Below are 115,343 nucleotides of genomic sequence, written 5' to 3'. Positions count from 1 at the left end.
TGACCGCATGATTCAATCCCCTTTTTCCATTACAGGTTATATTTTTTATCATCATTGATTATCTTCGTTTATCCAGCGTGCTACTTCTTTTGAAAAATACGTAATGATCAAGTCGGAACCTGCGCGTTTCAAGCCTGTCAGCATTTCCATCACTATCGCTTTTTCATCAATCCAGCCATTTTGGGCAGCCGCCTTAACCATTGAATATTCACCGCTGACATTATAGGAAACAACCGGAAGATTAAAGTTATTCTTAACGTCCCTGATGATGTCCATGTAGGAAAGGGCTGGTTTCACGATAAGGAAGTCCGCACCTTCAGCAACATCGGATTCAGCTTCACGAAACGCTTCAAGGCGATTGGCGGGATCCATTTGGTAAGTTTTCCTGTCGCCAAATTGTGGTGCACCATTCGCAGCATCACGGAATGGGCCGTAAAAAGCCGAAGCATATTTCACTGCATAGGACATGATCGGAATATCTTCATAACCCGCTTCATCCAGACCTGCACGGATGGCCGCAACGAAACCGTCCATCATATTGGAAGGGGCAATGATATCGGCACCGGCCTCTGCCTGGCTGATTGCCGTTTTAGCAAGAAGGTCAAGAGAGGCGTCATTAAGGATTTTTTCCCCTTCAACGACCCCGCAATGGCCATGGCTTGTATACTCACAAAGGCAGGTATCCGCAATGACAATGACTTCAGGATATTGTTTTTTAATAAAACGAGTGGCCTCTTGTACGAGTCCGTTGTGATGAAATGCCCCTGTGCCCTGTTCGTCTTTATCATGATCAAAAGGAACACCGAATAAAATGACTGACTTAATACCCAGACTCACGACTTCATCCATTTCAGCACCCAGATTATCCATGGATAACTGATAGATGCCTGGCATAGAGTTGATTTCATTTTTCACATTTTCTCCGTCGATGACGAAGATCGGATAGATCAAATCCTCTTTATGTAATTGTGTTTCACGGACTAAAGCCCTCATGCCAGCACTTGCACGCAAGCGACGGTGGCGATTGAATGGAATGTTTTTCATTTTAAAGTTCCTCCCTTTTTACTTCTTTTCAAAATAAAGCGTATTAACTCCGCAACCATGGCATCCGTCGTATAAACATCTGGACAGACATCGACGGATAGCCCATGTTTTTCAGCGGTTTTAGCGGCAATCGGCCCGATGCATGCGATGATGATCCGGTCTATGTATGTATCTAATTCATGACGTTTCATGATCTGTAAAAAATGATTGACCGTCGATGAACTCGTAAAGGTTATGATGTCGATATCATGGTTCTTAATAAGTTGCACCAGTTTTTTTTCACTGCTTCCTGGAAGCACGGTATGATAAATAATCACTTCATCACAGGATGCACCAGCTTCATTGATAGCCTCCGCAATAACCGCCCTCGCGAGATTTCCTTTTGCCAGCAACACGCGGGACCCCGGATCAAGCAGGGTATTGAACTCCGCAACGAACCCTTCGGCAACAAACTGAGCTGGAACGAAATCCGCCTTATATCCATGTCGTCTCAGGGCCGCTTCTGTTTTGGAGCCGATTACGGCTATTTTCGGAAGCTTTAAAGGCTGTTTATCAAGAAGCTTAAAGAAGAAGTCCACTCCATTTTGGCTGGTCAGAATGATCCAGTCATATGTAAGCAACTTATCTAACCGCTGTTGTACATCTTCCAAATGATCAGGAAGAGTGAACTCAAGCAATGGCACAAGAAGCGGCGTTCCGCCATTTTTCTCGATCGACTCTTTTAAACCATCTGCCTGTCCTTTCCCTCTGGTGATTAATACCTGATAATCCTTAAGAGGTTGAACGGGATTCATTACTGATCAAGCTCTTCTTTTACGCGATCGATCAATTCTTTACCGCCCATTTCGCTAATCTGTTTGGCAGCAGCATGCCCAACCGCCTCGGGATCAGCTCCCTCAACCATTTCTTTATAAATCACCTTTCCATCCGGGGCAGCGACCAAAGCCGTCAAGGAAACGGACCCATTATCTTTTGCCACCGCAAATCCGGCAATCGGCACCTGGCATCCGCCTTCCATTTTATCCAAAAAGGCACGTTCCGCTTCAACCGTTCTTTTCGTTTTATCACAGGTCAATTTCGCAAGTTCCGCCAGCAGATCTTTGTCGTCTTCACGGCATTCAATGGAAAGTGCTCCCTGTCCAACTGCGGGAATGCAAATATCTTCATCTAAAAATTCCGTTACGATATCCTTCTCCCATCCCATTCTTGATAGTCCGGCTGCTGCTAAAATGATAGCATCATAATCTTCCGTTTTCAGCTTATTCAGACGGGTATCGATATTACCGCGAATCCATTTAATTTCAAGGTCCGGCCTTCTAGCCAAAATTTGCGCGCCACGGCGCAAGCTGCTTGTACCTATGATGGAACTGGGCTTCAGTTCGGAAAGGGTTTCATGGTTCTTTGAGATCAAGGCATCCCGATGGTCCTCCCTCGGTGGTATGCAGCCAATCGTCAAGCCTAGAGGCAGCACTGCAGGCATATCTTTCATACTATGTACTGCCATATCAATTTCTTTATCCAGCATCGCTTGTTCGATTTCTTTAACGAATAAGCCCTTTCCACCTACCTTGGAAAGTGTTACATCAAGGATTTGGTCACCCTTTGTGACAATTTCCTTCACCTCGAACTCGTAAGGGACCCCAAGTTCTTTAAGTTGATCGATAACCCAGTTCGTTTGGGTGATCGCTAATTTACTACGTCTAGAACCGACAATTATTTTTCTCATAGTTTCCTCCTATGTATTCCAAAAGTGGAATGTTGAAAGGCTTCCGAAAAGGAAAAAGTTAATTAACACAATCATGAAAGATCCAATATTCAGAAAGGCTAGCGTCCTTCCATACATTTGTTTCCGAATTTTCAAGTATAAAAACACACTGTATCCGATAAGCAAAATAAATGAGCCGATGATCTTCATGTCCAGCCAGGAAACCCCAGGCACTTTTATATAAGCCCATTGAATCCCCAGGATGAGGGAGACCACTAATAATGGAACGCCTATTACTGCGAGGACATAAGACATATGCTCTAGCTTTGTTAAATCGCCGAGTCGAAGCAGGCGTTTTCCCCACTTCTTCCGTTTCAATAAATCATATTGAATTAAGTATAAAAGAGAAAAAACGAAAGAAAGCGTGAATGCCCCATAAGATAGGATGGCAAAAGTGATATGTATAAGCAATAGCTCTGAAACCAGGCGCTGTGCAAGCACTTGAGATTCTATCTGAACAGGTGCAAAGGTATGGATGGCCATAACCATGAAACCTAATACATTCGTAAAAAAGACCGTAAAATCGACTCTTAGCAATCGATTAATGATTAAAGATAACGATATGAGGACCCATGCATAAAAATATAAGCCTTCAAATATCGTCAATACCGGGAACCTTCCCGTTTTCAACACATACAGAAACAAAAAAATTGTTTGCAGTACCCAAACAATAGAAAGCAACCAGAAGGCGACCCTGTTCGCCTTCTGGTTATTATTAAGGAAATCAAAAAAATATAAAAGCATACTGATGGCATACAACAACACAGTGGCTTCATGCAATCTTGTCATTAGTAATTCCATATCTACCTCGTTACTGGACAGGAACTGGATTCAATAGGGATGCCTTGGAGCTGTTCCGTTCTTTTTCATCCGTAACCAGCTGGTCTTCAATCAATTCCTCTAAATTGAAGATTTTCACGAAATTATTTAATTGCTCTTTAGCATTCGGTTCATCTGCCAGCTCTTTTGCATAAAGAATCGGATCTTTCAGCATTTGGTTGATGATGCTTTTCGTATGCTTGTTCAGGACTTTTTTGTCGCGTTCGCTCAAATGCGGAAGCTTTCTTTCGATGCTTTCCATCGTTTCCTTTTGTATCGATAGGGATTTTTCCCGTAAGGAAGAAATGACGGGAACCACACCAAGCAAATTAATCCATTGGTTGAAGTCCACTATTTCAGATTCAATCATCAATTCTATTTTCTCGGCAGCTTTTTTACGTTCTTCGATATTGGCTTGCACGATCCCTTCAAGATCGTCAATGTCATACAAGAAGACATTTTCCAGCTCGGCCAATGTTGGATCGAGGTCACGCGGCACTGCGATATCGACCATGAAAATAGGACGGCCTTTACGAAGCTTATTGACGAATGACATCATTTCTTTAGTTACAAGAAGATCTTTTGATCCAGTGGAAGTAATCAGGATATCAGTTTCCACTAAAGCGCATTGCAGCTCTTGAAGCTGTTTCGCCGTACCATTGAATCTCTCAGCCAGGTCGACCGCTTTCTGAAAGGTGCGGTTAATGACTGTAATGCTGTCGGCGCCATTGCTATGCAGATTTTGAATGGCCAGCTCACCCATCTTACCGGCCCCAAGAATCAAGACATTCTTGCCGTTCAGGCCTCCAAAGATTTTTTTTGCGAGCTCGACTGCCGCATAGCTGACGGAAACGGCATTGGTATTGATTTCGGTTTCCGAATGAGCCTTTTTAGCTAATGTAAGGGCTTGCTTGAAGAGATGGTTAAAAACGGTACCGATCGTATCTTCCTTCTGCCCTAACAGATAGCTTGAACGTACTTGTCCCAAAATCTGAGTTTCTCCCAGTATCATGGAATTCAAGCCGCAGGTAACTGAAAATAAATGCTCGACTGCCCCATCGCCTTCATAAATGAACAGATATTTAGAAAATTCTTCTTTATCGATATTAAACCATTCCGAAAGAAATTCCTTTATATAATACCTGCTTGTATGAAGCTGGTCACCGACCGCATATATTTCCGTTCTGTTACATGTTGAAATAATAATATTTTCCAAGATGCTTTTTTTATTTTTAAGAGCTTTCATTGCCTCGGCAAGTTCGGCTTCGTTAAACGATAGTTTTTCCCGAATTTCTACAGGGGCAGTTTTGTAATTTATACCAACCGCTAGAATATGCATCCTTTTGTTTTGCACCCCCAAAATTTTTCATGTAAATTTATTATACCATGTACTAAAATGGTTTCACGCAAATAATATGAACAGTTTATGAAAACGTATGCTACCATGAAAAGACAGCCAAAACGCCTGAATTGATACAAAAGGTGCCTAAGCGGGATTTCTAAGTTACATACATATTTCGACATTGTGTACAAAAGTACCATATCAAAAATGGCAAAAAACTTCAAGTAATCGAATTGCATAGGAGGATAAAATGAAAACGCAGCGTATTTTCCCAGGAATCGTTTTAATCGGTTTCGGACTCTATTTTTTTCTTGAACGCTCCCAAATCGAAATCTTTCCAGGCTTTTTCAGCTGGCCCACTTTATTATGTATAGTTGGTGCCGCCTTCCTGATTCAGGCATATAGCGGTAATGAATATGAGTCCATCCTGCCAGGCGTCATCTTACTGGGGTTCGGGGCTCACTTTCACATTGTCGAGAATCTGGATATTTGGCCGGATAATATAGGTATCTTTATTTTAATCATCTCGCTGGGATTTATTCTCCGGGCACGTAAAACAAAATCTGGAATGTTTCACGGAGTGGTCATACTTATCATCTCGATCCTTTTCTTATTCTATGATAAAATCACTACGTCTTTCGGGATTGTTGAAACAAGCACTGCGAACATCGAAAGGTTTTGGCCATTTGCCTTGATGGCAATCGGCATTTATTTTTTGGTTCGAAAAAAATGAAAATTGCCGATTCGCAATGTATTACGAATTCTATAAAGAAAAAGGGTATTCCAAATGCGGAATACCCTTTTCTTTTACATATATTTCTTAAGGACGCCCCATGCTTGTTCCTTACCTTCGCCAGTTTCACCAGAGAATAGAAGCAATTCATCTTCTTTTTCCATATTTAACGTTTGGCGTGTGATTTTCAAATGTTTCTGCCATTTGCCTTTTGGAATTTTATCCGCTTTGGTGGCAATAACGATCCGGGGCAAATCATAATGCTTCAGGAATTCATACATCGCGATATCATCCTTTGTCGGCGGATGACGCAAGTCGACAATCAGAAGCGCAGCGCGGAGCTGGTCACGGGAAGTGAAGTACGTTTCAATCATTCTTCCCCAAGCATCACGCTCAGTCTTAGATACTTTTGCATAACCATAACCCGGTACATCCACAAAATGGAGTGCTTCATTTATGATATAAAAATTCAAGGTCTGCGTCTTACCCGGTTTAGAGGATGTACGCGCCAAGTTTTTTCGATTGATCATTTTGTTGATGAAACTGGATTTCCCAACGTTGGAACGGCCTGCCAAGGCAAATTCCGGTATTGGAGTATTGGGATATTGTTCAGGCTTCACAGCACTGATGACAATATCTGAACTCGTCACTTTCATTCGTTCACACCTACCAATGCATGCTCAAGGACTTCATCGACGTGTGAAACTGGAACAAATGTTAATGCTTTACGGACACTTTCCGGGATATCATCAATATCCTTTTCGTTATTTTGCGGGATGATGATTTTCGTAAGTCCTGCGCGATGGGCCGCTAAAGATTTTTCTTTAAGCCCGCCGATCGGAAGAACCCGTCCGCGTAATGTAATTTCGCCTGTCATGCCTACCTCTTTTCTGATCGGCCTATTTGTAAGGGCCGATATTAACGCTGTTGCAATCGTGATGCCTGCAGAAGGGCCATCTTTTGGGACCGCACCTTCGGGGACATGAATATGAATATCATATTTTTCATGGAAGTTCGCATCAATCTGAAGTTTCTCGGTTTTTGAACGGACATAACTGAAAGCAGCCTGGGCTGACTCTTTCATTACATCGCCAAGCTTTCCTGTCAGGATCAGCTTGCCTTTACCTGGTGATAAGGAAACCTCGATTTGCAGCGTATCGCCACCTACCGACGTGTATGCTAAACCATTAGCTACACCGACTTGGTTCTCGACTTCCGCCTGTCCATAATGGAACATGGTTTTCCCTAAAAACTCCTCGACATTCTTTTCGGAAATGACGACCCGCTTTTTATCTCCGGACACGATGATTTTTGCAGTCTTCCGACAGATGCTTGCAAGCTGTCGCTCCAGACTCCGAACACCGGCTTCCCGAGTATAGTAACGGATGATTTTGGTAAGAGCTTCCTCACGGATTTGCAGTTGTGTCTTCAATAAACCATGGTTTTCCAGCTGTCTAGGCAGCAAGTGATCCTTGGCTATATGAAGTTTCTCTATCTCAGTATAACCTGCAATCGAAATGATTTCCATACGATCACGAAGCGGACCGGGAATCGATCCCAAATTATTCGCCGTCGCCACGAACATGACTTTGGAAAGATTGTAGGTTTCTTCAATATAATGATCACTGAAATTATGATTTTGCTCTGGATCGAGCACCTCCAGCATCGCTGCAGATGGATCTCCCCTAAAGTCATTGGACATCTTATCCACTTCGTCCAGTAAAAAGACTGGATTGATCGTTCCGGCTTTTTTCATACCTTGAATGATCCGTCCTGGCATCGCCCCTACATATGTGCGGCGATGTCCACGGATTTCTGATTCATCGCGCACCCCACCTAAAGATATACGGACGAAATTCCTATTCAGGGATGAAGCAATCGATTTAGCCAAGCTGGTTTTACCGACTCCTGGTGGTCCCACCAAGCAAAGGATCGGTCCCTTCAATGAATTGGTCAATTGCTGTACGGCCAAATACTCAAGCACCCGCTCCTTCACCTTTTCCAAACCATGGTGGTCCCGGTTCAGGATTTTTTCGGCTTTATGAATATTCAAGTCATCTTTGGTCGCTTTGCTCCAAGGAAGTGAGATCAACCATTCGATATAATTGCGGATGACAGAACTCTCGGCCGAACTGGAAGGAACTTTTTCATAACGGTCCAATTCCTTTAATGCCGTTTCTTTGATGTGCTCAGGCATATCCGCTTCTTCTATCTTTTCATTGAGGACCTCAATTTCCCCTGTTTTTCCTTCTTTATCGCCCAATTCCTTTTGGATCGCTTTCATTTGTTCACGTAAATAATATTCTTTTTGAGTCCGTTCCATTGAACGCTTAACACGCTGGCCGATCTTTTTCTCGAGAAAAAGAACTTCTTTCTCGTTATTGATGATCTCGATTACACGGCTTAAACGCTCTTTCATATCAATGGTCTCAAGCACTTCTTGCTTCTCCTTCAATTTCAAAGGCAAATGGGAAGCGATTATATCCGCTAAGCGCCCAGGCTCTTCAATATCCGAAGTGGACGAAAACGTTTCACCGGTTATTTTCTTGGACATTTTTATGTATTGTTCAAAATAATCCAGTAGGGTGCGCATTAATGCTTGATGTTCAGCATCCTTTTCATCACTGTCTTCATATATTTTAATCTTGGCACCATAATGTGTCTCATAATCGTAAAATTCAATGACCTCTGCGCGGTTCAACCCTTCCACCAACACCCGGATTGTACCATTCGGAAGCTTCAACATCTGTTTTACCTTCGTTAAAGTTCCCATTGTAAATAAATCTTCTTCACCTGGTTCGTCCAACGAAACATCTTGTTGTGTCGTCAAAAATATAAGATGGTCTTCCACCATTGCTTTCTCAAGGGCTTGTACCGATTTATCTCGGCCTACATCTAAATGAAGTACCATCGTTGGATATACAAGCAGTCCTCTAAGCGGCAGGAGGGGGACGATGATTTCTTTATCAGTCATTTCCTGACACCTCCATCTAATTAGTATCGTCGTTGTAAACTATTTACCCATGTTCTCAACCTTTTAACAATTCTATCCTATTTATATAGAAGTGTCTATTCGTTTACCTTAACACGTTTCGACTGCTATTATTATCTCCAATATTAAATAAAAAAGCACGTCTGAATGCGTGTTTATTTTACTTCAGGTTTGTCGGGAACGCCAATATGGTCCTTAAAATGCCCCGGTTCTGTTTTTAGCCGGGGCATTTCCTTTATACACTTTCTTTTTTTGATAGGTCCAAGGTTGTGAGGATTTGTTCCGACATCAATTCTTTTTTCAGTGCCTGATCCAGCACTTCTTTCACATTCGAAACGGGAATGATTTCTATATCCTTAATTTCAAATAGAAGTGGCTGCATGTTTTCGGCAGGGATGATCACTTTCTTTGCCCCGGCAAGTTTAGCTGCCTTGATTTTCGGAATGACTCCGCCGATCGGTTTAACGCCGCCATGAATGCTTATTTCTCCAGTCATCGCCACGGTGTGATCAACAGGGATTTTATATATGGCCGAGTATATGCCTGTGGCCATTGCAATTCCTGCAGAAGGGCCATCTACTGGACTTCCGCCTGGAAAGTTCACATGGATATCGAATTGACCGGCAGGCACTCCCATCGACCGTAAAACCGTAATGACATTTTCAATCGAACCTTTTGCCATGCTCTTGCGGCGAACCGATTTACCACTCCCGCCGCCGATACTTTCTTCTTCAACGATGCCGGTAATGTTTATCGAACCTTTTTCATCAGAGGCGGCCATGACCGTAACCTCGATTTCCAGTAATGCCCCGCTGTTGGGACCATAAACTGCAAGACCGTTGACAAGGCCTATTTTAGAATTCGATTCTATTTTCCTGTCCATTCTTTGGGTCAGCTGGCTGCTATGGGCCATCCAATCTATATCTTCTTCTCTGATAAAAGTCCTGTTTTCATTAATGGATATTCCAGCAAGAGTCTGAATCATGTTGACAGCTTCCCTGCCATTTCGGGCATAATCCGAAATCGACTGCAAGCCTTTTTCACTGATGGTGATCCCCACTTTATCTGAGGCATTCTTAGCGACGGTGATTATTTCTTCCCGGTCAAGTTCACGGAAAAACACTTCTATGCATCTTGAGCGTATCGCAGGCGCGATTTCATTTGGCGTTCTTGTTGTGGCTCCAATCAATCGAAAGTCAGCCGGTAGTCCATTTTTAAAAATATCATGGATGTGAGTAGGAATATTTTGATTTTCCTCTTGATAATAAGCACTTTCCAGAAAGACCTTACGATCCTCCAATACCTTTAACAGTTTATTCATCTGTATTGGATGAAGCTCCCCTATTTCATCTATGAACAGTACGCCTCCATGAGCATTGCTGACTGCACCTTGCTTTGGCTGCGGAATGCCAGCCTGTCCCATTGCCCCGGCTCCTTGGTAGATTGGATCGTGCACAGAACCGATGAGCGGATCGGCAATCCCTCGTTCATCGAACCTGGCTGTGGTGGCGTCCAATTCAACGAAAACGGCTGAATTCTTAAAAGGGGACTTGCCATTTTTCTTCGCCTCTTCCAAAACAAGTCTGGCAGCTGCCGTTTTCCCTACTCCTGGAGGACCGTAAATTATCACATGCTGGGGATTCGGCCCACATAAAGCAGCTTTTAAAGATTTAATCCCATCTTCTTGACCGATGATTTCATTAAATGTACTTGGTCTAACCTTTTCTGCCAATGGCTCTGTTAACGAAATCGATCTCATCTTCCGTAATTGGTCCATCTCCTTACGTGAATCACGGTCAATGGAAACTTTTTGTGTCCGCTGGCCTTTCAATAAGTTCAAAAAATACAATCCAATAATAATCCCAAAAAACAGCTGGATAAACAACGCCAATCCTGTCCAATTCATCGTATTCCCTCCTGCACTCTCCTAGTTTGTCATTTCTGTTAGTATCTCCTTTGGAAGGGCGAAATTATCCAAGAAATTCGTGTTGAAAATTTTGGCGTTTTTATCCTAAATAACAACAATTTTAAAAAAAGACAAAGAAAAAGACTGCCAGGATGAACTGGCAGTCTTGCTTTTCCTTATTAATCAAGCAGATGTTTTCTTTTCTTGTCCTTTGATGGTAGTACCGTCTTTAAGGACGAGTTTTGGAGATTCATTTTTCGAAATCGTGCTGCCTGTGATTACACATTTTGCAACATCATCACGAGAAGGCAGATCGAACATCACTTCAAGAATGATGCCTTCGATGATGGATCGCAGACCACGTGCACCAGTTTTACGTTCAATTGCCTTTTTAGCAATTTCACTTAGCGCTTCTTGTTCGAATTCCAATTCAACATCGTCAAGCTCAAGCAATTTTTGATATTGTTTAACAAGGGCATTTTTCGGCTGTGTAAGGATTTCAATCAAAGCAGCTTCATCCAATTGCTCAAGAGTCGCAATTACCGGAAGACGTCCGATGAATTCCGGAATTAATCCGAAACGAAGCAAGTCTTCAGGAAGGACTTTGGAAAGCAATTCTTTTTCTGCAATATCATCCTTCTTCACGTCAGAGCCAAAGCCAATGACTTTTTGACCAAGACGGCGTTTGATGATCGGTTCGATGCCATCAAAGGCACCGCCGCAGATGAACAAAATATTGGTCGTATCGATTTGGATGAATTCCTGATGTGGATGTTTACGTCCACCTTGAGGCGGAACGCTTGCAACCGTTCCTTCAAGAATTTTCAATAAAGCTTGTTGCACACCTTCACCAGACACGTCACGTGTAATAGAAGGATTTTCCGATTTACGGGCAACTTTATCGATTTCATCAATATAAATGATGCCTTTTTCCGCTTTTTCCACATCATAATCAGCTGCTTGGATCAATTTTAGAAGGATGTTTTCGACATCTTCCCCAACATATCCAGCTTCCGTCAATGAAGTGGCATCAGCAATGGCAAAAGGAACATTCAGTAATCGCGCCAATGTTTGCGCAAGAAGGGTTTTCCCGCTTCCCGTCGGTCCAATTAGGGCGATGTTACTTTTAGAAAGCTCCACATCGTCGACTTTGCTATTGGAATTGATACGTTTATAATGGTTGTAAACAGCGACAGCCAATGATTTCTTTGCCTGTTCTTGTCCAATCACATATTCGTCAAGAATTTCACGGATTTCCATAGGTTTAGGAACATCTCTGAATTCTACTTCTTCATCAGTGCCCAGCTCTTCTTCGACGATCTCCGTACAAAGTTCTATACACTCGTCACAAATATAGACACCTGGACCAGCAACCAGTTTACGGACTTGTTCTTGTGTTTTACCGCAAAAAGAACATTTTAACTGTCCTTTTTCATCATTAAATTTAAACATGTACGTTCACCCCTTTAAATACTCTTCCAACTCTATTACATAGCGGTACCCATTCGTAATGAAAAAAACTAGGCACACATCTACTTAAACATTCCAAAATCCCTAGTATGTTTTGCATTTTATCATGTTCTTGGAAGTTTAGTAACAAAAATGCTCACGGTCCGATTTGTTAAATAAGTACAATAATCAATCAATATGTATTTGCCCATTACCAGTATGCCCAAAACTTTGGATTTTTAAAAGCAGGATTTTCTGTATAAATATGTATATGCGGTATTAGAACTAATCTACACCGAAATCCAAAAAAAATCAATCAGGAAATAACCGATATTTGAAATTTACCTAATTCTCAATATGTATAAAACAAGGCACGATTACTCGCGCCTTGTTTTTTTAAAAGAAATATTTAAATCTACTTATTTACAAAAATTATTTTGCGTCAACTGTTTTGCTGTTTTCTACCAAGAAGTCAATCGCTTTCTTAATTTTAAGATCGCCTTTGATTCCTTCTAAGTTTCCAAGAGCTTGTTTGATCGCGTCAATTTCCATATTGTACATAGTAGCCATTTGTGCAAGTTCAGCTTCTACATCTTCGTCAGTCGCTTCAAGTTTTTCAACTTCAGCGATTGCTTCAAGAGTTAGGCTCGTACGAACTTGTCCTTCAGCTTCTTCTTTCATTTGCGCTTTTAAAGCTTCTTCGTCTTGACCTGAGAATTGGTAGTAAAGTTCCAAATTAAGACCTTGAGATTGAATGCGTTGAGAGAACTCATTCATCATGCGGTCAACTTCGTTTGAAATCATTGCTTCAGGAACGTCCATTTCTGCACCTTCAACAGCTTTACCAATTACAGTGTTTTGAATGAAGTTTTCTTCTTCATGTTTTTTGTCATGCTCTAATTTATGTTTTGTTTTTTCTTTAAGTTCAGCCAAAGTTTCCACTTCGTCGTCGACATCTTTCGCGAACTCATCATCCAACTCAGGAAGTTGTTTTGTTTTGATTTCGTGAATTTTCACTTTAAATACTGCTGGTTTACCTGCAAGTTCAGCAGCATGGTATTCTTCAGGGAATGAAACTTCGATATCTTTTTCAGCGCCAGTTTCAAGACCGACAAGTTGCTCTTCAAATCCTGGAATGAAAGAGTTAGAACCGATTTCCAATGAATGGTTTTCTGAAGCTCCACCTTCGAATGCTTCACCATCAACGAATCCTTCAAAGTCAAGAACGACTGTATCGCCTTCAGCAGCTTGTCCTTCTTCTTTAACGACAAGCTCAGCTTGACGCTCTTGCAAAGTTTTCAATTCGTTTTCAACATCTTCGTCAGTTACTTCAGTATTGAATTTTTCAACTTCAACACCTTTGTAATCTCCCAATTTAACTTCAGGCTTAACTGTTACAGTTGCAGTGAAGATCAGGTTTTCGCCTTTTTCCATTTTCTCGATGTCGATTTCTGGACGATCTACAGGCTGAATTCCAGCTTCTTCGACAGCATTTGCATAAGCATCCGGAAGAATGATATCAAGCGCATCTTGGTAAAGCGATTCTACGCCGAATTTTTTTTCGAACATTTGACGTGGCATTTTACCTTTACGGAAGCCAGGTACATTTACTTGTTTCACTACTTTTTTGAAAGCTGCGTCTAAACCTTCGTTTACTTTTGCAGCGTCAACTTCAATTGTTAGTACACCTTGATTACCTTCTTGTTTTTCCCATTTTACAGACATGTGTTTCCCTCCAAAAAATCTATATACTTCAATAATAAGCATTGGATGAATATGCTTTGCAAGTGTTAACAAGTCATCCTTCAAATATACCCCAAAAAAATATGGGGGAAATCGTCAAAATTAGACGATTATACATTACAACCACTACATTATACCACAGGTTTAATCTGTTACAACAGCAATAGCTTAAATAATGGGATAAGAAATTTCTTCAATTTCTTTTATAAAGGAAAGAATATCAGCCACGCTTTCCTCATCAGCCTGGTAAAGTTCGGCTAAGTCCCTCCCGAAAACTTCCCCGGTCATGTATTCCTCCGCCAAGGCATGGTAGGCAGCTGCCCATGCAGGCAAGCTTTCAGGGCCGGGTTCAAAAGGAAACAATAAAAAAGAATGACGTTCAATCAAACTATGAACCATTTCAAATAAGCTCGGGTTATCCTGACTGATTTCCTCTTCGGTCAGTCCGGTTACCTTCTTATAGAAGTCCGTCTCCTTCAAACTTTTCAATTCGCTTGGTATGACCGACTTCGATTGATTGAATTTCCTCAGAGTCAATTCCTCGTTATATTCCTGGTCGATAAGGATTTTAAGGAGCATCGTTTTAAAGAAAGGGTGTCCCTCATCTTTTTGTAGAAATTCTTCGATTTGAGGGATAAATGGTCGAATATTGATATTCGTGAGTTTGGAAATGGCCAAAAACATTTCATTATCCGTTTTCCCGTCAAAAAGTTCATCCTCCTGCAATTCCTCTGAGAGCTGCTGATTTTGTCTTTCCTTCTCCTCTTTTTTATCCTCAAGGGCCCTTTTACTGAACTGAAGCATCTTTTCGAAATGTTCCTCTTTATCAAAGGGAATTTGGCTTTCTTCAAATAGCAGTTCGATCGTCGTGACCATTTCCTGATGCTCGCCTAATTGCAGCAGTACCATCAAATAAATATTGATCAGTTGAAAATAGTCGCCGATGCCTTTATTCAGCATCTCTATACACAACTCTTTTGACTCCTCATAATACTCAAGTTCGACTAGTGAGACCACTAGCCCCATGCAAACTTCATCATTTTCGGGCTCATACTCCCTGGCTTGGCTGAAAAGCTGTGCAGCCGCTTTAAAGTTTCTGTTTCCAAGCTCATCCAGTCCTTTTACAATCAGCCTTTCACCGAGATTTGGAAAGGCGATAATCTTGGTTTCTCCGGCCTTCTTTTGGTTGTTCTCATCATCCATCCTATTTTCCGCCTCACCGTTCGCTTTTTGAGAAACAGTTTAGCATGTAATAGCAGGAAACACAAAAATTTATACGGGCGGATGAACGCCTTTCCTTCTTTCCCCGATAAAAAAAATCCCGCATCCTTTCAAATAAAAAAGGAGAACGGGAAATGACCTTCTTCTATTAAATACTCGAAACAGTCTTTTTTTGTGATTCATAGGCAGAAATCTCTTTATCATATTGAAGCGTTATCGAAATTTCATCCCAGCCTTTGATGAGCATTTCCTTCCAATATGGATGAATTTCAAAGCTTGTTTCAAACCCTTGACCATCATTCAATGTCTGATTGGGAAGGTCGATCGTCAACTCATAATCAGGTGCTGACACTCTCTCCATTAAATAGTTTACTTCAGTCAGGGTTAAAGCGATGGGGACCATGCCATTTTTCATGCAATTACTTTTAAAGATATCAGCATATGACGGAGCGATGATGATATCGAATCCATAGTCTTTCAATGACCAAGGGGCATGCTCACGCGAAGAACCGCAGCCAAAATTTTCACCGGCTATTAAAATGGACGTGTTTTGATTATGTGGCTGATTCAATTCAAAATCAGGACGTTTCTTTCCATTTTCATCAAAACGCCAGTTATAGAATAAAAATTCGCCAAATCCGCTTCGCTCAATCCGTTTTAAAAATTGCTTTGGAATGATCTGGTCCGTATCCACGTTTTTACGGTCAAGTGCTGCCGCTCTTCCTTTATATATAGTAATGGGTTCCATTTTCTGCACCTCCGGTTAATTCGTATCCTTAATGGACTTGTTCAGTACTTTTCAAATTCCTAATATCGACAAATTTCCCATGAATGGCTGCCGCGGCAGCCATAGCCGGACTAACCAGGTGTGTTCTTGCTCCAGCTCCTTGCCTGCCTTCAAAGTTCCGATTACTTGTGGAGGCACAATGCTCACCGGCAGGAACCACGTCAGGGTTCATGCTCAGGCACATGCTGCAGCCCGATTCGCGCCATTCGAAGCCCGCAGATTTGAAAATCTCATCCAACCCTTCATCTTCCGCTTGCCTTTTGACGCTTTGTGAACCGGGAACGACCATCGCCCGAACCCCTTTTTGAACAGTTTGGCCTTCGATCATTTCTGCGGCTTGCCGTAAGTCCTCAATGCGTGAATTGGTACACGATCCTATGAATACATGTTGTACGGGAATTTCCGTGATCGGCATGCCTTCCTCAAGACCCATATACTCAATGGCTCGATTCAGTTCCTTAGGATCCATGATATCTTCTGCGAAGGTAGGTACTTTTCCATCCACTCCGCTAGCCATTCCAGGATTTGTCCCCCAGCTGACCATTGGTGAAATCAGACTGCCATCAAGAATGATTACTTGGTCATATACAGCATCCTCATCACTGGAAAGCGACTTCCAGTCCTGAACACATTGCTCGAACTCTTCTCCTTTCGGCAAATATTTACGACCTTTCAAATAAGAGAACGTTGTTTCATCGGGAGCTACCAGCCCCGCTCTTGCCCCGCCTTCGATCGACATATTGCAAACCGTCATTCTCTCTTCCATTGACATATCCCGGAAAACTTCCCCACAATACTCAATGATATGTCCTGTACCGAAATCGACACCAAATTTAGAAATCACATATAAAATGACATCTTTCGCCATCACGCCATGACCAAGCTTGCCATTAACCTCAAGCTTTAATGTTTTGGGTTTTGTTTGCCATAGGGTTTGTGTGGCCAAAACATGCTCGACCTCACTCGTACCGATTCCAAACGCAATCGAGCCAAACGCACCATGTGTGGAAGTATGACTGTCCCCGCAAACAATCGTCATCCCTGGCTGTGTAAGCCCTAATTCCGGCCCGATAACGTGAACGATACCTTGTTCCGGGCTGTTTAAATCAGCAAGGCGGATACCGAACTCCTTACAGTTTTGCTCAAGTGCCTCTAATTGTTTCCTCGCAATATCATCCTCGATGAAATAGCGATTAACGGTTGGAACATTATGATCCATTGTCGCGAAAGTACGGTCGGGTCTCCTGACTTTGCGTCCTTTTAATCTCAATCCTTCAAATGCTTGCGGAGAGGTTACTTCATGAATATATTGAAGGTCTATATAAATTAAATCCGGTTTATTCTCCTCTTCATTCACAATATGACGATCCCATATTTTCTCTATTATCGACTTTCCCATCTTTATCCCACCTCGATCAATCTTGTATTTTTTTAAAAAACACGGCCTAATGTTAGGCCGTGAAAGAAGTTTATGCGTAAGCTCCCATGATGTTGGAAATCGCTTCCTGGTCTAAAAGATTTGTCTTTATTTCCGCAATCATCTCTGAAGTAGACGTAATATTTGGTTGGCCATTTGCGATATCGCCTGTTCTCAAACCATATTCAAGGACCCTTTCCACCGCCTGCTCAACGGCTTGCGCTTCATCTTCCAAACCAAAGGATAGACGCAGCATGGAAGCTGCTGATAAAATGGTCCCAATCGGATTAGCCAGGTTTTTGCCCGCAATATCCGGGGCAGAGCCATGAATCGGTTCATATAGATTAGGCCCTTTTGTTGATATAGAGGCGGAAGGAAGCATTCCAAGCGAGCCAGTCAATACCGACGCTTCATCGCTTAAAATATCACCGAACATATTCTCCGTCACGATAATATCAAATTGTTTCGGGTTTTTGATCAATTGCATGGCTGCATTATCAACAAGCATATGTTCAAGAATTACATCCGGATAGTCCTTGGCAATTTCTTCAGCCGTCTCACGCCACATCCTGCTGGATTCAAGAACATTCGCTTTATCCACGGAAGTTACCTTTTTCTTGCGATCCGATGCTAATGCAAAAGCAAGTTCAATGATGCGCTTCATTTCGCTTTTCTGATAGAAAAGTGTATCGACGACCGCCTCTTTCCCTTCTCTTTCAACGCGCTCACTTGGCTTTCCGAAATAAAGGCCGCCAGTTAGTTCCCTGACAATCACGAAATCCACATCTTCAATGAATTCCTTTTTAAGAGGAGAAGATTCCGACAAGCTGGAATAATAGCTGATTGGACGGATGTTAGCATAAAGATCCAAATCTTTTCGGATTTTCAATAAACCTCGTTCCGGTCTTAGGTGCGCAGGCTGGTCATCCCACTTAGGTCCTCCAACGGCCCCTAATAATACCGCATCGCTGTTTTTACAAATCTCCACTGTTTCATCCGGCAGGGGCGAACCTGTGTTATCGATGGCCCCGCCTCCAATCTCACCATATTGAAATTCAAAATCGTGTCCATATCTTTGGGCAACGGCTTCGAGGATTTCTACAGCGCCTCTTGTTACTTCTTTCCCGATGCCATCTCCTTGAAGCACCGCAATATTCCTTTTCATCGAAATCTCCCCTTCCTATAGTAATACTGCTTTTTCTTCCAGTTCCTTCATGATGATCACACGGTTCACAGCATTCAAATACGCTTTGGCGGATGCTTCCAAGACGTCCTGATCAAGACCGCGGCCGCTAGTTTCCACACCGTTATAATTAATTTTCACAAAGACCTGAGCAAGGGCATCCATTCCGCCACCTACCGATTGAATTCGATAGTCCAGTAAGTTGATCTCGCTGCCCAAACATCTTTCTAGCGTGTTATATAGGGCTTCAACACTACCTGCACCTGTAGCAGCTTCTTGAATCTCTTCATTATCGCCTTTTTTCAGTGTAACCGTCGCGGTCGCCGTTTGATGTGTACCGTGGGAAATCTGTAAGGAAATCATGTCATAAAAACTGATATCCGTCGCTTTCTCTTCAAGCACCAGCGCAACGATATCTTCATCCGTCATGGTCTTTTTATTATCGGCCAATTCCTTGAATTGGACGAATAATGAGTTCATTTCCTCATCCGTTACCGTAAAATTCAACTCTTGTAATCTTTCTTTGAAAGCATGCCGTCCTGAATGTTTCCCTAATACGAGTGAATTGGACGAAACCCCGACGAGTTCAGGTGATATGATTTCGTATGTCGTTTTTTCTTTTAACACGCCATCCTGGTGAATGCCAGATTCATGTGCGTATGCATTGGCACCAATTATGGCTTTATTAGCAGGAACTTGCATTCCCGTTAGGCGGCTGACCAAATCACTGGTCCTTTTAATTTCATTCAATACAAGATCCGTTCCCGCTTGATAGAAATCTTTACGGATGTAGAGAGCCATAGCCACTTCTTCAAGCGCCACATTGCCGGCACGTTCACCAATTCCGTTGATTGTGCCTTCGACTTGCGTAGCCCCGCCTTCGATGGCAGCCAATGAATTGGCTGTTGCCATTCCAAGATCGTCGTGGCAGTGTGCAGATAAACTGACTTTATCAATAGAAGGAACATGTTCACGAAGGTATCTGAAAATGTTTCCGTATTCGATTGGAGCTGCATACCCTACTGTATCAGGAATATTAATGACCTTAGCACCAGCTTGAATGACCGCTTCAACGATTTCAGCCAAGTAGTCAAGCTCTGTACGGCTTGCATCTTCTGCAGACCATTGCACGATTGGGAAACGCGCTGCCCCGTACTTCACCATTTCAACCGACCTTTCAATCACTTGCTGCTTCGACATTTTTAACTTATATTCACGGTGAATGGGTGAAGTGGCGATGAACGTATGCAATCTTGGTTCTGCGCCGCCCCTTAATGAATCCCAAGCTGCATCAATATCTCCTTTTACAGCACGCGCCAGCCCTGTTACAGAGCTGTTTTTAATTTTGCGCGCGATTTCCTGTACGGAGTTGAAATCCCCTTTGGATGCTGCCGGAAAACCGGCTTCGATAATATCAACACCCAATCTTTCAAGCTGATAAGCAATTTCAAGTTTTTCGGTAAAATTCAAATTTACACCGGCTGATTGCTCTCCATCTCGAAGTGTAGTTTCAAATATATTAATTTTTCGCAACGGCTACCACTTCTTTCTCTTTTTGTTGAGGTTTTACAAATGGCATCATTTTTCTTAATTCACGGCCAACCACTTCGATTTGATGTTGGTTTTCACGATTATTGATAGCATTGAAGACTGGACGATTCGCTTGGTTCTCCAAGATCCATCCTTTAGCGAACTCACCGTCTTGGATGTCTTTCAAGATCGCTTTCATTGCCTCTTTCGTAGTTTCCGTCACAACGCGTGGTCCCGAAACGAAATCTCCCCATTGAGCTGTGTCAGAAATGGAATAGCGCATGTTTTCCATACCGCCTTCATACATAAGGTCGATGATTAATTTAAGTTCATGTAAACACTCGAAATATGCTACTTCCGGCTGATATCCAGCTTCTGTCAAGGTTTCGAATCCAGCTTTCACAAGGGCAGTCAATCCGCCGCAAAGTACGGCCTGCTCTCCAAATAGATCCGTTTCCGTTTCTTCTTGGAAAGTAGTTTCCAAACCGCCAGCTCTTAAAGAACCGATTCCCCGAGCATACGCAAGGGCCAATTCTCTTGCTTCACCCGTAACATTTTGATGGATGGCGAATAATGCCGGCACCCCTGCACCTTGTTCATATGTACGGCGAACAAGATGTCCCGGACCTTTTGGAGCGACTAATAATACATCTACGTCTGCCGGAGGAACGATTTGATTGAAATGGACGTTAAATCCGTGTGCGAACATTAACGCTTGACCTGCACGCAATACCGGTTTGATTTCTTCTTGGTATACTTTCGGCTGAGTTTCATCCGGTAATAAGTTCATGATTACGTCTGCCTGTTCAGCAGCTTCTTTCACTGTGTAAACATTAAAGCCGTCTTCCACCGCTTTATCGAAAGATTTACCTTTCCTGATTCCGATGATTACATCTACACCGCTGTCACGTAGGTTTTGTGCGTGTGCGTGTCCTTGTGAACCATATCCGATGACCGCTACCTTTTTATTGTTGAAAAAATTCTCGTTTGCCTCTGCGTTATAATATACTTTTGCCATAATAATTACATCTCCCTTTTCATCATTGTTTTTGTTTTTTGTTTGGTTTTGGTTTTATACGATTGTCGCACTCTTAGCGTGTGCAATTTGCATTCCACGCGGGATAGCGGCTGTCCCTGTCCTTGCCAATTCCTTGATGCCATATGGCTTGATCAGTTCAATGAAGGCTTCGATTTTATCCGACTCCCCAGTGATTTGAACTGTCAGGCTATCTTTACTGACATCAATAACTGACGCACGGAAGGGTTCGATGACTGAATAAATCTCGGCTCGGGTTTGTGTGGTCACCAATATTTTAATGAGTGCAAGTTCCCTCGCCACAATCGATTGATTCGTAATATCATATACTTTCAAAACATCGATCTGCTTATTCAATTGCTTGGTGATCTGTTCAACGACAGCTTCGTCATCAACATCGACCACGAAGGTCATCCTTGAAATGCCATCCTGTTCGGAGGGTCCGACAGTCATGCCTTCAATGTTATAATTTCTTTTCGTGAACAGGTTCGTAATCCGATTCAGGACGCCTGGCCGGTTGTTCACGGTGAGGCTAAGAATTCCCTTCATTGATTAAACTCCTTCCATTTCATCAAGCCCTTTTCCTTGTGCTACCATCGGAAAGACATTTTCGTTTTGTTTTACTCGGAAATCAATCAATACTGGACCATCAGTCTTTAACGCTACATCCAGGCAGTTGCTTGCTTCTTCCTCCGTCGTCACTTTGTATCCCGGAATTCCATAAGCATCGGCCAATTTCACGAAATCCGGATGCGATTGAAAAATACTGTGTGAGAAACGGTTATCATGAAAGAGTTCCTGCCACTGTCTTACCATCCCGAGTGCTCCGTTGTTGACGATGATGATTTTGATTGGCAGATTCATTTCGGCAATGACTGAAAGTTCCTGCAGACACATCTGGAATCCACCATCCCCCGAAATGGAAAGCACTGTCGCTTTCGGATTCGCCAGTTGCGCTCCGAGAGCCGAAGGTAAGCCAAAGCCCATCGTCCCCAATCCACCGGAAGTGACCCATGAATTCGGTTTGTTAAACGGATAGTATTGTGCTGCCCACATTTGATGCTGCCCAACATCCGTCGTAACAATGGCCTCCCCATTCGTTTTTTCATGAAGCATCTGGATGACCCGCTGAGGTTTCAGTACGCCTTCTTCATGTGTATAACGCAAGGGGAACTCTTCATTCCAAGCAGTCAGCTGTGTTGTCCATTCATCAATTTCCGGTTTCTTGCCATTTTGCGCAATCAACTCCGCCAGTGATTCCTTGGCACTTCCAACGACCGGGATTTTTGTCGGCACATTTTTACCGATTTCCGCTGGATCAATATCGATATGGGCCACCGTTGCATGCTGTGCGAATTTCGCTAGATTCCCAGTCAATCGATCATCGAACCTGGCACCGATATTGATTAATAAATCACATTTCGATAACGCCATGTTTGCTGCATAGCAGCCATGCATACCACCCATTCCGGTAAAGAGAGGATGTTCCGCCGGAAAGCCCCCAAGACCCAATAAAGTGTGGACGACGGGAATGCCTTGCTGCTCGACATATTCCTTTAATAGATGGGAGGCCTTTGCATGCAGGACTCCTGCCCCTGCAAGAATGACAGGTCTTTTCGCTCCGCTTACTGCTTCAACAAGCTTTCTGATCTGTAAGTAATTCGGCTTGGTCGTCGGCTGATAACCAGGGAGATTCATTTCTGGCTCCTTATCCGGCGATACACCTTCTATAATGGCCATATCCTTAGGTATATCGATTAATACTGGACCGGGCCGGCCGCTGGAAGCGATATAAAAAGCTTCTTTTATAATTCGCGGAAGGTCTTCCGGCTTCCTTACCTGATAGTTATGTTTTGTGATCGGGGTAGTAATCCCCAGTACATCAGCTTCCTGGAAAGCATCCGTACCAATTACACTGGTAGCTACCTGACCCGAAATTACCACAAGCGGTAAAGAGTCAATCATTGCATCGGCCAAACCGGTGACAATGTTCGTTGCCCCTGGACCGGATGTGACGATGACCACCCCCGGCTTGCCGGTAATCCTGGCGTATCCTTCCGCTGCATGAATCGCACCTTGTTCGTGCCTTGTCAAAATATGAAAAAGTTCTGAACTGTAAAGCTTGTCATAAATCGGCAATACAGAACCTCCCGGATAACCAAAGATGACTTCAACATTTTCCTTTTTCAATGCATCCATCAGAAATTCGGCACCACTACAATGTGTCTTTCCACTTTTCCGATCAGCAACAACTGTCTTTTGTGTCATTTCGCAAAAACCTCCTTCGCTTTTCCGTTAAATATTTCTTAAGATTCAGAATTTTCAGCTTTTTATGCATACAAAAAAGCCTTTTCACCCCAAATGTACTTGCACTCGGCAAGTTAAAGGGGTGAAAAGGCTTGATGAGCCACTCCACGGTACCACCCTTTTTCGCATGAAACTCCATGCGCACTTTGAATAGCCTACACTATTCTCTGTTTTGGTAACGGGTACTGGTACGCACCCGTTCAGCCCTACTAGTCTGACGTTCAAGCTGAAACTCCAAGGTGAGTTCATCTTTCGGGACAATACCGGCTCTCAGCTACCCGGCTCTCTGTGACTGCCTTTTTAAAAGACTACTTATCCTCTTCAATGTTTTTCGCATTATTCATATTTTTCGAAACGCTTATGTTTGATGTCTTGTATTTGTGATTATCTTACGTGTATTTCAGGTAGTAGTCAACAGGTTTTTTGAAATTTTTTGATAATTCTAAATTGAAAGATTTGTTGTATACGCTTACATACCTATCATGACCACATTCTACAAAAAAAGTTTTTTCAATTTTTAATTTTTATAACCATCAGATATCCCATTAAAATTATTAAAATAATAACAAACTAAATATCCTCGCACTACCCACATGATGCCAGTCACTAGTAATGGTTTTCTCAAATAGCCCGATCATCCATTTTTCCTTTCAGCATAATTTTCACTGTTCGCTGACACCACTCTTGATACAAGATTCGACCTCAATTCCTTTTGAATATCTCTCGTGGATAAACCGCCTGACATTCCAAGATGCGGAAAATCACGGAACAATTCAAAATCCCCTCCTCAAACAAATCCAGGGATTTTGCTATGGCTGCTACCCTTGTCCCCTTTTCGCCCTCTGTCCACAATGCCCGAGTGCCGTCATCACTAACAATGACAAAATCTACAGCAAGTCCATAGTTATGCAAGGATTGGCCCCTTTGGCAAAAGTCACGATTGGCTTTGATTTATTCCTTCTGCCTCGTTCATACAATTCATTTTGTTCTGGGAAATTTCGATAACCAGCCGTTATTTGAATAAATTTCTCCACTTCATAAGCTAATTTAACCAATTCGAGTATTCTCTCTTTCACGACCGGGTTCATACCGCTTCCCATGTTTTCATTTGCCTAACACCTCCCCATATTAAATGCGAACAACGCTGTATTTGGGGAAAAGCGTTAAATATTATTTTCTTGGAGAATTGAAGGGTTGAAGAAAATATCTAAAAAAATGACAAAGGGCTGAACACAGGTGATATTATTCATCCCCTGGTCCAGCCCTCTGGTTCATTTAGCCAATACATCCTCGTATTCTGCATTTTTTTCAAATTGTTTTTGAACGAACGAACATACCGGAACAATTTTCAGTTTTTCCTCCCTCGCGAACCCTATTACCTTTTCAACAAGGGCATTTCCTACCTTTTTCCCGCGAAGCTTGTCTGAAACAACGGTATGATCGACCGTGATTTCATCATCACCTGATTTAAAGAATGTGATTTCCGCTAGTTTCTCACCAGATTCTTCGACAAAAAAAGATCTTTCACCTTTTTTGATATCCACCATCTTGATGACCTCCTTTTAGTTCCTCTTTATCATATCTCACAAAATGGAAATTAAACAAATAATTAAAACGTGATCGAAATTGAATGAAGTAAAGTACTTCCAAGAGTTTTAAAGCTAGCATTGCCCATGTGAAGTTTACTTACAAACTGAAGTCGGCTGATAAATTATTTTTCAAGGAAGACAAAAGACAAAACTTGATCGATCTTTCCTAGCCGCTGATATACCCTTCCGGTGAAGCCTAAGTTTCACTATGGCTGACGTGTACAATACGGAATGAAAAGGTTTTAATTACTCTTTCATAACCAAAATGAGATTCAGTGTTTATCAAGCTTTCGTTTTTTGATTGAATTTAATCAATGGAAGAAATCTTCCCGTTGAGATGTTAGAATAAGTATATAATAGTAGAAACTAAAAAAACTGCCCTATATTGGTTAGGACAGTTTTAAACTTTTATGAAAACAAAATATAAAATGATCATCGATAATAATATGACCATGAAAACAGCGATTAGAATTACGTGCGCACTTGAGGGCTGAAACGCCCCTTCATTGATTTGCCGCTTCTTCTGAAGATAACCGAACGTCGCCAGCACTGTAATCACAAGGCCCAACGCACACGCAAACATCCCCAGCACGATACTGATCAAGTCAATCCGGGCATCCCGATGAACACCAATCGTAAAATGCAGGCTTGTCGCAAGAAAACCAACCCCCACTATTGCAATCACCGTTCTTATCCACGCTAAGAAGGTGCGTTCATTAGCCAGATGCTGCTGGGCATATTTCAATTGGTTTTTCTCCATGATATCACCTTAATCGAATGTTTTTGATCAACCTTAAAATCAGTCATCTTTTCAGGAGCAAAAAAGCCCTGAACATAGATCCGACGAACATTAACCCTGCACCGCCAAGCAAAAAATATATACATAGTGTTTTATCAATAACATTCAAAGGATAAAGCAAGGCCCCCAGCGCAATAATTGCTCCTATCCCCGTTATGGCCCATCCTATTTTTTTCATCCGCAACTCCTAAAATTAATTATTTATTGAAGGTCCTCCACGGGTCCCCCCTATTTACAAACAGGTCCCTCATTACTAGCTTAAACCATTTAAAAACTAACAACAAGTGAGATCCCTGATTATCTTCCCACAAAAAAAGAGCCATAAATGACTCCCGGTTTGAACACGCCCAAATTCAGCCGTTCTTTTTATCCTTTTCCATGTATTCCTTTATTTTTCTTTCTTCCCACTCGGATCCGAAGTTTCCTTGCGCAAGGGTAGTAATTTCGTGTATCAGAACACCAATCCCCCACCCTCCAAGGGGATAAAGGAACCACCAATAACCAGGATCCGTTAATAGGTTAATCACAAACAACATGACATTCACCAATACATATACGGTTATATGAATGTAGAATACCTTAAGATTTTCGACCCTTTTTTCGCCCGTAGATACCGATCTCCTTTTTCCATCCCAGCACCTCCTAACCATAAACATTAAAATATATTACCATCTGCTTCCATAATACCTTATTTATCATAAAGAAATAAGAATGAAATGCATTAAGGTATATCGGAGCTGGGAATCGCGGAGAGTCTCTATAGGCTACGTACAAGTCAGTTAGATTTCATTCTATTGTATCCCCGTTCTTCATATGGCTGTATTTTTTCCATCCACTCTTCTTCAAGTTTTTTCAATTCCCGTTTAACATCAAAAAATCCTGTTTCTTTCGGCTTCAATACCTCCAGTACCTCAAAAGTAAAAGCATCTTTTCCATATTGGTTCCACTCACCTTGCAGCACTTTATTGGTATTTGTTCCCATTTCCAATTCAAATTGTTTCCCCTTCAACGTCTTTAAATTCCTGGTGCTTCCGATAAAGACTTTATTATTTACCGTATTTCTGATTTGGTAAACTCCTGCTTCAACTTTCGTTTCTTTATATAATTGCTTCAATTCTTTTTTACGATCCATCATTCTTGCCTCCAGTCATCATTTCTTCAGCCAATATTGGCTCCCATCAGGCTTTCTATCCAAGAATCCATATTCTATTAAATATCTTCTCAAAAGAACATGATCGTGATAAACGGCACCCAATATTTGATTGATTTCTTTTTCTTCGTATTTCCGCTCATTTTCAAAACGGTTCATAATTTCTTGGAGAATGATCAGCCTTTGTTTTTCCTTTGGCGGGAAAGACTTTAATGCATCCTGACTGCCTTTAGGGAAGTATTTTTTCAATACAATCACCTTTTCATCCTCGGTAACGTTATAACGATCATCGACCATCCTTGCTTTTTGATGAAGCGGGATAAATGCCGGCGCATGTTCATCTTTATCTTTCAAAAGTTCCATCAGGGCTAAAAACAACTTAGCCTGACGCTCTTTCTCTTTCAACACAAAGCGATGGTTCCGAATGGTGGAAGGACTGCCAATTCCCATTTCCTCCTGAACCTCAGCATCATTCTTCCCTTGGTAAAAAAGGCGAAGAAGGCGATTTTGATGGTCCGTGAGACCTGTAAGTTTTTTATCGAGATCAATCAAGTATTCAAAAACAGAGTGGTGTGCATGTTCAATATGAATTCGCATATACCTCTTCGCTTCATAAAGAACCCCATCTTTCGGGTATACTACCCCCTTTTCAATTTCATTCCCGCACAGCAAACAAACATATTGATTCTCACCTTCGATATACCCCTGTTTAAGCTCATCCTGGGATGCGCTCCAAAACATTTCAGCGTTCTTCATAAAACAAACACTTCCCTATAAAGTTTATAATATAATAAACATAATATTAATTTGTTTGCTTTATGTCAATATTTTTTCTGATTTATTTATAATTCCAGCAAAGTATCAAACTTGATAGTCAGAAGTGCTTCGATTCCCATTGCACTATGCCGATATTGTATATTGAATAACAAGCGTAATTTCCCATGTCGAAATAGAGCCTTCTTTGTATAATTATCATCCCTCAATAATATGCTAAATAAGCGTGAATAAGCTTTAGAGGAGGATATATTATTGAAAGATGAAAACGATGCGATTGTTCCTTCAATCCATAACACTGATTTACACAAGGCATTACATCATTTATCTGAACAATACAAGGTATCACTGCCAGAATTACGCGATACGATCGAAATACTTATACAAAACCAATCAAGTGCGATGATGCAACTTAATGAAGATGATGATAAAAGTTCAACCGTCGAAGAATTGAAGACTGCAATAATCAAAAACCGTGAAATCATCAAAAAAAATCTCCAAACATTAAATAGAATTTGATATAGAAAAAAGGCATCCGATTATGGATGCCTTAGTTTGTAGACAAAAGGAGTTCTATCTATAATTTATAACAATATTGATTGGAACGAAAGGTGCGAGACTCCCGGACCGCCCGCGGAAAGCGAGTACCTGGAGGCAACGTTTTACAAACCCTCAAAAAAACTGTAGGCATCCAATCATGGATGCCTACAGTTTTTTTTGAGCATACAAATATAAATCCTTCGTTAGAGCTCATTAAGTATTAGCTAGGCACAAACTTAAGTATTCCTTCCAGATAAACGCCTTGTTCTTTCCGTGTGCATTCCCTTAACTTGATTCTTCCTTCTTTTTCTAACTCCTTGGCTAATTGGACCACTTCAGTTCCATCTTCGGATATTTCGACTGAGAAGAAATTACCCCGAGTGGAAGTTTGAATGAACTTGAATAATCTATCTTTATTCATTTAAACATCTCCTTATTTATAACAAGTTCGACATAAAAGGTCATCCACCTGCGATAAATATGAAATAAAAAACTTCTTATCGTCATACGAACATTAATAGTTAAAAGGATGCAAATCGAAATTACCCTCGTTAACTTAAACAGCTCAAAAAAGTAAAAAATCCAAAACCTTAGAAGGTTTTGGATTTTTAAGTTAGTGTCCCAGGAGAGATTCGAACTCCCGACCGACGCCTTAGAAGGGCGTTGCTCTATCCAGCTGAGCTACTGAGACATATCGCTGTTTTTCTTCAGGTCAGTATAACGGTCACTTTTCGAACTTAGACCGTCATTTCATTTTTTTATTATAATCAATTGAATTAAAGATTTCAATACATAGTTATTAATTAATAAAGATTAATGATTGCGGGGGTGATAGAGCTACTACATATTTCAATACACTAATCAAATTAATTGGTGAAAAGTACCCCGACTAAAAACATAAAAGACACCCTTTAAGAGTGCCTACATGGTTAGCTTAAATGGTAATATTAATTTTACTCAATTTATTCCTATTCCCAAGTTCTTTCCATTAATTTTGCGATAGGTCTGTACGAGAGATAGAATTTTTATAGAAAACATGATTAAATCGACGTTTATTCACTTTTTTCATTCTATTTATATGTTTATTAGATTACAAGGAGCGTGTGCTTATACATCTTGGAATTATCGTAGTGACGAATTAATTATGTAACAGTCTTTAATTCCTCTTTCATTTCAATATAGACTATTGAAATCTGTGTTTTTATTTCTTGTATTTGTTTATCGCTAATATCCATAAGCTTCACAAGTCTGTCGAAAATATGGTGGTCTGTCTCTTTATATGTGGAATAACTGTAAAATAATTGTAATAAGTAGTTCTCAATGCTTTCATAACCCTTGACATCTTTATAAAAAGTCCCTAGTGAGTGTGAATATATTCCAAGTTCCTTTTTTATCCTTACTAACCTGTTCCAGTAGTCCTTTTTTGTTTTACATGAGTTAAATAACATTAACCACGAAGAATCATAAGTGTTTTTCATATAATCATTTAATTCATCAACGTATTTATCAATTTGTTTATGAAATTTGGTAGTTATTTTTACTACTTCATTCGAAATAAAAGAACCTTCACTAAAAACATATTTCTCTTTACAGTAGTCACAATTAAGAATGTATTCCTCTCGACTTCTTGACCAATCGTCCATTTCGCTTATATATGTGTATGTTCCTTTTCCGCATTTACATGGATAATCGTTGCTGGTCATTACTTCCCAACTCAATATTAAACACTCCTTTTTATTTCTTTTGTGCTTCAACGCTGATTGAGGGAGCATAAGTGCTTATAAAATACTATAATTCCAAAAGGTATAATTACGCTCACCAGAAATACAAAAGACACTCAAATAGAGTGTCCTGCTTAATGAGTGTTTTAAGACTTATTGTTTCCTCAAAATGGACAAGTGCTGTTTTAGGTTTATTGCTGTGCAGATGCAACCTCCTTTAGTACCTCTGTAACTTTTGCTTCTTCCAGTAATCTCAGGACATCTTTGTATAGTTGCTGTAAATGATGGTCTGAAATATCTAATATAGGTTCAAACATAAAGGAGTTCAAATGAATATTTTCTGGAGTCATAATATTTACTTTCTCAAGGACTCCTATACTACTTAATTCTCCTGGGAAACGCTTCCTAAATTCACCGAACAATTTTCCAGTCTGGTTTTTATTTATCGTAGAAATGAACTGATTATCATTAATCATATTTATCATATACAATTCAGCATTTAATCTAATTGCAATCGACAAAACAACTTTATTTTCAAGATTAGCTACTGACTCAGAATTTGAACTAATAATTTGGTCTGCTACTTCAAAAATGATATCATAGAGCCTTCTATCAGAGTTATCTAGTTCAATGTCACCTAAATCTCTAAAGATACTCTTATAAATTTCCTGCAAGTCCTTAATTTTCAAAGCTTTTGTAGCTTCCTTCAAGTGTAAAATCGATGTCAATTTATTGAAATTTTCATCATCTCCAATATACTCAGCAATATTCCTTGCAAATGTAACTGAAGCTACTAACTTAGCATTGTCTGATAAATTTTGTTTCCAATCCTTTAGTGGATTACTTATATATCTATACTTAAGATTCTCTAACTTTATATAATCATTTTCTTTAACTGCCATAAATGAACCTGCGTACTTACTACTTCCACTAATTCTTTCCTGTACTGTTCTAAAGAAATCAAAATTATGAGTTAAAATAATTGTGAAGAAATCATCGTGTTCAGATACTTCCTTTAGATATTCAATTATTGCGTATTTATTCTTATAATCAAATGAATCAGCAATATCATCTACAATAAAAAGAGTCTTAATCCCCTGCTTTTTTCTAGATTCTATTTCAAAGATAATATTTAATAGATATAGGGTTCGTCTCTCTCCTTGGCTTAATACCTTTAGCAACAAATCTTCATCTATATTTTCGGATCGATCCTTATAGTAGTAATCAACACTTGGTGCTATGTCTTTTAAAACTGAATCCTCTTTATTTTTTATACCTAACCTGTACGGAACAAAAAACCTTCTATTGAATATTTCAATTACGTTTTCCCAATCAGTCTCACCATTCTTTGCCTTTTCCAATATTTTTTTAATTCCATCCTGTCCCTTCTTGTATTCAATTAAAAGATTATCATATACATCCTTATTGTCTTTTAAATAAGAAATCCATAACTTTTGCTTAAAAATACTCAAATCAGCTAATTCTGTTAAAATCTCTTGATGGTCAAATAAATAATCTCTAAACTCTCTTAGTTGAGCATTTGAAATTTTTCTATCAATATCATTAAAAATCGTCTGTAAAGTATCATCATTTAAAATCTCTTCTTTTGCATCCTTTATTAACTTCAAGAATTTATTCTGATCAGTTATTTCCTGTTTCTCCCCATCTACGTTAAGATTAATGGAGTGACCAACTTGGAAGAAACCATTATCCTTTAAGTTTTTATGGACTGTTGTTGCATTATAATGATTAAACGATTTCTTCAGGAATGAGGATTTATTAATTAACTCCTCATATTTTTTTATGTATTCTATTATTTGGCTTTTGATATCGCCTGTCTCTAAAAAGGCAACGACTTTATCATTAAAGATTTTATTATAGATAATATGACTATATGGCAGTTCGCTATCATCTTTAATCCAATCCTCAAGTTGGCTCAAGATCTGAAGAAAACTATTTAAATTAGAACCAAAAGAATTACAAATAGCCTCTTCAATATTACTTCTTAATCCTGTTGAAGATTTTAAAATCTCTATAAGTTTATCTTTTTCAATATCAATTTTTTCATGGATTTCATCATATTGCCTTCTTAACTCTTCCTTTACTAATAACGTTGACATTCTATTAGATTTAAATGATTTCTCATACGGTTTAATTACGAATATTGATTCAGGATTAATATCCTCTTCAGCATTATTCTTAATAACTCTATGAGATTCTTTCATAGGAAATATCAGGTCTTTGGACTCAGTACCTTTACTGTAGTCATCAAAAATGTTAGCAAACGATGTTTTCATTACCCCGTTTGGTGCATAAATGATTTGTGTAGACTTTCCTGCTGTGAAATCAAACTCATTTTCCAAATTATTGATACCGTAACAGTTTTTAATCTCTACTTTGATCTTATCCAAAATTACCCTCCTTTAATTGTTTTTTCTATATTCTTCATTATCCAACTTTTTTCTATAAAAGGAAACACTTTCCTTTCATGATTAAAAAAATTACAAATCTATTTAGCTAACCCCACACTTATTGAAGGGACTTTTACTTGAAACAACTTTCAGGTGTGATAGTACTACTACATATTTCATAATTAATAATCTTGTTTTTCGTGATATGTACCGCCCAGCTAATAATAAAAGACATCCCTTCAAAAATGCCTTCAATGTTTATCGTTTTATATTATTACCTTATACCTTCACGCTCCAACAATCTATAAATAGTGCCTGTACCAACTTTAAAGGTTGTACGAATATCATTTATGGACTTACCTTTCTTATAGGCTTCAATTATCGCTTTCATCCGTTGCTCTTCTTTACCGCCTTCAATTAACTTTGTTTTACGTCCTTTGAATTTACCTTCACTTTTCGCTATCTCTATACCTTCTTTTTGGCGTTGCTTTATCATCTTACGTTCAAACTGTGCTAGACCTGAAAAAATAGTAAATAGAAGCTCACTCATAGGGTTGTCGTCAGAGAGGTCTAACCATTTATCTGTAATTGACTTTAATCCTGCACCTTTACTTTGTATCGTTTCAACAATTACTAGTAGATCTTTAGTTGACCGTGATAGGCGACTCATTTCATGGATGATAACCATATCACCTGCTTCAAGCTCTTCTAACATCCTTTGTAATTCTGGACGCTCCATTGAAGCACCACTAAGTTTTTCTATATAAAACTTTGTACAACCTGCTTCTTTCAATGACTTCTTTTGTCTTGCAATGTTTTGGGATTCACTACTAACACGAATATAGCCCACTGTTTTCAATTTAATCCACTCCATTACCGTTATTAATAAACGTATTTTACCCACAATAACGGTAATAGTCAAACAGTAATAAACAAAGGTCTTAAAACCCTTGATACGTCTGTGTTTCCTTTTTCACCTATTTATTACCGTTAAAGTGTAGTCTATCGGTAATAGGAAATTCTCCTTCAATTGATTACCCAAATATACACCAAAAGGGATTTACTTCCTTTTCAAAGTAAATCCCTTTTAATTCAAGAAAAAATACACTCCTTTATTAAAGGATCGTGCCAGATTATTTTAATTTTTGCATCTCTATTCTTTTTTCCTCGAATAGATTCCAAGTATAAATAAGGTATTCTTCTCCTAGTTGATGTTTAAGGTTAAATTGGGATTTATGATACATCTCTTCGCCTTCAAATATACAATGTATCTCCTTCGTTTCTGGATGTATCGCAAAGTACAAGTCGTCAAACTGTGAATGGCAATTAGGACATAATACAATTAAATTTCGCGAATTGTCGTCCCCTCTATGTAATTTATTATAAGGCTTTATATGGTGGGCTTCTGCTGTATATGTTCCGTCTGCTTTTCTTAGTTTATATCCGCATAATTGGCATTCGTAATTATATTTTTCTTTAAGTTTGCGGGCTATTCTTGAATCACGAACTAATCGTTGGATAATTACTTTATTAGGTTGGTGATTCTTATTATTTTCCATATCGAAGTCCTTCAAGTCCTCTCCTTTAATATCGTTGTCCTCCGAATATGACCCTTCGTTTATTAAAAAGGGCTTACTGGGAAATAGGTTTTCAATAGGGATTATTTTCACAAAATCCCCATTAAATCTATTCCGTTTAATAGATAAAAAAGTGTTAAATGCATACTCAAATTGTTGGTTTCTTTCTTGAAGCATTAATATATCGTATATTCCTTCTCCATTAGTAGAATCTAGTAGATATAACATCATACTTCTATTAAGTAGTTCAGGATGAATAGATTTCTCGCTAATTAGGTGTTTGTTAGCGTTGCGTTTTAGTATACCAAAAACAGAGTTGATTCCCTGATTAGTAATAGGTTTTTTTTCAAAAATCACTAGTTCATCTACCTCAACAGAAAGACTTGCTCTATAGTCCAAGTAGCTTTTCAATATAGGGAAAGAATCATCATTTATGTAAATCCATTCTATAAGTTCAGATTCTTCGTCTTGTCGTCTAATATTACGTATCACTCGTTTCTCAATATCAATATCATCAATTTTTAGTTTCATTATATCAGCTTGCTTATACATACAAAAGAATGCTAAGGACGTAATAACAGGAAGAAGTTTCTCTTCTTCAAGAGTTTTATATTCTATTTTATCACTTAAAAGATTTCTTATTTCGTTTGGAGTTAGGAACTCTGTCGTTTTTATAGGCGTCTTTTCTGTATCATTGGTATATACCTTTTTAATATTGTTAATAAGTCTTAAATATAACATCTCGTCTTCTATAAATTTGTCAGTGTATAAAAACTCTAATAAGTTTAAGAGCGTAGGGCGTACTGAGTTTGATCTTCGATTGATTTTTGAAATTCTATCCCCATTAAATAGTTCTGAGTAATCACCCTTTTTTACTTTCCCGACTACACTTATGTGCAAATAATCCTCTAATATCTTCGTGTAGTATGATACCGTAGTCGGTTGCAATTGCAATTGCTCTGTACAGTAATTTTCAAATCCCCATAATATAAAGTCTACTTCGTAAGTATCGAACATACTTCCACCACCAACCAATGAATTTATGACTATCATACCAGATAACTTCCATCTTTTACCTAGTTTTTTATATAATTTAGACAATTCATACGTAAAATCATCTCAATTGACAGGTTTATCAATGGAATCACACGTAATAAATATTTAACACGATTGCGGGGGTAGAATACTCTTTTTACAGTATTTTTTATCCATTTTGATAAAAATCGAATTGTATCTACTTTTGATTAGGATTCTATAACTTAAAACTATTCAACCTTTTGTCAAAAGACAGATAATAAGACAAAAATTGACAAAATTATCTTTTTGTGATATAATAGATACTATAAGAACGCATATTTGATAGTGTAAACATAAGTTTTTGTCACTACCTCATCAAACACCACTATTCAAACATCTAATCAACACAAACACGAACGAACACCCACAACATAAAGCATCGATTTTATCTATGCCACGATAACATTATACCCTTACATACTTTATAAGATTGAACATGGTCTATTGACAGTATATAGAGCATGAAAAGCATCATTCACACGCAGTAATTCTCATACGGAGTGCGGTGCTTGTAGTGCTATTACCTGTTAATAGAGATGTTTTGAAGCATTTGGTCATATGCTCCCCTAACATTTAATAGTGTCATTAATGAAACGACTGCAAACTCGTAGGACTATTACCCATGTTAAAACTAAGGACAGCATTTTCGGTGTCATTCATCAAGATTTATATGAATTGCACATAAAGCAGTCACAGCGTGATTATTATGACAAAAATGCTATACCAAAACATAATATTCCATCATTCAATGTAATGGATTGAATAATTTAGATGTTGGTTAATGATGTACTTTGCCCACCATCTCTAGTAAAAGTGCAAAGAACGCACTTTCACTAGACCTCGCCCAAAGTACGCAAAGGGCGTGCTAATAACTTGTTAGAGTAAAAGAGAATGATTGCGATGTACTTTTCGCAAGACTAAGGTAAATAAAAATTGATGAAAGATTGACCCCTAATAGTCTATTCATTATTACGGGTCGATGTTTCATCAAAAATAAAATAATGAAAGTTGAAATTAATAATGAATGAAGAAATGGTACAAATTGGATTAGAAGAAGCAGTAATGGAAAAAGGAACAGAAGGAATGATTAGACAATTCAATCAGAAGAAAGAGAATAGTGTAAAGAAAAAAGGAAGCATTGATCCAAGATATACTAAGATACTCGTAGAATCATATGAATGTGATTGGAATAAAGTTGAGATTAGTGGTAGTGGAGCTAATAGAGTTTTAACTTGTATAGGAAGAAAGTTATCACCAACAGAAAGAGAAGATGGTCGCATTAACAATGGAGAAGGGCAATTATCTTATAAGGAAGATATTCGTGAAGCGATTCTAACATGTCTTAGCAATACAGATGAAATCGTGGTCACTTATAGACATTTGTTAAGGAAGCTAGGAATCTTAGATGAAGTATTATATGTGGCTAGTCGTAAATTCTCATCTGTTGAACAGATAGAATATTATAAAACCCTTGATGATGTGTATAAGAATAATGGTCACGCTATATTTTGGGATATAGTGCATCTTGAATATAATCGGTTAGAAGAAAATCTTGAATCAGCATTGAATGATATGGCTAAGAAAAAGGTTATTAAAATGGCAAACGTAACGAATGTCGCTTATATTGGCAAATCAAAGCATGAAACATTACATGTGTTTGAAGCAAAGAAAATAGATGATATGAAACGTGAGCTTCGTGAGAAGTATGATGTAACACCACAAGAATTATTGTTTAAGCCTAGAGCGAAGGCAAAGCAAATCAAAGGTTATAAGATAGAAGAAACGCAATACTTTGAATCTCTTGGTATTGATTACGTTTATGATGCAGTTGCTATATACATAAATGCTACAAATAAAGAAATTGATTGGTATAAAGCTAAAGAGCTGTCTAAGACAATCAAACAGAAACATCTACAACACGCTTATGAATTAGCTGTTAAAAGACAGAACGATTATCAGAATGAACATAGTAACTCATTGTTAGAGCAATTCGGAGGCAAGGCTAAACCAAGACATACGTTAAGTGACAAGCCAACAAAACAAGAATGGATAGAGTTTGAAAAGAACAATGGAACATACGCAGACAAATATAAAGATAGTTTAAGAATGATTCAGAATGTTAAGATTGAAGAAAAAGAACTAGTAGATGTTGATGTTGAAGAAGAGCTATTTGACCAAGCAGGATTTGATAATTTGAAATTTAGTAAGGAAATCAGAGTAACAAAGCCATCCAGGACATTACATGAGTTGGGCAATTGAAGAACACAAGAAGCAACCGCCTAATACATATTTATTTATCCATGCTGTCTATTAGGTAGCACTGGATTTTTTGTTATAGGGTACTTAATCCCTTTAAAAAGATAGTTATTTATATAAAAAAACCGCTCAATTAAGGACATTCTTTCAAATAGTCTTTTTCTTTAGACCAAATCAAAATTATGTCTTTAGAGCGGTTTTGTTAGTTGTAGGATAAAATCACAATTTTATAAAAAAGTTTGGATACCTAAGGTAAGCATCCCTTGTTAATATTAATTACCAGTCGTCACCATCATTCATATCTTCTTCTAAACTATCATTCAAATGCTTTTCCACATCGTCATAGTCCACATCTCCATCAGAATCTTTGTCATCTGGATTATACTCATATGTATCAACTTCTTCATTATGACTATTCCATTTTTCTACTACATCACCGATTATAGCTACTACAAGCCATATGACAAGACCCACTACAGCAACGATTGGAATAAGACAACCCAACAATGCTCCTAATCCCGCATATACACCCGGATGCTCGTTGACAAGATTATTTTCCATTCGTGAATAAGTAACATTTCCTTCACTATCAATTCCCACAAACAACGTCCTATACTCCTTAAAAAAATTCATTTGAAACCTTTTTAGTTTTACAATCTTGTCTAACTGCTTCGGCGATGATACGTCTGCAATGTTAATCTCGGTGTACTTTTGACTTTCAAGAAAGCGAATCAATTGTTCTTCGATGTATTGCTTTTTGTGAAAGTTATTAAGTAGCTTCTCTTGTATAGATGCCATAGTTCTCCCTACCCCCTATAAAAGTCTGGTTTTCACATTCTAAAGGTACCATAATTTTCTATATGCAAAAATACTTATCAATACTTATTTTTTAAATATTAAAAATACTTAATCCGAAAACATGTATTTATCCTCTAAGTATTTCATTCAATATTCTTATTACATAATTAATCAGTTATTACAAAATAAATTTCTGTAGTCAATAGGCACTGTGTTTCATAAATTTATTATCCTAATTGCCCCTTAAATATTTAAATAAGAGCGAAGGTTATTGGCTACTTCATCAACATCTAAATACAAATATTTAGTTGTAACAGATAAATCACTATGACCAAGAGCTTTAGAGATTACAGCAACATTTGCCCCTTTATCCAACAATGATTTAGCAAACCCCCTTCTCAATGCGTGAGGATTAATGTTTTTTAAACCGTACATCTTAGAATATTTGTTTAAGCGTTTTTGAATGTTATTATGAGTTGGCGAGGTCGATATAACATCACCATACTTCGTAATAAATAGTAGTGTATTTTTCTTTTCGTATTCCCCTCTAATAACTGCATTTTGTTTTATTAGTACCTCTAACAACTTTTTAAGGAAATCATCAAAAGGCAACTTAATCTGTCGATGGTTTTTCATTATGCTACCTTCTAAATTCATCACGTTATTTTTAAGGTCTATATGTCGTTCCTCTAGTTGAACCAATGTATTTATACGAATACCTGTTTTAAACATCACTAGAACGGCTACAGCATCCCTTAGCTGTATAAAGTTTCCTAAGTCTAGCAAAGATAGAAGAACATTAACCTCATGTTCCGTAGCCCCTTCCTTTACCTTTTGGTCAACCTTAATGTTAATCATGTTCCAAAACTTCATTTCAATCCAACGATTATCGAAACAACGTGAGAGAAATGCTTTTAAGCACTTTAGACGAGTTAATTTTGTTTGGTTACTAACTTTCATGCTGTCTAACCATTGGTAAATCGTATTGGCTGTAATTTCCGAAACATATTGCACCTTTGTTATTGATCGAAAATGTTTTACATGAAGAGTGTAATCACTAATTGTCCGACTTCTATTACCACTTACCTTCATTTGCCTTGTAATAACGTCAAGAGCGTTTGTAATCAATATAGTGTCACTGGATAATATAAGTTGTTTATCTTCTATTTTAGGAGCGTTAGAGCGGGGTGTAGGTAGTTCATCAAGTAGTTTCTTTACATCAATTTCAACATCTAAAATTCCTTTTCTTTTGGTCACAACAAAAAACCTCCTATATCGTAAGTAATACAAGTCAATAATCGGTGTAATTTCTTACATGACCGTTATACTGACCGTTTTACTAAACGATATAGAAGGTTTTCGTAGCGGGATTTAAATCCGCTTAGTTAGTGTCCCAGGAGAGATTCGAACTCCCGACCGACGCCTTAGAAGGGCGTTGCTCTATCCAGCTGAGCTACTGAGACGTTTATGATATAAGTTGCGGTAAAACTTATGTATTACCTTAACTGTTCCCTTAGGACACTTCTTATTATAGTAGGATATCAAAAGAAAGTCAACGGGTTTTTAAAAAAAGTTTTTTCTTTTTTTATGAACCAGGAAGCGGGGAAAAACGCTTCCTGTTCATTATACATGAAGTCATTCCATTTGATAAGCATTTCTTAGTTCCTCAACGATTTTTCCTTCAAGGTCATAATAGATGATTTCAAGTTGGTCATTTCCGATATCCAAAATGGCATAGGTTTTCTCTTTTCGTCCACGCGGCTGACGTATGCTTCCCGGGTTGATGAAGAGTTTGCCGTCTATCAATTCTGAACCTGCAGCGTGGGAGTGACCAAAGCAAATGATATCCGCCCCTGTCTCTTCACTTTTATAAGATAGGTTCATCAGTGTCATATTTATGTTATAGAGGTGCCCATGTGTAAGGAAGAAACGTTTGCCTGCGATGCTCTCCACTATGTCATTCGGATATGCCGGATCATAGTCACAATTCCCACGTACAGCTAAGAATTCCGACATGTGGGGATCATTACTTTCCAACTCTGAATCACCGCAATGGATCATAGCAGCCACTTCTTGTTTATGACGGTCGGTAATCATGCTGATTTCATGAGTTAAGCCATGACTGTCACTCATTATTAGCACTTTCATCGTCACATTCCTTCTTCCCTTTTTAGAAATAGATCAAGTTTTTCATCTAGAGCCCTCAATGCGTTGGCACGGTGGCTGATTTTGTTTTTTTCCTCTTTTGTCAATTCGGCATTTGTTTTGCCCTGTTCCTCAACAAAAAAGATGGGATCATAACCAAATCCATTTGTTCCTGAGGGCTGTTCTGTAATCAAGCCTTCCATCGTTCCCGATACCGTAATCGTTTCCTGGTTGGGTGACGCTAGTGCCAAGGCGCAATAAAATCTCGCCGTTCTATCCTCTTTTGACACACCTTCCAGTTCCCGGAGGACTTTTTCCGTGTTTGCTTCATCACTCTTGGACTCTCCAGCATAGCGCGCAGAATATACCCCTGGACGGCCCTCCAATGCATCTACAATCAATCCGGAATCATCAGCAATGACAAAGTGGCCTAGCTGATGGGCAATGGCCTCCGCCTTCAGGATCGCATTTTCTTCAAAAGTTGTGCCTGTTTCCTCAACATCCGGAGCATCCGGTACATCGAGAAGTGTTTTGACTTCATATCCTTTAGCAGAGAATAAGCTTTCGAACTCCTTGGCTTTCCCTTTATTTTTCGTTGCAATGATTACTGTCTTCATTTTTCATTTCACCCTTTTTTATTTAATCGGCATGAGAGCACTTTTGGGGCTAAGAAAGAATTTGCTGTAACTCGTTATATGTAAAAGCCGCTTCTTCTCCAGTGCCAAACGGACGAATTCAGCCCTGCCTTTCTTGTTCAACAAAGGCCGCTGAATTTTCCAGATAAGTTAAGTCTAACACAACTCACTCATCTGCAATAACCCGAAACTTGTAATCTAACGCTTGTAATTTTCACTATGTTCAATATGAATATTAACTTTTATGTTATTTATTGAAGTCTTATCAAAGGAATTAATAATTTTATTATCCCACTTATTGACATGGTATCTGTATGCCTTTTCACTTATGTTAAAAAGGTCTGTATTGATTTTTTCCCCCGTCTCCAATGTCTTCAAAATATCTTCCTTAACTTTTATTTCTACCTTTTTTTCGATTTTTTCCATATCCAAGTTATTTATATTTTGTTTCAATATCCCATTTGCTCTAACCTCTAATTCATACAAAGGTTTCTTTTCTTGTTCCAATACTATGATGTTTGTTTTGGGGTTCATGATTTCAACACTGACCTTTTGTTTGTTCAGGGAAAAAAACATTACTGTCGCCTTGTTTTTAACCCATTTTAACCCGATCAAATCTTGTTTGCTTACGAACCCTTTATACTTTTGTTTTGATAAAACATAGCCGCCATTTAACGTCGGTATCTTTTTTTCTTTCCCATTCTCTGAGTAATGGTGCTCATTTATTACCGTAGAAGGAATTAAAATGGAACCAACCGGCTGATAAAATTTCGAAACGAGTTCACTGAATTTTAACGGGGAAATGAAATAGTTCTCATTAATAACGGTCTCTGGCCTGTGAATGATCGTGAATAAGTTTGGAAGATTAAAGAAACTATCACTGTCAAAAACTTTTTTAATATCCTCTTTTGTAACAAACACCCATGAATTATATCGCAACAAAGGCTCTTTCCCTACATACTCAATGAAATCCTTCATTTTCTTTTTGATTACATTCTCACCTAAAATGAAGGAGTTAATATGCCCGATATAAAGCGGTAATGCTGAATTTTGTTCTAATTCAGTATATGCTTCCTCGATACTTTCCCCTTTACCTTCCCCAATGACAACAGAAGATTTTTGTTGTAATACAGCGGCCCCCTCTTGTTTTGCTATATCCGCAAAATTTAACGCTTGAAAGTATAAGATGAATTCACCCTCTTTATAATCGATCCCTAAAGCTGATCCATATGTTTGAGCTTGAATTTCCTTTATTCCCCAGCATCCTGTCGTCAGTAAAAGTTGACAGCCAATAACCATAACTGCAATTAACTTCTTCATTTGTTTGACTCCTTTTGCGGTTCATTATCACTTGACTGTATAGCTTGATTCCGCTGCCTTAACATCCCATACGGAAGCTTGAATAAGACTTTTAACATATCCGACTTATTTGGTTTGGAAAATGGATTCACAAAAGGCTGACCGAAACTTTCCAATGAAACCACAGCAATCAAGATAAGGAATATTCCCATAAAGAATCCAAACAACCCTAAGAACGCTGAACATGCAAATATGAATAACCTTATAATAACGATATTCCCAGCAATGTTCTGATTGATTAAGGTATAGCTCGAGAGAACTGTAACAGCTACTATTACGAGCATGGAGGGTGAAGTCAGCCCCGCCCGAATCGCTGCATCACCTATGATCAATCCACCCAATACAGAAACCGTGGGACCTACAGCTTTTGGCAGGCGAAGACCAGCTTCTTTAAATAGTTCAAACAATATGATCATCATGAATGCTTCCAAAGAAGCAGGTATGGGTAATCCCTGTCTAGTGATTGAAATCGTTGCAAGAAGCGAAAAGGGAATTTGATCGAATTGATAGGAAACTAACGCTATAAAAAAACCTGGTAACGTAACCGTTACAAATAAGGCGACTACACGAATGATGCGCATGAAACTAATATAAAAAAAGCTTGCATGTGCGTCATCTGCAGAATACAGTAACTGATTAATACTGGTTGGTCCGATTAAGCATGTGGGATTCCCGTCTACCAGGATGGCAAAGCGCCCTTGATTCAAGGATTCAACAACAAAATCCGGCCGACCAACATAATCCATTAAGGGGAAGATGGAAAATTGATTATCATATAGGAGTTCTTCAACTTGGTAGCTGCTGACTATGATATCAACCTTTAATGAATCCAATCGTTTTTTAATATCCAAAAGAATCGAGGGATTAATGATGTCATCTATATAAAGTAGCAATATTTTAGTTTTGCTTCTTTTCCCGATTGTATATTCTATACATTTAAGTGATGCCGTTTTTAACCTTTGGCGAATTAAAGACATGTTATCCGATATATTCTCAACAAATCCATCTCTAGGTCCCCGAATGGAAGATTCTATATTGGATTCTTCCGGACTACGCTTAGGGGAATTAGCTAATGGGGTATAGTAAATTTCATTAGAAGATTCATTAATAATGATTAGGTCTCCTGAAAAAAGAATGCTTTCTACTCCCTCTTTTACATCGGAGCCCTTTTTAAACATACTGATCTCCATAATATTGCTTAATTGATCAATTGTTAATTCCCCATTTTCTTGAACCGCTTTTGATATTGTTGGCAATATCACTTCATTGATAAATTGCATATCCACTAAGTTTGGCGCATATAAAAACCCCAACAAATAACGACCTTCATTATCAAAAGTTTTTGTTCTTAAAACAACATCAGAAGAATGTTCGAACCATTTTTGGATTTGGTCAATGCAAGAAGGAGCTCCATTCCATTTTCCCTTCTTCATAATGTTTCACCTTTTCCTTTTCCTTTTCCCTTTTTTATAATAAGAAATAACAGTATAATTGCGGCACTTAAAAGAAACAGACTACTGATTGGAAAAAAATATTTGTATATAAAATAAAAAAATGAAGTAGCATCCCAATGGATTAGCGTCCCAAAAACAATTAAAAAATATAGGGAAAGCAGTATCCCCTTCTGATGTTTTGAATTCGAGATTAATTTATGTCCTATAAATAAACATAAACTTATTCGAATCAAGGCACCTGAAAGCCATTGGAAAATGGAAAGGAAATCGAGTCGAGTAATATAATAGCCAAACCTTAACAACTTCCACTGTTCATAAGCCGGATTCCTCATTTTCACCGCTTCCACAGAACCAAATTCTGCAATCGCTCCCATGAGGGGCCCTAATGTCAGCATGATTAAAATTACACCAACCAGTAAAAGCCACTTGGCTTTTAACTTGTTTTTCAGGTAAGGAGTTAAAAATAAAAAAACGATAATCTCTAAATATCCTGCACTCGTATACAAAATTCCATTTAGAGTATTGCGATAACCGCTTTCAAATACCGGGAACAATAATTCGTAATTCTTATTACTCGTATTCCCCAGCCCCACAAATATCCCGAAAAAAGTGACGAACGGAAGAAACAAGAGAGCCAAAGTACTTATGGTGCGTATCCCTTTATAAGTTGCAAAAATACAGATAAAAGTGAATAGGCTTATGACTACGATGTTTGGTATGTCATGAGTATAATTAGCTTTTGCCCAAATCACTGTAAATTTGACGGTAATGAAGGCGTTAATTATAAAGTACAACCCAAATGCTATAGTGAAAATATATGTAACAAAAGGTGTAGACCATCTTTTTAGAAAAGCGATTATATCTTCTTTATCTAGTTTTTTATAAATATAAAAAATAAATAGAGTCCAAACGATACAGGGAACAACACTTATTATGACACTTATCCATGCGTCGCGTTGAGATGCACTTAAGATATTGGGAAGGAGCAGGACATGTACCATGAATCCAGTATTCATAATGATTAAAACATAGATGTGTAAAGCCTGAATTACCTTTTGATCCATAATATCCCCCCCATTAATTACATTATTAAAAGTAATTTCCCCTTTTAAAAATTAATTTATGTAAAAACTTTCTCACGATACGAGAAATTGCTTGGCGGGGGTATTAGGTTTTTGATTCATTGTATGGTGGGTGGAGGTATAAAAATAAGAGGCAGCTGTTGGCTGCCTCATTGTGCTTTATCTAAATATATTTAAAAACTACCTGTGTTGACTTTCTCTGGGCGGACCACTGGTTCGGATAATTTCTTACCTTCTTCATTAAGAACATCAGCGCTGCCCTGCACTTGTACTTCAACGCTTTTAATTCCTTTCTGTTCCGTTAAAGAAAGGACCAAGGCATCAAGGACTTCCTGTGATACCTTTTTCTCTTTAAAGCTTCCAAGGATATTTTCGTTAAAATTGAGGCTGACCTTACCTTCTGCCACTTTAGGCTCGTCAAGTAAAGCTACATCACTCATGAACCCTGTTTGCAGGCTAGAATCCGAAGGACTCTTCGTTAATTCCTGAATGACGGCTGTTACATTATCAGACACCGTTTCGCTGATCCTGCGCGTCACCGGAACATAATAGGTGTACTCCTCGTCACCGCCTACATAATAAACGGTCAGTGCTTTGGTATTGGAAATGTCGACCACGTCACTCGTATCGATATTGATTCCTGACGACCTTGAGATATTCTCATCTATCGGTGTCCCATTGACCGGCATTTCGGAAATATCTTCCCCATTAATTCTCATTTGGATTTTATCGACCGAGTCGAATTGTGTCAGGGTCCATGTAATGGCTTGAAGGATTTTAAGTTCATCCTCTTTCTGATAGTTTTTGAACTCCGGCGAAAAGTCCGCCACTGCCACTCCGTCTTTGATGTTCACGCTTATTTGAGTATCGGCAGGAATGACGGCCCTGAACCCATTTGGAAGTTTATCCGTGACAGGTCCATTATCGACAAGGTAATCAAGGGCCTGTTTAGCAACAGCTTCCGATTTAGGAAGTTCCATTGTCTGTGGAACCACATACCCGCTTTTATCAATTAAATATAACTCCGTCTTCACTGTTTTCGTTTCAACAGCGCCTTCCTCTCCATCAGTCGCTGGCTTTTCTTCACCATTCGTCTCTGTTTCTTTTAATGAAGATTCATCCTCGACTAATGATACATCCTTTGGTGGATCTATTTCCTTTTTCTCTTCACCGCCAAATAATCCGCAGCCTGAAAGCCAAAAAGAAGATGCCAGAATGGTCACAACCATTGTTACTTTTGATTTATTGGACATAAAATCACTCCTAGGACAGTTTGTACTCCTATTTATACGAGCCCTAGGAAAAAATAGACCAATTATTTTTCTCTCTGATAATGGAGCTGGGCAATTTGCCCTTACTGCTGCATCTTTGTCAGCTTCATTGAGATTTCGGGACTTCCTGATTGGAACAATCGAATCCCATCCCCCAGTATAATCGGAATGATGGACAGGATCATTTCATCCACCTGCGTTTCCCTCATGAAATCACCCACATCTTCGTTCACAAACTCCACATATCCGTCTTTCCCTTTCGCACTTCTTGAAAAGACATGGCAGGTTTATCTTGATAGGGAAATTCTTCTGCCAAAGTATGAATCTGTTGATATGTCTAATTTCCCATAATCACCGCATCGATACTATTATAGAAATCGCCGTATCCATTGTCCCCTTCCCCTTCTGTCTCTCCAGGCCAATCTATGCTTCCATCTTCTCTAGCGTTGCTATATACATAACAATATGCTTTTTCATTTTTTCCCTTCCTGAAAAAAAAAAAGACTTCCAAATGGAAGCCTTATAAGTGATCAATTTTAATTGTTTCGATGGTATTGACATGTATACCGAGCCAGCTCGACGCGATGGAACCAAACATATCTCTTGAACCGGTCGTATAAAAGCGATGAACTGGACGGAGCTTGCTTCTATTGATTAACTTATAGTAATCCAAAATGACACTTGCCTCACGTGCCGTCTCTTCCCCAGAGGAAATGACTTGTACTTTATCCCCCATATAGGAAGAGATTACAGGCCCCAGCAGTGGATAATGGGTACAGCCAAGGATCAATGTATCGATCTTCGTTTTCTTCAACGGGTTCAAGGTTTGTGCCACGACCCTATTGACGATACCCCCTTGAAACTCCCCGCTTTCTACGATAGGGACAAATTTCGGGCATGCTAAACTATCTACCTTCACATCGGAATTGATGGAGGCAAGTGCATCGTCATAAGCTTTGCTTTTTACCGTGCCTTCCGTACCAATAACGCCTATATGCAAGGAATCAGAAACTTTCAATGCCGCCCTTGCTCCTGGATGAATGACACCCAACACAGGAATCGGAAGTGTTGCCCTGATTTCATCCAGTACAGCTGCAGTCGCTGTATTGCAAGCGATGATCAGCATTTTTATTTCCTTCTTCATCAAAAACCTCGTCATTTGCCATGTGAAGGTTTGAACATCCTTTTTGGTCCTCGGCCCATAAGGGCATCTTGCTGTATCACCTAAGTAAATTATATTTTCATTTGGAAGCTGACGCATGACTTCTTTAGCTACTGTCAAGCCGCCTACCCCTGAATCAATGATGCCTATCGGTTGTTTCAAAAAACTCGCCTCATTTTTCTTTCATTTCTTGATGTAGTTTTGCTAGAATCCCTTTGAGGGACATGATGTCAGATTCGTTAAAATTGACTAACACGCCACTCAAGTACTGCTGCCGTTTATTAATCACTTCTTCGATAATCCGTTCACCTTCTTCAAGAAGGTGAATTCGAACCACACGCCGGTCCTTTTCATCCCTGACACGCTGGACAAGCTGATGTTTCTCCATGCGGTCAATCAGATCCGTCGTTGTGCTGAAGGCGAGAAACATCTTCGTGGACAATTCGCCAATCGTCATGTCGCCCGATTCAAAAAGCCATTGCAAAGCCACGAATTGAGGAATGGTAATTTTATAATCATGGAGAATTTCTCTTCCCCTTTGCTTAAGCCATGTCGATACATAGCGCAATTCCCTCTCGATATCGGCTACATATGCCGTCTGCTTCTCTTCATCCATACACACAACTCCCCACTTCATGAAACTTATCATACTACCATTTTGGATGAAAGTGAAATGATTTTCAAGAATGATTGTCTGGAATCATATTGAAATCATCCACATAAAAATAAGCAGCATCCAAAGAAGTCAAAACAACCAAATTGTTTTGCCCTTCCTTATATGCTGCCAATGAACGGGAGAGAAATTATTTATAAGGCTTACGTATTAAGAGTTAACACATTAAAGCTTAAGTTCTCCCATACGAAGGAGTTCTATGACTGCCTGCGAACGTCCTTTAACTCCAAGCTTCTGCATCGCATTCGAAATATGGTTTCGAACTGTTTTTTCGCTTATAAACAATTCACCTGCGATTTCTTTTGTTGTTTTGTCTTGTACTAGTAACTCAAATACTTCTTTTTCTCTTTTGGTGAGTAGTGGCTTATGAGTGAATTCGTTCTCCTTCAAGTAATGTTACCCTCCTTGCCTTCACCAGCATAAAACCCGGAGTGGGTGTCTATTTAGTCAAGATATAGTATGTCGGCTGGGGCAATGGAGTGACTCTTTTACTTGTCTAAATGGAAATATTTTTAGGTATGTTCCAGCTCAGTATGCCACATCGATCGCTTCATCTCTTCCGTCCAAGGTATCGGCTTTCCGGTGGCCTTGGAGACTTGTACAATCGTCCCCCTGCCCGTTAAACAAAGTGAACCATCTTGTTTGGTCCCCATATAATGTATGTCCACTGATGAATTCCCGATATGGTCAGCTTTCACATGGATCGTCAATATATCATTGAAAAACACCTGCTTCAGGTAATCACACTGTAAATTGGCAACAACCGGCATCTCACCGCATTCAGCCGAGGTCCAATCCTTCATGAACCCCATACTGTTGAAATACTCAATCCGAGCTTCCTCAAAATAAGTAAAAGGAATCGTGTTATTCAAGTGCCCAAACATATCAGTTTCCGAAAAGCGGACCTTAATCTCATGTTTAAAAGAAAAATCATTGATCCACTCCGTTATATTATCGATATATGATATTCTGCCCATCTTGTGCACACCCTTTCTGAATTGAATGACTATTCACTCATTTTATAAGAAAACAACGATATTGAAAAGGATTTTCTATTGGAAGCTGGTTAATTTGCTTATTGCTCACTTTATTAATCTAATCCTCCATCCTTTGCTGGGTGCCGCAAGTCATTTACACTTCGCTCCTAGTTATCATCGATTCCCAACCAAGTCTGCGTATGTAAAACAATGAGAAAAAAAGAACCCATATCATAAGATACAGGTTCTTTCATGTTCATTATTAAACTTCGTCGCTGCCGAAGAAGTTACGGAATTGTTGGATCGTAGTATCACGGTTCAACGCTGCAATCGAAGTCGTTAATGGAATGCCTTTAGGGCAAGACTGCACACAGTTTTGTGAGTTACCGCAGTTTGCAAGTCCTCCATCACCCATGATTGTATTTAAACGTTCACCTTTGTTCATTGCACCCGTTGGATGTGCATTGAATAAACGAACTTGTGATAATGGTTGTGGCCCCATGAAGTCTGAATTGCTGTTTACGTTCGGACAAGCTTCCAAACAAACACCGCAAGTCATACATTTAGATAACTCGTAAGCCCATTGACGTTTCTTTTCTGGCATACGCGGTCCTGGTCCAAGATTGTACGTTCCATCGATTGGAATCCATGCTTTTACCTTTTTCAATGAGTCGAACATACGGCTGCGATCGACTTGTAGGTCACGAACAACAGGGAATGTACGCATTGGAGCTAGACGAACCGGCTGCTCCAACTGATCGATAAGAGCTGTACATGATTGTCTTGGTTTACCATTGATAACCATTGAACAAGCACCACATACCTCTTCAAGACAGTTCATGTCCCATGCGATTGCTGTAGTGTGCTTGCCTTGTACAGTTACTGGATTACGACGAATTTCCATTAGAGCGGAAATTACGTTCATATTCGGACGGTACGCTAATTCGAATTCCTCATCATAAGGAGCTGAATCCGGTGTATCTTGACGAGTGATTATAAAACGGACTGTTTTAGTCTCAGATTTAGTTTCAACCATTTTTTTGCTCCCCCTCTTTAGTGTTTCGTAGTGTAGTCACGTTTACGCGGTGCGATCAGTGATACATCAATATCTTCATAATGGAATTCAGGTGCTTGATCCAAGCCTTTGAATGTTGCCATAGTAGTTTTCATGAATTCCTCATCATTACGTTCTGGGAAATCAGGTTTGTAATGCGCTCCGCGGCTTTCGTCACGGTTTAACGCACCAATTGTGATTACACGAGCCAATTGCATCATGTTTTGCAGCTGTCTAGTGAATGCTGCTCCTTGGTTACTCCATTTTGCCGTGTCATTGATGTTAATTTTCTTGTAACGTTCCATCAGCTCAAGAATCTTGTTATCCGTTTCTTTCAGCTTGTCATTGTAACGAACTACAGTAACATGCTGTGTCATCCACTCACCAAGTTCTTTGTGAAGAACGTATGCATTTTCGTTACCATCAAGAGACATGACTTCATTCCATTTTTCCTGTTCTTGTTTCTCGTACCCTTCAAACAATGAAGATGGAATGGATTCTGAAGTTTTATCAAGGCCTTCAATATATTTAACGGCATTCGGTCCAGCTACTGAACCACCATAGATTGCAGAAAGAAGTGAGTTCGCACCAAGTCGGTTACCGCCATGTTGAGAGTAGTCACACTCACCTGCAGCGAATAAACCTTTGATGTTAGTCATTTGGTCATAATCCACCCAAAGTCCGCCCATAGAATAGTGAACGGCAGGGAAAATTTTCATTGGAACTTTACGAGGATCTTCACCCATGAATTTCTCGTAAATTTCAATGATTCCGCCAAGTTTTATATCAAGTAATTTAGGATCTTTATGTGATAGATCCAGGTAAACCATGTTTTCTCCATTAATGCCAAGCTTCATGTTCATGCATACGTCGAAGATTTCACGAGTCGCGATATCACGAGGTACTAGATTACCATAAGCAGGGTATTTTTCTTCAAGGAAATACCAAGGTTTTCCGTCTTTATATGTCCAGATACGTCCACCTTCACCACGAGCGGATTCACTCATTAGACGAAGTTTGTCATCTCCAGGGATTGCTGTCGGGTGAATTTGAATGAACTCACCATTTGCATAATTTACACCTTGTTGATAAACGATGGATGCTGCTGATCCTGTATTGATCATTGAGTTAGTCGATTTACCGAAAATGATTCCAGGGCCGCCGCTCGCCATGATGACTGCGTCGCCAGGGAATGATTTGATTTCCATTGAAGTCAGGTTTTGAGCTACGATACCGCGTGCTGTTTGCTCATCATCGATAACAGCTCCAAGGAATTCCCAGCCTTCATATTTCGTTACAAGGCCTTCAACTTCATAACGGCGAACCTGCTCGTCCAATGCGTAAAGTAATTGCTGACCAGTTGTTGCACCAGCGAATGCTGTACGGCTATGTTGAGTACCACCGAAACGACGGAAATCAAGAAGACCTTCCGGAGTACGGTTGAACATAACACCCATACGGTCAAACATGTGGATGATCGATGGTGCTGCTTCGCACATCGCTTTAACCGGCGGTTGGTTAGCCAAGAAATCTCCGCCATAAACTGTATCGTCGAAGTGGATGTATGGAGAATCCCCTTCACCTTTTGTATTTACTGCCCCATTGATTCCGCCTTGGGCACAAACTGAGTGAGAGCGTTTAACAGGCACTAAAGAAAATAAATCAACCTGTTGTCCCAGCTCTGCTGCTTTGATCGTAGCCATTAATCCAGCTAGACCTCCACCAACGATAACTATTTTACCTTTACCCAATTCTGTCACTCCCTTATTTCCATTAGCCAAGCTATGTTTTTCCTAATACTTATAAATGAACTCTATCTTCTTATACGAAAGCGAAAATTGCGCTAATTCCGATATAAGAAAGAAGAACGAAAACGATCAATGTAAAGTAAGTCATGATTCTTTGCGATCTTGGTGAAACTGTCAGACCCCAGCTCACTGCAAATGACCATAATCCATTAGCAAAGTGGAAAATTGCTGAGATAATACCAACAATATAGAACACAAGCATAAATGGACTAGAGAAAATTTCCGCCATCATATCGAAATCAACTGTTGCTCCAAGAGCTGCTTGAACTCTTGTCTGCCAGATATGCCAAACAAGGAAAATCAACGTTATGATTCCAGTTACACGTTGAAGCATGAACATCCAGTTACGGAAGAATCCAAATCTCCCTAAATTGTTTTTTGCTGTAAAGGCAATATAAATTCCGTACACAGCATGGAAAAGGATTGGTAGATAGATGACGACCCATTCAACCAAAATCTTTACGGGCGTAAACTCAATTAAATGAACTGCCCCATTAAAAGTTTCTTCTCCTTTTGTTGCCATAAAGTTTACCGATAAATGAAAAATTAGGAATAGACCAATTGGAATTACTCCTAGAAGTGAATGAAGCCTGCGATTCCCAAACTCACGATTCTTTGCCACTAAGTGCCCCCCCTTAATTTGTGAAAAATCATGCAAAGATAATCTGGTGGCTACCTTTTATCTCCGCGTGAAAATAAAGTATAGAGTCAGAAAACTCCCCTATACTCCCTTTACAATTATGTGACATGTCCATTTTACTCCTGACTTCTATGTGCGTCAAGAAAACGGATACAAGAAATCTCTTTTTCAGAATAGATTTTATTGGATTAAATTGTCTATTTTTTATTTGTCAAGTTGATATTTTGGAGAAATTACTAATTAATCTATTAATATCCCGATATAATTTCTCATTTTTTTCCAATTACTATTTAAATAAATAAAAAACAGTATAATTTGCAAAAGAAATACGTTTATAATAGATTTACAGAAAGAGGCGATAAACTATGAAAAAAAATATTGCTGCTGCGATAGAAGAAGAGATTCAAGCTGAAGAAATTCAAACTGAAGAATTCCAAGTGCCAGCTTTCGGATACGAATTAATCAGAGAAGTTCTATTGAACGATATTCTCGGAAAAGACTCTAATCAAATCCTCTATTGGGCAGGTAAACAATTAGCAAGAAAATTCCCATTGAATGGCGATCAGGAAGTGATTGAATTTTTCCAAAGCGCTGGATGGGGCAATCTGGAAATCATGAAGTATACGAAACACGAAATGGAATTATCCCTGACGGGCGAAATAATCAGCCGCCGCCTGGATTTACACCCTGATTGTCACTTCCAACTTGAAGCCGGTTTCCTTGCCGAGCAGTTTACACTGCAAAAAAAATTCCTCAGCGAATCAACGGAAGAAATCAAACGCCGCGCAAAAAAAGTGATATTCACCATCCAATGGGATCCCAGAGATCCAATCTAATATGCCCTTAAAACAGACTTACCCTTTTTACCGGAAGTCTGTTTTTTATTGGACTCCTTACACTTAAGCTAGCACATTTGCATGCTGACCAAGTTTAAATGCTTCATGAAGAGATTCAACCGCCTTCACCATTTCCTTTTCATTGACGACAGTCGAAACTTTAATTTCCGATGTGCTGACCATTTTCACCTGGATTCCTGTATTGGCCATCACTTCAAACATCTCGGCAGCCACTCCTGGGTTAGATACCATACCAGAACCGACGATCGACACTTTGGCCAACCCACTCTCCGTTTCGACTCGATCGAATCCCAATTGTTCTTTATTATTTTCCAGCACGATCAAGGCCGCTTCTGTATCTTCACTTTTTGTGGAAAAAGATAGATTGGTCGTATCCTCGGCAGTCATGCTTTGAATGATGATGTCTACATTAATCCGGTTTTTCGCAAGTGTCGTGAAAATTGTGGATAGTGCACCAAGTGATTGGGGCAAACCATATATTGTGACCCTCGTAATACTGTCTTCAAAAGCAATGCCTCGTACAATTAAGTTTTCTTCCATAGTTGCTTCCTCCTCAATGATCGTTCCTGATTCTCTCTCCATGCTTGAACGGACTTCAAGCGGAATTTGATAATTTTTTGCATATTCGACAGCCCTTGGATGAAGGACGCCCGCCCCCAGGTTGGCAAGTTCCAGCATTTCATCGTAAGAAATGGATTGGAGTTTTCGCGCGCCTTTTATGTAGCGTGGATCCGTTGTGAAAACACCCGTTACATCGGTATATATATCACATCTATCCGCATTCAGCGCTGCAGCGATGGCAACCGCCGTCGTATCGGAACCACCTCGCCCTAAGGTAGTGATTTCCCCATTTATATCGTTCCCCTGGAAACCGGCTACGACCACTATTTTCTTCTCCTGAAGCTGAGCTTGGATCCTTGAAGCATCAATGTTTAAAATCCGGGCATTCCCATGAACGGATTCCGTTTGCATGCCAGCCTGCCAGCCAGTATACGAAATAGCTTCATATCCTTCTTCAATCAATGCCATCGTTAACAGGGAAATCGTTACCTGTTCCCCAGTAGTCAATAGCATATCCATTTCCCTCTTGCTCGGGGTTCCGGAAATATCCCGGGCCATGGAAACCAATTGGTCCGTTGTTTTCCCCATAGCTGAAACAACTACGACTACCTCATTTCCATTCTCCGCTTCCTCGATTACCCGATTGGCAACATTTTTGATTTTTTCTACGCTACCGACGGATGTTCCGCCGAATTTTTGAACGATTAATGCCATCCTCATGCACCCTCTCTAGTTTTTAGGCAATAAAAAAAGCAATGAGAAATATCTCATTGCTGTGATCACATATCTAATACTGTAAACACAGTGAGATAGCTCTCCAGGGTATAAACCCTGACAATCCGCCATTTATTAAATGTCGGACCAGGAAAACAAGGTATGAGTCTTGTCTTCCTTCGGCGTCATCCCCTTTCAAAACCTTTCATGGAAGCTCATACTTCTCCAGGTTTTTACTCTTGAATTCCGCACCTCTATCAGCACTTTTAAGTTGTCTAGTTAAAAATTCCTTTTAATCATAGCATAGAGATTTATCGGTAGCAAGATTATTCTTGTAATTTTCTAACGATTCCCTCGGCTACCCCTTTTGGCATGCCAGCTTCCATGATTTCTTCGGCCGTTGCCTCTTTGATTTTCTTCAATGATCCAAAATGCCTTAATAATTGCTTCCTTCGTTTTTCCCCGACTCCTGGAATATCATCAAGCTGGGAGTGAACTGCATTTTTCCCGCGTAGCTGGCGATGAAACGTAATCGCGAACCGATGCACTTCATCCTGAATTCTTTGCAATAGGTAAAATTCCTGGCTCCGTGAATCAAGAGGTACGAGTTCAAGAGGATTTCCGATCATCAATTGCGATGTCCTATGCTTTTCATCCTTAATGAGGCCTGAAAGTGGTATATCAAGGCCCAATTCATTTTCCAGAATATCCCGAACGGCTTCCACATGTCCCTTTCCGCCATCAATGATGATTAAGTCCGGAAGCGGCAGCCCTTCTTTCAATACTCGTGAATACCTTCTTCTGACCACTTCACGCATCGATCCATAATCATCAGGCCCCTGGACCGTCTTGATCTTATATTTACGGTACTCCCTTTTTTCCGGCTTCCCATCAATGAACACGACTAAAGCGGAAACAGGGTCACTTCCCTGGATATTGGAGTTATCGAAAGCTTCAATTCGATGCGGGGTGTAGATACCCAGTTGGTTCCCGAGGTTTTCCACCGCATTGATCGTTCTTTCTTCATCCCTTTCAATCAAAGAGAATTTTTCCTGAAGGGCGATGGAGGCATTTTTATTCGCCAATTTAAGCATGTCTTTTTTCGCTCCCCGTTTCGGGTGAATCGTTTTGACACCAAGCAGCCCTTCGGCCATTTCGGCATCCACTGATTCAGGCAGCAAGATTTCCTTTGGTTTAAAGTGGTTCGTAATCTCGTAAAACTGACCGAGGAATGTAAGAAGTTCCTGTTCGGGTTCATCGTAGACCGGAAAAAGTGAAACATCCCTTTCTATTAATTTACCCTGCCGGACAAAAAATACCTGAACGCACATCCAGCCTTTATCATAGGCAAAGCCAAATACATCCCTGTCGATGAAATCGGTCGTCATCATTTTTTGCTTCTCCATCGTAATATCGATGTGGGCAATCTTGTCACGGAACTCCTTGGCCCTCTCGAAATCGAGCTCTTCTGATGCCTCCAGCATTTTTTCAGTCAGTTCTTTTTTTATTTCAGTATGCCCGCCGTTCAAGAACCGGTTGATATCATCCACCATTTTTTTATATTCCTGTTCCTCTACTTCATATACACATGGGGCCAGGCACTGGCCAAGGTGATAGTATAGACAAACGCGATCCGGTAAAGTATTGCATTTTCTTAGGGGATAGATGCGGTCGAGCAATTTTTTCGTTTCGTTAGCTGCAAAAGCATTCGGATAAGGACCGAAATATTTCCCTTTGTCTTTTTTGACCTTTCGGGTAATGATTAAACGTGGGTGGCGTTCCGCAGTCAGCTTGATGAAAGGATACGTCTTATCATCCTTTAGCATGACATTATATTTTGGGTCATGTTTTTTGATTAAGTTCAACTCTAAAATAAGAGCCTCGATATTGGAGGAGGTGACGATGTATTCGAAATCCTCAATCTCATTGACGAGCCGAAATGTTTTTCCATCATGTGATCCCGTAAAATAAGAACGGACACGATTTTTCAACACCTTCGCTTTGCCTACATATATGATCGTTCCCTGACGATCTTTCATTAAATAGCAACCAGGTTGATCGGGAAGAAGGGCAAGTTTATTCTTTATTTGTTGATTCATGCATTCAGCCTCCTGTTCTCCCATTTTTACAATCATTATATATCAAGATAGCGAAAAAAGCTTCAAGTCCGCAGACTTGAAGCTTTTTTTAGCTAACTTACTATTTATTACGCGTGTTTTGCAATAAGTTCAGCAAGTGCTTCTTTAGGTTGGAAACCAACAACCTTGTCAACCACTTCACCGTCTTTAAGGACGATTAATGTCGGGATGCTCATCACACCGAATTTTCCAGCTGTTTCTTGGTTTTCATCTACATCCACTTTTACGATTTTTGCTGTATCGCCAATTTCAGTATCAAGCTCTTGAAGAACAGGAGCGATCATTTTACAAGGTCCACACCATGGAGCCCAAAAATCTACAAGAACGACACCTTCGCTAGTATCAGTTGTGAAAGTTTGGTCAGTTGCATTTACAATAGCCATATATAATTCCTCCTCAAATTTACTCAAATAACTAAAGACAGTATATCATTGTTGTTAGAATCGATGCTAATATTTTGCTTCAGTGGTAGGATGTCCAAAAAAAGAATAAACATGCAGGCCAAAACCCTTGCCTATAAGCCCAAAGAAAGGGCAAGACATGTAACGGCTTATGCCGCATGTCTTGCCCCTCATCTGTATTATTTCTCTTACGCGTTAACTTTAAGTTTTTTGAATTCTTCCGTAAGTAATGGAACGACTTCGAAAAGGTCTCCGACGATTCCATAATCAGCCACATTAAATATGTTAGCTTCCGGGTCTTTGTTGATGGCAACGATGACCTTGGAGTTGGACATCCCCGCTAAATGCTGGATCGCACCGGAAATTCCGCAGGCGATATAAAGGTCAGGTGTTACGACTTTACCCGTTTGCCCGATTTGCAAAGAGTAATCGCAATAGTCTGCATCACATGCTCCGCGGGAAGCTCCTACCGCACCGCCAAGAACTTGTGCCAGTTCCTTTAATGGTTCAAAACCATCTTCACTTTTCACGCCGCGGCCACCTGCGATGACTACTTTCGCTTCTGAAAGGTCGACCCCTTCACTAGCTTTTCTAACAACATCTTTAATGATTGTGCGTAAATCCTTAATATCCACACTTAATGTAGAAACATCACCAGAGCGGGACTCATCTTTTGCTAATGGTTCGATATTGTTCGGACGGATTGTCGCGAATATCACGCCATCTGTAACAATTTTCTTTTCAAATGCTTTACCGGAATATATCGGGCGGGTGAAAACGATATTTCCGCCTTCTTCTTCAATGGATGTAACGTCGGAGATCAATCCTGATTCAAGCTTTCCAGCCAATTTAGGTGCAAGGTCTTTTCCTAGGGCCGTATGTCCAAAGAAAATCCCTTCTGGCTTTTCCTGCTCGATGACGGCAAGCAAGCTTTGCGCATATCCATCTGAAGTATATTGTTTCAATTGATCATTTTCGACTGCAACAACCCGGTCTGCGCCATACTGGATCAATTCATTTCCAAAATTTTGAACACTATCACCAACTAAAACACCTACGATTTCCCCGCCATCTGCAGCAAGTTTAGCCGCACCGATAGCTTCAAATGATACATTTCTTAGTGAACCGTCACGAACTTCGCCCAATACAAGAAACTTTCTAGCCATTTATAAAAACCTCCTGTGCTCTATTTTTCATTTTGTCGTGTTTTGTTGTTTTGAAAAGTACCGTTTCGATTAAATCACTTTTGCTTCACTGCGTAATAATTGAACAAGTTCGCTAACTTGATCACCGATTTCGCCGTCCAATACTTTTCCAGCTTCTTTTTTAGCAGGAAGGTATATTTCAATCGTTTTTGTTTTTGCTTCAACGTCTTCTTCTTCCAAATCCAGGTCATCCAATTCCAATTCTTCAAGCGGTTTTTTCTTCGCTTTCATGATTCCTGGCAATGAAGGATAACGTGGCTCATTTAGCCCTTGTTGAGCTGTCACCAACAATGGAAGGGATGCTTCGATCGTTTCAGAATCCCCTTCGACATCACGGATAACGCTTACATTTCCATTTGCGATGTCCAGTTTAGTAATGGTTGTAATATAAGGAATTTCTAAAATTTCGGCAACGCGTGGTCCCACTTGACCAGAACCGCCATCGATTGCAACGTTCCCTGCAATGATTAAATCGGCATTTTTACCTTTTAAGTATTCGCCTATAATTTTGGCAGTCGTGAATTGGTCGCCATTTTCTATGTCGTCTTCTATATTTATCAATACGGCTTTGTCAGCACCCATTGCCAGCGCTGTGCGTAATTGCTTTTCAGCCTCTTCGGTTCCGACAGAAATAACCGTTACTTCGCCGCCTTGTGCATCACGCACCTGGATTGCTTCTTCAACTGCATACTCATCGTATGGATTAATGATGAATTCTGCTCCATCCTCATTAATTTTCCCGTTAGATAGTGTAATTTTTTCTTCTGTATCAAATGTTCTTTTCAGCAGTACATAAATGTTCACGATAATACCTCCCGAATAATTTGAGTTTTGAAGATTATGAATTTTATTGATATATAGTATTGTTCTTCATATTTCATCAAAATCCTGCATGATATATAAAAATAGTTATTTATACCGAATCGTCATTGCCCTTTGAATACAGCTTCCCTTTTTTCAATGAAAGCGGCGATTCCTTCTTGTGCATCAGCGGTATCGAAAGCTTGGCCAAAGAGGGCTGCTTCCCTTTCCACACCTTTATGGTAGGAATCATGCTTGGAATAATTTAATAACTCAATGGCCGACTTTAAAGCCAGTGGGCTTTTCTTGGCAATTTTATTGGCTAGTTCCTTAGCTTTAGGAATCAGTTCTTCATCCGTGAAGGCATGATTCGCCAATCCACATTGCACAGCTTGGGTTCCTGAAATAGGTTCACTTGTAAACAGCATTTCAGCTGCCTTTGCCATGCCCACATAACGAGGAAGACGTTGGGTCCCAGCAAATCCAGGGATTAAGCCCAACTGCAGCTCAGGCAAACCCAGTTTAGCCCTTTCAGTTACCAAACGGATGTGACAGGCCATAGCCAGCTCCAATCCTCCGCCAAGCGCCGCTCCATGGATGGCTGCAATGACCGGTTTTGGAAAGGATTCGATTTTCTCAAATACAGATTGCCCATTCTTGGTCAGTTTCTCGAAAGCTTTCCCGTTTTTCACTTCTGTAAATTCTTTAATATCTGCTCCTGCAGAGAAGAATCTTCCTTCACCATGAAGAAGGACAACCCTTACGGCTTCGTCTTTCTCAATTTGATCGAAGGCCTGTGACAGCTCTCCGATGATAGCCGAGGAAAGCGCATTTGCAGGTGCATGATCAATCGTTATAAAAGCCACATGATTTTCGACAGAAAGCTTAAGGTATTCCATATCAATCCCTCCAGGCATGCTAGTCAAACTTTTTTGAAAATTCAATATGTATCACTTCCCGATAAAGCTGGAAGCAGGATTAACCGATTCTTTCGAGGATGGCTAGCCATCCTCTATTTAAATCGTTAACTTTTCAGGCCACAGCCGCCAATTAGAAGGCGGTGAACGTCTGGTGCAAGGTCAGGAAGCGAGTACTTTTGCTCATTCATGACCCAAGTCGTCACTGTTTCGTCAATCGTTCCAAAAATCATCTGCCTGGTAAGTAAACTATTTAAATCAGGCAGGAATTCGCCGTTCTCTTTTCCTTCTATAATGATCTGATCGATTAAATTTAAATACCCTCTTAACACATCATTAATTCTTAGGCGCAATTCTTTATTCGACTGTCTTAATTCCAACTGAGTGACAATTGCTAAATTCACGTCTTCTGAAAGGTTTTGAAAATGTTTTTGGATAAGCACATGAAGTTTATCCGAAGCAGTTGTCTTTCCTTTTAGTTCTTCTTCGATCTGTTCCACAAAATAGCCCATCTTTTCATGGAATAATGATATTAAGATATCTTCTTTATTTTTAAAATAAAGATATATGGTGCCATCCGCTACGCCTGCCTGCTTGGCGATTTTGGATACTTGGGCTTGATAGTAACCGTTTTGGGCAATGACGATAACTGCCGCATCAATAATTTGATTATACTTTGGTCTGTTGCTTTTCACTGGATGTCCCCTTTCAGAAAATGAATGAACCATCATTCATATTTCTATCATAAAATGACGCCCCTTTACTGTCAAGCAAAAACTTCTAAGAGTCCTGACATTCCACTTGTGTTCATTGTACAGCCCCCATCCATAGGCTGTCCAGTCGTTCTGCAAAACACGGAGCTATCTTCCGCTGCTCCGTTAAGGGGGGGCTTGTTTAAGCTTCTTTTCTTTCCTCAGATATTTTTTTCTTTTCTTCCTCGATAAGGACTCTTCTCAGGATTTTTCCTATCGTCGTTTTAGGAAGTTCATCCCTGAATTCATAGCTGCGCGGCACCTTATAGGAAGCCAGGTTTTTTCTGGCAAATTCATTCAATTCCTCTTCAGTGGCCCTGGCATTTTTTTTCAGTACGACATAGGCCTTGACGGTCTCACCTCGATAAGGGTCAGGGATACCTGCCACAACTACTTCCTGTACGGCCTCATGCTCGTATAGCACCTCTTCCACCTCACGTGGATATATATTGAAACCTCCTGCAATGATTGTATCCTTTTTCCTCTCGACCACATAAAAGAACCCCTGCTCATCCATGTAACCCAGATCTCCTGTAAGCAACCAGCCATTTTTAAAGGTTTTTTCCGTTTCATCCGGACGGTTCCAATATCCTTGCATTACCTGTGGTCCTTTTATGGCAATTTCTCCTATTTCATTCGGAGGAAGCTCTTCAAAGTTTTCCAGGGACAGAATCACCGAGTCAGTGTCTGGCCACGGCAGTCCAACGCTTCCTTTTACACGAGGCTGATCCCAAATGAAATTAGCATGGGTCACCGGTGAGGTTTCAGAAAGTCCATAGCCTTCAACAAGCTTCCCGCCGGTAATTTTCTCAAACTGCTCTTGGACCTCTAAGGGCAATGATGCTGAACCGCTTATACAGGCATTTATGGAAGAAAGGTCATATTTAGCGATATCCGGATGGTTCAAGAGGCCGATATACATCGTTGGCGCTCCTGGAAACATGGTCGGTTTCTGTTTTTGGATGGTTTTAAGCGTCGCTTCGACATCAAACTTCGGCATGATGATCATGGTGTTCCCTTCCATGACGGAAAGGACCAAGACCGTAGTCATACCGTACACATGGAAGAAAGGCAGAATCGCAAGGATCCTTTCCTCACCGCGCTTATTTTTATAAAGCCATGCATTGCACATTTTCGTATTAGCCAGCAAGTTCTTATGGGTAAGCATGACCCCTTTGGGAAAACCTGTTGTCCCACCGGTATATTGCAAAAGTGCAAGGTCATTATGCACATCGATCGGCTCAGTGACTTCTTCAGTGATCTTTCGTTTCATGATTTCGGAAAATAAATGATGATTTCCTGCATGCTCCACATTGATGACAATGCCGTATTGCTTTTTTTGAATAAAAGGGTAGATAAGGTTTTTCGGGAATGGCAAATATTCCTTGATAGCGGTTACAATTATATGTTCTATATCCGTTCTTGATGCGACTGCAGTGACACGGGGAAATAAAATATCCATCGCTAAAATTATTTTCGCTCCAGAATCTTTCATTTGATATTCTAATTCACGTTCAGTATAGGTTGGATTCGTTTGAACCACGACTCCGCCGGCCATCAATATCCCAAAAAAGCTTATTACACCTTGAGGACAATTAGGAAGCATGACGGCAACGCGTTCACCTTTTTGAAGACCGATACTTTTTAAATAGGCTGCAAACTTTAAAGCAGATTCATGCACTTCCCGGAAAGTTAATTCTTTTCCCTGGAAATGAATCGATACTTTATCAGGGAATTCTTCGGCTGATTCCTTCAAAAAAGAATAAAGAGGTTTATCTTCGTACGACAATACAGCGGGTATCTGTTCCGGATAAATAGCTTGCCATGGCTTATTGCTCATTTGCCCCCTCCTTCTGAATATTCTCAATACTCTTAATCATTATAATACAATCGGGATTTTCTTACAATTGCCGAATTTCAGAGTATAAGGACCATATGATGAGAAGCAGGCCAGTAGATATGTCCTATATTAACCACAGAGAATATTGGATGAAACACTTAAAAAAGGAAACAAAAAAAGGAGTGGTTCTACTCCTTAGTTTTAATTCTATACCAATATTTATATTTTTCTTCAAACCCCATTTTCCCGTACAAGCATAAAGCAGGCTCGTTCGTTTCTATCACCTGAAGATAAGCATTTTTTGCCCCATTTTCTTTACCCCAATGCAATAGATTACGAATGAGTATTGCACCATTGCCTTGGTTTCGAAAGTTTTCATGGGTAATGATATTGTACAGGCCTATGTATTCGTCTTCCAAAACACCCAGTCCACTTGCTGTCACAGTTCCCCCCTCATCAGTCAACAACATAAAGCATGTTTGTGGAATGATATTCCCTAACATCTTTTTCAGGATGGTTTGATCATGATCATTGATATTACTTAGTAGGCAGAAATCGTGAAACCAGTCATCATGTAAATGATCATACTTTATGACATTGGTTTCATTCGGTGATTCTGTTTCTGCCAAATTCAATACTTGGACACTTGTTGTTCCCTCAAGGACATACCCGGACTCTTCCAGTACTCTATCCAAGTTGATAGGCTTTGCCTGTGGAGTCATTTTGTACACTGCCTTATCATTCTTTGCAAAATATAATTGTTCACAATTCAATATTTTCTTTTTCACATTTTCATTAGATGTATAGATGGGGGTGATAGAATTCGCCCGTTTCGTATATCCATCCGCAAATCGGATAACCCATCCGTCATAGATTTGCGTTTGTATGGCCGGTAAAGCATTCAGCGATAATTCTTCAATCTTTTGTATCAATTTGGAGTGATCCATATTCCTCCTCCTCTTCCGAAAAGTCTATTTGACCATTATTATTATACATGCCACCCCCCCACTCTTTTTAATAGAAACCAAATAAAAGAAGCGGCATGATGGCCGCTTCTCTCAAGTGAAGAATATCATATAAATGATTCCAAATAGAAAAAAGATTCCGCAACAAACAATTAAGACTTTTGCAAGTTTCTCCACAGCTTACTCCCTCTCATGAAGGGCATTAAGAAATTCCGGCGCCGATGACAAAAGATAATGCGATTGATATGATCATCGATAGGAATCCAACTGCCCGATTATCTTTTTGTATCTCTTCATCTATTTTAAATCCAGGAGTCATAAATTCAAAAATGAAATAACCGATCAACAGCAGGACAAATCCGTAAACGCCCCAGCCAATCATGGTAATAAGCGAATTCTGATGGAGGATGGATTGTTGGAATACATAGGCGATTCCAAATATTTTACCACCTGTTGCCAACGCGACAGAAAGGTTTCCCTGTTTGATTTCCTCCCAGTTCTTGTACTTTGTGACAAGTTCAAAAATGGATAAAAAAACAATAATGCACAGAATAACGACACTGTAACGAGCAGCTATATATACATATTCATTTTCCCACATGTTCTCCATGGTCCAACTCCCGAATGGTAACTAGCCACCCGGCTTGGCTGAATAGCCGGAGTGACCACTTTCCTTTATTTAAATTCCACCACCGTAACACCTGTTCCGCCTTCACCGGCTTCACCGAAGCGAATCCTTTTGACAGAGCGGTGATTTTTCAAGTATTCCTGGACCCCGGACCTAAGAGCGCCCGTTCCTTTACCATGAATGATGGAGACACTCGAATAACCGGCCAAAAGAGCATCATCAATATACTTTTCCACTCTTGATATTGCATTTTCAAAGCGTTCTCCACGGAGATCAAGTTCTACGCTAACGTGATAATCGCGGCCTTTGATCGTGGTCAGCGGCTTTGTTTCCTTAACTTTTGTGGCCTTGACGAATTCCAGGTCAGACTCCTTCACCTTCATTTTCATGATGCCGATCTGAACCTGCCATTCATTATTCGAGACCTTCTCTATCAAGTGACCTTTTTGACCAAAGCTTACGACCTTTACTTCATCTCCGGGTTTCAAGCTTTTATCCAGCGGCCTCGCAGCTTTATTTGATGTTTTTTTCACTTTAGGCGCTGCTTCTTCAAGCCGTTTTTTTGCATCGATCAGTTCATGCTCTTTAACATCGGCATGCTTTTCGAGTCGCAGTTTACGTAAGTCGGAAATGATCGCTTCCGCTTCCTTTTGTGCGTTTTCAACGATTGCCGCTGCCTCTTTTGCTGCCTTTTCGACCATAGCATCCCGTTCTTCATGGTATTCACCAATTTGCCTTTGAAGGTCTTTATGAAGAATTTCCGCCTGTTCCAGGTGATTCTTGGCTTCCAGCTCCTCTTCTTCGGCCTTCTTTCGGCTGTCTTCAAGGGATGCTATCATATTCTCAACTTTATTCGTATCCTCACCAATATGGCTGCGGGCGTTGCTTATCACGCTTTCTTCCAAACCAAGGCGCTTGGAAATTTCAAACGCATTACTCCGCCCTGGTACACCGATCAAAAGTTTATAGGTGGGACTCAAGGTTTCCACATTAAATTCGACGCTTGCATTAATGACCCCTTCCCGATCATATCCATACGCTTTTAATTCCGGGTAATGTGTCGTTGCAATCACACGTGCTCCGCGCTTATACACTTCATCCAAAATGGAAATGGCCAAAGCGGCACCTTCCTGTGGGTCAGTACCCGCTCCAAGCTCATCGAATAAAACAAGACTGTCATAATCGACATGCTTAAGGATATCGACAATATTGACCATATGCGATGAGAATGTACTTAAGCTTTGTTCAATCGACTGTTCATCGCCAATATCGGCATAAACAGAGGAAAACACAGCCGTTTCGGAACCATCCAGCGCAGGGATCTGCAGACCGGACTGGGCCATTAACGTACAGAGCCCAATTGTTTTCAGGGTAACCGTCTTACCACCTGTATTCGGACCGGTGATGACGATTGTCGTAAATTCATCTCCAAGAAAAATATCATTGGCCACGACAACATCACTCGGAATGAGCGGGTGTTTCGCTTTGAATAATTTCACGCGTCCCTCATTATTCAGAATCGGCTTGGATCCTTTTATCGCTTTTGCATACTTTGCCTTGGCGACAAGGAAATCGATTTGTGCAAGCACTTTGACATTATGAAGCAATTCAGGGGTGAACGCACCGACTTTTTCCGATAGTTCGACCAATATCCGTTCTATTTCCTGCGTTTCCTTCACTCGGGTTTCCTGCAGGACATTATTCAGTTGAACGATTGCTTGCGGTTCAATGAACAACGTCTGCCCTGATGAGGATTGATCATGAATGATCCCGCCATACACACTGCGGTATTCCTGTTTTACCGGGATGACGAATCGGTCATTCCGGATGGTGATGATGGCATCGGATAACATTGTTGATGCATTGGAAGAACGGATCATGCTTTCTAGTTTTTCCCTGACACGGCTTTCGTTCGTCCGAATCTGGTTTCTTAGGGTACGAAGCTTGTCGCTGGCAGAATCCATCACTTCACCATGTTCGCTTACTGCATACGTAATTTCCTGTTGCAAATCAATCAATGGATGAAGAGAATCGATATATTCGGCTAAAAGCGGAACATCAATTTCCTGCTCTGCGAGTTCTTCGAAGAAACGGCTGAGGATCCTGCCGGCACGAATCGTACTCGCAAGTTCCATCAACTCCATCGGTGAGAGCATTCCGCCAATCTGTGCCCTTTTTGCATGTGGACGGATATCAAAAATCCCGCCCAATGGCAAGTTGCCTTTCAAACGGACGATTTTGGCTGACTCATCTGTTTCTTCCTGCCATCTCGAAACCTCTTCAAAATCCGTGGAAGGCATCAATTGCTCTGCCTTCTCTTTTCCTATGGATGAGGATGCGTGTGAGATTAATTGTTCTTTTATTTTATGAAATTCCAATGTCTTTAAAGCTTTATTATGCATGGAGTTAAAGCTCCTCCTTATTTATGGGCAAATAGTTAATCATTTCTCTTTAAAAACGCTAATAAGCCGTCTGTATCCCTTGCATTAAGAACCGTTGATTCTTTAATCCAGCCCTTTTTGGCCGACGAGACCCCAACAGGCATATGTTCAAGCATGTCGATGCTGTGTGCATCCGTATTGATTACGATCGGAACGCCTGCTTCCTGTGCCTTGCGCAGATGGGGAGGTGCCAAATCCAATCGGTTCGGATTCGCATTCAATTCCAAGGCAGTATTCGTCTCACGAGCCAGTTCGATCAGCATCTCTATATCAACATCATATCCGGCGCGTCTGCCAATGATCCTTCCCGTTGGATGGGCGATGATATCGACATGCGGATTATTCAGAGCCGTTTTTAAGCGCTCCATGATCGTTTCCCGAGGCTGTGAAAAGCTTGAGTGAATCGATGCGATCACCAAATCCATCTCTGCAAGCAGCTCATCGTCATAATCAAGTGTCCCATCAGGAAGTATATCCATTTCAATCCCTGAAAGAACGGTAAAGTCAGCGTATTTTTCATTTAGTTCATGGATGATCCGTTTTTGTTCACGTAAACGTTCCACGGTCAAGCCGTTCGCCACTTTCAGATATTGCGAATGATCGGTGATGGCCATATATCGATACCCTTTTGCACGGCATGCTTCAATCATTTCTTCAATCGTATGGGCACCGTCACTCCATGTCGTATGCATGTGCAGGTCACCTTTGATGGCCTCTAAAGATATGAGAGGTTCATTTGCATCATAATGCTCCACTTCCGTTCCGTCTTCACGCAGTTCTGGCGGAATAAAAGGAAGGCCAAAATGATTATAAAATTGTTCTTCCGTTTCAAAAGTCAATACATCACCGGTTTCAGTCACTTCCACCCCATATTCGCTGATTTTCTCTCCGCGATCTTTAGCCAGCTGGCGCATCCGCACATTGTGATCTTTCGAACCTGTAAAATGATGGAGTGTCGTGATGAATTCCTTATCCTTCACGATTCGGAAATCAACAGAAATATCATATTCATAATCAAGGACGACCGATACTTTTGTATCACCGGCCGCAATCACCTGCTTTATTCCCTTTAATGCAAGCAGTTGATTCTTAACCTCTTCAGGATGATCTGTCGAGATAATGAAATCGAGGTCCTTGATGGTTTCCCTCATACGCCGGATGCTGCCGGCCCTGGAAGAACGGATTATGTATTCCATGTTAGCAAGGGCCGTTTCAATATCATCCGCAATCGGCCTCATGAAGGCAAGGGGCAGCCGATCGGGCCTTGAACCCGCCTCGGCAATTGCAGACAGGATCTTAACTTCCGTTTTTTTGCCGAAACCGGCAAGCGCCGCAACCCTGCCTTCCTCACAGGCGATTTTAAGATCATTCACATCATTGACATGCAGCTCTTTATGAAGCTTGGCAATTTTCTTCCCGCCCAAACCTTGAAGCTGAAGGAGCGGAATCAATCCTTTTGGCACCTGCTCCTGAAGCTCTTCAAGTACCGTCGATTTTCCCTCATTTATATACTCTTCGATGACCGATGCCGTTCCTTTCCCGATTCCATTTAAAGCGGTAAAGTCTTCGATGGCCGACAGGCTCCGGTCATCCGTTTCCAAGGCGCCCGCTGCCTTTCGGAAAGCTGAAACCTTGAACGGGTTCTCTCCTTTTAGTTCCATATATATTGCAATTTTTTCTAATAGTTTAATGATATCTTTTTTATTAATTGTCATTTAATTCACCGCCGAAAAAATTAGTAGGGTGTCCCATGTTCACTTTCTTAAAGATACCTTTCTTGGAGGTAAAGTACAAGCAGTCCGATTCCTACCTTTCGAATCAAATAGGAGGAAGTTACATGCTGCTACATAAAAAGGGGCCTCCCCCGTTCAAAGTATAGGAATCCAGGACTTTGAGAAAGGGAGGCAGGCCCACTTATACTGACATTAAGATTGTTTTACATCCTGAAACCAAAGCTCCTTCACTTGCTCGGAAAGGAACGGCGTATGTTTCACGATCGATTCTGCCAGAAATGATCCCGTTAATGGTTTCTGGATGGAATCCATTGGCAGCATGGCAGCTATATATAATATAATAAACATGATAAGATAGACTTCTAGAAAACCCAATATCCCTCCACCCCAGCGATTCAGCTGCTTTAATATCGGAAGATGGGTAATGAAGTTGAGCATGGATCCTATCATTTGCCAAAGAATCTTGGCAGCAAAGAAAATGATTGCAAAGGCAATAGCATTGTAATACGCCGTATCAAGCCCGACTGTATCGAAAAACATATTAAGGGTCGAGGAATCACCCATCGTTGGAAACGGGATCCACAATTTCAAATTGGGAGCAAGATCTCCGTAAAATACATATGCGACGATGAAGGCCACTATGAACCCTGTCATATGAACCAATTGTAAAATGAAGCCACGCTTTAAACCGATTAATAAACCGATTAAAAGAATGGCCAGTATTGCTAAATCAAGCATGTACTCAGTCCTTCTCTCTCTTTAATTCCAGTTGAAGCTGGTCTAATTCATCTTTTAATTTAATATATTCGTGGACGGTATTTACGGCCGTTAGCACTGCTAGCTTACTTGTATCCAAGTATCGATTTTTCATCCTGATCTCTCTCATTTTTTCGTCAACCATTGAAGCGACCAGGCGCATATGACTTGCGCTTTCTGTGCCGACGATTGTATATGGTTGTCCGTATATATCAACTGTTGTTTTATTTCGTTTATCGTCTGACAAAATGATGCCCCCAATCTAAACAATCCTAATTCTATCATATCATGAAGTTTTTCGTCACGAAAGAGAGTACATCGTCATTTCTTGCATAAAAATTTCAATAATTTGTCAAACGAAATCGAATTTAGGAAGAAGATTACCCAATAAACAAAATGAAGTTAGGAGCTTACCCATTATGTCCCATGTTGTTTTACTTATCAGTCCTGAACAAATAAAGGCGATGAAGTCCCATTATTCTTCATCCTTGGCCGCCAAGCTTCCCCCGGGGAGCATCTTTTCCGCCAAACCGCCGCTATGTACGGTGACCGCCTATAAATCCGGAAAGGTACTTTTTCAGGGTAAGAATGCCGAACTAGAAGCGGTAAAGTGGCAAAAAGGCACCACTGCTGCGGCTCCAAAGAAAAAAACGGCATCATCTGCATCAGTCAACGTCCATCGATATTCGCCACCTGCAAATATCGGAACCATGTCAGTGATTGGTTCCGATGAGGTCGGAACAGGAGACTATTTCGGCCCGATGACCGTCGTAGCCGTTTATGCAAAAAAGGAGCAACTAGCCCTATTGAAGGAGCTTGGTGTCCAGGATTCCAAAAATCTGAAAGATCCACAGATCATCGAAATTGCCAAACAGATTAAGGATGTAGTGCCATTCAGCCTGCTTACATGCGACAACCCGAAATATAATGCGCTGCAGGCAAAGGGAATGTCACAAGGAAAAATGAAGGGACTCCTCCATAACCAAGCAATCAAGAATCTCATTCAAAAAATCCAGCCGGAACAAGCGGAAGCGGTCCTTATTGATCAATTCGCTCAACCAGAGGTATTTTTCAATTACCTAAAAGGGCAAGAACTATTCCAAGCTAATGCCACCTATCTATGTACAAAAGCGGAAGGCATTCACCTTGGAGTAGCAGCCGCATCCATCCTGGCCCGATATGCATTCGTCAAACGCTTTGACTTGCTGAGTGAAAAAGCCGGATTCAAAATCCCAAAAGGTGCCGGATTTGCAGTCGATGAAGCCGCCGCAAGGTTGATTCATGAAAAAGGAATCGATTCCTTACACGAATTCACGAAAACCCACTTCGCCAATACAGAAAAAGCGAAGCGACTATATCAACAGAAATATCATAAATAGAAGAAAGCGGCTGATCTTTCGGAACAGCCGCCTTTTACTCGTGAGTTTACGCGGTTTACTCGTGAGTTTGTTCCGTTTACTCGTAAATCCAAAAAGACAGCTCCCCAAGATTCAGGGAGCTGTCTTTTGGTTTTATCCTCTTAGTTCTGCGCCAGCTTTTTCTTTAACGGCTTCAAGAACTTTATCATGTGCTTTTGTAATGTCCTCGTCCGTTAGAGTACGTTCCGGATCGAAGTATTTCAGTGAGTAGGCAATGGATTTCTTGCCTTCCTCCATTCTTTCACCTTCGTATAAGTCGAAGATGCTTACTTCCTTCAGCAGTTTGCCACCGGCTTCTTCAATAATATCCTGAATGTCCCCGGCTTTCGTAGCTTGATCCACAACGAGCGCGATATCGCGTGTTGTTGATGGATAGCGCGGAATGGTTTGGTACGCAATCGGCGCGACTTCGGCTTCGGCCAATGCTTTTAAGGAAAGTTCGAAAATGTATGTTTCTTTAATATCCAAGTCTTTTTGGACAGTTGGGTGCACTTGGCCGATAAAGCCAATTACTTCACCATTCAATATTACTTCCGCTGTCCGTCCTGGATGCATGTCGTTGATTTCCGCTTGGCGATAACTGATTTGATCAGCTAATCCAAGTGTGTCGAATAATGCTTCGATCACGCCTTTGGCTACAAAGAAATCCACTGGTTTCTTTTCACCTTGCCATAGATGTGACTCCCATAAGCCAGTGATTGCTCCAGCAATATGTTCTTTTTCTTCAGGCAGTTCTTGTTCGTCACGCTTAAAGAATACGGAACCGACTTCATACAGTGCCAGTGAATCAATTTGGCGGGCATTGTTATATTTCACGACTTCTAGCAATTGAGGCACGATGCTTAAACGCAGCTGGCTTCTTTCTTCACTCATTGGCATTGCTAATCGTATGGATTCTCTTGCTTCCAATGCGAATTGGGACGCTTTTTCCTGGCTTGTCAGTGAATAGGTCACAGCTTGATAAAGGCCTGCGCCTTCAAGTGTACGTCGTGCCTTCCGCCGTTTAATTTGATAGTCAGTCAATTGGCCTGGGGTAGCAGAACCGATCGGCAGTGTAGTGGGAATGTTATCATATCCATATAAACGTGCAGCCTCTTCGACTAAATCAGCCTCAATCGTAATATCACCACGGCGCGTCGGGACTGTGATTGTGAACGTTTCATTGTCAAGTTCCACGCCGAATTGCAGACGCTTGAAGATCGATTCCACAACTGATACGGTCATGCTTGTTCCAAGAAGTGTGTTGATTTTTTCAAGAGTGATGCTAATGACCGCAGGTTCCATTGTCAATTCGTCAACTTCTGCTGCTCCTTGTAAGACTGTTCCGCCTGCATATTGTGCAATCAATTGTGCAGCACGTTCTCCAGCTTCACGAACACGGGCCGGGTCGACGCCTTTTTCAAAACGGGCACTAGCTTCACTGCGTAATCCATGGTCCTTTGAAGCTTTACGAACTACTGTACCTGCAAAATATGCACTTTCAATAATGATGTTCGTCGTATCATTTTTCACTTCGGAATCCGCTCCGCCCATCACACCAGCTATCGCAACAGGCTCGCTGCCATTTGTGATCACTAAATGGTCAGGTGTCAAAGCGCGTTCCGTTTCATCCAAAGTTACGATTTTTTCAGCATCCTTCGCTCTGCGGATGACGATTTCCTTTGAACCAAAGCGGTCATAATCAAAGGCATGAAGCGGTTGACCGTATTCAAGTAAAATGTAGTTCGTGATATCCACCACATTATTATGAGGACGGATACCTGCAGACATCAACCGAGTCTGCATCCAAAGCGGTGAGGGTCCTACCTTAACATCCTTGATGATTTTAGCAATGTATACCGGGTTATCTTCTTTCGCTTCCACTTTGACACTGATATAATCTGATGCTTTTTCAGCTGCCTCTACTTTCTCGACAACCGGCCATTTCACTTCACGGCCTAGAATGGCTCCCACTTCGTATGCAACACCAAGCATGCTCAATGCGTCGGAACGGTTTGGAGTCAGCCCAAGTTCCAGCACTTCATCACTTAAACCAAGTTCCTCCAATGCATCTTTCCCTACTTCCACATCATTTGGGAAGACGAAGATACCTGTAGCGTAATCCTTGGAAACGAGCTTGGATTCGAAGCCCAATTCTTGAAGAGAGCAAATCATCCCGTGCGATTCCTCTCCGCGAAGTTTCGCTTTCTTGATTTTGAAATTACCTGGAAGGACTGCGCCAACAGTAGCGACTGCGACTTTTTGGCCTTTATCGACATTCGGTGCTCCACAGATGATCTGAACGGGATTTTCGGCCCCGATATCAACTTGGCATTTATTCAATTTATCCGCATTTGGATGCTGTTCACGTTCAATGACATGCCCGATGACGACTCCTTTTAGCCCTTCACTTTTCTTTTCTACCCCTTCAACCTCAATGCCGCTTTTCGTGATTTTGTCAGCTAGCTCCGTCGCATTGATGCCTGAAAGGTCAACATAATCTTGTAACCATTTATATGACACAAACATGGTAGGTCCTCCTTTTTAAAATAAAAATTTATGCTTCGTGATGGTTGAATTGTTTTAAGAATCGAACATCATTCGTATAGAAATGACGGATATCGTCCACACCGTATTTCAACATGGCAATTCGTTCCACGCCGATTCCAAATGCGAATCCGGAGTATTTCTTGGAATCGAAGCCAGCCATTTCAAGGACGTTCGGATGAACGATCCCGCCGCCAAGCACTTCGATCCAGCCTGTTTGTTTACATACGCTGCAGCCTTTACCACCGCAGATTTTACAAGAAATATCCACTTCGACGGAAGGCTCCGTAAATGGGAAGAAACTTGGACGAAGACGGATTTCACGGTCTTGCCCGAATACTTTTTTCGCAAATACGTCAAGCGTTCCTTTCAGGTCGCTCATGCTGATGTTCTCATCGATGACCAAGCCCTCAATTTGCTGGAATTGATGGGAGTGTGTAGCATCATCGTTATCACGGCGATATACTTTTCCTGGGCAAATGATTTTAACAGGACCTTGACCTTTATGTTTTTCCATCGTTCTGGCTTGAACAGGTGAAGTGTGCGTACGCATAAGGATTTCATCCGTGATGTAGAAGGAATCCTGCATATCACGTGCCGGATGGCTTTTTGGCAAGTTAAGTGCCTCGAAGTTGTAGTAGTCACTTTCAACTTCAGGACCTTCCGCAACGGTATAACCCATACCAATGAATAAGTCTTCGATTTCTTCCACAACACGTGTTAATGGGTGAAGATTTCCCTTGTTTACCGGACGTCCTGGAAGTGTGACGTCAATCGTTTCAGTTGCTAGCTTTGCATTGACTGCCGCAGTTTCAAGTGTTTTTTGTTTCTCCTCGATCTTTGTTGCGATCGCTTCCCGTACATCATTGGCTAGTGCCCCGATTTTCGGGCGTTCTTCGGCAGATAATTTACCCATGCCGCGCAATACCTCAGTGATTGGCCCTTTTTTCCCTAAATAAGCAACACGGACTTCATTCAGTTCTTTTAATTCGGAAGCGGCGGCAACTTTTTGCAACGCTTCTTCCTGCAGTTCTAGTAATCGTTCCTGCATCATGTCTTCCTCCTTTATTTTCCTTTTGTAAAAATGAACACAAAAAAACCCCGATCCCTAAAGGGACGAGGTTTATGTATCGCGGTACCACCCTTATTAGTGCACAAACAAAAAAACTTATGCACTCACTTCATTAAAAATAACGGCTCTTCACCGGAACATTTTTCGGACATCCTGTCTTCCCAATGCCAACTCGAAAGGTGAATTCCCTTAAGCAGTGCCATAAAAATGCTTTCAGTCAAGGCATTTTTTCCCTGGATATGGTTAACTTAAGCTACTACTCTTTGTCATCGTTGTTTTCATTATAAAATTCTGTTTTATTATATTATAATTCTTCGGCCGTTTCAAATCGATTTTCGTAAATGGTACATTAAAATCCCGGCAGCAATCCCCACATTCAATGATTCGCTTTTTCCGTAGATGGGAATATAAAGGTTTTTAGTCGTCTTCTCCAGTAATTCCTTCGATACTCCTTGGCCTTCATTACCGACCAGCAGGGCAAAACGGGAAGACTTTTCCACTTCTTCAAATGGTGATGCGCCTTCTAATGCCGTGCCATAAACCGGAGTGCCGCTTTGCTTCAGCTCATCGATGATTTCGGAAAGGTTACCTTTAATGACAGGCATATGGAAGAGGCTCCCTTGCGTCGAACGGACTACTTTGGGATTATACAAGTCAGCACACCCTTCGCCAAGAATGACCGCATCGATTCCAGCTGCATCAGCTGTCCTGATCATCGTTCCAATATTCCCCGGATCTTGGACGGCATCGATCAACAATAGTTTATCCGGATTTATGGACGCCATGCTAGTTGATTTCTGTTCACAAACCGCGGCGATTCCCTGCGGGGCTTCGGTATCGCAAATCGCCTTCATAATATCATTTTTCACATAAATGAGTTCTGTGCCTTCCACCTTAAAATGTGCAGGCATTTCAGTTTCTTCATTGATGATCACTTCCAAGACAATTTCTTCTTTTAGGGCTTCTTCAACTAGGTGAAAACCCTCGACTAAATATTTCCCTGTTTTATCTCGTTCTTTTTTCGTCAAAAGTTTTTTCCATTGCTTAACTTGAGGGTTTTTTACGGATTCGATATATTTCAAGGGTAAACGCTCCTTTAACTTCACACTGATTTTCCTATTATAACGCAATTTACATACATATTGCATGCGAGTTTGTGAAATGCTATTACTGTCAGTCATTATGTGTTAGAGGAGGAATAATTATGAATTTAAACTTACGTAATGCGATCATCCAAAATGTATCTGGAAATTCGCAAGATCAGCTGGAAGACACGATTGTCGATGCCATACAAAATGGCGAGGAAAAAATGCTTCCTGGATTGGGAGTATTATTCGAGGTCATCTGGCAAAATTCATCTGAGCAGGAAAAACAGGAAATGATCACTGCCCTCGAAGCAGGATTAAAAAAATAACAGCCTTCAAAGGCTGTTATTTTTTTAATTTCGCTACGCCAGCCTTCAGTTCTTCGATGGAGACTTCTTCATCGAGCAGCAAGAAGAATTTTTTTGCGCTCACTTCTTGAAGCATCGCTTTTGTCTCAGCAAAAGAGTAGCCGTATTTCGTGAAAAAGCTGCGTAAATCTCCAGATCCTTCATCTGTGAAGTAGTGGAAGATTCTTAAAAAAAGAGTGTCCTCCTTATCCTGATTGGCGATGATCAGTAAATCCGTATGTTCATTTCCAAGCTGCACATCTTTTTTTATATCAGCTGCCACTGTCATTTGGGTGCCAGACACGCCTTTAGCTTTTAAGTCTTGAATTGCAGCAAGTAGTTCCGGATTAGAGTCAAAAACACCATATACGTTTTTTTCCATGTTTCTCCCCCTCCTTGTTACTCTACTTAAAATAAAATTCCTTTGTCATTATACCTTGCGGCTTTATCAATAAACAAGCAAATAGTCTATTGAGAATTCCTGATAATGAACGAGGAAACCCTTTTCCTAAAGGGTTTCTTAAAAAATAACAGCCTGGTTCAGAAAGTTCGTTTTGTAGATAAAAGGGGGGCGAAAATATACCATTCATCAAAGATGTCTCCGAACCAACTGACCCAAAGTAAAAATCTTCAACTCCTCAGGTATGGATTTCTATCTAAATGTTATAACAAAGTTGGAGGAAGGTGCGAGACTCCTGCGGGACAAGCGTGAGGAGACCCCACAGGTGCAATCCGGGGGCCGGACCGCCCGCGGATTGCGGTGCCTGAAATCAAAATCAACGTCCAAATTGTACAGGCCATAAAGAAACTGTAGACAAACTCGATTTTCATCTAGTTTGTCTACAGTTTGAACAGCCTTGTTCAGGCCGTTATTTTTGTTCTTACAGATTATCGGTATTAATTCGATTTTTGATGTATTCATCCTTCAAGCCTTCCTCTTGCTGATCACTTAGAGCATTCGTGCTCACGGTCTGATCCAGTGATCCTTGAGTATCCAGGGCTTTGTCAGTATCGGAAGAAAACGGGTCTGCATGAGGGTCGCTTGCTAGTGTCCCTTCATAATCCCATGGCTTTTGCACCTTATATTTTCCGGTGGAGTTCCCCCTGATTTCCCTTTCTTGAGCTGGCTTCGTATCTAGCTCTTTATTTTCAAAGATGTTGGCAGAATTTCCGTGAAGTTCTTCGCTTCTTCCTGGCTGTGCTTCGACTTCCCTTGTTTGATAGGCATTCGCTGTTGTTTCAGGAAAAAGGTTTGGGTCCGGATTGTTCACCACCCCTGTTTTAAGCGGGTTCTCTGCTCGTAGTTCGTCAGTATAATTGGAAGTTACGCTTTCTTGTGCTGATACGGTTTCCGATTCATCTAAAAGAATCAAGAATTTCCCAGCCTCCACTTCATTTATATAAGCGGTGGCTTCACTATCGGCAAGCCCTAAGTCACCTAGCCGGTTCCTTATATCTTCAGAACCCTCGTTCAAGAAGAAGTGTTTCATCTTTTCAATGAAGGAATCATCGTTCGAGTTAGTAACGACGTCGACGTCGACATCGCCATCCCGCTTTGAATTGACGAAATCCAAATCTTCTTTCTTATCAGCCATCACGGTTATTTCTCCTTCATGGACCCCCTTTTCCTTTAGGGATTGTATAGCCTGGATTATTTCTCTTTTTGTATTAAAAACACCATATAATGTTTTTCCCATGCATCTTCCTCCTCCTATTATTCCGATATTTCTTCTTATGTGTATTTATACCCTGATGGGTGCTAATTAAACAAAAAATGGTCCATTCAAAGGTTTGCCTTCGCTAGACTCGAACCTTTAATCATTCTTTAAAATCAAAAGAAGCCTGCAGTTTTTAAAACTGCAGGCCATTTCCTTCACTCTTAGAAGCGGTCGATTCTACGTTCAGTTGCCTTTTTCTCATTCACGATAGATTCATCTGTACTATCAAGCTGGATATCTTCCTTTTTAAGAGTATCCTGAACTTGTTCCGTTTCTTGTACAGCATGTTTCTTGATGACAATTTCATCTGTGACAACCGGTTTTTTCGAAACTTCCAATTTTTCTTCAACAACTGGGATTCGTAATGTTTCCCCATCTTCAATGCTTCCGGTTTCCAGATTCGCTTCACGTCCTGAAACTGATCTATGCTCGACTGTCACTTCTTCGTGTTCAACAGGGACATTAATCGTTTTATGTTGTTCATTGACTTCTTTGTTAATGACGACTTCACCTGTCTGTACTCTTTCTTTGTCAATGTTCAGCTGTTCTTCCCGAAGTGTAAGCGTCCTTTCATCCTCAGGCAATTCACGGCCTTGTCCGTTGACTCCATAAACATCTTCTTTATTTAATGCATCGGTTTTTTCAGTGCCGTTATATAGTGGGTTGGTGGAGTTTGTATCAAGTCTTGTACCGGCAGTGTCCATTTTTCCGGTAGTGAAATTATCTCTTGCCGTTGCAAGGTGGCCTTCACCTTCTTCAACCAGAACCAAGACTTTTCCATTTTCTACATCAAAGACATGTTCAGCCGCATCACTGTTCGAAAGGCCTGCATTCGCCAATCTTGTTGAAAGGTCTGCCGTATCTTCCGGCATGAAGAAACGTGCCACCTTGTCCATAAATGATTCGTCGTTAGGTACATTCGTCATTGTATGAACATCCGTTTCGCGTTGATGGTTCGTGAAATCCAATGTTTCTTCCTTGTCTGCGACGACCGTAATATCGTCTCCTTCAAAGCCCTTTGCCTTAAGTGCATTAATTGCTTGGATCACTTCTGCATTTGATTCATATACGCCATATACTGTTTTATTCATTTTACATTCCTCCTTAGGTTATGTTGTTTCTTTTAGTGGATGCTATATATAAACTCTACCCGCTATGTTCCTAAGTAAACGAGGAATCAATATTTCATTTATGTTATATCATTTACATTTTGTTCTCAGCACAGAACGCTTTTTCAATTGAAATCCAGGCTTTACAAGGGTTTCCCCCTTTATTAAAATGTAATGTTTAACCAAATAATTTCATTTTCATTTTTTTCAAATACTTCTTAAATCTTTTTTCTTCTATTATAATGCCACAGCCTTTATTAGTAGGTCCGCTATATGCACCGCTTTCGTACATTCCCCCAAGTTTTCCCTCTCGATCCCCAGTTGCATTTGCAACAGACAGCCAGGGTTTGCCGTGACAACAATATCGGCCAGTGTCGATTTCGTGTGCTCCATTTTAGAGTCGAGAATTTTCATGGACATCTCTGATTCAACAATATTATAAATCCCAGCGGAGCCGCAGCACCGATCCGCATCCTTCATTTCCCTGAAATCAACTCCATCTATCGATTGAAGGAGAATTCGCGGAGCTGAGGAGGTGTTCATCACATTCCGTAAGTGACAGGAATCCTGGAAAGTTACAGATTGAGCTGGCAGTTTCAAGCGAACTTTTTCCTGAAAACGCAAATCAACAAGAATCTGGCTGATATCTTTCAACTTATTTTTAAATACGATTGCACGATCGTGCCATTCCGGTTCATCTTGGAGCAGATGGTCATAATCTATGAGAAAAGCTCCACAGCCGCCGGCATTCGTAATAATATAATCAACTTCCTCCGCTTCAAAAGCTTCTATATTACGCTTGGCCAGTTGCTTGGCACCTGCTTTTTCACCGCTGTGTCCATGCAGCGCCCCGCAACATGCCTGGGATTTCGGAATCACGATTTCACATCCGGCCAGCTGAAGAAGCTTTAGTGTGGCCTTGTTCGTTTCCAAAAACATCGTATCCATCAAGCAGCCGGAAAAGAAAGCCACCTTTTTGAGTGGCGTACCGATTGCAGGCAGCTCGGTTGGCCTATTTTTCATTTCTGATTTTTTCGGGACTTTCGGAAGCACTTTTTCCATGGTTGCCAAATTATCCGGAAGCATGTTGAGGACTCCCGTTTTACGGGCCATGTATTGCAGGCCTGATCTCTGATAGAAGCCAAGCAAACTTGTCATGGCCTGCATTCGCTCCTGGTGCGGGAATAATCCACTAAAAACGGCCTTGCGGATTGTTTTTACAGGGTAACTGTGCTTTTTATTCTGATGGATGATATCCCTTGCTTCTTCAAGAAGATGTCCATATTTCACACCTGAAGGACACACAGGTTCACAAGCCCTGCAGCCGAGGCAAAGACTCAACGAACGTTCTACATCCTCATCGGGCTCAATCACACCATCTGCCACCGCTTTCATAATTGCAATCCGTCCCCTTGGTGAATGGGATTCCTTCAGCCCCGATTCTATGTATGTCGGGCAGTGGGGTAAGCAAAAGCCGCAGCGCATACAATTCAACAATTCATCTTCATTCATTTTTTCCGCGAATTGAATGGCAATGGTTTCCCTTTCCTGAACGGTCGTCATGAAGAAACCACCACCCTTTTCCTTGTTTCCTTGGCAAATACTTTTCCGGGATTCATGATGTTATTGGGATCGAAAGCTTGTTTAATCGCTCTCATGGCATCAATCCCTTCTTTCTTAAGCTTCCATTCAAGATAAGGGGCCTTCATCGCTCCTACACCATGTTCACCGGTAATCGTCCCGCCAAGGTCGATAGCCGCGGCAAAAATGTCGGCAAAAGCGAGCTCCACTCTCTCCATTTCCTCATGATCACGAGCATCGGTAATGCACGTTGGATGCAGGTTCCCATCCCCAGCATGACCGAAAGTGCAAATGTCCACGTTATGCTTGCCAGCGATCTCATTAATCGCCCTGACCATTTTGGCAATTTCCGACCGGGGAACAGTTGCATCTTCCAAAATGGTCGTCGGCTTGAGGCGTGCCAGTGCGGAAAGGGCGGTCCGTCTTGCCGTTTTCAAGGCGACAGCGTCAGATTCCGTTTCGGCAATTTCCACAGAAACCGCCTTTTCCTCTAGACAGATATCGGCCATCCTTTTCATATCACGTTCAACCACTTCAGGCGGACCATCCTGTTCAATCAGCAGGACGGCTTCCACATTGGTGGGCAAACCGATTTTCGCGAAGTCCTCAACCACGATCAACGTCGGCCGATCAAGAAATTCCAATGTAACAGGAATGATTTTATTTGAAATGATCTTGGCCACTGATTGGGCTGCAGCATCCAGATCTTGATATAAGGCAAGCATCGTCTTTGTCGTTTCCGGCATTGGGATCAGCTTTAAGATCGCTTCCGTAACGATGCCCAAGGTCCCTTCCGATCCGACAAAAAGCTTCGTTAAATCATATCCGGCTACATCTTTGGCAAGCTTGCCCCCTGTTCGAATGATATCCCCATTCGGAAGGACAACTTCAAGCCCGATGACATAATCACGGGTGACTCCGTACTTTAATCCTCGCAGTCCACCAGAGTTCTCATTAATGTTGCCGCCAATCGTGGAGATTTTCATCGAACTTGGATCCGGCGGATAAAATAATCCCTTCTCTTCAACTGCCGAAATCAAGTCCAATGTGATGATCCCAGGCTGTACGGTCGCCGTTAAGTTTTCCTCATCTATTTCAAGTAATGAATTCATTCGATTGAATAAAAGGACAAGCCCCCCCTCAGTCGGGCAGGTACCTCCACTTAAATTCGTCCCAGACCCGCGTGGAACGATCGGAACATTATATTCGTTGCAAACTTTGACGATGGCTGCGACTTCAGCTGTGCAGCCCGGTTTAATGACAGCATCCGGCATCGCTTGAAACCCTGGCGTTGCATCATATGAATAGACTAGACATTCCACTTTCGAGTCATCGTAATTCTCCTGACCGACGATGGTAAGAAGTAGCTGCTTAACCTGCTTTGTTAACATGTATATCCTCCTCATATAAACAGATGGTATTCGATATTTTTTATATGATTTAAGTATAAGAAATAAAACATTCAACCTTCTATGTATGAACATATAGAATTTAGAGATTTCCATAGAATTAATTTGTATGTTTATCCAATATACTTAATGCTAGATACATAGTGACTAAATCGGCCAGCTTTCTAGGATTCAGTTGGGTCAAATCTTCTATGCGCTTGAGCCTGTAATGGAGGGTATTGATATGGATATGCAGGGCTCTGGCGGTCTCCTTCAAAGATAGATCACATGCAAAATACATGGAAAGAGTCTTAAGCAGCTCCTCATTAGGAAGTAAATCCTGAATCGTCCGGGATAAATATTCGTGTTTTGTTTCAGCGGTAACTTCATCAAGCAGGACCTCAAGCTTCAAGTCCTCGTCAAATATAATCCTCGATGAAGGAAACGAGATTTTCAAGGAACGTTCCGCTTTAAAAAACGCTGACCTGAAAGCGGATCCTGATGCACGTGAACTAACTCCTGCACACACTTTATAACCCGAACTCTCTTCCAGCTTTTTTTGCAGTTTACTTAATTTCTTTAATTGTTGGATTTTTGAACCGATGAAATCGGCTATTGAAAGAATGACGAATTGGTTCCTCCCCCAACGGACTGCGATGTCATTGGGGTGCTGCTGACTTATGTATATCTGAAGCGCTCTCCACACATGGGGCTCAATGATTTCCTCAGTCTTAAATTCACCAAGGGTGATGATCCGGTCTGCATGAACATCGACCCCAAGCAACTTGGCCTTCTGAAGGAAAAGCTCATTGAAAGTCTGCAGCTGATGCCATTCAAATACAAAGAATTCCATCAGACGTGATTGGGATTCTGCTTGTTCGATGTGATAGCTTTCCTGAATGAACATCTCCGTCATCTTTTTTAAAAGTTCCGCATAGGGGGAAACATGTTTGGGGTCGCCCGTAATTCCAATGACACAAACGGCTTCCTGATTGAAGAAAATAGGTAGATTTATTCCTGCCTTCACTCCTTTCCAACTTCGTTCATCCTGTTTATTGATGATCAATTTCTCACGATTGTTGAAAGCGTGGATGGCTCCTTCATGATAAGATCCAATACGGCTGCTATCGGTGCTGGCGATAATCGTGCCAGCATGATCAATAATGATGATTTCCTCATCAATCAGTTTTCGAACCTCATGAACCAATTTTCCTGCCACAGTTGCCAATTGCATTATATGTCCTCCTTTTTGTAATGGATTTGGAAAAAATTTCGAGGCTCCCTTTCAAAAGGGAGCCTCATTCTACTTATGGAATCATCCAGGAAAGGACGCCATTTTGCAAGAAGGTAATCACACAAACAAGCAGCAATAAGAAAATACTATGTTTGAGCGTGAATCTCAATAATTCTGATTCCCTGCCCGCCAATCCAACGGCGGCACAAGCAATTGCTATCGATTGGGGGGAAATCATTTTTCCAGTGACCCCTCCGGAAGAGTTCGCCGCTAGTGCCAGGACCGGTTCCATCCCCACTTTAAGAGCGGTCACTTTCTGCAGACTGCCAAATAAGAGGTTGGCTGATGTATCCGATCCGGTAATGAACACACCCAACCAGCCGAGAACCGGTGCGAAGAACGGAAATAAATCACCCGATTTTGCAAGGGTCATCCCTAATGTTGTCGACATGCCTGAAGCATTCGTCACATAGGCAAAAGCCACTACGGTAGAAATCATCAAGATTGGTTTTGCCAACTCTTTCATCGCTTCAACAAAAGTGCTATAAAAGTCTTTTGCAGACATGTGGGCGATGAACTTCGTAACGATGGCAGCCAGTAAAATGGCGGTCCCGGCTGCTCCGAGCAGTTCTATTTTATAGAAAGCCGCAATCGGCAATCCATTGCTTCCGATTATCTCATTATGCAGACCTGGGACTTCGATTTGGAAGGTTAATAGTTTCCCAATTTCATTGATTCCGCCAAGCAACACATTGTTGCCTTCATAATGTCCTGAGAGTGCCGGCTTTATTGGGTTCATCCCCCATATTGTTATGAAAAGCGTTAACAGAAGGAATGGTGACCAGGCATGGAATATCTGCCATTTCGTGTATTTTGTTTCCGCTTCGGCTGTAGATAAAGGTTCGACAGCTGCTGCCGTTTCCTCGGATGCAAAGCGGAAGATCGTTTTAGGTTTCCAGAATTTAAGGAAGATCGCCAATGCAAATAGTGACACTAATGCTGAAAGGATGTCTGGTAATTCGGGCCCAAGAAAATTTGAACTTAAGTACTGTGTGATGGCAAAGGAAAATCCCGAAACCAAAATTGCCGGCAAGACTTCAAGCGACCTTTTCCACCCAGTCATTATTAAAATGAGATAAAGCGGAATGAAAGCCGAAAGGAATGGCAATTGACGGCCGACCATTTTTGAAATCTCCATGGCGGCTATGCCAGTAGGGCCTTCCATGGCGATGATCGGTATTCCAACCGCCCCGAATGCTACCGGAGCGGTATTCGCGATCAAACAAATCCCTGCTGCATATAGCGGGTTAAATCCGAGACCGACTAAAAGCGCCGCTGAAATGGCGACCGGTGCTCCAAATCCAGCGGCACCTTCTAAAAAGGCCCCGAAAGAAAATGCCACCAATAATGCCTGAAGGCGGCGGTCTTCCGTAAGCGAAAGCACCGAAGAACGAATGATATTGAATTGTCCGCTTTTAACGGTCATTTTGTACAAAAATACGGAAGTGATGATTATCCATCCGATTGGGAGCAGCCCATATACGGCTCCTTGTGAAGCAGACATCACTGCTTTTCCTGCCGGCATTCCATATATCAATACAGCCACTGCAAGAGCTACAAGCAACGTGGTTATACCTGCAATGTAACCTTTCATCCGTTTGATGGTAAGTGCCCAAAAAAAGTAAAGAATTGGAATGAGTGCGGCAAGAGATGATAAAACTAAATTATCGGTGATCGGCGTAAAGTTTTGTGTCCATGTCATTCATTTCGACTCCATTTTCTATAAATTTTTTTAAATAATTCAGAAATCAATCGCTAATTGAAACCCCTTACATATCTGAAAATTCTAAGTCATCAGATGACTTGATGAGTACTCATTAAAATTAAATGATTAAAAATATAAAATCAAGATTTTTTTTATTTTTTGTTGATTTTTTAACCTTCTGGAAGTGTCAAAGATCATTTGTGTTATATAATATTAACCAGAGAAACTCATAGAAAATAGAGGTGCTACTACTTGGTATATAAAAAAATAAAGCCGAAAAAAATTTATGAAGAAGTCAGCGATGAACTTTATGAAATGATTCGGTCAGGCAGCCTGAAACCAGGTGAACAATTGGATTCCATTCAGCAGCTTGCGGAAAATTTCCAAGTCGGACGCCCGGCCATCCGCGAAGCATTAAGTGCATTGAGTTCAATGGGTCTTATTGAAATAAAACAAGGTGAAGGAACATTCGTCAAAACCTTCGACCCCACCATCATGAACCATCCCTTGTCTGCCGCCCTTTTGATGGGTCAAGACAATATCAAGCATTTACTGGAAGTCCGGAAAATACTTGAGTCCGGTACGGCGGAAGTGGCAGCGAAGATGAGAACGGAAGAAAACCTTATCGAACTAAAAGAAAGTCTTTTTAATATGGAAAAGGTATCCGACGATGAAGAACTCAGTGATAAAGCAGATATCGCCTTCCATGTTGCAGTGGCAAATGCATTACAAAATGAGCTGCTGATTACATTGATGAACCACGTTTCAGAATTAATGACGGAAAAGATGGGTGATATCCGCCGGATAGCGCTTTATTCCGAAGAGATGACACTTAAGCAGCTTTACCAGCAGCATGTCCGGATTCATGATGCAATCGTGGCAAAGGATGAAGACGGAGCGCGCAGTGCCATGCTGTTTCACCTTCAAAGCGTCGAGGAATCACTGGACCGGGTCATCCAAAAAAATCAGCAAAATTATAGTTGACCTTCCTTTAAATTTCAAAAATACCCTATACAAAAAAGGATTAAATTGATATATTATTTTGAAAACGATTACTTCATTTAAAAAGTCTTGGAAATTGGTCTTAACCATTTCCTTTTTCCATTTTTTAGTCATCAGATGACCTGTTAACCTATTAAAAAAAGGAGGAGTTCAAATTGAAAGTTACTCTCTTTGCAACATGTTTAGTGGATTTGTTTCAATCCAATGTCGGCAAAGCGACAGTGGAGCTACTCGAGAGATTAGGCTGTGAGATCGATTTCCCTGAGTCCCAGATATGCTGCGGACAGCCCGCATATAATAGCGGGTATACAAAGGAATCGAAGGAAGCTATGAAAAAAATGATTAAAACGTTCGCAGATGCTGAATACATTGTAACCCCTTCCGGTTCCTGCGCAGCGATGTTCAAAGAATATCCGGTCATTTTCAAAGGCGATGCCGAATGGGAAAAGAAAGCAGTATCATTAGCGGCTAAAACATATGAATTGACCCAATTCATCGTGGATGTCTTAAAAGTGACCGACGTCGGGGCGACCCTTAAGGGAAAGGCCACTTATCATACTTCGTGCCATATGACACGGCTGCTTAAGGTAAAGGAAGCACCTTCCATTTTGTTAAGTCATGTCAGGGGGCTGGAAATGACACCACTTCCGGATGCCCAAAACTGCTGCGGGTTCGGGGGGACCTTTTCGGTTAAGATGGGTGACATTTCCGGGCAAATGGTCGAGGAGAAAGTCTGCAATATTGAAGATACCGGGGCCGATTTTTTAATCGGCGGGGATGCAGGATGTTTGATGAATATCGGCGGACGGATCCAAAGGAAGGGGCAACCGGTGAAAGTGCTTCATATTGCGGAAGTCCTGAATAGTATTTAAAGAAAGCGAGGAGGGAAAAACTTATGGCTATGAAAACCAGTTCTGCCAAATTTAAAGACCGGGTGGATGAAGGAATACATAATGATTTTATGCGATTGGCCGTATCGAGTGCCCAAGAACGATTACACGGACGGCGGCTGACTGCCGTTGATGAATTGGGAAGCTGGGAGGATTGGCGTTCCCTTGGGGAAGAAATCCGGCAGCATGTGCTTAGTAACCTTGATTTCTATTTGCACCAGCTTGCAGAAAACGTTTCGAAAAGGGGCGGTCATGTCTTCTTCGCTGAGACGGCTGAAGAAGCAAGCGGATACATTAAGGATGTCATTTTAAAAAAGAATGCCAAAAAGGTCGTGAAATCAAAATCGATGGTCACTGAAGAGATCAATTTGAATGCAACTCTTGAAGGAGTTGGGCTCGATGTCGTTGAAACGGACCTTGGTGAATACATTTTACAAGTGGATGATCATGATCCCCCTTCCCATATCGTCGCACCTGCTCTCCATAAAAATAAAGAGCAGATTAGGGATGTTTTTAAAGAAAAGCTTGCATATACGCAAACCGAAAAACCGGAAGAGCTTACCGCACATGTGCGGGGCATTCTGCGGAAAGATTTCTTAAGTGCCGATGTGGGCATTACCGGCTGTAATTTTGCAATTGCGGAAACTGGCTCGATCGGTTTGGTGACGAATGAAGGAAATGCCGATTTGGTCACTGCCCTCCCAAAAACACAAATTACCGTGATGGGAATGGAACGGCTTGTGCCTACATTCGATGAATTCGAAGTCCTTGTCAGCTTATTGACAAGAAGCGCTGTCGGCCAAAGATTGACTAGTTACATCACCGCACTTACCGGTCCGCGGGATGAAGGCGATATAGACGGACCCGAGGAATTTCATCTTGTGATCGTAGATAATGGACGCTCCTCCATTTTAGGAACTGAGTTTCAATCCGTTCTTCAATGCATCCGCTGTGCGGCCTGTATAAATGTCTGCCCGGTCTATCGCCAGGTTGGCGGTCATTCATACGGTTCAATATATCCGGGACCAATCGGTGCTGTGCTTTCACCCTTACTCGGAGGATATGATGATTTCAAGGAATTGCCATATGCATCCACTCTTTGTGCAGCCTGTACTGATGCTTGTCCGGTAAAGATTCCTCTCCATGATTTACTGAGGAAGCATCGTGAAGTCATCGTTGAAAAGGAAAAAATGGCGCCATTTTCAGAAAAGATGGCCATGAAGGCCTTCGGTATCGGTGCGGCCTCGCCTATGCTTTATAAGTTCGGCTCCAAAATGGCCCCATCAGCGATGTCACCTTTTAAAACGGGGGATATCATCTCGAAAGGACCGGGACCACTCAAAACTTGGACAGAAAGCCGCGAGTTCCCTGCTCCAGGGAAAGAGAGCTTTCGGGACTGGTTCAAAAATCGGGAAAAAGGAGGGAAACCATCATGAATGGAACCATCCATAATGAAGGGACATTTTTAAACAATATAGCCAAAAACCTGGGAAGGGCTCCTATTACGAAAGGCATTTCCGTTCCGGAATGGAAGCACGCCCCCCAAAAAGAAGTTTTGAAACATGCGACACCAAATGATCTTGTCGCGGAATTGAAGGAACAATGTAAACGGGTGCATACTCAGTTTCACGTTACCGACTCCAAGCAAGTGATGCATTGTTTACAACAGGTGATCGAGGAACTTGGAAACGGACCCTTGATCATCCCTAAGGACGATCGATTTTTCAACTATGGGTTAGAGGGTATCTTAAAAGAAAAAGATGTCCATATATGGAATCACCAAGCCGGGAAAGAAAATATCGAAAAAGCAGAAAGTGCTAACATTGGAATCACATTCAGTGAGCTGACACTAGCAGAATCAGCAACCGTCGTCTTGTTCAGCGACAAGGACCACGGCCGTTCCATCAGCTTCCTTCCTTCCTGCCATGTTTCCATCATTCCAAAAAGCACCATCGTCCCGCGAATGACCCAGGCTGCTGCGGCCATCCGTTCAAAAGTTACCCGGGGCGAAGTCGTTCCTTCCTGCATCAATTTCATAACAGGACCGAGCAATTCGGCTGATATCGAAATGGACCTTGTCGTCGGCGTCCATGGACCCATCAAAGCGGTCTATATAATCGTCGAAGATAAGTAGAAATAAGAAAAAGAAAATGGAGAGGACCTGATTAGGCCTCTCCATTTTTAACTTTCACTATATTACTCGTAAATGATCCGATCAACCGCTTCACGATCGAGGCGTTTAATCACTTCGACAATGAGCTTAACTGCATTCTCATAATCATCCCGGTGAAGCATTGCTGCGTGTGAATGAATGTAGCGTGTGGCAATCGTGATCGCCAGTGCGGGCACACCATTTGCCGTTAAATGGATGGAGCCGGCATCCGTTCCGCCGCCTGGAATCGATTCATATTGATAAGGAATATTCATTTCATCAGCCGTGTCGGTGACGAAATCACGTAATCCTTTATGTGCCACCATCGATGAATCATATATGACGATTTGCGGGCCTTCCCCCATCTTACTCATCGCTTCTTTTTCGGTAACCCCCGGTGTATCACCAGCAATGCCGACATCGACGGCAAAACCGATATCCGGCTGAATTTTGAATGTGGATGTTTTGGAGCCACGCAGGCCGACCTCTTCTTGGACAGCACCAATTCCATAAACTACATTAGGATGGTCGCTGTCTTTCAGCTGTTTAAGAACATCAATGGCGATTGCACAGCCAATTCGATTGTCCCAGGCTTTGGCGAGCAGCATCTTTTCATTATTCATGACCGTGAATTCAAAATATGGCACAACCATATCCCCTGGCTTGACGCCCCATTCCTTAACCTCTTCTTTGCTGGATGCACCAATATCAATAAACATATCCTTAATATCAATCGGCTTCTTCCGCGCCTCCGCTGACAGGATATGAGGCGGCTTGGAACCGATAATGCCAGTTATATCACCTTTACTTGTAACGATCGTCACGCGCTGGGCCAGCATTACCTGTGACCACCAGCCCCCTACCGGCTGAAAACGCAAAAATCCTTTATCATCAATCTGGGTTATCATGAAACCAACTTCGTCCATATGCCCCGTAACGACGATTTTCGGTCCGTTTTCATCACCCGTTTTCTTGGCAATTAAACTTCCCAGGCCATCTGCCGATATTTCATCGGCAAATGGCGTTATGTATTCGGTCATCACTTTTCTTACTTCACTTTCATTTCCTGCAATGCCTTTAGCATCCGTTAAGTCCCGCAGCATCCTTAACGTTTCATCCAATTGAGCCATTCCTTTACCTCCCTATAACTTACATTACAAGAATAATTATACAGATAATTGTTTGCATAAACAATCAGCAATCAATAGCCTTGCTTTTGCCTTTCGTAGTTCACTTCATTTTTACTTACATATGCTTTTTCCACATCCACTGCTGAAAATCCAAGCAACTCCCCTAAATGTAAATACGCAGCAAAAACCTTTTGGAAAGATGACTCTGTCAACTGTGTGCGAAATTCACTGATGTACCCGTAAATAGCAGTAAATTGTACCGTCAAATCCTCCTGATTCATCTTGAGTGCAGATGGAACTTCCGGTACAAATCCCCGTTCAATCCCGAGTGACAAAATGAAATGAATGCCATCCACGTATTCAGCCAAAATCGTTTCCTTATCAGAGGGGCCTTTAAGACTCCAGAATTTAAAACATCTTGTTTCATTGGCAAGCTCTCCAAGCTCCACTAAAAGAGCGAGTATCTTCCGTTCCACCAAATCTTCAGCACCCAAATCATGCTTTGATTGTATATGCTCATCCAAAGCTGCCTGCATTTCCATTAATTTACCTATGTTCATTTTCATCACTTCTTTCCATCGTCTTCCCCTAAATTATATCAAATAAATGAAACTTATTAAAAACCCATACGTAAATGAAGGGAATCACTCTGTTTAAGGAGGTAGGCTCCATGGTATTGATCATGCGGTTCATTCTTTTGGCTCTCATCATTTTCTTAATATATACAGTCATCAAATACCTATTTAATCCGAAAAGAAAATTAGAGCTGGCACATGAACAGAAAAAGTTCTTTCTGCTCGACGATACAGCCAATATACGAAAGAATTTTTTATTGACGTACAACGGGGTAATGTTCGAAGGGGAAAAGTATTTAGGGACGACGGAACGCTCCTTTGAGGTCATCTCCATCTTCATATGGCCTAAAAAAGTGGCCGGCCTAAAAGGCTTGAAGCGAGATGACTTCTTAAAAATCGAGGCAGCCATTAAAAAACAATATCCGGAAGCCGTTATCGATTGGAAGAGCCCGGTTAAGGAGTTTTTACAAAAATGAAAAAAATCACGCGTAATGAAGAGCCTTGAGGAAAATGGACTCAAGGCTCTATATTAATCATCTGAACGAAAAAATTCCTTCCAAGGGACGACCGTCTGCTTCTCTCTCAATAAATATAACAATAAGGTTAAGGATAATAAAATAATGACGATCAGCGTTGGACTGAAATCTGAAATATAGTGGCCAAAAACCGTGTATACGAATGCTACAGGGAGATTGGTCATGAAGGATAGATAAAAATAATTTTTCAGCCCTTTATTGGATTCCAATAAGCAAAGCGACAGTAAGTAAAAGTGTATGAATGGTATTAGCCTCAGTACTGCAATTTGCCTGCTGTTTAGCTTTCGGTTTCCAAACAGCTTATTCTTAAGCCGCAGCAGCCTATCCTTTGTTTTCGGAAATTTGCCTATCACGAAATAAAAGGCCATACTGGACAAGGTCAAACCGATTACCGAATAGATGGTTCCAAAAGCTGCCCCGAATAATACTCCTCCAGACATGCAAACCACTATGACGGGAATGAATAAAAATTGCCTTAATAAATGAAAGGTGATAAAAATCAACGGCGCAAACACGCTTCCTGATTGAACGTAGCTCATCACAAGTGTCAGTTTATCATTCATGCTCTCCCTCCAGCTACTCTTTGCTGCTTCTACAAGCATATACATTATATGGGCTACATATTACAATTGAATGAATATCTTAATCAATAAGGCTATCTGAAGAACCATCAATATAGGCAGGCCCCACTTAAAAGCGGCATGCTTCGTCTTATGGCGGAATTGCTTCATCCCCAAAAAGGTCCCAGTCCCTCCGCCTATGACCGCCCAAAACCAAAGTGTCTTTTCGCTGATCCGGTACTCCCCATTACGCGCTTTCCTTTTGTCGATTCCCATTAAGGCAAACCCGATGATGTTTGTGATGATCATATAAGCAGCAATGAACCATACTCCTTGCATCCTCATTCCCTCCTTTAAATATGTAAAAAGCCACCCTCTTGAAAAGAGAGTGGCTGTATCAGTCAGACTTATTTGTCTAATTGTTGTTTAGCAGCAGTTGCTAATTGAGCAAAAGCTTGTTCGTCAGCAACAGCAAGATCAGCAAGCATTTTGCGGTTCACTTCGATACCAGCAAGCTTTAGACCATGCATTAAACGGCTGTAAGAAAGACCGTTGATGCGTGCTGCAGCGTTGATACGAGTGATCCAAAGTTTGCGGAAATCACGTTTCTTTTGACGACGGTCACGGAAAGCATAGTTTCCTGACTTCATTACTTGTTGGTTAGCTACTTTGAAAAGAATATGTTTCGCGCCATAGTAACCTTTAGCTAATTTTATTACCTTTTTACGACGTTTGCGAGTAACAGTACCGCCTTTTACACGTGGCATGTTATTTCCCTCCTATTTAACTCGATAAATCGAACTTATTTAATGTTGTCTAGCATATGACGAATACGTTTGAAGTCACCTTTGCTTACAAGGCTAGCTTTGCGAAGCTTACGCTTTTGCTTAGTAGATTTGTTAGCAAATAAATGGCTTGTGTAAGCGTTAGAACGCTTAAGTTTGCCGGATCCAGTCTTTTTGAAACGTTTAGCAGATCCGCGGTGAGTTTTCATTTTAGGCATAAGGTATTCCTCCTCATTACAAATTACTTTACAATTACTTTTCGTTTTTCGGTGCTAAGATAATGAACATGCTGCGCCCGTCCATTTTTGGGTGTTGCTCGATTGTAGCCACTTCTTTACATGCTTCAGAAAAACGAACGAGTACACGTTGACCAATTTCCTTATGCGTAATGGCACGTCCTTTGAATCGGATAGAAGCTTTTACTTTATCGCCTTTTTCAAGGAATTTAATACCGTTGCGAAGCTTCGTATTGAAATCATGTTCTTCAATCGTTGGGCTCAAACGAACCTCTTTCAGACTGATGACTTTTTGATTTTTACGTGCTTCCTTGTCTTTCTTTTGCTGCTCGAAGCGGTGTTTTCCGTAGTCCATGATCCGGGCTACCGGAGGCTTTGCATTTGCAGCAACTAAAACTAGATCAAGATTTACACGAGCGGCAATTTCCAATGCTTCGAATTTCGTTTTAATTCCAAGTTGTTCTCCGTTTTGGTCAATAAGACGAACTTCACGGGCTCGGATGCCCTCGTTTACCATCGCGTCTTTACTAATAGTTAGCCACCTCCAAAGATATTGGCGAATACGAATATTTGAATAAATTCGGTCACGCTCACAACTCGCTTACAGGATATAATCATAATAAAAAAGTGTGGATGCATGCTGCACCCACACTGATAGACTCATTCAGAAAGATCCAAATAATCAAATCATGACCTGTTAACTGCATTGTTTGCGTCAACCAGGTGAGAAGCGGGTGCTTCTTCTTTTCATCAAACACGTATTCAATTCACTTTAGAAATATATCATAAACACTGATGACTTGTCAAATGCTAAATTTTATTCGTTTTTCACAACAAAATTAATATTATCAGACATTCTGTTATTTGACAATACGTTTTTTTAAAGTAATTTGGACAAAAAATATTCATCATGATACTTTCCATCAAAAAACAGTGATTCCCGCTTTATTCCTTCCTTTTCAAAACCCACCTTTCGATATAAGGAAAGCGCAGGGGAGTTGTTTGCAATTACGGACAATTCCAGGCGCCGTATTTCGTTCGTCCGTGCATGCTCCTCCATTTTCTGAAATAGCTTCGTACCGATGCCTTTTCCTCTGTCCTGTTCGGCGATGCCGATGACGATTTTGGCCGAATGCCTCGTTCGGCCCAATTGATTGCCCAATAAGATTAAGTAACCATTCAACTCATGGCCGCTCGCAGCAACGAGGATAACTGAAAGGGGATTTTTTTCGATTTGCTCCATTTGCTTTTCCACTTGGTTCCCGGTCGCTTTTCTTTCCCCAGGGTTGAACAGCATATACCCGGAATCTTCAACATGATTGAATAGTGCTGCCAAGTTACCCGCGTCTTCCCTTGAAGCCTTTCTAATCTCCATTTATCCCAACTCCCCCTTTGGTTACAGTCCATACTGATCGAAGCCATCAAATGTTAAGAGTTTTCTTTCGCCTTTTTCTTTTTCTCAATGCTGTCCCAAGAAAATAGCGCTATCCAAAAAAGCAGGACCGGGACAATGGCATATTGTCGATAATCATCCAATAACAATAAGATGATGATGACAAGGAATGTCGGTCCGAATAGATAAGAAAATTTCTTTTTCATGCTGACCCTCCTTTTCATTGCTGTACATATTTTCACATGATGGTTTCATTTTATCATGCATTAAATGAAAAGAGGGACACAACTATATGTGCCCCTCTTTTCGCTGTTAACGGCTTACTTCCGCCTTAATCGCTGAAACGAAATCTTCAAAAGCGATCGTTTCGGATTTTTGTTCACCGTATTTACGTACATTCACGCTGCCTTCTTTGACTTCATTGTCTCCAACAACCAGCATGTACGGGATTTTTTGCATTTGCGCTTCACGGATTTTGTAACCGATTTTCTCGTCACGTGTATCCAGATCGACACGAATGCCTTGCGCTTTAAGTTTTTCCTGTACTTCTTTCGCATAATCCAAGTGCACTTCAGGTGAAACTGGGATCACTTGTGCTTGGATAGGTGCAAGCCAAGTCGGGAATGCCCCCTTGTATTCTTCGATCAAGTAAGCGACAAAACGTTCCATTGTGGAAACGACGCCGCGGTGGATAACAACCGGACGGTGCTGCTTGCCGTCCTCTCCGACGTAATTAAGATCAAAGCGTTCAGGAAGCAAGAAATCAAGCTGAACAGTGGAAAGCGTTTCATCTTTCCCTAAGGCAGTACGCACCTGAACATCAAGCTTAGGACCGTAGAATGCCGCTTCACCTTCCGCTTCAAAGTAATCCAGACCAAGTTCATCCATGGCGCCTTTTAACATGCTTTGGGCTTTTTCCCACATGTTATCATCATCGAAGTATTTTTCTGTATCCTGAGGATCGCGATAAGACAGACGGAATGAATAATCCTTGATATCGAAATCTTTATAAACTTCCAGAACCAAGTTCACAACGCGCTTGAACTCTTCTTTGATTTGGTCAGGACGGACGAAAATGTGCGCATCATTCAATGTCATCCCACGTACACGCTGAAGGCCGGAAAGGGCACCTGACATTTCATAGCGGTGCATCAAGCCTAGCTCGGCAATCCGGATTGGCAGTTCGCGGTAGCTATGGATACTGTTTTTATAGACCATCATGTGATGCGGACAGTTCATCGGACGCAGTACAAGCTGTTCGTTTTCCATCTCCATGACAGGGAACATGCCGTCCTGGTAATGATCCCAGTGACCAGATGTTTTATAAAGGTCCACGCTTCCCATTACAGGTGTGTAGACATGGTCATAACCCAAACGTTCTTCCTTGTCCACGATATACCTTTCGATTGTCCGGCGGATGGTCGCGCCTTTTGGCAACCACATCGGCAGCCCTTGCCCCACTTTCTGTGAGCTCATGAACAAGTTCAATTCTTTGCCGATTTTACGGTGGTCACGTTCCTTGGCTTCTTCAAGGAAACGCAGGTGTTCGGCTAACTCTTCTTTTTTATAGAAAGCCGTACCGTAAATGCGTTGAAGCATTTTGTTTTTGCTATCGCCTCTCCAGTATGCTCCAGCGATGCTCAATAGCTTGAATTCTTTGATTTTCCCCGTTGATGGAACATGAATTCCACGGCAAAGGTCAAAGAATTCACCCTGCTCATAAAGCGTTACCTGCTGATCGGCAGGAATCGCATCGATCAACTCCAATTTATACTCGTCGCCGATTTCTTTAAAACGGGAAATCGCTTCATCACGGCTCACTTCGATGCGGGAAATTTCCAAGTTTTCATTGACGATTTTCTTCATTTCTTTTTCAATCAATGGAAGGTCTTCGGGAGTCAATGATTCCTCCATATCCATATCATAGTAAAAGCCGCCCTCGATGACTGGCCCTACGCCGAATTTAGCGTTTTTGTACAAACGTTTGATCGCTTGTGCCATCAAGTGCGCTGTACTGTGACGCAATACTTCAAGAGCATCCGCTGCATCCTGTGTGACGATTTCGATTGTACCATCTTGTTCAATCGGGCGTTTCAAATCATATAATTCACCATTGAATTTTCCGGCAATGGATTTTTTCCTTAATCCAGGGCTGATGGACGCAGCGATGTCTTCAGTTGTTGTGCCTTTAGCAAACTCCTTAACCGCTCCGTCAGGAAAAGATATTTTCAGTAATTCAGACATTCAGTTTCACTCCTTTTTATTGTTCAAACAAATTACAGGTTTTTGATTCCATTACAACACAAAAAAGCCCGCCCCTGTATAAAACAGGGACGAGCTTAGTAATATATATCAATAACCCGCGGTTCCACCCTCGTTCCAGCTTGCTTTTCACGGCAAAATGGCACTTGTAACTTAGTAACGGCAGCTTCCCGTCAGCTCATATTCGCAGAATGCCTGCTTTCCGAGCCGAAGTTTAAAGGTGGTAAGTGTTCCATGCGAATAGGAAGCTTACAGCCTGTTGGCTCCCCTCTCTGATAATCGGCGACTAGAATACCCTTGTCCTCATCATAACTTTTAGTTTTTTAATAGTATGTAGGAAATTATAATTTGTTATACGGTGAAAATCAAGGTTAATTTTCTTTTTTCAATGAAAGATCATTCAAATGCATAGAAAATGACGAAAGTGGCAGGACAGTCGCCCGTTCTTCGAAAATCCTTGAAATGGTCTGGATCAGCCCCTCTTCCTTGTCATCGGTATAGATACACAAGTTTTCAGGAGCAATTGATAAAAGCGGGGCAAGTATCACCGTATCGAGAAAAAGTGAACTTTTGGCAAGAAGCCTCCTATCGATCATACTATTGATTTTTGGACGGTCGAGTTTGCTGAATTTCTGATCATAGAAATGAAAACCATCCCGGTTGACCAGGTGAAGCTTTCTTAATTTCGACTCCTGCCCATGAAGGCAATCTCGGAGCGTAGCAATGAAATTTTGATAGTCCTGTTCCAGCTTGTATTCATCAATCGCCTTGACGACATACTTTTCCAAAGTGTGCTGAAATGATTTTAAACGGAAGGTCGTAAAAGAATCGAATGAAAAAGATACCTTTCCAGCCAAGATACTTTGAAGTCCTTCCTCAATCAATCGTTTTTCCGTACTGAATGCTTCATCTTGATTCCTGGCTCTTTCCACCTCGATGATTGATGATGCAATTTCAATGATGGCTTCAATTTCTTCCCGTTCCCTATAAAAAAATTTACCGACTATTATTTGCTCCAGAACAGGAAGCGTCTTTTCTTCCAATAAAAAAGAATGAAATGCATCACGAAGCAGAATTAGCCATTTATCACCTGAAGACTTCGTCATATCCACATGCATGCCTTGTTGCGGAAGAATTCGAATGTATGCTTGAAATTCTGCCCCCAGTGGATGGGCAGAAACGAAATTCAGTAATTTCAATGCCTCTGAATCGTTTTGAAACGAAATTTGCACTACGACATCCCCCCTTCCCCCTTGCTTCTTTTTTCATGTATATGGGGATGGGGACGTGTTTAGAAGTAGGATGGGCCTTGTAAGAAGAAAAAAGTGACCTCCATTAAGAGACCACTTTTCTTCATCTTCTCCGATTCACGCCATCAAGCTTGACCGGCTCCGCTAAATATTGAATTCTTTCCAGTACTCTCGCCGCCTTCACCTCTTCCTTCTCACCACGCTGAGAAAAGGTTAGGTGGTTCTCCAGGCCATTCAAGTCAAAATTCGAAGTAAAAAACGTCGGCAGGTTTTCCAGCATCCTAAATTGCAAAATCGGACCAAAAACCTCATCGCGTCCCCAGCTCGTCATGGACTCCGCTCCAATATCATCCAGCATGAGGACAGGTGCCGTTTTCACCATCTCAATTTTTTCATTGACCGTATTATCACCTATCGATCCCTTAAGTTCCCTCAAGTAGTCGGGGACATAGACAATAAGTGAGGAAATTTGCCTTTCTGCAAGTTCATTGGCAATCGCACCTAATAAGTACGTTTTCCCAACTCCGAATTTCCCATATATATATAAGCCTTTTTGCCTTTTACCTGGCTCATATTCCATAATGAACGAAATCGCCTTACTTAAGACACCCAAGCGTTTGTTTTCATTATCCGTTTGGGTAAAGTCCTCAATGGTCGCATTTAAAATATCCTTCGGTACATATAGGCTGCGGATCAATTTTTCCCGTTTCCGCTTTTCATCCTCTGCCAATTTCCGCGGGCAGATTTCATAATGCAGGTTCAGGGCTTTCCCTTGAACCACCAATTTGGGATAATACCCTTGCATCATATTGATGCAGCCATTCAAGCTTGGACATTTATCACACTTATTGCTTTGTGAAGTGAACTCATAAAGCTTCCCCAAATTTTTATCAATCATTTCATTCGTGACCGTCGAACTGTTGGCATTCAAAAATAACCGCACTTGTTCGTCTTCAAAAATCTCCTGTTTCAGCTTTTCATAACGCTGTTGAAATTGGTTTGTATTGGCCAATTTATTAAGGGATCTATTAATCTTTTCCATCGTTCATTTCACCTCCAGCTTTCCACTGCTTCCATCTCTCCTGAAGCTCGAGTTTCTGGGCGTTCAATTCAGGCTGATCTACATTCTGCTCCTGCTGTGCTTCTTCTTTTTTCTCAAGCCACTCCGGAACCACTTCTTCCCGTATCGCCTTTTTCCGGCTGCCCTTAGCATTCCTGCTTCCTTGAGCCCAGTCCTGATATTTCCTATGTTCATTTTTAGCTAGTTCCATCGCCTCGACGACCGTAGAAACCTTTAGCCGTGCCCAATGGCCCGCCAGCTTTTCCACATAGCCCTTCGTAAACTTCATATCCGTTTTGAGCATGACATATTCAATCAAGACATTGACGACACCCGGATTCAGCTTTTGATTGATCATCACGCCCTCAACCACTTTCAAATCACCGCTTGATGGCTCTGCACCGCCAGACAATTGCATCAGCCGCTCCCTTGGAGAAATCGTCTCCAAATGACGGATTAACTCTTGTTCCTGTGTTTTCGGTTCTTCCTTTTGTGTCCGTTCACGAATCGGCTGCACCCGATTGACAAGTGAAGGCATATCAGCCTGCCGTTCGATCTGATACCAGTCCCTTGCCGCCTTTCTAAGCACTTCCTCATCGATCTCATCATCCAATGAAACGGCATCCATTACTAGTTTTTGCATTTCCAGCGGATCAATGCCATATAAAAAAGCAAGTTTGGCAATCGTACTTTTTATTTTCGGAGTAAAGGCCTTTTTCGGTACGATCGAGGATTTCATTCCGGCAAATAACAGGTCAAAATCAAATAAGTCATCAAACCCCGATGGCTCGACGCCTTCCGTCCGATCGATGAATTGCTGTTCAGGCATCGGTTTCCATTCGTTTTTCGCTTCATCCGTTACATATAAAGAGTCCAAATGATCTGATGAGAATACTTCCACAAAAGATTTAGTCACACCTTCATATTGATCGGTTAAGATATGGTCATCACAAAAGAATCTTTTTAATCGATTGAATTGCGCTTTACCGATTTTTTTGTATAAGTAAATATTCAGCATTCCATCCGTGAAAAACTGCTGAGGGGAAAGCGGCGGGTTTAACTCATAGATAAATTCCTTCGATTCATTTTTCGATTTCTTATATACATTCAACAGGCCGATTCCCTCAAGTAAAAGGCGCGCTTCGTAAATATCACTTAACTTAAGACCGATGGTATTCATTAATTGATAATGCGAGGAGGTTTCCGACCATAGCCTGTTTTCCTCCAACTCACTCCATAACGTCATATATAGGCTTATGCAGATAGGTCCAATAAGAGGTTGATATAGTCGGGTAAGTATTTTCCGATCATAATCATGAAGCAGCCCCGCAGATGAGACCAAATATGAATCCGCTGGGAGCAATTCTTGCCAATGCATTGACATCTCCATTCAAACCTTTCAAAAGATGTAGTGAAAAAAGAGCCAAAGTAAATCTTCAGCTCTACTTTCTTTCTTTATTAATTAAATCTTTCAATTCATCAATAAAGACATTGATATCTTTAAATTGCCGATAGACGGATGCGAACCTTACATAGGCAACCTCATCGACTTCTGCCAACTTGTCCATTACCATTTCGCCGACACTGTCGCTTTTCACTTCCGCTATGCCCTGGTTGCGTAGTTCTTTCTCTACATAACTGGTAATTTGCTCTAGTTCTTTCAAGGGAACCGGACGTTTTTCGCAAGCCCTGATTAAGCCACGCAGGATTTTATCACGACTGAACTCTTCCCGTGTCCCGCCCTTTTTCACTACAATAAGCGGTGTTTCCTCCACCTTTTCAAATGTCGTGAATCGAAAACCACATGCCTCACATTCACGGCGTCGTCGAATCGATTTACTTTCATCGACTGGCCTGGAATCGAGCACTCTTGTTCCGTTATATTGACATGACGGGCATTTCATCATTATCAGCTCCGTATTTTATGTAGGACTCCCCTATCTAAATGTTCCCCAAGGAATTACTTCTCTATCTTAATCTTATATTAAAAGGAACGGTCAGTACAAGTAAAAAGTGTAACTTCCAGCAGCAGGCACTTTTTGTTCTGCCCTTGAAGCACCGTCGTCAAAGTCTTTGTGCCACAAGGCAATCCTCTCCTATAAAGTGAAGCAGACTGCCAATTCATTGCATTAAAAAAGAGATGCACCCATGGCATCTCTGTGTATACGTGTTTTTTATAGGGCACTTATATTGGCTTTTTTCATTTGTACAGGACCTAATCCACGTGGTAATTCTATGTTTTCACGTGTTTGCGCATTCAAAGCTTCTGCAATATAATCTGCCGCAATATTCGGATCCAAGTTACCGCATGTATAGACATCGATGCTCGCATAGCCGTGTTCTGGAAAACTGTGAATCGTTAAGTGTGATTCAGAAATGATGACAACCCCGCTGACCCCTTGTGGAGCAAATTTGTGAAAGGCTACTTCTCGTACCTCTGCACCTGATTTCAAAGCAGCATCAACAAAAATCTTTTCAATTAAATCGATATTGTTCAGTTTTTCAAAGTCACAACCCCAAAGTTCAGAAATGACATGTCTACCCATTGTTTCCATAGTGTAAGCTGTTTCCATATTAAGCTTCCCCCTTACCATGATTTAAAAATAAGTTCTGATAACTACCACGGGGGAAAGTTAGTCCAAAGAGGTCCTAACCCTTTAAGTAGCCATCATGCAAACCGCTTTTGAAGAAGTTCACGATTCATAGTATATATGGTTTGAATTTTTTTTGCAACTCCAAATTGAATTTTTGGAAAGATAAACTTTATATGTAATAGGGATATAGCGAAGGTTCCAAAGAAGAGCAAGTTCTGATTTCATGTTTATTCAGCGCCCTAAGGCAGCCAGAAATTGATTAATCACTGAATTAAAAATAGCCCGCTAAAAAAAATTTAGCAGGCTCGATTTTTTCATTATTGTACTGATAATTCGACTTCGGAAGTTTTTTTCAACTCGGATCCAACCAATTTCACAAGGTCCACTACCCGGTTGGAGTAACCCCACTCATTATCATACCATGCAAGGACTTTCACTTTCCTGTCCCCAATCATCATCGTCGTCAAACCATCGATGATTGCAGAGTGAGGATTCGTTTTGAAATCACTGGAAACTAAAGGTTCCATCGTGAATTCCATAATTCCTTTGAGTTCATTTTCTGAAGCATCGATGAAGGCTTGGTTCACTTCATCAATGGTGACATCACAGTTTAAATCCACAACAAGATCGACTAGAGATACGTTAGGTGTCGGTACGCGTAATGCCATTCCATGAAGCTTGCCTTTTAATTGCGGCAACACTAGGGAGATGGCTTTTGCAGCTCCTGTAGTCGTAGGAATGATACTTTCCGCAGCGGCACGGGCACGTCTTAAGTCTTTGTGCGGGTTATCGATATTATTTTGATCATTTGTATAAGAATGTATCGTTGTCATTAAACCGTTGTTTATGCCGAATTTTTCATCAAGCACTTTTGCAACCGGTCCAAGACAGTTGGTTGTACAAGATGCATTGGATATGACGAAATGCTTGTCAATTTCCAGCACTTCCTGATTTACTCCCATTACAATGGTAACGTCTTCATTTTTACCCGGCGCTGATAAAATAACTCTTTTTGCTCCTGCATCTAAATGAAGAGCCGCTTTAGAACGATCATTGAATTTGCCCGTGGCTTCAATTACAATATCTATGTTCATCTCTTTCCAAGGCAATAGCTTTGGATCGCGGTTATTTATTAGTTTTACTCGGCGGCCATTCACTACTAGTGAATCATCTTCCGCTATAATGATACCGTCGAATTTACCATGTATCGTATCATATTTTAGTAAGTGTGCTAAAGTTTCAGCTGGATAGCTTGCATTAATGGCAACAATGTCCAAACTCTCATCTAATATGGCCTTTCGGAAAACCATTCTTCCAATTCTCCCAAATCCGTTAATCGCTATTCTTGAATTCATTGTTCGGACCCTCCAGAAAATATTAATGTTATACTTATTACCTCTCTTATGTAATTAGTATAACATAATTCAATGGAATTGTGCTAATAAAAATGCGGATAGTTCTTATTTTTTAACATAAAAAGAAGAAACCGGGTGGTTTCTTCTTTTTATCACACTTATATGACATGCCATTCGCTAAGTACGGACTTCACTTGCCTCTTCGTTTCATTAATGTCTCCATTATTATCGATGACGGCATCCGCTAAGACCTTTTTATCAGCCAAGGGCATTTGTGAATTGATCCTGGCAAGTGCCTCCGTCTCCGAAAGACCATTCCTGTTCATTAATCGTTGCAATTGAACTTGCTCATCCACATAAACCAAAAGCGTCTTTTCCACCATGAATGTCAGCTTGCTTTCGAATAGGAGCGGAATATCCATAAACACCGTTTCTTCCCCTGATGATAGTGCCTCTTCCGTTTTGAGGCGCATCCAATTCCTGACGGCAGGATGCACGATGCCATTCAATAGCAATCTCTTTTCCTCATCATGAAATATGATCGATCCTAGCTTTACGCGATCTATATTCCCATCCGTCAATAAGATATCTTCACCAAATGCCTTCACAACTTGATGATAGGCTTCCTCACCCGGCTCAACGACAGCACGGGAAGCCAGATCTGCATCGACAATCGTGAATCCGAGTTCCTGTAGATAGAGGCTGACACTGCTTTTCCCACTGGCGATGCCTCCGGTGATTCCGATGATTTGTCCCATAAGCTCCCCCTTTTAACCATGTTTCATAATTTGAATAAACCGATGAGAATTAATAGTACACCTGGAAGAAAGGTCAAATGCTGGACAAGTTTATTATTTGAAAGCAATTTCCCGCTTTGAAGCCCGCTCCAAATGAAAATCGAACTCATAATAGCGATGCACCCTGCGAGGATAATCGGTGAAATCCCGATCATAGCCGCACCAACTCCGGCACCGAACGCATCCAGAGAAAGTGCAAACCCCAGAACAAGCGCTTCAACACCCGTTATCGTACCTGATTTATCAAAATCGGCATTCAATGGTTTTTGTAAAATATTAATAACTACCCCAAGTGATTTAATTTCAAAATTAAAGATGATCTTTTCATGATATCTATCATCTTTCAGATCTTTTTCAGGCTTAAAATACTGGTACACCATCCAGGCACCAAGAAAAATGAGGATGATGCCACCCGTTTTTTCAGCCGCCCCGATAGATATGAGCTGACTGATGAATTGCCCGATGACCATCGCTATACCTAAACTCAATGCAGAACAAACTGAGATGACCGCTATTGACCTTAAGGGGATTTTCATCTTCCGCATACCAAATGTCAAACCTACGCCAAATCCGTCAATACTAACTGCAAAAGCGAGAAAAATAATTTGTAGCCACATCGGAATATTACTCCTTCCCTTCTCGTTGCTACCCTAGTATATGGAAGGAGCCCATCCGATGTGTTTGAAAAAACATTACCTATTTTAGCGGCTGGCATATCGGGCAAATATGTGTGCCGCGTCCTGCAACAACCATTTTTTCAAGGGGCGTGCCGCATGTTTTGCAGTTCTCGCCTTTCCGTCCATAAACATTCAGTTCCAACTGAAACATGCCGATTTCCCCCTGGGAATTAATGTATGAACGAATCGTACTACCTCCTTTTTCCACAGCTTCACCTAACGTTGCGATGATTTCTGCATGCAACGTTTTGATTTCCTGCAATGAGAGTGAAGATGCGATTCTCTCAGGATGGATACCGGAACGGAATAACGACTCGTCCACATATATATTCCCAATCCCAACGACAATCGTTTGATCAAGGAGAACGGGCTTGATTTTCCTGTTGGTTTTAGCCAACTTCGCACTAAGCCCCTCGACAGTAAAATCTTCAGATAAAGGTTCAGGCCCTAAGTGCAACAGGGGCAACCGCTCAAGTTCTTCCCCTTTGGCAAATAGATGCATCGTTCCGAATTTCCGGACATCCCTGTACCGAAGTTCACTGCCATCCGTGAAAGTGAAGATCACATGAGTATGCTTATCATACGGCTCCTCTTTTGGATGGACGCCGTATTTCCCCTCCATCCTTAAATGCGAAACCATCGAATAATCATCCAAGGTAAAAATGAGGAACTTGCCCCGACGACCTATTCCCTGGATCGTCTGCCCTCTTAAAGCATCCTGAAACTGTTCGACAGGCTCAGGCGCTTTAATGATCTTTGGCCAGAAAACGGACACTTCCTTGATCTCTTTTCCGAGTACGAGCTGCTCTAACGTTCTTCTGACTGTTTCCACTTCTGGAAGTTCTGGCATTGCAATCACCTATCTTTTATTATTTGGCATCAAACCATGTTGGCCCGAAAGCATAATCCACTTTAAGGGGCACGTTCAATTCAATGGCATTTTCCATTTCCTCCGGAACGATCACTTTAAGGATTTCGAGTTCCTCAGGAGGAGTTTCAAAAATCAATTCATCATGCACCTGAAGTAGCATTCTCGTTTTAAGCCCTTCCTTTGTCAGGCGCTTATTCATGTTTATCATGGCAAGCTTGATGATATCCGCGGCGCTGCCCTGAATCGGCGTATTCATCGCTGTCCTTTCGGCAAAGCTCCTGATGTTGAAATTCCTGCTTGTTATTTCAGGTATATAGCGCCTTCTTTGCATTAAAGTCGTGCTATACCCTTTTTGACGGGCCTCATGTATGCTTTCTTCCATATATTCCTGAACACCAGGAAAGCTTCTTAAATACTTCTCGATGAACTCTCCAGCTTCTTTTCTCGTGATACCAAGACTTTGCGATAGCCCGTAGTCACTTATACCATAAACGATTCCGAAGTTGACCGCTTTGGCATGGCGCCTCATGTTCGAAGTGACTTGCTCTGCCGATACATGGAATACATCCATAGCTGTCCTTGTATGGATGTCCATCCCGGCCCGGAATGCTTCCACCAATCCGTCGTCATTGGCGATATGCGCCAGGACGCGTAACTCGATCTGGGAGTAGTCGGCAGCAAAAATGATCCAATCCTTTTCGGAAGGAATGAAGGCCTGCCTGATTTTCCTGCCTTCTTCCAATCTGATCGGGATATTCTGAAGATTGGGATCTGTAGAACTTAACCGTCCTGTCTGGGTCAATGCTTGGTTGAACCGGGTGTGCACCTTGTCCGTTTTGCCATTGACCACTTTAAGCAATCCTTCAATATAAGTGGATTGCAGCTTACCAAGCTGGCGATACAGTAGTATTTCCTTAATGATATCATGCTTGCTCTCCAGTTTTTCCAGCACATCGGCTGAAGTCGAATAACCTGTTTTGGTTTTCTTCATGACCGGAAGCTCCAACTTTTCAAACAGGATGGCCCCAAGCTGTTTAGGTGAATTGATATTGAAAGCCTCTCCAGCCAAATCAAAGATTCGAGCTTCGATGTTTCTTAAGCGAATGGCCAATTCCTGTCCCATGTTTTTCAGTCGACCTATATCCACCTTGATTCCCTGCCATTCCATATTGGCCAGGATGATCGACAGTGGCAGCTCCAGTTCCGTAAATAGGTGAAGTTGCTCGAACTCTTGCAGCTTATCAATCATCGGTTCTTTCAGAGAAAGGATCGCCTTCGATTTTCTGGCAATATGCTCCCTCAATTCCGCTTCCTCAGGTATCTTGCGTTTTGCACCTTTTCCATAAAAAGCATCATCCGTTTCAAGCCGGATAGCACCTTGAGTTTTCGTGATTTCTGCGACTTCGTCCACTGACTCTGCCGGATCCAGGATATAGGATGCTAAAAACACATCAAAATCGATGCCTTTTATTTCGACTCCTCGATGACGCAGTGCCACAACCGTACGCTTCGCATCGAAAACCGTTTTCTTTTTTGTTTCATCCTCTGCCCAGGATTTAAATGCCCCGAAATTCAGAGCATCTTCTCCATGGAAGTAAAAATGACCTTGTTCATTACTGATGGCGATCCCTATTATATCTGCACGATGATAATTATCTTCTAAAATTTCAACATACAAAGCACTTTCATCTGCAAACATTCCTTCTGTCATTTCAGCCGTGTGCACCTCTATTTTCTCCTGTTCAAGCGGTGCACTTTCCGTTACATCCAATTTATCGAGCAAAGTCGAAAAGCCAAGCTCTTTATAGAACGAGATGACTCGATCCTGATCCATGCCAGTGTACTCGGTCTCGTTCACGGAAACTTCAAGCGGCGCTTCCCTCGTTATTGTAGCCAGCTCTTTGCTTAATAGGGCCAGGTCTTTATGTTCTTCTATTTTCTCTTTCAATTTTTGTCCGCTTACCTCATCAATCGACTGCAGAAGGTTTTCAACCGTTTCAAATTGATGCAATAATTTAAGGGCAGTCTTTTCACCAACACCCGGTATACCGGGAATATTGTCGGAGGCATCTCCCATCAGCCCTTTTAAATCAATGATTTGCAAGGGGGATAGACCGTATTTTTCATGTATATGCTTTGGAGTGTATTCCTCAATTTCAGTAATCCCCTTTTTCGTGATGGAAACCGTCGTACTAGGGGAGGATAATTGTGTTAAATCCTTATCACCGGAAATTACCTTCACTTCAAAACCATCTTTTTCCGCTTGTAAAGACAGCGTACCGATAATATCATCGGCTTCGTAGTTCTCCAGTTCATACCTTTTTATTTGAAAACAATCAAGCAGCTCGCGAATGAAAGGGAATTGCTCGGATAATTCTGGCGGCGTTTTTTGGCGCCCTCCCTTATATTCTTTAAATGATGCATGCCTGAATGTCGTTTTACCCGCATCGAATGCCACAAGTATGTGCGTTGGCTTTTCTTCATCAAGAATGCGGTTGAGCATCATGGTGAATCCGTACACGGAATTCGTATGGACCCCCTTATCATTATTCAAGAGCGGAAGCGCAAAAAACGCACGGTATGCAATGCTGTTTCCATCTATGAGTACTAACTTTTTATCCAAATCCGTCTTCCTCCAGTCATACAGGTTTATGTAGTTATAGCTTCTATATAAAAACGCAAAAAAAGCCGTTCATTTTCTTTCTCTATTCTACCATGAGTAGAAGCGGAAAGAAAAATGACGGCATCAAGGTTATTTAGTATTTCCCATTAACAAGCTGGCATAAGGGGAATCCGAAGGAAGAACGATGACCGTTTGATCTCCAATCGTTTTTTTGTAGGATTCAAGAGTCCGATATAGTTTATAGAATTCGGGGTCTTTGGAAAACGACTTATTATAGATTTTCGCTGCTTCCCCTTCTCCTTCAGCCCTGATCACTTCTGCATCAGCCTCTGCAGTAGAGAGCAGTTCTTTCACTTTCCGATCAGTATCCGCAATGATACGGTTCTTCTTCGCATCACCTTTGGATAGGTATTCTTGCGCTTTCGATTCCCGCTCGGAAATCATCCTCTTGAAGACGGATGCTTCGTTTTCGGCGGGCAGGTCAGTCCGCTTTATCCGGACATCCGTCAAGCTGATTCCATAACTGTCCTTTTGCAGCAGATCGTTGACTTTTTCGGTTATGCGGTCGTTTAAACTTCCTCTGGATGACTTCTCATCATTGATGATCTCATCATAATTCAGCTGGCCCAGCTCTGAACGAACTGCCGAATAGATGAACTCTTCCATTTTCGTTTCGGCATTCTCAAGTGTCCTTGCATTTGTAATCAATTTCTTCGGATCTTCTATTCTCCAAACCGCATAGTTATCGATCAGCATCCGCTTTTTATCTTTCGTATTGATTTCCGCTTCGGAAACATCAGAAGTCATCTGATACTTCGGCAAGGTCATGATACTCTGAATGAATGGCACCTTCACCTTCAATCCCGGGGTCTTATCGATCCTTACCACCTCACCGAATTGACGGACGACTTTGTATTCGCCCTCTTTGACGATATATACATTGGTGAAGATGATTAGCAGCAACGCGATGAATATAATCAGGAAAATGCCGATTCTCACATAGCCCCTCCAATGAAAATCCCCTTTTTTCAACTCAGAAAAATCTATTATTTTCCCGCTCATTGTTTAGTGCCCCCTTCCCCTGTCGCTTTTTCTTCCGATGCATTCCCTTTTTTCGTTTCTTCTTCAGGTATAGTGGCTTCATCAGGGGCAGGAGTTTTTTTTGTTTCTTCCTTTTCAAGGGAGCGAAGCGGCAAGTACTTCATTGTGTTTCCATCATCATTCATAATATAAATCTCTGCATTCGGCAATACTTCCTCAAGGGTCTCAATAATAAGGCGGTCCTTCGTAATTCCCTTATTGCCCTTATACTCACTGAGTAATTTTTCAAAGACCGCTACATCCCCGCGGGCAGCTTCCGTACGGGCAGCTTTATCCCCATTAGCCTGTGAAATGAGGGCATCTTTTTCCCCTTCCGCTTCATTCATACGCTTATTTTCATATTTATCCGCTTCGTTGATTTTCGTATTCGCCGTTTCCCGGGCATCCGTTACATTGGTAAATGCTTTCCGAACTTCTTCATTCGGTAACTCCACGTCCTGAAGTTTAACCGCAGATATGGAAATCCCGACATCATATTTCTCCATTAGCTGTGACAATAAATCGCGTACATCCGCTTCGATTTGCGCTTTACCAGATGTAAGGGCATCATCGATTTTCGTGCTGCCGATAATGCTCCGTAATGCAGCTGAAGTCGTATCGTATAATATTTTTTCTGGATCATCCGCATTGTATAAATATTTTGGAGGGTCGGTGATTTTCCACTGAACCACTAGGTCGGCCAGCACAATATTTTCATCACCCGTAATCATTTTGGTCTCACTCGGGTAATCCTTCACTTCTCCATCCTCTTCCTTATATCCAAATTTAAGACTGAATGTTTCTTTGGATAATTTCTCGACCGATTGAATGGGCCAAGGCAGTTTAAAGTGAAGTCCCGGTTCCGTTATCGTCTGCTCCACTTTACCAAACGTCATTATGACAGCTTGATCGGATTCATCAACCGTGTACCAGGTCGATATCGCAACTACACCTAAAATTAAAATAAGAAAGACAAGTCCTGTGATCGTATATATCCTCTTTAAGCTAACGATATGTATCACCCCTTCTTTGCAGTTATATCTTATTTACGCAAGAAAGGGCCTAAAGTTTCATAAAAATCAAATATTTTCCTAGAAAAATAGGATAGAGGAATGGTTCCCGGGGAATATAGCCAAAATTAAAGACAGAGACTATGTCTCTGTCAATGTTTAACTCCTTGGATGAGGGGTTGTACAACCATTGTACCCCTGCATTATGAAGTCCGTTTTAAGGAATTGTAAAGGACATGTAAATAAGAAACCCGCTACATTTTTCCTTTTAAGCTTTTATTTAAAGTGACTGTAAAAGTCGTCCCGGTTCCAGGTGTGCTTTCCACATTGATTTTACCTTTATGGACTTCTATTATATGCTTGACGATTGCCAGTCCAATGCCCGTTCCTCCTGAATCGCGGCTCCTCGCCTTATCGATCCGGTAAAACCGTTCAAAGATCCTCGGCAGTTCTTTCTCCTCGATGCCGATCCCGCTGTCTTGAACTGCAATATCAACTGTCTGTTCATTTTCAATGATATCAACGGTGACCCTGCCGCCATTCGGTGTATAGGTCAATGCGTTCGTAATCAAATTGATGAAAACCTGTTTGATCCTGTCAGATTCCCCTTCAATGAATACTGGTTCCGGTGATGTCTTAATTTCAAGGGATACTTCTTTTTCCTTCAGCTTACCTATAAGCATCTCTTGTATTTCGCCAAGTACTTTAGTAATATCCACGACCCCTGCGTTTAAAACGAATTCCTGTTGCTCCATTTTGGATAAATTCAGAAGCTCCTGAATGAGTTCTTGCAGCCGATCACTTTCTTTCAGGATAATCGATAAAAAGTGCTTTAAGGTCTTTTCGTCTTTTAAGGCGCCATCTAACAATGTTTCAGAAAAGCCTTTAATAGAAGTGATCGGGGTTCTCAATTCATGGGAAACATTAGCCACGAAATCCTTCCGCATCTGCTCGAGCCTTTTCAATTCGGTGATATCATGGAAAATGAGGAGGATCCCCTTCCATTCATCATGATTCCCGATAATGGGAGCTCCGTAAATCTCAAAATGCTTACGTTCTATGGCAAGCGGTATCTTCACCTGTCGTTTTATCGTTTTTTCCGTTCGAAAGATCTCTTCGATGATGGCTATCACTTGCTGATCTTTAATGACTGAATAATATTCCTGAAACAAAAACGTAGCGCCGTTCACATGGAAGCTTTTCTTGAATTCCCGGTTGATTAAAGTGGTATACCCTTTACTGTCTATCAGCAAGACACCACTACCGATATTTTCAACAAGTGTTTCCAAACGATCCTGATTCATTTCCCTCGCTATCTCTGTTTCCTGAAGATTCCTCGCCAATATGTTCAAGGAAGTTGTCAGCATTCCCGTTTCATCGGAATGCCGCCCGAATGTCCGGGTTCCATAATTCCCTTTTGCCAGTTCAATGGCTGCCATCGTCGCCTCTTCGATCGGACGGGTATAATATGAAGTGATTTTGCTCGCAAGCATGAGAATGATGATCAAGGCAACCCCTAAACAAATGATCAATATTTGCCACATTTGTTTATTCACTTGATGGATGGCCTCTATTTCATTGCTATGAACGACAAAGCCTTCAATCTCTCCATCCTTTTCAACCGTCTTCCAATAATAATGGACATCCGATTCCCCTTCGACCACTTCATACCCTTCCCCATGCTTAAGCCCTTTTTCCAATGTTATTTTACGTAGGACATTGGCATGGCTTTTAAGTATTTCATTGGATGATGTCGAATCGTATAATATTTCCCCATTCGTGGAGAGAATGGTTAAATTCGAATCTAAAAGAGGTGTAAGTTTTGCCGTCTTCCCTTTTTCCAAAAAGGAATCGATCCCGCCATGCTCCTGAATATATGTAGAAATGAAAAATGTTTCGTTCTGTATACGCTCATTGAACGTTTTAATATAATAACTTTTGAACAAGTGCCCTAATAAAAAGCCCACGGCCATCAGGACGACCATCACCAATGTGATGAGGGTATATAAGAGCTTTTTACGATAGGTCGTCATTCTTTTTTAGGCTCCTCAAGCTTATACCCCAAGCCCCTTATCGTTTTAATATAGAGAGGTTTTTTTGTATCTTTCTCTATTTTTTCACGAAGATGGCTAATATGGACATCGACAATTCGTGAGTCACCCGCGAAATCATAATTCCATACCGCACTAAGCAGTTGATCCCTGGTCAGCACTCTTCCCTTATTCTTCGCCAAGTATAAAAGTAATTCAAATTCCTTTGGAGTCAATTCTAATTGCTGTTCATCAAAGAATGCTTCGTATCGTTCCGGGAACACTTTCAATTCCCCTAATTTCAAGAGACCATCTTCCTGATCCTGACTTGACTCACTGCCGTTAGCTTGCAACTGGGATCTTCTTAAAATGGCTTTAATCCGGGCCACTACCTCCCTAGGACTAAACGGCTTGGTCAAGTAATCATCCGCCCCTAGTTCAAGTCCCAGCACCTTATCAAATTCATCGTCCTTAGCTGTCAGCATCAAGATCGGTATATTGATTTTTTGCTGGCGAAGCTGCTTACATACTTCAAGCCCGTCCATTTTAGGCAGCATCAAATCCAATACCACTAAATCGGGGCGTATATCCACGGCAGCCTCCAGCCCTTGTTCTCCATCCGAAGCTGTGATTACCGAATAGCCTGATTGTTCTAAATTGTACTGAAGTAAGGTAACTATTGATTGTTCATCATCCACTACGAGAATTTTCTTTGACATTAGATCCTCCTGAATTATGTATTACCCAAAAGACCAATTTCTTGGTCTACTCATCCACTTCCATTATAAAGAATATTATATGAAATTTACACATAAAAAAACGGAAAGAAAGTTATTCTTATCTTCTGCAGGGAGATTTTAAGTTCCAGCGGTCTTTTGAAGCGGATTAAAAAACTGCCCGGAGTTGGAAAAAGGCCTTGGCCTTTTCTTCCAATATCCGGGCAGTCTGATCATGATCTCTTATTGAAGGACTTGCATTACCGCTTTAACTGATTCAACTGATTTTGAAAGTGCCGCTTTTTCATCTTCAGTCAATTCAAGTTCGATGATTTGTTCAATACCGTTTGCACCTAGTACAGTCGGCACTCCAAGGTAGATACCTTCAAATCCGTATTCGCCTTCAAGATACGCGATGGATGGAAGAACGCGACGTTGATCTTTAAGGATCGCTTCAGCCATTTCCACTAGTGATGCAGCTGGTGCATAATATGCGCTTCCGTTACCAAGAAGGTTTACGATTTCTCCGCCGCCAGTGCGGGTACGAGCCACTATTGCTTCTAAACGATCTTGAGGGATCAATGTTTCCAAAGGAATTCCGCCTGCATAAGAGTAACGCACTAGAGGAACCATATCGTCTCCGTGTCCGCCAAGTACGAAACCAGTTACATCTTTAACGGATAAGTTTAATTCTTGAGCTACGAAAGTGCGGAAACGAGCTGTATCAAGAACACCCGATTGTCCGATAACGCGTTCTTTAGGGAAACCTGATTCTTTGTATACAGTGTAAGTCATTGCATCTACAGGGTTAGTCAAAACGATGATTGTTGTATTAGGGGAATATTTAACTACTTCTTTAGTTACTGATTTCATAACTTTTTGGTTAGTTTGAACTAAGTCGTCACGGCTCATGCCGGGCTTACGGGCAATTCCGGCAGTGATGATCACTACGTCGGAATCAGCTGTTTCTGCATAGTCGGATGTACCGATGATGTTAGCATCGAAACCGAGAACAGGTCCTGCTTCCGCCATATCAAGAGCTTTACCTTTTGTAGGGTTTTCAGCTTGCGGAATATCAACTAAAACGATATCACCAAGTTCTTTTTGAGCTGCTAGGAATGCTGCTGTAGCACCAGTGAATCCAGCACCTACCACTGTGATTTTTTTACGTTTAGACATGTTATTTCCTCCTTAAAATATATACATACTTTTGGAATACTTTTAACATCCTCATGAAAATATATATAAGCCTCCTGGAAAAGCAGCCCGTTCAGGCACTTTTCCAGAAAGCATATAATGAATTATTTAAGGTTTTTGATAAGCTCGTCAGCGAACTCAGAACATTTAACTTCTGTTGCACCTTCCATTAGGCGGGCAAAGTCGTATGTAACAACTTTAGAAGCGATTGTTTGTTCCACTGATTTAGTGATGCTGTTTGCAGCTTCGTTCCAGCCAAGGTGCTCAAGTAAAAGAACGCCTGAAAGAAGGACTGAAGATGGGTTAACTTTATCAAGACCAGCATATTTAGGAGCCGTTCCGTGAGTTGCTTCGAAGATGGCATGTCCAGTTTCGTAGTTGATGTTTGCTCCTGGAGCGATACCGATTCCGCCAACTTGTGCAGCTAATGCATCAGAAATGTAATCTCCGTTCAAGTTCATTGTTGCAACAACATCAAACTCTTTAGGACGAGTCAGAATTTGTTGTAAGAAGATATCAGCAATGGAATCTTTAACGATGATTTTGCCTTCAGCTTCAGCAGCAGATTGTGCTTTGTTAGCAGCTTCAGTGCCTTCAGCATCTTTAATTTTGTCATATTGGTTCCATGTGAACACTTTATCGGCGAATTCTTGTTCTGCAACTTCATAACCCCAAGTTTTGAATGCACCTTCCGTGAATTTCATGATGTTACCTTTATGAACAAGCGTTAATGACTTACGGCCTTCTTTGATCGCATAGTTAAGTGCAGCGCGAACAAGACGTTTTGTTCCTTCTTCGGAAATCGGTTTGATTCCGATACCTGAAGTTTCAGGGAAACGAATGTTTTGAACAGCGAATTCATTTTGTAGGAATTCGATTAATTTCTTAGCTTCGTCAGAACCTTTTGCATATTCGATACCAGCATAGATGTCTTCAGTGTTTTCACGGAAGATGACCATGTCAGTGTCTTCTGGACGTTTAACTGGTGAAGGTACACCATCAAAGTAACGTACTGGACGAAGACATACGAATAAGTCCAATACTTGACGCAATGCAACGTTCAATGAGCGGATACCGCCACCGATTGGAGTTGTAAGAGGTCCTTTAATAGCGATTAGATATTCGTTAATGACATCAAGAGTTTCTTGTGGAAGCCATTCGCCCGTTTGGTCAAATGCTTTTTGTCCAGCTAAAACTTCTTTCCATTCGATTTTCTTTTCGCCATTGTAAGCTTTTTCAACTGCTGCGTCTAAAACGCGGGATGCTGCAGCCCAGATATCAGGACCGATTCCGTCTCCCTCAATATAAGGAACGATTGGGTTGTTTGGTACGTTAAGAGCACCGTTAGTAACTGTGATTTTTTGGCTTTGTGTCATGTCTCTTACCTCCGATTCAAATTCAAAGGTTAGATGGCCTGCCATTAAATGAGGCAGAACCACTAACCTTTTTTACTCACATCTATTAATTTACTACAAATTCGATGAAATAAAAAATGATTTTTAGAAAAAACTTTTAATTAGCGTTTTTCAATCGGTACGTATTTTTGCATACCTGGTCCAACATACTCTGCACGCGGACGGATAAGGCGGTTGTTTGAATATTGCTCAAGGATATGAGCGATCCAGCCTGAAGCACGGCTTACAGCAAAGATTGGTGTAAATAGGTCATGTTCGATACCTAAACTGTGGTATACGGAAGCAGAATAGAAATCCACGTTCGGCGGAAGATTTTTTTGACCAGTCACGATTTCATGAATTTTGATGGACATATCATAATATTGCGGTTGTCCAGTAAGTTCAGTCAGTTTTTGTGACATTTCTTTAAGGTGTTTAGCACGAGGATCACCTTTACGGTATACACGGTGGCCAAAGCCCATGATTTTTTCTTTATTGGCTAATTTTTCGTTGATATATGGCTCAACGTTATCAACTGAACCAATGTCTGTAAGCATTTTCATGACTTGTTCGTTAGCTCCGCCGTGAAGTGGGCCTTTTAAAGCGCCGATGGCAGAAGTTACGCCAGAATAGATATCAGATAATGTAGCCACACAAACGCGTGCAGTGAATGTAGAAGCGTTTAATTCATGGTCAGCATGAAGAACCAATGCTTTGTTGAATGCTTCTTCTTCGATTGCCGTTGGTTCGTTACCGCTTAACATATATAAGAAGTTTGCAGCAAAGCTTAAATCTGTACGTGGAGCAACAGCTTCTTTCCCTTGACGGATGCGAGCGAAAGTTGTTACCAATGTAGGGATTTTTGCTTGGATGCGGATTGCTTTACGATAGTTAGCTTCTTCACTCATCACATCTGCTTCTTCATCATAAAGACCAAGAAGAGATACTGCAGTGCGAAGAGCTCCCATTGGATGTACTTTATCAATTGGG

At 41.1% G+C, this 115,343-nt stretch carries 108 protein-coding genes, 2 tRNA genes, 2 pseudogenes, 1 riboswitch and 3 other annotated features (2 of these 116 cut by a window edge); of the genes and pseudogenes, 11 read left to right on the top strand and 101 right to left on the bottom strand.

The window, feature by feature from the left end; translation table 11 throughout:
- The 6 genes in view from hemL to hemA are tightly spaced (at most 42 nt apart) and all read right to left on the bottom strand, a layout consistent with a single transcriptional unit that may run on beyond the window.
- Nucleotides 1-9 carry the 5' end (the start) of a glutamate-1-semialdehyde 2,1-aminomutase gene (gene hemL, locus BS1321_RS20420; RefSeq protein WP_063232821.1) on the bottom strand. 1,281 nt of this gene lie to the left of the window's left edge, so 9 of the gene's 1,290 nt are visible here — the first part of the coding sequence; its start codon is at nt 7-9; the stop codon falls past the left edge of the window.
- A 42-nt stretch (nt 10-51) separates the two neighbouring features.
- Nucleotides 52-1,044 (bottom strand): porphobilinogen synthase, encoded by a 993-nt coding sequence (gene hemB, locus BS1321_RS20415; RefSeq protein WP_063232820.1) that lies wholly within the window; start codon nt 1,042-1,044, stop codon nt 52-54.
- On the bottom strand, nt 1,041-1,838 hold the full coding sequence (locus tag BS1321_RS20410) for a uroporphyrinogen-III synthase (RefSeq protein ID WP_063232819.1): 798 nt from the start codon (nt 1,836-1,838) through the stop codon (nt 1,041-1,043). The genes hemB and BS1321_RS20410 overlap by 4 nt, the downstream gene beginning before the upstream one ends.
- Nucleotides 1,838-2,770, bottom strand: coding sequence for a hydroxymethylbilane synthase (gene hemC / locus BS1321_RS20405; protein ID WP_063232818.1), 933 nt, complete (start codon nt 2,768-2,770; stop codon nt 1,838-1,840). Before hemC ends, BS1321_RS20410 begins: the two co-directional genes overlap by 1 nt.
- A 9-nt stretch (nt 2,771-2,779) precedes the next feature.
- Nucleotides 2,780-3,610, bottom strand: coding sequence for a cytochrome C assembly family protein (locus BS1321_RS20400; protein ID WP_063232817.1), 831 nt, complete (start codon nt 3,608-3,610; stop codon nt 2,780-2,782).
- Nucleotides 3,611-3,620: 10 nt separating this feature from the next.
- Nucleotides 3,621-4,967: a glutamyl-tRNA reductase gene (gene hemA, locus BS1321_RS20395; protein WP_063232816.1), complete on the bottom strand. Its 1,347-nt coding sequence runs from the start codon at nt 4,965-4,967 to the stop codon at nt 3,621-3,623.
- 253 nt (nt 4,968-5,220) lie between these two features.
- On the opposite strand from hemA, the gene BS1321_RS20390 reads away from it, so the two are divergent.
- The gene (locus BS1321_RS20390) at nt 5,221-5,703 is read left to right on the top strand and encodes a LiaI-LiaF-like domain-containing protein (RefSeq protein ID WP_063232815.1); all 483 of its coding nucleotides are present in this window, start codon (nt 5,221-5,223) and stop codon (nt 5,701-5,703) included.
- 74 nt (nt 5,704-5,777) lie between these two features.
- Here BS1321_RS20390 and yihA read toward each other — a convergent pair whose 3' ends face one another.
- The 21 genes and pseudogenes from yihA to BS1321_RS20295 all read right to left on the bottom strand — a co-directional run bounded on the left by yihA (nt 5,778) and on the right by BS1321_RS20295 (nt 27,568).
- Nucleotides 5,778-6,359 carry a ribosome biogenesis GTP-binding protein YihA/YsxC gene (gene yihA, locus BS1321_RS20385; protein ID WP_063232814.1) on the bottom strand — a complete coding sequence of 194 codons (582 nt, stop codon included), beginning with the start codon at nt 6,357-6,359 and terminating at the stop codon, nt 5,778-5,780.
- Nucleotides 6,356-8,677, bottom strand: coding sequence for an endopeptidase La (lon, locus tag BS1321_RS20380; RefSeq protein ID WP_063232813.1), 2,322 nt, complete (start codon nt 8,675-8,677; stop codon nt 6,356-6,358). Before lon ends, yihA begins: the two co-directional genes overlap by 4 nt.
- Nucleotides 8,678-8,930: 253 nt before the next feature.
- Nucleotides 8,931-10,601: an ATP-dependent protease LonB gene (gene lonB, locus BS1321_RS20375; RefSeq protein ID WP_063232812.1), complete on the bottom strand. Its 1,671-nt coding sequence runs from the start codon at nt 10,599-10,601 to the stop codon at nt 8,931-8,933.
- A 183-nt stretch (nt 10,602-10,784) separates the two neighbouring features.
- Entirely contained in the window at nt 10,785-12,053 is a 1,269-nt protein-coding gene (gene clpX, locus BS1321_RS20370) for an ATP-dependent protease ATP-binding subunit ClpX (protein ID WP_034308926.1), read from the bottom strand.
- A gap of 429 nt (nt 12,054-12,482) precedes the next feature.
- Nucleotides 12,483-13,775: a trigger factor gene (tig, locus tag BS1321_RS20365; protein WP_063232811.1), complete on the bottom strand. Its 1,293-nt coding sequence runs from the start codon at nt 13,773-13,775 to the stop codon at nt 12,483-12,485.
- A gap of 186 nt (nt 13,776-13,961) precedes the next feature.
- Nucleotides 13,962-14,996, bottom strand: coding sequence for a tetratricopeptide repeat protein (locus BS1321_RS20360; protein WP_063232810.1), 1,035 nt, complete (start codon nt 14,994-14,996; stop codon nt 13,962-13,964).
- 166 nt (nt 14,997-15,162) lie between these two features.
- Nucleotides 15,163-15,762 (bottom strand): 3-isopropylmalate dehydratase small subunit, encoded by a 600-nt coding sequence (gene leuD, locus BS1321_RS20355; protein ID WP_063232809.1) that lies wholly within the window; start codon nt 15,760-15,762, stop codon nt 15,163-15,165.
- Nucleotides 15,763-15,790: 28 nt separating this feature from the next.
- Complete coding sequence (gene leuC / locus BS1321_RS20350; RefSeq protein ID WP_063232808.1) at nt 15,791-17,200, bottom strand: 3-isopropylmalate dehydratase large subunit; 1,410 nt, start codon at nt 17,198-17,200, stop codon at nt 15,791-15,793.
- Nucleotides 17,201-17,270: 70 nt separating this feature from the next.
- On the bottom strand, nt 17,271-18,383 hold the full coding sequence (leuB, locus tag BS1321_RS20345) for a 3-isopropylmalate dehydrogenase (RefSeq protein WP_063232807.1): 1,113 nt from the start codon (nt 18,381-18,383) through the stop codon (nt 17,271-17,273).
- A gap of 15 nt (nt 18,384-18,398) precedes the next feature.
- Nucleotides 18,399-19,934 carry a 2-isopropylmalate synthase gene (locus BS1321_RS20340; RefSeq protein ID WP_063232806.1) on the bottom strand — a complete coding sequence of 512 codons (1,536 nt, stop codon included), beginning with the start codon at nt 19,932-19,934 and terminating at the stop codon, nt 18,399-18,401.
- Nucleotides 19,921-20,949, bottom strand: a complete 1,029-nt coding sequence (ilvC, locus tag BS1321_RS20335) for a ketol-acid reductoisomerase (RefSeq protein WP_063232805.1) — start codon at nt 20,947-20,949, stop codon at nt 19,921-19,923. The genes BS1321_RS20340 and ilvC overlap by 14 nt, the downstream gene beginning before the upstream one ends.
- Before the next feature lie 54 nt (nt 20,950-21,003).
- Nucleotides 21,004-21,516, bottom strand: a complete 513-nt coding sequence (gene ilvN / locus BS1321_RS20330) for an acetolactate synthase small subunit (protein ID WP_063232804.1) — start codon at nt 21,514-21,516, stop codon at nt 21,004-21,006.
- 3 nt (nt 21,517-21,519) lie between these two features.
- The gene (ilvB, locus tag BS1321_RS20325; protein ID WP_094246640.1) at nt 21,520-23,235 is read right to left on the bottom strand and encodes an acetolactate synthase large subunit; all 1,716 of its coding nucleotides are present in this window, start codon (nt 23,233-23,235) and stop codon (nt 21,520-21,522) included.
- Nucleotides 23,236-23,349: 114 nt separating this feature from the next.
- Nucleotides 23,350-23,608: a binding site (T-box leader), on the bottom strand.
- A gap of 300 nt (nt 23,609-23,908) precedes the next feature.
- Nucleotides 23,909-24,046, bottom strand: coding sequence for a hypothetical protein (locus BS1321_RS27615; RefSeq protein ID WP_155726454.1), 138 nt, complete (start codon nt 24,044-24,046; stop codon nt 23,909-23,911).
- Nucleotides 24,047-24,161: 115 nt separating this feature from the next.
- Entirely contained in the window at nt 24,162-24,374 is a 213-nt protein-coding gene (locus tag BS1321_RS20320) for a M15 family metallopeptidase domain-containing protein (RefSeq protein WP_063232803.1), read from the bottom strand.
- Nucleotides 24,375-24,545: 171 nt separating this feature from the next.
- On the bottom strand, nt 24,546-24,821 hold the full coding sequence (locus BS1321_RS20315) for a GNAT family N-acetyltransferase (protein WP_063232802.1): 276 nt from the start codon (nt 24,819-24,821) through the stop codon (nt 24,546-24,548).
- A gap of 442 nt (nt 24,822-25,263) precedes the next feature.
- Complete coding sequence (locus BS1321_RS20310) at nt 25,264-25,623, bottom strand: YidH family protein (protein ID WP_063232801.1); 360 nt, start codon at nt 25,621-25,623, stop codon at nt 25,264-25,266.
- 43 nt (nt 25,624-25,666) lie between these two features.
- Nucleotides 25,667-25,840 carry a hypothetical protein gene (locus tag BS1321_RS27910; RefSeq protein WP_169803976.1) on the bottom strand — a complete coding sequence of 58 codons (174 nt, stop codon included), beginning with the start codon at nt 25,838-25,840 and terminating at the stop codon, nt 25,667-25,669.
- A gap of 175 nt (nt 25,841-26,015) precedes the next feature.
- Nucleotides 26,016-26,293, bottom strand: a pseudogene (locus BS1321_RS20305) (2TM domain-containing protein).
- A 144-nt stretch (nt 26,294-26,437) separates the two neighbouring features.
- Complete coding sequence (locus BS1321_RS20300) at nt 26,438-26,794, bottom strand: GIY-YIG nuclease family protein (RefSeq protein WP_063232800.1); 357 nt, start codon at nt 26,792-26,794, stop codon at nt 26,438-26,440.
- An 18-nt stretch (nt 26,795-26,812) separates the two neighbouring features.
- Nucleotides 26,813-27,568: a DUF2087 domain-containing protein gene (locus BS1321_RS20295; protein ID WP_063232799.1), complete on the bottom strand. Its 756-nt coding sequence runs from the start codon at nt 27,566-27,568 to the stop codon at nt 26,813-26,815.
- Nucleotides 27,569-27,841: 273 nt separating this feature from the next.
- Between BS1321_RS20295 and BS1321_RS20290 the strand changes: the two genes are divergently transcribed.
- A complete protein-coding gene (locus tag BS1321_RS20290) occupies nt 27,842-28,105 on the top strand; it encodes a hypothetical protein (protein ID WP_063232798.1) in 264 nt (87 codons plus the stop codon).
- Between the two features lie 241 nt (nt 28,106-28,346).
- Here BS1321_RS20290 and BS1321_RS20285 read toward each other — a convergent pair whose 3' ends face one another.
- The 6 genes from BS1321_RS20285 to BS1321_RS20260 form a co-directional block, all read right to left on the bottom strand.
- Nucleotides 28,347-28,547, bottom strand: a complete 201-nt coding sequence (locus tag BS1321_RS20285) for a hypothetical protein (RefSeq protein ID WP_063232797.1) — start codon at nt 28,545-28,547, stop codon at nt 28,347-28,349.
- A gap of 196 nt (nt 28,548-28,743) precedes the next feature.
- A tRNA-Arg gene (locus BS1321_RS20280) sits at nt 28,744-28,817 on the bottom strand.
- Between the two features lie 451 nt (nt 28,818-29,268).
- Entirely contained in the window at nt 29,269-29,844 is a 576-nt protein-coding gene (locus BS1321_RS20275; RefSeq protein WP_063232796.1) for a hypothetical protein, read from the bottom strand.
- Between the two features lie 194 nt (nt 29,845-30,038).
- Nucleotides 30,039-32,258 carry an ATP-binding protein gene (locus BS1321_RS20270; RefSeq protein ID WP_063232795.1) on the bottom strand — a complete coding sequence of 740 codons (2,220 nt, stop codon included), beginning with the start codon at nt 32,256-32,258 and terminating at the stop codon, nt 30,039-30,041.
- Nucleotides 32,259-32,532: 274 nt separating this feature from the next.
- A complete protein-coding gene (locus BS1321_RS20265) occupies nt 32,533-33,108 on the bottom strand; it encodes a recombinase family protein (RefSeq protein WP_232522821.1) in 576 nt (191 codons plus the stop codon).
- Nucleotides 33,109-33,391: 283 nt separating this feature from the next.
- Nucleotides 33,392-34,888: an HNH endonuclease gene (locus tag BS1321_RS20260; protein ID WP_081112876.1), complete on the bottom strand. Its 1,497-nt coding sequence runs from the start codon at nt 34,886-34,888 to the stop codon at nt 33,392-33,394.
- Nucleotides 34,889-35,932: 1,044 nt separating this feature from the next.
- On the opposite strand from BS1321_RS20260, the gene BS1321_RS20255 reads away from it, so the two are divergent.
- Entirely contained in the window at nt 35,933-37,171 is a 1,239-nt protein-coding gene (locus BS1321_RS20255) for a hypothetical protein (RefSeq protein ID WP_063232792.1), read from the top strand.
- A gap of 273 nt (nt 37,172-37,444) precedes the next feature.
- Here the strand turns inward: BS1321_RS20255 and BS1321_RS27610 are convergent, their stop codons facing one another.
- The 17 genes and pseudogenes from BS1321_RS27610 to BS1321_RS20170 form a co-directional block, all read right to left on the bottom strand.
- Entirely contained in the window at nt 37,445-37,774 is a 330-nt protein-coding gene (locus tag BS1321_RS27610) for a hypothetical protein (protein ID WP_155726453.1), read from the bottom strand.
- A 435-nt stretch (nt 37,775-38,209) separates the two neighbouring features.
- Complete coding sequence (locus tag BS1321_RS20245) at nt 38,210-39,223, bottom strand: tyrosine-type recombinase/integrase (protein ID WP_081112875.1); 1,014 nt, start codon at nt 39,221-39,223, stop codon at nt 38,210-38,212.
- A 132-nt stretch (nt 39,224-39,355) separates the two neighbouring features.
- Nucleotides 39,356-39,429: transfer RNA gene (locus BS1321_RS20240), tRNA-Arg, on the bottom strand.
- 172 nt (nt 39,430-39,601) lie between these two features.
- The gene (locus tag BS1321_RS20235) at nt 39,602-40,114 is read right to left on the bottom strand and encodes a metallophosphoesterase (protein WP_063232790.1); all 513 of its coding nucleotides are present in this window, start codon (nt 40,112-40,114) and stop codon (nt 39,602-39,604) included.
- A gap of 2 nt (nt 40,115-40,116) precedes the next feature.
- Nucleotides 40,117-40,728, bottom strand: a complete 612-nt coding sequence (locus BS1321_RS20230) for an XTP/dITP diphosphatase (protein WP_063232789.1) — start codon at nt 40,726-40,728, stop codon at nt 40,117-40,119.
- A gap of 216 nt (nt 40,729-40,944) precedes the next feature.
- Nucleotides 40,945-42,066 carry a Ger(x)C family spore germination protein gene (locus BS1321_RS20225; RefSeq protein WP_063232788.1) on the bottom strand — a complete coding sequence of 374 codons (1,122 nt, stop codon included), beginning with the start codon at nt 42,064-42,066 and terminating at the stop codon, nt 40,945-40,947.
- On the bottom strand, nt 42,063-43,538 hold the full coding sequence (locus BS1321_RS20220; RefSeq protein ID WP_063232787.1) for a spore germination protein: 1,476 nt from the start codon (nt 43,536-43,538) through the stop codon (nt 42,063-42,065). The genes BS1321_RS20225 and BS1321_RS20220 overlap by 4 nt, the downstream gene beginning before the upstream one ends.
- Complete coding sequence (locus tag BS1321_RS20215; protein WP_063232786.1) at nt 43,535-44,623, bottom strand: GerAB/ArcD/ProY family transporter; 1,089 nt, start codon at nt 44,621-44,623, stop codon at nt 43,535-43,537. Before BS1321_RS20215 ends, BS1321_RS20220 begins: the two co-directional genes overlap by 4 nt.
- 191 nt (nt 44,624-44,814) lie before the next feature.
- On the bottom strand, nt 44,815-45,894 hold the full coding sequence (locus BS1321_RS20210) for a GerMN domain-containing protein (protein ID WP_063232785.1): 1,080 nt from the start codon (nt 45,892-45,894) through the stop codon (nt 44,815-44,817).
- Between the two features lie 101 nt (nt 45,895-45,995).
- Nucleotides 45,996-46,339: pseudogene (locus BS1321_RS20205) on the bottom strand (dihydrofolate reductase family protein).
- A 93-nt stretch (nt 46,340-46,432) separates the two neighbouring features.
- On the bottom strand, nt 46,433-47,236 hold the full coding sequence (gene racE, locus BS1321_RS20200; RefSeq protein WP_063232784.1) for a glutamate racemase: 804 nt from the start codon (nt 47,234-47,236) through the stop codon (nt 46,433-46,435).
- Nucleotides 47,237-47,246: 10 nt separating this feature from the next.
- Nucleotides 47,247-47,690: a MarR family winged helix-turn-helix transcriptional regulator gene (locus BS1321_RS20195; protein ID WP_063232783.1), complete on the bottom strand. Its 444-nt coding sequence runs from the start codon at nt 47,688-47,690 to the stop codon at nt 47,247-47,249.
- Nucleotides 47,691-47,912: 222 nt separating this feature from the next.
- Nucleotides 47,913-48,137 carry a helix-turn-helix domain-containing protein gene (locus BS1321_RS20190; RefSeq protein WP_028392149.1) on the bottom strand — a complete coding sequence of 75 codons (225 nt, stop codon included), beginning with the start codon at nt 48,135-48,137 and terminating at the stop codon, nt 47,913-47,915.
- A 122-nt stretch (nt 48,138-48,259) separates the two neighbouring features.
- Nucleotides 48,260-48,724 (bottom strand): acyl-CoA thioesterase, encoded by a 465-nt coding sequence (locus BS1321_RS20185; RefSeq protein WP_063232782.1) that lies wholly within the window; start codon nt 48,722-48,724, stop codon nt 48,260-48,262.
- Nucleotides 48,725-48,986: 262 nt separating this feature from the next.
- Nucleotides 48,987-49,760, bottom strand: a complete 774-nt coding sequence (sdhB, locus tag BS1321_RS20180) for a succinate dehydrogenase iron-sulfur subunit (RefSeq protein ID WP_063232781.1) — start codon at nt 49,758-49,760, stop codon at nt 48,987-48,989.
- Between the two features lie 17 nt (nt 49,761-49,777).
- Nucleotides 49,778-51,529 carry a succinate dehydrogenase flavoprotein subunit gene (sdhA, locus tag BS1321_RS20175; protein ID WP_063232880.1) on the bottom strand — a complete coding sequence of 584 codons (1,752 nt, stop codon included), beginning with the start codon at nt 51,527-51,529 and terminating at the stop codon, nt 49,778-49,780.
- A 70-nt stretch (nt 51,530-51,599) separates the two neighbouring features.
- Nucleotides 51,600-52,208, bottom strand: coding sequence for a succinate dehydrogenase cytochrome b558 subunit (locus tag BS1321_RS20170; RefSeq protein WP_063232780.1), 609 nt, complete (start codon nt 52,206-52,208; stop codon nt 51,600-51,602).
- 383 nt (nt 52,209-52,591) lie between these two features.
- Here BS1321_RS20170 and BS1321_RS20165 point away from each other — a divergent pair, with 383 nt between their 5' ends.
- Nucleotides 52,592-53,062, top strand: coding sequence for a YslB family protein (locus tag BS1321_RS20165; RefSeq protein ID WP_063232779.1), 471 nt, complete (start codon nt 52,592-52,594; stop codon nt 53,060-53,062).
- Between the two features lie 63 nt (nt 53,063-53,125).
- Here BS1321_RS20165 and BS1321_RS20160 read toward each other — a convergent pair whose 3' ends face one another.
- The 14 genes from BS1321_RS20160 to zapA all read right to left on the bottom strand — a co-directional run bounded on the left by BS1321_RS20160 (nt 53,126) and on the right by zapA (nt 69,182).
- Nucleotides 53,126-54,358 (bottom strand): aspartate kinase, encoded by a 1,233-nt coding sequence (locus tag BS1321_RS20160; RefSeq protein WP_063232778.1) that lies wholly within the window; start codon nt 54,356-54,358, stop codon nt 53,126-53,128.
- 88 nt (nt 54,359-54,446) lie between these two features.
- Nucleotides 54,447-54,623: riboswitch (Lysine riboswitch) on the bottom strand.
- A 61-nt stretch (nt 54,624-54,684) separates the two neighbouring features.
- Nucleotides 54,685-56,457 carry an excinuclease ABC subunit UvrC gene (uvrC, locus tag BS1321_RS20155; protein WP_063232777.1) on the bottom strand — a complete coding sequence of 591 codons (1,773 nt, stop codon included), beginning with the start codon at nt 56,455-56,457 and terminating at the stop codon, nt 54,685-54,687.
- A 107-nt stretch (nt 56,458-56,564) separates the two neighbouring features.
- Nucleotides 56,565-56,879: a thioredoxin gene (gene trxA, locus BS1321_RS20150; protein ID WP_034308995.1), complete on the bottom strand. Its 315-nt coding sequence runs from the start codon at nt 56,877-56,879 to the stop codon at nt 56,565-56,567.
- Nucleotides 56,880-57,085: 206 nt separating this feature from the next.
- The gene (locus BS1321_RS20145; protein ID WP_063232776.1) at nt 57,086-58,063 is read right to left on the bottom strand and encodes an electron transfer flavoprotein subunit alpha/FixB family protein; all 978 of its coding nucleotides are present in this window, start codon (nt 58,061-58,063) and stop codon (nt 57,086-57,088) included.
- Between the two features lie 69 nt (nt 58,064-58,132).
- Nucleotides 58,133-58,906: an electron transfer flavoprotein subunit beta/FixA family protein gene (locus tag BS1321_RS20140; RefSeq protein ID WP_063232775.1), complete on the bottom strand. Its 774-nt coding sequence runs from the start codon at nt 58,904-58,906 to the stop codon at nt 58,133-58,135.
- Between the two features lie 122 nt (nt 58,907-59,028).
- Complete coding sequence (locus BS1321_RS20135) at nt 59,029-59,802, bottom strand: enoyl-CoA hydratase (protein WP_063232774.1); 774 nt, start codon at nt 59,800-59,802, stop codon at nt 59,029-59,031.
- 125 nt (nt 59,803-59,927) lie between these two features.
- Complete coding sequence (locus tag BS1321_RS20130) at nt 59,928-60,515, bottom strand: fatty acid metabolism transcriptional regulator FadR (RefSeq protein ID WP_063232879.1); 588 nt, start codon at nt 60,513-60,515, stop codon at nt 59,928-59,930.
- A 199-nt stretch (nt 60,516-60,714) separates the two neighbouring features.
- Complete coding sequence (locus tag BS1321_RS20125; protein ID WP_063232773.1) at nt 60,715-62,412, bottom strand: long-chain-fatty-acid--CoA ligase; 1,698 nt, start codon at nt 62,410-62,412, stop codon at nt 60,715-60,717.
- Between the two features lie 188 nt (nt 62,413-62,600).
- Nucleotides 62,601-63,359, bottom strand: coding sequence for a GNAT family N-acetyltransferase (locus tag BS1321_RS20120; RefSeq protein WP_063232772.1), 759 nt, complete (start codon nt 63,357-63,359; stop codon nt 62,601-62,603).
- A 220-nt stretch (nt 63,360-63,579) separates the two neighbouring features.
- Entirely contained in the window at nt 63,580-63,987 is a 408-nt protein-coding gene (locus BS1321_RS20115) for a DUF350 domain-containing protein (RefSeq protein WP_063232771.1), read from the bottom strand.
- A 65-nt stretch (nt 63,988-64,052) separates the two neighbouring features.
- Nucleotides 64,053-66,407: an endonuclease MutS2 gene (locus BS1321_RS20110; protein WP_063232770.1), complete on the bottom strand. Its 2,355-nt coding sequence runs from the start codon at nt 66,405-66,407 to the stop codon at nt 64,053-64,055.
- 35 nt (nt 66,408-66,442) lie between these two features.
- Complete coding sequence (gene polX, locus BS1321_RS20105) at nt 66,443-68,161, bottom strand: DNA polymerase/3'-5' exonuclease PolX (protein WP_063232769.1); 1,719 nt, start codon at nt 68,159-68,161, stop codon at nt 66,443-66,445.
- A 210-nt stretch (nt 68,162-68,371) separates the two neighbouring features.
- A complete protein-coding gene (locus tag BS1321_RS20100) occupies nt 68,372-68,917 on the bottom strand; it encodes a CvpA family protein (RefSeq protein ID WP_063232768.1) in 546 nt (181 codons plus the stop codon).
- 4 nt (nt 68,918-68,921) lie between these two features.
- Nucleotides 68,922-69,182 carry a cell division protein ZapA gene (zapA, locus tag BS1321_RS20095; protein ID WP_063232767.1) on the bottom strand — a complete coding sequence of 87 codons (261 nt, stop codon included), beginning with the start codon at nt 69,180-69,182 and terminating at the stop codon, nt 68,922-68,924.
- A gap of 172 nt (nt 69,183-69,354) precedes the next feature.
- On the opposite strand from zapA, the gene rnhC reads away from it, so the two are divergent.
- Nucleotides 69,355-70,314, top strand: coding sequence for a ribonuclease HIII (rnhC, locus tag BS1321_RS20090; RefSeq protein WP_063232766.1), 960 nt, complete (start codon nt 69,355-69,357; stop codon nt 70,312-70,314).
- Between the two features lie 132 nt (nt 70,315-70,446).
- Here rnhC and pheT read toward each other — a convergent pair whose 3' ends face one another.
- The 3 genes from pheT to BS1321_RS20075 all read right to left on the bottom strand — a co-directional run bounded on the left by pheT (nt 70,447) and on the right by BS1321_RS20075 (nt 75,033).
- Nucleotides 70,447-72,861, bottom strand: coding sequence for a phenylalanine--tRNA ligase subunit beta (gene pheT, locus BS1321_RS20085; protein ID WP_063232765.1), 2,415 nt, complete (start codon nt 72,859-72,861; stop codon nt 70,447-70,449).
- A 28-nt stretch (nt 72,862-72,889) separates the two neighbouring features.
- Entirely contained in the window at nt 72,890-73,930 is a 1,041-nt protein-coding gene (gene pheS, locus BS1321_RS20080; RefSeq protein ID WP_063232764.1) for a phenylalanine--tRNA ligase subunit alpha, read from the bottom strand.
- Between the two features lie 58 nt (nt 73,931-73,988).
- Nucleotides 73,989-74,230: a binding site (T-box leader), on the bottom strand.
- Between the two features lie 44 nt (nt 74,231-74,274).
- Nucleotides 74,275-75,033, bottom strand: a complete 759-nt coding sequence (locus tag BS1321_RS20075; protein WP_063232763.1) for a TrmH family RNA methyltransferase — start codon at nt 75,031-75,033, stop codon at nt 74,275-74,277.
- 122 nt (nt 75,034-75,155) lie between these two features.
- On the opposite strand from BS1321_RS20075, the gene sspI reads away from it, so the two are divergent.
- Nucleotides 75,156-75,365, top strand: coding sequence for a small acid-soluble spore protein SspI (gene sspI, locus BS1321_RS20070; RefSeq protein ID WP_061464325.1), 210 nt, complete (start codon nt 75,156-75,158; stop codon nt 75,363-75,365).
- A gap of 16 nt (nt 75,366-75,381) precedes the next feature.
- Here sspI and BS1321_RS20065 read toward each other — a convergent pair whose 3' ends face one another.
- From BS1321_RS20065 to BS1321_RS20030, 7 genes are all read right to left on the bottom strand, one after another.
- Nucleotides 75,382-75,765: a general stress protein gene (locus BS1321_RS20065; RefSeq protein ID WP_063232762.1), complete on the bottom strand. Its 384-nt coding sequence runs from the start codon at nt 75,763-75,765 to the stop codon at nt 75,382-75,384.
- 499 nt (nt 75,766-76,264) lie between these two features.
- The gene (locus BS1321_RS20055) at nt 76,265-77,080 is read right to left on the bottom strand and encodes a general stress protein (protein ID WP_063232760.1); all 816 of its coding nucleotides are present in this window, start codon (nt 77,078-77,080) and stop codon (nt 76,265-76,267) included.
- Between the two features lie 182 nt (nt 77,081-77,262).
- Entirely contained in the window at nt 77,263-78,192 is a 930-nt protein-coding gene (locus tag BS1321_RS20050; protein WP_063232759.1) for a YsnF/AvaK domain-containing protein, read from the bottom strand.
- 255 nt (nt 78,193-78,447) lie between these two features.
- Nucleotides 78,448-79,773 (bottom strand): (Fe-S)-binding protein, encoded by a 1,326-nt coding sequence (locus tag BS1321_RS20045; RefSeq protein WP_063232758.1) that lies wholly within the window; start codon nt 79,771-79,773, stop codon nt 78,448-78,450.
- Nucleotides 79,770-81,182 carry a glycolate oxidase subunit GlcD gene (gene glcD / locus BS1321_RS20040; RefSeq protein ID WP_063232757.1) on the bottom strand — a complete coding sequence of 471 codons (1,413 nt, stop codon included), beginning with the start codon at nt 81,180-81,182 and terminating at the stop codon, nt 79,770-79,772. The genes BS1321_RS20045 and glcD overlap by 4 nt, the downstream gene beginning before the upstream one ends.
- A gap of 118 nt (nt 81,183-81,300) precedes the next feature.
- On the bottom strand, nt 81,301-82,413 hold the full coding sequence (locus BS1321_RS20035; protein WP_063232756.1) for a PucR family transcriptional regulator: 1,113 nt from the start codon (nt 82,411-82,413) through the stop codon (nt 81,301-81,303).
- A gap of 73 nt (nt 82,414-82,486) precedes the next feature.
- The gene (locus tag BS1321_RS20030) at nt 82,487-84,175 is read right to left on the bottom strand and encodes an L-lactate permease (protein ID WP_063232755.1); all 1,689 of its coding nucleotides are present in this window, start codon (nt 84,173-84,175) and stop codon (nt 82,487-82,489) included.
- A 255-nt stretch (nt 84,176-84,430) separates the two neighbouring features.
- On the opposite strand from BS1321_RS20030, the gene BS1321_RS20025 reads away from it, so the two are divergent.
- The 4 genes from BS1321_RS20025 (at nt 84,431) to BS1321_RS20010 (ending at nt 88,204) form a co-directional block, all read left to right on the top strand.
- Nucleotides 84,431-85,162, top strand: coding sequence for a FadR/GntR family transcriptional regulator (locus BS1321_RS20025; RefSeq protein ID WP_063232754.1), 732 nt, complete (start codon nt 84,431-84,433; stop codon nt 85,160-85,162).
- A gap of 173 nt (nt 85,163-85,335) precedes the next feature.
- Nucleotides 85,336-86,052: a (Fe-S)-binding protein gene (locus BS1321_RS20020; RefSeq protein ID WP_063232753.1), complete on the top strand. Its 717-nt coding sequence runs from the start codon at nt 85,336-85,338 to the stop codon at nt 86,050-86,052.
- 23 nt (nt 86,053-86,075) lie between these two features.
- Nucleotides 86,076-87,506, top strand: a complete 1,431-nt coding sequence (locus BS1321_RS20015; RefSeq protein ID WP_063232752.1) for a LutB/LldF family L-lactate oxidation iron-sulfur protein — start codon at nt 86,076-86,078, stop codon at nt 87,504-87,506.
- On the top strand, nt 87,500-88,204 hold the full coding sequence (locus BS1321_RS20010) for a LutC/YkgG family protein (protein WP_094246719.1): 705 nt from the start codon (nt 87,500-87,502) through the stop codon (nt 88,202-88,204). Before BS1321_RS20015 ends, BS1321_RS20010 begins: the two co-directional genes overlap by 7 nt.
- Before the next feature lie 62 nt (nt 88,205-88,266).
- Here BS1321_RS20010 and BS1321_RS20005 read toward each other — a convergent pair whose 3' ends face one another.
- Both BS1321_RS20005 and BS1321_RS20000 read right to left on the bottom strand, forming a co-directional pair.
- On the bottom strand, nt 88,267-89,352 hold the full coding sequence (locus BS1321_RS20005) for a M42 family metallopeptidase (RefSeq protein WP_063232750.1): 1,086 nt from the start codon (nt 89,350-89,352) through the stop codon (nt 88,267-88,269).
- A 71-nt stretch (nt 89,353-89,423) separates the two neighbouring features.
- Entirely contained in the window at nt 89,424-89,912 is a 489-nt protein-coding gene (locus BS1321_RS20000; RefSeq protein ID WP_063232878.1) for a dUTP diphosphatase, read from the bottom strand.
- 110 nt (nt 89,913-90,022) lie between these two features.
- On the opposite strand from BS1321_RS20000, the gene BS1321_RS19995 reads away from it, so the two are divergent.
- Entirely contained in the window at nt 90,023-90,403 is a 381-nt protein-coding gene (locus tag BS1321_RS19995) for a hypothetical protein (RefSeq protein ID WP_063232749.1), read from the top strand.
- A gap of 53 nt (nt 90,404-90,456) precedes the next feature.
- On the opposite strand, the gene BS1321_RS19990 is transcribed toward BS1321_RS19995, so the two are convergent.
- The 25 genes from BS1321_RS19990 to citZ form a co-directional block, all read right to left on the bottom strand.
- A complete protein-coding gene (locus BS1321_RS19990; RefSeq protein ID WP_063232748.1) occupies nt 90,457-91,026 on the bottom strand; it encodes a TVP38/TMEM64 family protein in 570 nt (189 codons plus the stop codon).
- Nucleotides 91,027-91,086: 60 nt separating this feature from the next.
- Nucleotides 91,087-91,362 carry a DUF1294 domain-containing protein gene (locus BS1321_RS19985; protein ID WP_063232747.1) on the bottom strand — a complete coding sequence of 92 codons (276 nt, stop codon included), beginning with the start codon at nt 91,360-91,362 and terminating at the stop codon, nt 91,087-91,089.
- Between the two features lie 68 nt (nt 91,363-91,430).
- Nucleotides 91,431-91,790, bottom strand: a complete 360-nt coding sequence (gene rplT / locus BS1321_RS19980; RefSeq protein WP_034309067.1) for a 50S ribosomal protein L20 — start codon at nt 91,788-91,790, stop codon at nt 91,431-91,433.
- 35 nt (nt 91,791-91,825) lie between these two features.
- Nucleotides 91,826-92,026, bottom strand: coding sequence for a 50S ribosomal protein L35 (gene rpmI / locus BS1321_RS19975; RefSeq protein WP_034309070.1), 201 nt, complete (start codon nt 92,024-92,026; stop codon nt 91,826-91,828).
- A gap of 34 nt (nt 92,027-92,060) precedes the next feature.
- Entirely contained in the window at nt 92,061-92,561 is a 501-nt protein-coding gene (gene infC, locus BS1321_RS19970; protein WP_034309072.1) for a translation initiation factor IF-3, read from the bottom strand.
- A 98-nt stretch (nt 92,562-92,659) separates the two neighbouring features.
- Nucleotides 92,660-92,796 (bottom strand) — a sequence feature (ribosomal protein L20 leader region).
- Between the two features lie 128 nt (nt 92,797-92,924).
- Nucleotides 92,925-93,419, bottom strand: a complete 495-nt coding sequence (locus tag BS1321_RS19965) for a GNAT family N-acetyltransferase (protein ID WP_063232746.1) — start codon at nt 93,417-93,419, stop codon at nt 92,925-92,927.
- Between the two features lie 53 nt (nt 93,420-93,472).
- On the bottom strand, nt 93,473-93,643 hold the full coding sequence (locus BS1321_RS27605; protein ID WP_155726452.1) for a hypothetical protein: 171 nt from the start codon (nt 93,641-93,643) through the stop codon (nt 93,473-93,475).
- Between the two features lie 106 nt (nt 93,644-93,749).
- Entirely contained in the window at nt 93,750-95,681 is a 1,932-nt protein-coding gene (gene thrS, locus BS1321_RS19960) for a threonine--tRNA ligase (RefSeq protein ID WP_063232745.1), read from the bottom strand.
- Between the two features lie 389 nt (nt 95,682-96,070).
- Nucleotides 96,071-96,931 carry a sporulation protein YtxC gene (gene ytxC / locus BS1321_RS19955; RefSeq protein WP_063232744.1) on the bottom strand — a complete coding sequence of 287 codons (861 nt, stop codon included), beginning with the start codon at nt 96,929-96,931 and terminating at the stop codon, nt 96,071-96,073.
- 121 nt (nt 96,932-97,052) lie between these two features.
- Entirely contained in the window at nt 97,053-97,991 is a 939-nt protein-coding gene (gene dnaI / locus BS1321_RS19950) for a primosomal protein DnaI (RefSeq protein WP_063232743.1), read from the bottom strand.
- Nucleotides 97,978-99,393 carry a replication initiation and membrane attachment family protein gene (locus BS1321_RS19945; protein WP_063232742.1) on the bottom strand — a complete coding sequence of 472 codons (1,416 nt, stop codon included), beginning with the start codon at nt 99,391-99,393 and terminating at the stop codon, nt 97,978-97,980. The genes dnaI and BS1321_RS19945 overlap by 14 nt, the downstream gene beginning before the upstream one ends.
- A 58-nt stretch (nt 99,394-99,451) precedes the next feature.
- Nucleotides 99,452-99,913, bottom strand: coding sequence for a transcriptional regulator NrdR (gene nrdR, locus BS1321_RS19940; RefSeq protein ID WP_063232877.1), 462 nt, complete (start codon nt 99,911-99,913; stop codon nt 99,452-99,454).
- A gap of 270 nt (nt 99,914-100,183) precedes the next feature.
- Nucleotides 100,184-100,564: an adenosylmethionine decarboxylase gene (speD, locus tag BS1321_RS19935; protein ID WP_034311443.1), complete on the bottom strand. Its 381-nt coding sequence runs from the start codon at nt 100,562-100,564 to the stop codon at nt 100,184-100,186.
- A gap of 356 nt (nt 100,565-100,920) precedes the next feature.
- The gene (locus tag BS1321_RS19930; RefSeq protein ID WP_063232741.1) at nt 100,921-101,958 is read right to left on the bottom strand and encodes a glyceraldehyde-3-phosphate dehydrogenase; all 1,038 of its coding nucleotides are present in this window, start codon (nt 101,956-101,958) and stop codon (nt 100,921-100,923) included.
- Between the two features lie 158 nt (nt 101,959-102,116).
- Complete coding sequence (gene coaE, locus BS1321_RS19925; RefSeq protein WP_063232740.1) at nt 102,117-102,716, bottom strand: dephospho-CoA kinase; 600 nt, start codon at nt 102,714-102,716, stop codon at nt 102,117-102,119.
- 23 nt (nt 102,717-102,739) lie between these two features.
- Entirely contained in the window at nt 102,740-103,372 is a 633-nt protein-coding gene (gene ytaF, locus BS1321_RS19920) for a sporulation membrane protein YtaF (protein ID WP_063232739.1), read from the bottom strand.
- Between the two features lie 79 nt (nt 103,373-103,451).
- On the bottom strand, nt 103,452-104,282 hold the full coding sequence (gene mutM / locus BS1321_RS19915) for a DNA-formamidopyrimidine glycosylase (RefSeq protein WP_063232738.1): 831 nt from the start codon (nt 104,280-104,282) through the stop codon (nt 103,452-103,454).
- Nucleotides 104,283-104,301: 19 nt separating this feature from the next.
- On the bottom strand, nt 104,302-106,926 hold the full coding sequence (gene polA / locus BS1321_RS19910) for a DNA polymerase I (protein WP_063232737.1): 2,625 nt from the start codon (nt 106,924-106,926) through the stop codon (nt 104,302-104,304).
- A 129-nt stretch (nt 106,927-107,055) separates the two neighbouring features.
- Nucleotides 107,056-107,988, bottom strand: a complete 933-nt coding sequence (gene hflC / locus BS1321_RS19905; protein ID WP_063232736.1) for a protease modulator HflC — start codon at nt 107,986-107,988, stop codon at nt 107,056-107,058.
- On the bottom strand, nt 107,985-109,019 hold the full coding sequence (gene hflK, locus BS1321_RS19900; RefSeq protein ID WP_081112884.1) for an FtsH protease activity modulator HflK: 1,035 nt from the start codon (nt 109,017-109,019) through the stop codon (nt 107,985-107,987). The genes hflC and hflK overlap by 4 nt, the downstream gene beginning before the upstream one ends.
- Before the next feature lie 251 nt (nt 109,020-109,270).
- Nucleotides 109,271-111,049, bottom strand: a complete 1,779-nt coding sequence (gene pnpS, locus BS1321_RS19895) for a two-component system histidine kinase PnpS (protein ID WP_063232735.1) — start codon at nt 111,047-111,049, stop codon at nt 109,271-109,273.
- Nucleotides 111,046-111,765: a response regulator transcription factor gene (locus BS1321_RS19890; RefSeq protein WP_063232734.1), complete on the bottom strand. Its 720-nt coding sequence runs from the start codon at nt 111,763-111,765 to the stop codon at nt 111,046-111,048. Before BS1321_RS19890 ends, pnpS begins: the two co-directional genes overlap by 4 nt.
- Before the next feature lie 240 nt (nt 111,766-112,005).
- Nucleotides 112,006-112,941 (bottom strand): malate dehydrogenase, encoded by a 936-nt coding sequence (mdh, locus tag BS1321_RS19885; protein WP_063232733.1) that lies wholly within the window; start codon nt 112,939-112,941, stop codon nt 112,006-112,008.
- Nucleotides 112,942-113,063: 122 nt separating this feature from the next.
- The gene (icd, locus tag BS1321_RS19880; protein WP_063232732.1) at nt 113,064-114,335 is read right to left on the bottom strand and encodes an NADP-dependent isocitrate dehydrogenase; all 1,272 of its coding nucleotides are present in this window, start codon (nt 114,333-114,335) and stop codon (nt 113,064-113,066) included.
- A gap of 140 nt (nt 114,336-114,475) precedes the next feature.
- A protein-coding gene (citZ, locus tag BS1321_RS19875) for a citrate synthase (protein ID WP_063232731.1) crosses the window boundary here: on the bottom strand, nt 114,476-115,343 show its 3' portion. It continues 248 nt past the right edge of the window; 868 of the gene's 1,116 nt are visible here — the last part of the coding sequence; its start codon lies off the right edge, out of view; it ends in the stop codon at nt 114,476-114,478.

Source organism: Peribacillus simplex NBRC 15720 = DSM 1321 (assembly GCF_002243645.1).
Taxonomy (GTDB): domain Bacteria; phylum Bacillota; class Bacilli; order Bacillales; family DSM-1321; genus Peribacillus; species Peribacillus simplex.
Note: the sequence above shows the minus strand (reverse complement) of the source record. Positions and strands in the feature narration are given on the sequence as shown.

What these genes read in the sequence shown, in the direction of transcription:
- BS1321_RS20125 (WP_063232773.1), bottom strand. Translation starts at nt 62,412, where the DNA reads ATGAGCAATAAGCCATGGCAAGCTATTTATCCGGAACAGATACCCGCT.
- nrdR (WP_063232877.1), bottom strand. Translation starts at nt 99,913, where the DNA reads ATGAAATGCCCGTCATGTCAATATAACGGAACAAGAGTGCTCGATTCC.
- BS1321_RS20315 (WP_063232802.1), bottom strand. Translation starts at nt 24,821, where the DNA reads ATGGTGGATATCAAAAAAGGTGAAAGATCTTTTTTTGTCGAAGAATCT.
- mdh (WP_063232733.1), bottom strand. Translation starts at nt 112,941, where the DNA reads ATGTCTAAACGTAAAAAAATCACAGTGGTAGGTGCTGGATTCACTGGT.
- sspI (WP_061464325.1), top strand. Translation starts at nt 75,156, where the DNA reads ATGAATTTAAACTTACGTAATGCGATCATCCAAAATGTATCTGGAAAT.
- BS1321_RS20215 (WP_063232786.1), bottom strand. Translation starts at nt 44,623, where the DNA reads ATGGATCAAAAGGTAATTCAGGCTTTACACATCTATGTTTTAATCATT.
- BS1321_RS20235 (WP_063232790.1), bottom strand. Translation starts at nt 40,114, where the DNA reads ATGAAAGTGCTAATAATGAGTGACAGTCATGGCTTAACTCATGAAATC.
- BS1321_RS20035 (WP_063232756.1), bottom strand. Translation starts at nt 82,413, where the DNA reads ATGCAATTGGCAACTGTGGCAGGAAAATTGGTTCATGAGGTTCGAAAA.
- coaE (WP_063232740.1), bottom strand. Translation starts at nt 102,716, where the DNA reads ATGGGACAAATCATCGGAATCACCGGAGGCATCGCCAGTGGGAAAAGC.
- BS1321_RS20320 (WP_063232803.1), bottom strand. Translation starts at nt 24,374, where the DNA reads ATGGGAAGCGGTATGAACCCGGTCGTGAAAGAGAGAATACTCGAATTG.
- pheT (WP_063232765.1), bottom strand. Translation starts at nt 72,861, where the DNA reads ATGTTTGTGTCATATAAATGGTTACAAGATTATGTTGACCTTTCAGGC.
- BS1321_RS20015 (WP_063232752.1), top strand. Translation starts at nt 86,076, where the DNA reads ATGGCTATGAAAACCAGTTCTGCCAAATTTAAAGACCGGGTGGATGAA.
- yihA (WP_063232814.1), bottom strand. Translation starts at nt 6,359, where the DNA reads ATGAAAGTGACGAGTTCAGATATTGTCATCAGTGCTGTGAAGCCTGAA.
- BS1321_RS20410 (WP_063232819.1), bottom strand. Translation starts at nt 1,838, where the DNA reads ATGAATCCCGTTCAACCTCTTAAGGATTATCAGGTATTAATCACCAGA.
- BS1321_RS20400 (WP_063232817.1), bottom strand. Translation starts at nt 3,610, where the DNA reads ATGGAATTACTAATGACAAGATTGCATGAAGCCACTGTGTTGTTGTAT.
- trxA (WP_034308995.1), bottom strand. Translation starts at nt 56,879, where the DNA reads ATGGCTATTGTAAATGCAACTGACCAAACTTTCACAACTGATACTAGC.
- polX (WP_063232769.1), bottom strand. Translation starts at nt 68,161, where the DNA reads ATGACAATTAATAAAAAAGATATCATTAAACTATTAGAAAAAATTGCA.
- hemB (WP_063232820.1), bottom strand. Translation starts at nt 1,044, where the DNA reads ATGAAAAACATTCCATTCAATCGCCACCGTCGCTTGCGTGCAAGTGCT.
- BS1321_RS27910 (WP_169803976.1), bottom strand. Translation starts at nt 25,840, where the DNA reads ATGAAAAAAATAGGATGGGCCATAACGGGGATAGGAGCAATTATTGCG.
- rplT (WP_034309067.1), bottom strand. Translation starts at nt 91,790, where the DNA reads ATGCCACGTGTAAAAGGCGGTACTGTTACTCGCAAACGTCGTAAAAAG.
- BS1321_RS20115 (WP_063232771.1), bottom strand. Translation starts at nt 63,987, where the DNA reads ATGGAGAACATGTGGGAAAATGAATATGTATATATAGCTGCTCGTTAC.
- BS1321_RS19985 (WP_063232747.1), bottom strand. Translation starts at nt 91,362, where the DNA reads ATGCAAGGAGTATGGTTCATTGCTGCTTATATGATCATCACAAACATC.
- BS1321_RS20030 (WP_063232755.1), bottom strand. Translation starts at nt 84,175, where the DNA reads ATGACATGGACACAAAACTTTACGCCGATCACCGATAATTTAGTTTTA.
- BS1321_RS20135 (WP_063232774.1), bottom strand. Translation starts at nt 59,802, where the DNA reads ATGGAATACCTTAAGCTTTCTGTCGAAAATCATGTGGCTTTTATAACG.
- leuD (WP_063232809.1), bottom strand. Translation starts at nt 15,762, where the DNA reads ATGGAACCCATTACTATATATAAAGGAAGAGCGGCAGCACTTGACCGT.
- pnpS (WP_063232735.1), bottom strand. Translation starts at nt 111,049, where the DNA reads ATGACGACCTATCGTAAAAAGCTCTTATATACCCTCATCACATTGGTG.
- BS1321_RS19890 (WP_063232734.1), bottom strand. Translation starts at nt 111,765, where the DNA reads ATGTCAAAGAAAATTCTCGTAGTGGATGATGAACAATCAATAGTTACC.
- BS1321_RS27605 (WP_155726452.1), bottom strand. Translation starts at nt 93,643, where the DNA reads ATGAAAAAGAAATTTTCTTATCTATTCGGACCGACATTCCTTGTCATC.
- BS1321_RS20295 (WP_063232799.1), bottom strand. Translation starts at nt 27,568, where the DNA reads ATGAAGAACGCTGAAATGTTTTGGAGCGCATCCCAGGATGAGCTTAAA.
- BS1321_RS20160 (WP_063232778.1), bottom strand. Translation starts at nt 54,358, where the DNA reads ATGGCATTAATCGTTCAAAAATTCGGCGGAACATCCGTCGGTAGCGTA.
- BS1321_RS20225 (WP_063232788.1), bottom strand. Translation starts at nt 42,066, where the DNA reads ATGAAGAAGTTAATTGCAGTTATGGTTATTGGCTGTCAACTTTTACTG.
- ilvB (WP_094246640.1), bottom strand. Translation starts at nt 23,235, where the DNA reads ATGACACAAAAGACAGTTGTTGCTGATCGGAAAAGTGGAAAGACACAT.
- BS1321_RS20260 (WP_081112876.1), bottom strand. Translation starts at nt 34,888, where the DNA reads ATGATAGTCATAAATTCATTGGTTGGTGGTGGAAGTATGTTCGATACT.
- BS1321_RS20300 (WP_063232800.1), bottom strand. Translation starts at nt 26,794, where the DNA reads ATGGATCGTAAAAAAGAATTGAAGCAATTATATAAAGAAACGAAAGTT.
- BS1321_RS20145 (WP_063232776.1), bottom strand. Translation starts at nt 58,063, where the DNA reads ATGGCTAGAAAGTTTCTTGTATTGGGCGAAGTTCGTGACGGTTCACTA.
- speD (WP_034311443.1), bottom strand. Translation starts at nt 100,564, where the DNA reads ATGGAAACAATGGGTAGACATGTCATTTCTGAACTTTGGGGTTGTGAC.
- ytaF (WP_063232739.1), bottom strand. Translation starts at nt 103,372, where the DNA reads ATGTGGCTACAAATTATTTTTCTCGCTTTTGCAGTTAGTATTGACGGA.
- leuB (WP_063232807.1), bottom strand. Translation starts at nt 18,383, where the DNA reads ATGAAAAGGAATATTGCGGTGCTTCAAGGAGATGGCATCGGGAAAGAA.
- BS1321_RS20310 (WP_063232801.1), bottom strand. Translation starts at nt 25,623, where the DNA reads ATGGAGAAAAACCAATTGAAATATGCCCAGCAGCATCTGGCTAATGAA.
- BS1321_RS20360 (WP_063232810.1), bottom strand. Translation starts at nt 14,996, where the DNA reads ATGGATGATGAGAACAACCAAAAGAAGGCCGGAGAAACCAAGATTATC.
- hflC (WP_063232736.1), bottom strand. Translation starts at nt 107,988, where the DNA reads ATGAGCGGGAAAATAATAGATTTTTCTGAGTTGAAAAAAGGGGATTTT.
- BS1321_RS20220 (WP_063232787.1), bottom strand. Translation starts at nt 43,538, where the DNA reads ATGAAGAAGGGAAAATGGAATGGAGCTCCTTCTTGCATTGACCAAATC.
- BS1321_RS19930 (WP_063232741.1), bottom strand. Translation starts at nt 101,958, where the DNA reads ATGAATTCAAGAATAGCGATTAACGGATTTGGGAGAATTGGAAGAATG.
- BS1321_RS20050 (WP_063232759.1), bottom strand. Translation starts at nt 78,192, where the DNA reads ATGAATAAAACAGTATATGGCGTATATGAATCAAATGCAGAAGTGATC.
- BS1321_RS20045 (WP_063232758.1), bottom strand. Translation starts at nt 79,773, where the DNA reads ATGACGACCGTTCAGGAAAGGGAAACCATTGCCATTCAATTCGCGGAA.
- leuC (WP_063232808.1), bottom strand. Translation starts at nt 17,200, where the DNA reads ATGGGAAAGTCGATAATAGAGAAAATATGGGATCGTCATATTGTGAAT.
- BS1321_RS20195 (WP_063232783.1), bottom strand. Translation starts at nt 47,690, where the DNA reads ATGGATGAAGAGAAGCAGACGGCATATGTAGCCGATATCGAGAGGGAA.
- BS1321_RS19990 (WP_063232748.1), bottom strand. Translation starts at nt 91,026, where the DNA reads ATGAATGATAAACTGACACTTGTGATGAGCTACGTTCAATCAGGAAGC.
- BS1321_RS20255 (WP_063232792.1), top strand. Translation starts at nt 35,933, where the DNA reads ATGAATGAAGAAATGGTACAAATTGGATTAGAAGAAGCAGTAATGGAA.
- BS1321_RS20110 (WP_063232770.1), bottom strand. Translation starts at nt 66,407, where the DNA reads ATGCATAATAAAGCTTTAAAGACATTGGAATTTCATAAAATAAAAGAA.
- mutM (WP_063232738.1), bottom strand. Translation starts at nt 104,282, where the DNA reads ATGCCAGAACTTCCAGAAGTGGAAACAGTCAGAAGAACGTTAGAGCAG.
- clpX (WP_034308926.1), bottom strand. Translation starts at nt 12,053, where the DNA reads ATGTTTAAATTTAATGATGAAAAAGGACAGTTAAAATGTTCTTTTTGC.
- rnhC (WP_063232766.1), top strand. Translation starts at nt 69,355, where the DNA reads ATGTCCCATGTTGTTTTACTTATCAGTCCTGAACAAATAAAGGCGATG.
- BS1321_RS20165 (WP_063232779.1), top strand. Translation starts at nt 52,592, where the DNA reads ATGAAAAAAAATATTGCTGCTGCGATAGAAGAAGAGATTCAAGCTGAA.
- hemA (WP_063232816.1), bottom strand. Translation starts at nt 4,967, where the DNA reads ATGCATATTCTAGCGGTTGGTATAAATTACAAAACTGCCCCTGTAGAA.
- tig (WP_063232811.1), bottom strand. Translation starts at nt 13,775, where the DNA reads ATGTCTGTAAAATGGGAAAAACAAGAAGGTAATCAAGGTGTACTAACA.
- BS1321_RS20100 (WP_063232768.1), bottom strand. Translation starts at nt 68,917, where the DNA reads ATGCTTGATTTAGCAATACTGGCCATTCTTTTAATCGGTTTATTAATC.
- lon (WP_063232813.1), bottom strand. Translation starts at nt 8,677, where the DNA reads ATGACTGATAAAGAAATCATCGTCCCCCTCCTGCCGCTTAGAGGACTG.
- uvrC (WP_063232777.1), bottom strand. Translation starts at nt 56,457, where the DNA reads ATGAATCAACAAATAAAGAATAAACTTGCCCTTCTTCCCGATCAACCT.
- hemC (WP_063232818.1), bottom strand. Translation starts at nt 2,770, where the DNA reads ATGAGAAAAATAATTGTCGGTTCTAGACGTAGTAAATTAGCGATCACC.
- ilvC (WP_063232805.1), bottom strand. Translation starts at nt 20,949, where the DNA reads ATGGCAAAAGTATATTATAACGCAGAGGCAAACGAGAATTTTTTCAAC.
- rpmI (WP_034309070.1), bottom strand. Translation starts at nt 92,026, where the DNA reads ATGCCTAAAATGAAAACTCACCGCGGATCTGCTAAACGTTTCAAAAAG.
- pheS (WP_063232764.1), bottom strand. Translation starts at nt 73,930, where the DNA reads ATGCAGGAACGATTACTAGAACTGCAGGAAGAAGCGTTGCAAAAAGTT.
- BS1321_RS20390 (WP_063232815.1), top strand. Translation starts at nt 5,221, where the DNA reads ATGAAAACGCAGCGTATTTTCCCAGGAATCGTTTTAATCGGTTTCGGA.
- icd (WP_063232732.1), bottom strand. Translation starts at nt 114,335, where the DNA reads ATGACACAAAGCCAAAAAATCACAGTTACTAACGGTGCTCTTAACGTA.
- infC (WP_034309072.1), bottom strand. Translation starts at nt 92,561, where the DNA reads ATGGTAAACGAGGGCATCCGAGCCCGTGAAGTTCGTCTTATTGACCAA.
- thrS (WP_063232745.1), bottom strand. Translation starts at nt 95,681, where the DNA reads ATGTCTGAATTACTGAAAATATCTTTTCCTGACGGAGCGGTTAAGGAG.
- BS1321_RS19965 (WP_063232746.1), bottom strand. Translation starts at nt 93,419, where the DNA reads ATGGAGATTAGAAAGGCTTCAAGGGAAGACGCGGGTAACTTGGCAGCA.
- BS1321_RS20000 (WP_063232878.1), bottom strand. Translation starts at nt 89,912, where the DNA reads ATGAACATAGGTAAATTAATGGAAATGCAGGCAGCTTTGGATGAGCAT.
- dnaI (WP_063232743.1), bottom strand. Translation starts at nt 97,991, where the DNA reads ATGGAAAAGATTAATAGATCCCTTAATAAATTGGCCAATACAAACCAA.
- BS1321_RS20285 (WP_063232797.1), bottom strand. Translation starts at nt 28,547, where the DNA reads ATGAATAAAGATAGATTATTCAAGTTCATTCAAACTTCCACTCGGGGT.
- ilvN (WP_063232804.1), bottom strand. Translation starts at nt 21,516, where the DNA reads ATGAAGGGAATTCTTAGCCTCACCGTGAACAACCGGCCAGGCGTCCTG.
- glcD (WP_063232757.1), bottom strand. Translation starts at nt 81,182, where the DNA reads ATGTTAACAAAGCAGGTTAAGCAGCTACTTCTTACCATCGTCGGTCAG.
- BS1321_RS20210 (WP_063232785.1), bottom strand. Translation starts at nt 45,894, where the DNA reads ATGTCCAATAAATCAAAAGTAACAATGGTTGTGACCATTCTGGCATCT.
- BS1321_RS20005 (WP_063232750.1), bottom strand. Translation starts at nt 89,352, where the DNA reads ATGGCTCAATTGGATGAAACGTTAAGGATGCTGCGGGACTTAACGGAT.
- BS1321_RS20055 (WP_063232760.1), bottom strand. Translation starts at nt 77,080, where the DNA reads ATGGGAAAAACATTATATGGTGTTTTTAATACAAAAAGAGAAATAATC.
- BS1321_RS20065 (WP_063232762.1), bottom strand. Translation starts at nt 75,765, where the DNA reads ATGGAAAAAAACGTATATGGTGTTTTTGACTCTAATCCGGAACTACTT.
- lonB (WP_063232812.1), bottom strand. Translation starts at nt 10,601, where the DNA reads ATGAATTGGACAGGATTGGCGTTGTTTATCCAGCTGTTTTTTGGGATT.
- BS1321_RS19995 (WP_063232749.1), top strand. Translation starts at nt 90,023, where the DNA reads ATGGTATTGATCATGCGGTTCATTCTTTTGGCTCTCATCATTTTCTTA.
- BS1321_RS20230 (WP_063232789.1), bottom strand. Translation starts at nt 40,728, where the DNA reads ATGAAGACAGTAATCATTGCAACGAAAAATAAAGGGAAAGCCAAGGAG.
- BS1321_RS19945 (WP_063232742.1), bottom strand. Translation starts at nt 99,393, where the DNA reads ATGTCAATGCATTGGCAAGAATTGCTCCCAGCGGATTCATATTTGGTC.
- BS1321_RS20120 (WP_063232772.1), bottom strand. Translation starts at nt 63,359, where the DNA reads ATGGATCACTCCAAATTGATACAAAAGATTGAAGAATTATCGCTGAAT.
- BS1321_RS20185 (WP_063232782.1), bottom strand. Translation starts at nt 48,724, where the DNA reads ATGGGCAGAATATCATATATCGATAATATAACGGAGTGGATCAATGAT.
- sdhB (WP_063232781.1), bottom strand. Translation starts at nt 49,760, where the DNA reads ATGGTTGAAACTAAATCTGAGACTAAAACAGTCCGTTTTATAATCACT.